This window comes from Arthrobacter sp. FW306-2-2C-D06B (genome assembly GCF_021789175.1).
Lineage (GTDB): Bacteria > Actinomycetota > Actinomycetes > Actinomycetales > Micrococcaceae > Arthrobacter.
Window position 1 is genome coordinate 2,740,387 of the sequence record NZ_CP084560.1, and the last position, 113,956, is coordinate 2,854,342.

Annotated in this window: 101 protein-coding genes, 6 tRNA genes, 1 other RNA gene and 1 riboswitch (1 of these 109 cut by a window edge); of the genes, 44 read left to right on the plus strand and 64 right to left on the minus strand. The window is 64.1% G+C overall.

Annotated features, from left to right (window positions below; genetic code table 11):
- Positions 1-333: the 5' end (the start) of an ROK family transcriptional regulator gene (locus LFT47_RS12760; RefSeq protein ID WP_236811289.1), read on the minus strand. It extends 921 nt beyond the left edge of the window; 333 of the gene's 1,254 nt are visible here — the first part of the coding sequence; its start codon is at positions 331-333; its stop codon lies beyond the left edge, outside the window.
- A 129-nt stretch (positions 334-462) separates the two neighbouring features.
- On the opposite strand from LFT47_RS12760, the gene LFT47_RS12765 reads away from it, so the two are divergent.
- Positions 463-1,350 (plus strand): aminoglycoside phosphotransferase family protein, encoded by an 888-nt coding sequence (locus LFT47_RS12765; protein ID WP_236811290.1) that lies wholly within the window; start codon positions 463-465, stop codon positions 1,348-1,350.
- 3 nt (positions 1,351-1,353) lie between these two features.
- Here the strand turns inward: LFT47_RS12765 and LFT47_RS12770 are convergent, their stop codons facing one another.
- Positions 1,354-2,499, minus strand: a complete 1,146-nt coding sequence (locus tag LFT47_RS12770; RefSeq protein WP_236811291.1) for a class I SAM-dependent methyltransferase — start codon at positions 2,497-2,499, stop codon at positions 1,354-1,356.
- Between the two features lie 202 nt (positions 2,500-2,701).
- Between LFT47_RS12770 and LFT47_RS12775 the strand changes: the two genes are divergently transcribed.
- Complete coding sequence (locus LFT47_RS12775; RefSeq protein WP_236811292.1) at positions 2,702-3,079, plus strand: cupin domain-containing protein; 378 nt, start codon at positions 2,702-2,704, stop codon at positions 3,077-3,079.
- Between the two features lie 141 nt (positions 3,080-3,220).
- Here the strand turns inward: LFT47_RS12775 and LFT47_RS12780 are convergent.
- Together LFT47_RS12780 and LFT47_RS12785 are read right to left on the minus strand one after the other, a co-directional pair.
- Positions 3,221-3,293 (minus strand) — tRNA-Ala (locus LFT47_RS12780).
- A gap of 231 nt (positions 3,294-3,524) precedes the next feature.
- Entirely contained in the window at positions 3,525-4,475 is a 951-nt protein-coding gene (locus tag LFT47_RS12785) for an NAD-dependent epimerase/dehydratase family protein (RefSeq protein WP_236811299.1), read from the minus strand.
- On the opposite strand from LFT47_RS12785, the gene LFT47_RS12790 reads away from it, so the two are divergent.
- Positions 4,466-5,164: a ScbR family autoregulator-binding transcription factor gene (locus LFT47_RS12790; protein WP_236811300.1), complete on the plus strand. Its 699-nt coding sequence runs from the start codon at positions 4,466-4,468 to the stop codon at positions 5,162-5,164. The genes LFT47_RS12785 and LFT47_RS12790 overlap by 10 nt on opposite strands.
- 1 nt (position 5,165) lies before the next feature.
- On the opposite strand, the gene LFT47_RS12795 is transcribed toward LFT47_RS12790, so the two are convergent.
- Positions 5,166-6,332, minus strand: a complete 1,167-nt coding sequence (locus tag LFT47_RS12795; protein WP_336885441.1) for a ScbA/BarX family gamma-butyrolactone biosynthesis protein — start codon at positions 6,330-6,332, stop codon at positions 5,166-5,168.
- On the opposite strand from LFT47_RS12795, the gene LFT47_RS12800 reads away from it, so the two are divergent.
- Both LFT47_RS12800 and LFT47_RS12805 read left to right on the plus strand, forming a co-directional pair.
- Positions 6,214-6,831 (plus strand): TetR/AcrR family transcriptional regulator, encoded by a 618-nt coding sequence (locus tag LFT47_RS12800; RefSeq protein ID WP_236811302.1) that lies wholly within the window; start codon positions 6,214-6,216, stop codon positions 6,829-6,831. The two genes, LFT47_RS12795 and LFT47_RS12800, sit on opposite strands and share 119 nt — an antisense overlap.
- Positions 6,832-6,922: 91 nt before the next feature.
- The gene (locus LFT47_RS12805) at positions 6,923-7,702 is read left to right on the plus strand and encodes an SDR family NAD(P)-dependent oxidoreductase (RefSeq protein ID WP_236811303.1); all 780 of its coding nucleotides are present in this window, start codon (positions 6,923-6,925) and stop codon (positions 7,700-7,702) included.
- Positions 7,703-7,770: 68 nt separating this feature from the next.
- Here LFT47_RS12805 and LFT47_RS12810 read toward each other — a convergent pair whose 3' ends face one another.
- On the minus strand, positions 7,771-8,556 hold the full coding sequence (locus LFT47_RS12810) for a GntR family transcriptional regulator (protein ID WP_236811304.1): 786 nt from the start codon (positions 8,554-8,556) through the stop codon (positions 7,771-7,773).
- Between the two features lie 158 nt (positions 8,557-8,714).
- On the opposite strand from LFT47_RS12810, the gene LFT47_RS12815 reads away from it, so the two are divergent.
- From LFT47_RS12815 to LFT47_RS12830, 4 genes are read left to right on the plus strand one after another with little or no spacing between them, the layout of a single operon-like run.
- Positions 8,715-10,148, plus strand: coding sequence for an MFS transporter (locus tag LFT47_RS12815; protein WP_236811305.1), 1,434 nt, complete (start codon positions 8,715-8,717; stop codon positions 10,146-10,148).
- A gap of 37 nt (positions 10,149-10,185) precedes the next feature.
- Positions 10,186-11,163 (plus strand): nucleoside hydrolase, encoded by a 978-nt coding sequence (locus tag LFT47_RS12820; RefSeq protein ID WP_236811307.1) that lies wholly within the window; start codon positions 10,186-10,188, stop codon positions 11,161-11,163.
- A gap of 12 nt (positions 11,164-11,175) precedes the next feature.
- Positions 11,176-11,685 carry a nucleoside deaminase gene (locus LFT47_RS12825; protein ID WP_236811309.1) on the plus strand — a complete coding sequence of 170 codons (510 nt, stop codon included), beginning with the start codon at positions 11,176-11,178 and terminating at the stop codon, positions 11,683-11,685.
- Positions 11,686-11,731: 46 nt separating this feature from the next.
- Positions 11,732-12,571, plus strand: a complete 840-nt coding sequence (locus LFT47_RS12830) for a PfkB family carbohydrate kinase (protein ID WP_236811310.1) — start codon at positions 11,732-11,734, stop codon at positions 12,569-12,571.
- Here the strand turns inward: LFT47_RS12830 and LFT47_RS12835 are convergent.
- Positions 12,568-13,233, minus strand: coding sequence for a TetR/AcrR family transcriptional regulator (locus LFT47_RS12835; RefSeq protein ID WP_236811311.1), 666 nt, complete (start codon positions 13,231-13,233; stop codon positions 12,568-12,570). The two genes, LFT47_RS12830 and LFT47_RS12835, sit on opposite strands and share 4 nt — an antisense overlap.
- An 83-nt stretch (positions 13,234-13,316) precedes the next feature.
- On the opposite strand from LFT47_RS12835, the gene LFT47_RS12840 reads away from it, so the two are divergent.
- Both LFT47_RS12840 and LFT47_RS12845 read left to right on the plus strand, forming a co-directional pair.
- Positions 13,317-14,363 (plus strand): agmatine deiminase family protein, encoded by a 1,047-nt coding sequence (locus LFT47_RS12840; protein ID WP_236811312.1) that lies wholly within the window; start codon positions 13,317-13,319, stop codon positions 14,361-14,363.
- A complete protein-coding gene (locus tag LFT47_RS12845) occupies positions 14,360-16,081 on the plus strand; it encodes an amidase (RefSeq protein ID WP_236811313.1) in 1,722 nt (573 codons plus the stop codon). The genes LFT47_RS12840 and LFT47_RS12845 overlap by 4 nt, the downstream gene beginning before the upstream one ends.
- A 4-nt stretch (positions 16,082-16,085) precedes the next feature.
- Here the strand turns inward: LFT47_RS12845 and LFT47_RS12850 are convergent, their stop codons facing one another.
- From LFT47_RS12850 to LFT47_RS12860, 3 genes are all read right to left on the minus strand, one after another.
- Positions 16,086-16,445: a sec-independent translocase gene (locus tag LFT47_RS12850; RefSeq protein ID WP_236811314.1), complete on the minus strand. Its 360-nt coding sequence runs from the start codon at positions 16,443-16,445 to the stop codon at positions 16,086-16,088.
- A gap of 47 nt (positions 16,446-16,492) precedes the next feature.
- On the minus strand, positions 16,493-17,056 hold the full coding sequence (locus LFT47_RS12855) for a hypothetical protein (protein ID WP_236811315.1): 564 nt from the start codon (positions 17,054-17,056) through the stop codon (positions 16,493-16,495).
- Between the two features lie 88 nt (positions 17,057-17,144).
- Complete coding sequence (locus LFT47_RS12860) at positions 17,145-17,747, minus strand: cadmium resistance transporter (RefSeq protein WP_236811316.1); 603 nt, start codon at positions 17,745-17,747, stop codon at positions 17,145-17,147.
- A gap of 87 nt (positions 17,748-17,834) precedes the next feature.
- Between LFT47_RS12860 and LFT47_RS12865 the strand changes: the two genes are divergently transcribed.
- From LFT47_RS12865 to LFT47_RS12905, 9 genes are all read left to right on the plus strand, one after another.
- Positions 17,835-18,680, plus strand: coding sequence for a phosphotransferase (locus LFT47_RS12865; protein WP_236811318.1), 846 nt, complete (start codon positions 17,835-17,837; stop codon positions 18,678-18,680).
- Between the two features lie 134 nt (positions 18,681-18,814).
- Positions 18,815-19,627 carry an ATP-binding cassette domain-containing protein gene (locus LFT47_RS12870; protein WP_236811323.1) on the plus strand — a complete coding sequence of 271 codons (813 nt, stop codon included), beginning with the start codon at positions 18,815-18,817 and terminating at the stop codon, positions 19,625-19,627.
- The gene (locus LFT47_RS12875; protein WP_236811324.1) at positions 19,624-20,424 is read left to right on the plus strand and encodes an ABC transporter ATP-binding protein; all 801 of its coding nucleotides are present in this window, start codon (positions 19,624-19,626) and stop codon (positions 20,422-20,424) included. The genes LFT47_RS12870 and LFT47_RS12875 overlap by 4 nt, the downstream gene beginning before the upstream one ends.
- The gene (locus LFT47_RS12880) at positions 20,421-21,692 is read left to right on the plus strand and encodes an MFS transporter (protein ID WP_236811325.1); all 1,272 of its coding nucleotides are present in this window, start codon (positions 20,421-20,423) and stop codon (positions 21,690-21,692) included. Before LFT47_RS12875 ends, LFT47_RS12880 begins: the two co-directional genes overlap by 4 nt.
- A gap of 33 nt (positions 21,693-21,725) precedes the next feature.
- Positions 21,726-23,252 carry an ABC transporter substrate-binding protein gene (locus LFT47_RS12885; RefSeq protein ID WP_236811326.1) on the plus strand — a complete coding sequence of 509 codons (1,527 nt, stop codon included), beginning with the start codon at positions 21,726-21,728 and terminating at the stop codon, positions 23,250-23,252.
- Positions 23,252-25,084, plus strand: coding sequence for an ABC transporter permease subunit (locus LFT47_RS12890; protein ID WP_236811328.1), 1,833 nt, complete (start codon positions 23,252-23,254; stop codon positions 25,082-25,084). The genes LFT47_RS12885 and LFT47_RS12890 overlap by 1 nt, the downstream gene beginning before the upstream one ends.
- A 76-nt stretch (positions 25,085-25,160) precedes the next feature.
- A complete protein-coding gene (locus LFT47_RS12895) occupies positions 25,161-25,817 on the plus strand; it encodes a hypothetical protein (protein ID WP_236811329.1) in 657 nt (218 codons plus the stop codon).
- The gene (locus LFT47_RS12900) at positions 25,814-27,433 is read left to right on the plus strand and encodes a DNA polymerase Y family protein (RefSeq protein WP_236811332.1); all 1,620 of its coding nucleotides are present in this window, start codon (positions 25,814-25,816) and stop codon (positions 27,431-27,433) included. Before LFT47_RS12895 ends, LFT47_RS12900 begins: the two co-directional genes overlap by 4 nt.
- A gap of 35 nt (positions 27,434-27,468) precedes the next feature.
- Positions 27,469-30,900 carry an error-prone DNA polymerase gene (locus LFT47_RS12905; RefSeq protein ID WP_236811333.1) on the plus strand — a complete coding sequence of 1,144 codons (3,432 nt, stop codon included), beginning with the start codon at positions 27,469-27,471 and terminating at the stop codon, positions 30,898-30,900.
- Here the strand turns inward: LFT47_RS12905 and LFT47_RS12910 are convergent.
- The 10 genes from LFT47_RS12910 to LFT47_RS12955 form a co-directional block, all read right to left on the minus strand.
- A complete protein-coding gene (locus LFT47_RS12910; RefSeq protein WP_236811335.1) occupies positions 30,893-31,642 on the minus strand; it encodes a ThuA domain-containing protein in 750 nt (249 codons plus the stop codon). The genes LFT47_RS12905 and LFT47_RS12910 overlap by 8 nt on opposite strands.
- Complete coding sequence (locus LFT47_RS12915; protein ID WP_236811337.1) at positions 31,642-32,745, minus strand: Gfo/Idh/MocA family protein; 1,104 nt, start codon at positions 32,743-32,745, stop codon at positions 31,642-31,644. Before LFT47_RS12915 ends, LFT47_RS12910 begins: the two co-directional genes overlap by 1 nt.
- Positions 32,746-32,964: 219 nt before the next feature.
- On the minus strand, positions 32,965-33,615 hold the full coding sequence (locus LFT47_RS12920) for a PH domain-containing protein (RefSeq protein ID WP_236811339.1): 651 nt from the start codon (positions 33,613-33,615) through the stop codon (positions 32,965-32,967).
- 145 nt (positions 33,616-33,760) lie between these two features.
- Positions 33,761-36,367 (minus strand): alpha-glucan family phosphorylase, encoded by a 2,607-nt coding sequence (gene glgP / locus LFT47_RS12925; RefSeq protein ID WP_236811347.1) that lies wholly within the window; start codon positions 36,365-36,367, stop codon positions 33,761-33,763.
- A gap of 620 nt (positions 36,368-36,987) precedes the next feature.
- Positions 36,988-38,004 carry a LacI family DNA-binding transcriptional regulator gene (locus LFT47_RS12930; RefSeq protein ID WP_236811349.1) on the minus strand — a complete coding sequence of 339 codons (1,017 nt, stop codon included), beginning with the start codon at positions 38,002-38,004 and terminating at the stop codon, positions 36,988-36,990.
- A 386-nt stretch (positions 38,005-38,390) separates the two neighbouring features.
- On the minus strand, positions 38,391-39,566 hold the full coding sequence (locus tag LFT47_RS12935) for an ABC transporter ATP-binding protein (RefSeq protein ID WP_236811351.1): 1,176 nt from the start codon (positions 39,564-39,566) through the stop codon (positions 38,391-38,393).
- A complete protein-coding gene (locus LFT47_RS12940; RefSeq protein WP_236811352.1) occupies positions 39,563-41,329 on the minus strand; it encodes an ABC transporter permease in 1,767 nt (588 codons plus the stop codon). The genes LFT47_RS12935 and LFT47_RS12940 overlap by 4 nt, the downstream gene beginning before the upstream one ends.
- Positions 41,326-42,396: an ABC transporter substrate-binding protein gene (locus LFT47_RS12945; RefSeq protein ID WP_236811354.1), complete on the minus strand. Its 1,071-nt coding sequence runs from the start codon at positions 42,394-42,396 to the stop codon at positions 41,326-41,328. The genes LFT47_RS12940 and LFT47_RS12945 overlap by 4 nt, the downstream gene beginning before the upstream one ends.
- A 231-nt stretch (positions 42,397-42,627) precedes the next feature.
- Positions 42,628-42,849: a hypothetical protein gene (locus tag LFT47_RS12950; protein WP_236811356.1), complete on the minus strand. Its 222-nt coding sequence runs from the start codon at positions 42,847-42,849 to the stop codon at positions 42,628-42,630.
- 3 nt (positions 42,850-42,852) lie between these two features.
- A complete protein-coding gene (locus LFT47_RS12955) occupies positions 42,853-43,659 on the minus strand; it encodes a COG4280 domain-containing protein (protein WP_236811358.1) in 807 nt (268 codons plus the stop codon).
- A 252-nt stretch (positions 43,660-43,911) separates the two neighbouring features.
- Here LFT47_RS12955 and LFT47_RS12960 point away from each other — a divergent pair, with 252 nt between their 5' ends.
- Entirely contained in the window at positions 43,912-44,526 is a 615-nt protein-coding gene (locus LFT47_RS12960; protein ID WP_236811360.1) for a Chromate resistance protein ChrB, read from the plus strand.
- A gap of 122 nt (positions 44,527-44,648) precedes the next feature.
- Here the strand turns inward: LFT47_RS12960 and LFT47_RS12965 are convergent.
- From LFT47_RS12965 to LFT47_RS13020, 12 genes are all read right to left on the minus strand, one after another.
- Positions 44,649-44,724 (minus strand) — tRNA-Ala (locus tag LFT47_RS12965).
- A gap of 143 nt (positions 44,725-44,867) precedes the next feature.
- Positions 44,868-45,266 (minus strand): ribosome silencing factor, encoded by a 399-nt coding sequence (gene rsfS / locus LFT47_RS12970; protein WP_236811365.1) that lies wholly within the window; start codon positions 45,264-45,266, stop codon positions 44,868-44,870.
- A 63-nt stretch (positions 45,267-45,329) separates the two neighbouring features.
- The gene (locus LFT47_RS12975; RefSeq protein WP_236811367.1) at positions 45,330-46,574 is read right to left on the minus strand and encodes a hypothetical protein; all 1,245 of its coding nucleotides are present in this window, start codon (positions 46,572-46,574) and stop codon (positions 45,330-45,332) included.
- A 7-nt stretch (positions 46,575-46,581) separates the two neighbouring features.
- The gene (nadD, locus tag LFT47_RS12980; protein ID WP_236811369.1) at positions 46,582-47,202 is read right to left on the minus strand and encodes a nicotinate-nucleotide adenylyltransferase; all 621 of its coding nucleotides are present in this window, start codon (positions 47,200-47,202) and stop codon (positions 46,582-46,584) included.
- A 55-nt stretch (positions 47,203-47,257) separates the two neighbouring features.
- Positions 47,258-47,497, minus strand: a complete 240-nt coding sequence (locus LFT47_RS12985) for a hypothetical protein (RefSeq protein WP_236811371.1) — start codon at positions 47,495-47,497, stop codon at positions 47,258-47,260.
- Positions 47,498-47,576: 79 nt separating this feature from the next.
- Positions 47,577-48,947 (minus strand): glutamate-5-semialdehyde dehydrogenase, encoded by a 1,371-nt coding sequence (locus LFT47_RS12990; protein ID WP_236811373.1) that lies wholly within the window; start codon positions 48,945-48,947, stop codon positions 47,577-47,579.
- On the minus strand, positions 48,944-50,134 hold the full coding sequence (gene proB / locus LFT47_RS12995; protein ID WP_236811377.1) for a glutamate 5-kinase: 1,191 nt from the start codon (positions 50,132-50,134) through the stop codon (positions 48,944-48,946). Before proB ends, LFT47_RS12990 begins: the two co-directional genes overlap by 4 nt.
- Positions 50,124-51,713: a GTPase ObgE gene (gene obgE, locus LFT47_RS13000; RefSeq protein WP_236811379.1), complete on the minus strand. Its 1,590-nt coding sequence runs from the start codon at positions 51,711-51,713 to the stop codon at positions 50,124-50,126. Before obgE ends, proB begins: the two co-directional genes overlap by 11 nt.
- Before the next feature lie 144 nt (positions 51,714-51,857).
- Positions 51,858-52,121, minus strand: a complete 264-nt coding sequence (rpmA, locus tag LFT47_RS13005; RefSeq protein ID WP_003803426.1) for a 50S ribosomal protein L27 — start codon at positions 52,119-52,121, stop codon at positions 51,858-51,860.
- 60 nt (positions 52,122-52,181) lie between these two features.
- Positions 52,182-52,490, minus strand: coding sequence for a 50S ribosomal protein L21 (gene rplU, locus LFT47_RS13010; protein ID WP_028267456.1), 309 nt, complete (start codon positions 52,488-52,490; stop codon positions 52,182-52,184).
- 432 nt (positions 52,491-52,922) lie between these two features.
- Positions 52,923-54,443 carry a bifunctional hydroxymethylpyrimidine kinase/phosphomethylpyrimidine kinase gene (thiD, locus tag LFT47_RS13015; protein WP_236811380.1) on the minus strand — a complete coding sequence of 507 codons (1,521 nt, stop codon included), beginning with the start codon at positions 54,441-54,443 and terminating at the stop codon, positions 52,923-52,925.
- Positions 54,435-54,531, minus strand: a riboswitch (TPP riboswitch). Its footprint overlaps the gene before it by 9 nt.
- A 148-nt stretch (positions 54,532-54,679) precedes the next feature.
- A complete protein-coding gene (locus LFT47_RS13020; RefSeq protein ID WP_236811382.1) occupies positions 54,680-57,826 on the minus strand; it encodes an Rne/Rng family ribonuclease in 3,147 nt (1,048 codons plus the stop codon).
- Between the two features lie 469 nt (positions 57,827-58,295).
- Here LFT47_RS13020 and LFT47_RS13025 point away from each other — a divergent pair, with 469 nt between their 5' ends.
- Positions 58,296-58,976 (plus strand): vitamin K epoxide reductase family protein, encoded by a 681-nt coding sequence (locus tag LFT47_RS13025; protein ID WP_236811384.1) that lies wholly within the window; start codon positions 58,296-58,298, stop codon positions 58,974-58,976.
- A 98-nt stretch (positions 58,977-59,074) separates the two neighbouring features.
- Here the strand turns inward: LFT47_RS13025 and ndk are convergent, their stop codons facing one another.
- The 5 genes from ndk to LFT47_RS13050 all read right to left on the minus strand — a co-directional run bounded on the left by ndk (position 59,075) and on the right by LFT47_RS13050 (position 65,799).
- Positions 59,075-59,494: a nucleoside-diphosphate kinase gene (ndk, locus tag LFT47_RS13030; protein WP_236811386.1), complete on the minus strand. Its 420-nt coding sequence runs from the start codon at positions 59,492-59,494 to the stop codon at positions 59,075-59,077.
- A 53-nt stretch (positions 59,495-59,547) separates the two neighbouring features.
- Positions 59,548-60,000: a DUF4233 domain-containing protein gene (locus tag LFT47_RS13035; RefSeq protein WP_236811388.1), complete on the minus strand. Its 453-nt coding sequence runs from the start codon at positions 59,998-60,000 to the stop codon at positions 59,548-59,550.
- Positions 60,001-60,002: 2 nt separating this feature from the next.
- Entirely contained in the window at positions 60,003-61,364 is a 1,362-nt protein-coding gene (locus LFT47_RS13040; protein WP_236811390.1) for a bifunctional folylpolyglutamate synthase/dihydrofolate synthase, read from the minus strand.
- Between the two features lie 3 nt (positions 61,365-61,367).
- Positions 61,368-64,709, minus strand: coding sequence for an isoleucine--tRNA ligase (gene ileS / locus LFT47_RS13045; protein ID WP_236811398.1), 3,342 nt, complete (start codon positions 64,707-64,709; stop codon positions 61,368-61,370).
- A 331-nt stretch (positions 64,710-65,040) separates the two neighbouring features.
- Entirely contained in the window at positions 65,041-65,799 is a 759-nt protein-coding gene (locus tag LFT47_RS13050) for an SDR family oxidoreductase (RefSeq protein WP_236811400.1), read from the minus strand.
- A 1,161-nt stretch (positions 65,800-66,960) separates the two neighbouring features.
- Between LFT47_RS13050 and valS the strand changes: the two genes are divergently transcribed.
- Together valS and LFT47_RS13060 are read left to right on the plus strand one after the other, a co-directional pair.
- Positions 66,961-69,582, plus strand: coding sequence for a valine--tRNA ligase (gene valS / locus LFT47_RS13055; protein WP_236811402.1), 2,622 nt, complete (start codon positions 66,961-66,963; stop codon positions 69,580-69,582).
- Between the two features lie 354 nt (positions 69,583-69,936).
- Positions 69,937-70,812, plus strand: a complete 876-nt coding sequence (locus LFT47_RS13060; protein WP_236811404.1) for an Fpg/Nei family DNA glycosylase — start codon at positions 69,937-69,939, stop codon at positions 70,810-70,812.
- 36 nt (positions 70,813-70,848) lie between these two features.
- Here LFT47_RS13060 and LFT47_RS13065 read toward each other — a convergent pair whose 3' ends face one another.
- The 6 genes from LFT47_RS13065 to LFT47_RS13090 all read right to left on the minus strand — a co-directional run bounded on the left by LFT47_RS13065 (position 70,849) and on the right by LFT47_RS13090 (position 76,074).
- Entirely contained in the window at positions 70,849-71,418 is a 570-nt protein-coding gene (locus LFT47_RS13065) for a mycothiol-dependent nitroreductase Rv2466c family protein (protein ID WP_236818557.1), read from the minus strand.
- 125 nt (positions 71,419-71,543) lie between these two features.
- Positions 71,544-72,830: an ATP-dependent Clp protease ATP-binding subunit ClpX gene (clpX, locus tag LFT47_RS13070; protein ID WP_059389365.1), complete on the minus strand. Its 1,287-nt coding sequence runs from the start codon at positions 72,828-72,830 to the stop codon at positions 71,544-71,546.
- Between the two features lie 183 nt (positions 72,831-73,013).
- Positions 73,014-73,673: an ATP-dependent Clp protease proteolytic subunit gene (locus LFT47_RS13075; protein ID WP_234749864.1), complete on the minus strand. Its 660-nt coding sequence runs from the start codon at positions 73,671-73,673 to the stop codon at positions 73,014-73,016.
- Between the two features lie 36 nt (positions 73,674-73,709).
- A complete protein-coding gene (locus tag LFT47_RS13080; RefSeq protein ID WP_236818559.1) occupies positions 73,710-74,321 on the minus strand; it encodes an ATP-dependent Clp protease proteolytic subunit in 612 nt (203 codons plus the stop codon).
- A gap of 242 nt (positions 74,322-74,563) precedes the next feature.
- Positions 74,564-75,931 (minus strand): trigger factor, encoded by a 1,368-nt coding sequence (tig, locus tag LFT47_RS13085; protein ID WP_236811413.1) that lies wholly within the window; start codon positions 75,929-75,931, stop codon positions 74,564-74,566.
- Positions 75,932-75,999: 68 nt separating this feature from the next.
- A tRNA-Pro gene (locus tag LFT47_RS13090) sits at positions 76,000-76,074 on the minus strand.
- Between the two features lie 154 nt (positions 76,075-76,228).
- On the opposite strand from LFT47_RS13090, the gene LFT47_RS13095 reads away from it, so the two are divergent.
- Positions 76,229-76,302, plus strand: a tRNA-Gly gene (locus tag LFT47_RS13095).
- 68 nt (positions 76,303-76,370) lie between these two features.
- Here the strand turns inward: LFT47_RS13095 and LFT47_RS13100 are convergent.
- From LFT47_RS13100 to LFT47_RS13110, 3 genes are all read right to left on the minus strand, one after another.
- Positions 76,371-77,273, minus strand: a complete 903-nt coding sequence (locus LFT47_RS13100) for an Fpg/Nei family DNA glycosylase (RefSeq protein ID WP_236811415.1) — start codon at positions 77,271-77,273, stop codon at positions 76,371-76,373.
- Complete coding sequence (locus LFT47_RS13105) at positions 77,273-77,713, minus strand: ribose-5-phosphate isomerase (protein ID WP_236818562.1); 441 nt, start codon at positions 77,711-77,713, stop codon at positions 77,273-77,275. The genes LFT47_RS13100 and LFT47_RS13105 overlap by 1 nt, the downstream gene beginning before the upstream one ends.
- A gap of 167 nt (positions 77,714-77,880) precedes the next feature.
- Positions 77,881-78,882, minus strand: coding sequence for a hypothetical protein (locus LFT47_RS13110; RefSeq protein WP_236811417.1), 1,002 nt, complete (start codon positions 78,880-78,882; stop codon positions 77,881-77,883).
- A gap of 137 nt (positions 78,883-79,019) precedes the next feature.
- On the opposite strand from LFT47_RS13110, the gene pepN reads away from it, so the two are divergent.
- From pepN to LFT47_RS13130, 4 genes are all read left to right on the plus strand, one after another.
- Positions 79,020-81,581: an aminopeptidase N gene (gene pepN / locus LFT47_RS13115; protein WP_236811419.1), complete on the plus strand. Its 2,562-nt coding sequence runs from the start codon at positions 79,020-79,022 to the stop codon at positions 81,579-81,581.
- A 98-nt stretch (positions 81,582-81,679) separates the two neighbouring features.
- Positions 81,680-82,159, plus strand: coding sequence for an OsmC family protein (locus LFT47_RS13120; RefSeq protein WP_236811421.1), 480 nt, complete (start codon positions 81,680-81,682; stop codon positions 82,157-82,159).
- Between the two features lie 147 nt (positions 82,160-82,306).
- Positions 82,307-83,032 carry a mechanosensitive ion channel family protein gene (locus tag LFT47_RS13125; protein ID WP_236811423.1) on the plus strand — a complete coding sequence of 242 codons (726 nt, stop codon included), beginning with the start codon at positions 82,307-82,309 and terminating at the stop codon, positions 83,030-83,032.
- A gap of 1 nt (position 83,033) precedes the next feature.
- Positions 83,034-83,507, plus strand: coding sequence for a globin (locus LFT47_RS13130; RefSeq protein ID WP_272909583.1), 474 nt, complete (start codon positions 83,034-83,036; stop codon positions 83,505-83,507).
- Positions 83,508-83,563: 56 nt separating this feature from the next.
- Here LFT47_RS13130 and LFT47_RS13135 read toward each other — a convergent pair whose 3' ends face one another.
- Positions 83,564-84,238, minus strand: a complete 675-nt coding sequence (locus LFT47_RS13135) for a hypothetical protein (protein ID WP_236811425.1) — start codon at positions 84,236-84,238, stop codon at positions 83,564-83,566.
- Positions 84,239-84,301: 63 nt separating this feature from the next.
- Between LFT47_RS13135 and tesB the strand changes: the two genes are divergently transcribed.
- Positions 84,302-85,210 carry an acyl-CoA thioesterase II gene (tesB, locus tag LFT47_RS13140; RefSeq protein WP_236811426.1) on the plus strand — a complete coding sequence of 303 codons (909 nt, stop codon included), beginning with the start codon at positions 84,302-84,304 and terminating at the stop codon, positions 85,208-85,210.
- Positions 85,211-85,301: 91 nt separating this feature from the next.
- Here the strand turns inward: tesB and ettA are convergent, their stop codons facing one another.
- The 3 genes from ettA to LFT47_RS13155 form a co-directional block, all read right to left on the minus strand.
- Entirely contained in the window at positions 85,302-86,984 is a 1,683-nt protein-coding gene (gene ettA, locus LFT47_RS13145) for an energy-dependent translational throttle protein EttA (protein WP_236811427.1), read from the minus strand.
- Positions 86,985-87,031: 47 nt separating this feature from the next.
- Positions 87,032-87,301: a DUF6993 domain-containing protein gene (locus LFT47_RS13150; RefSeq protein WP_236811428.1), complete on the minus strand. Its 270-nt coding sequence runs from the start codon at positions 87,299-87,301 to the stop codon at positions 87,032-87,034.
- A 373-nt stretch (positions 87,302-87,674) separates the two neighbouring features.
- The gene (locus tag LFT47_RS13155) at positions 87,675-88,241 is read right to left on the minus strand and encodes a single-stranded DNA-binding protein (RefSeq protein WP_236811438.1); all 567 of its coding nucleotides are present in this window, start codon (positions 88,239-88,241) and stop codon (positions 87,675-87,677) included.
- Between the two features lie 218 nt (positions 88,242-88,459).
- Here LFT47_RS13155 and LFT47_RS13160 point away from each other — a divergent pair.
- Together LFT47_RS13160 and LFT47_RS13165 are read left to right on the plus strand one after the other, a co-directional pair.
- Positions 88,460-88,532: transfer RNA gene (locus LFT47_RS13160), tRNA-Arg, on the plus strand.
- Between the two features lie 129 nt (positions 88,533-88,661).
- Positions 88,662-89,255 carry a GNAT family N-acetyltransferase gene (locus tag LFT47_RS13165; RefSeq protein WP_236811440.1) on the plus strand — a complete coding sequence of 198 codons (594 nt, stop codon included), beginning with the start codon at positions 88,662-88,664 and terminating at the stop codon, positions 89,253-89,255.
- A 30-nt stretch (positions 89,256-89,285) separates the two neighbouring features.
- Here the strand turns inward: LFT47_RS13165 and map are convergent, their stop codons facing one another.
- Positions 89,286-90,053, minus strand: coding sequence for a type I methionyl aminopeptidase (map, locus tag LFT47_RS13170; protein WP_236811442.1), 768 nt, complete (start codon positions 90,051-90,053; stop codon positions 89,286-89,288).
- A gap of 137 nt (positions 90,054-90,190) precedes the next feature.
- Between map and LFT47_RS13175 the strand changes: the two genes are divergently transcribed.
- Positions 90,191-90,868, plus strand: coding sequence for a DNA alkylation repair protein (locus LFT47_RS13175; protein ID WP_236811444.1), 678 nt, complete (start codon positions 90,191-90,193; stop codon positions 90,866-90,868).
- A gap of 7 nt (positions 90,869-90,875) precedes the next feature.
- Here the strand turns inward: LFT47_RS13175 and mptB (LFT47_RS13180) are convergent, their stop codons facing one another.
- Positions 90,876-92,417: a polyprenol phosphomannose-dependent alpha 1,6 mannosyltransferase MptB gene (gene mptB / locus LFT47_RS13180; RefSeq protein ID WP_236811446.1), complete on the minus strand. Its 1,542-nt coding sequence runs from the start codon at positions 92,415-92,417 to the stop codon at positions 90,876-90,878.
- A gap of 286 nt (positions 92,418-92,703) precedes the next feature.
- Between mptB (LFT47_RS13180) and LFT47_RS13185 the strand changes: the two genes are divergently transcribed.
- Both LFT47_RS13185 and LFT47_RS13190 read left to right on the plus strand, forming a co-directional pair.
- Positions 92,704-94,017: a glycosyltransferase family 87 protein gene (locus tag LFT47_RS13185; RefSeq protein WP_236818564.1), complete on the plus strand. Its 1,314-nt coding sequence runs from the start codon at positions 92,704-92,706 to the stop codon at positions 94,015-94,017.
- Between the two features lie 34 nt (positions 94,018-94,051).
- Positions 94,052-95,305 carry a glycosyltransferase 87 family protein gene (locus tag LFT47_RS13190; protein WP_236811448.1) on the plus strand — a complete coding sequence of 418 codons (1,254 nt, stop codon included), beginning with the start codon at positions 94,052-94,054 and terminating at the stop codon, positions 95,303-95,305.
- Here LFT47_RS13190 and mptB (LFT47_RS13195) read toward each other — a convergent pair.
- Entirely contained in the window at positions 95,289-96,914 is a 1,626-nt protein-coding gene (mptB, locus tag LFT47_RS13195) for a polyprenol phosphomannose-dependent alpha 1,6 mannosyltransferase MptB (protein WP_236811450.1), read from the minus strand. The two genes, LFT47_RS13190 and mptB (LFT47_RS13195), sit on opposite strands and share 17 nt — an antisense overlap.
- 192 nt (positions 96,915-97,106) lie before the next feature.
- Between mptB (LFT47_RS13195) and orn the strand changes: the two genes are divergently transcribed.
- The 4 genes from orn (at position 97,107) to LFT47_RS13215 (ending at position 99,448) form a co-directional block, all read left to right on the plus strand.
- Complete coding sequence (orn, locus tag LFT47_RS13200) at positions 97,107-97,691, plus strand: oligoribonuclease (RefSeq protein ID WP_236818565.1); 585 nt, start codon at positions 97,107-97,109, stop codon at positions 97,689-97,691.
- A 130-nt stretch (positions 97,692-97,821) separates the two neighbouring features.
- Positions 97,822-97,894, plus strand: a tRNA-His gene (locus LFT47_RS13205).
- Positions 97,895-98,023: 129 nt separating this feature from the next.
- On the plus strand, positions 98,024-98,596 hold the full coding sequence (def, locus tag LFT47_RS13210) for a peptide deformylase (protein ID WP_236811452.1): 573 nt from the start codon (positions 98,024-98,026) through the stop codon (positions 98,594-98,596).
- A 3-nt stretch (positions 98,597-98,599) separates the two neighbouring features.
- Entirely contained in the window at positions 98,600-99,448 is an 849-nt protein-coding gene (locus tag LFT47_RS13215) for an acyltransferase domain-containing protein (protein ID WP_236811453.1), read from the plus strand.
- 26 nt (positions 99,449-99,474) lie between these two features.
- Here the strand turns inward: LFT47_RS13215 and LFT47_RS13220 are convergent, their stop codons facing one another.
- From LFT47_RS13220 to rnpB, 4 genes are all read right to left on the minus strand, one after another.
- Complete coding sequence (locus LFT47_RS13220; protein WP_236811456.1) at positions 99,475-100,272, minus strand: HNH endonuclease family protein; 798 nt, start codon at positions 100,270-100,272, stop codon at positions 99,475-99,477.
- A gap of 97 nt (positions 100,273-100,369) precedes the next feature.
- Entirely contained in the window at positions 100,370-100,579 is a 210-nt protein-coding gene (locus tag LFT47_RS13225; protein WP_236811458.1) for a hypothetical protein, read from the minus strand.
- Between the two features lie 85 nt (positions 100,580-100,664).
- Positions 100,665-102,125, minus strand: a complete 1,461-nt coding sequence (locus LFT47_RS13230) for a glyceraldehyde-3-phosphate dehydrogenase (protein WP_236818566.1) — start codon at positions 102,123-102,125, stop codon at positions 100,665-100,667.
- A 281-nt stretch (positions 102,126-102,406) separates the two neighbouring features.
- An RNA gene (gene rnpB / locus LFT47_RS13235) (RNase P RNA component class A) lies at positions 102,407-102,798 on the minus strand.
- Positions 102,799-102,854: 56 nt separating this feature from the next.
- On the opposite strand from rnpB, the gene LFT47_RS13240 reads away from it, so the two are divergent.
- Complete coding sequence (locus LFT47_RS13240; RefSeq protein ID WP_236811467.1) at positions 102,855-103,619, plus strand: YaaA family protein; 765 nt, start codon at positions 102,855-102,857, stop codon at positions 103,617-103,619.
- A 71-nt stretch (positions 103,620-103,690) separates the two neighbouring features.
- Here LFT47_RS13240 and LFT47_RS13245 read toward each other — a convergent pair whose 3' ends face one another.
- Both LFT47_RS13245 and LFT47_RS13250 read right to left on the minus strand, forming a co-directional pair.
- Positions 103,691-104,428 (minus strand): zinc ribbon domain-containing protein, encoded by a 738-nt coding sequence (locus LFT47_RS13245; protein ID WP_236811469.1) that lies wholly within the window; start codon positions 104,426-104,428, stop codon positions 103,691-103,693.
- A gap of 100 nt (positions 104,429-104,528) precedes the next feature.
- Positions 104,529-105,446, minus strand: a complete 918-nt coding sequence (locus LFT47_RS13250) for a Nif3-like dinuclear metal center hexameric protein (protein WP_236811471.1) — start codon at positions 105,444-105,446, stop codon at positions 104,529-104,531.
- 146 nt (positions 105,447-105,592) lie between these two features.
- On the opposite strand from LFT47_RS13250, the gene msrA reads away from it, so the two are divergent.
- The 3 genes from msrA to epsC all read left to right on the plus strand — a co-directional run bounded on the left by msrA (position 105,593) and on the right by epsC (position 107,763).
- Positions 105,593-106,117 (plus strand): peptide-methionine (S)-S-oxide reductase MsrA, encoded by a 525-nt coding sequence (msrA, locus tag LFT47_RS13255; RefSeq protein WP_236811473.1) that lies wholly within the window; start codon positions 105,593-105,595, stop codon positions 106,115-106,117.
- Positions 106,118-106,192: 75 nt separating this feature from the next.
- Positions 106,193-107,128: a cysteine synthase A gene (gene cysK, locus LFT47_RS13260; protein WP_234749924.1), complete on the plus strand. Its 936-nt coding sequence runs from the start codon at positions 106,193-106,195 to the stop codon at positions 107,126-107,128.
- Positions 107,129-107,178: 50 nt separating this feature from the next.
- Positions 107,179-107,763 (plus strand): serine O-acetyltransferase EpsC, encoded by a 585-nt coding sequence (gene epsC / locus LFT47_RS13265; protein WP_059387763.1) that lies wholly within the window; start codon positions 107,179-107,181, stop codon positions 107,761-107,763.
- Here the strand turns inward: epsC and LFT47_RS13270 are convergent.
- A complete protein-coding gene (locus tag LFT47_RS13270) occupies positions 107,760-108,593 on the minus strand; it encodes an oxidoreductase (RefSeq protein ID WP_236811474.1) in 834 nt (277 codons plus the stop codon). The genes epsC and LFT47_RS13270 overlap by 4 nt on opposite strands.
- A 141-nt stretch (positions 108,594-108,734) precedes the next feature.
- Complete coding sequence (gene gndA, locus LFT47_RS13275) at positions 108,735-110,171, minus strand: NADP-dependent phosphogluconate dehydrogenase (protein WP_236811475.1); 1,437 nt, start codon at positions 110,169-110,171, stop codon at positions 108,735-108,737.
- Positions 110,172-110,404: 233 nt separating this feature from the next.
- On the opposite strand from gndA, the gene LFT47_RS13280 reads away from it, so the two are divergent.
- Positions 110,405-111,133, plus strand: a complete 729-nt coding sequence (locus LFT47_RS13280) for a FadR/GntR family transcriptional regulator (protein ID WP_236811477.1) — start codon at positions 110,405-110,407, stop codon at positions 111,131-111,133.
- Between the two features lie 55 nt (positions 111,134-111,188).
- Here the strand turns inward: LFT47_RS13280 and LFT47_RS13285 are convergent, their stop codons facing one another.
- Genes LFT47_RS13285 through LFT47_RS13295 form a run of 3 tightly spaced genes read right to left on the minus strand, consistent with a single transcriptional unit; the run spans position 111,189 to position 113,943 of the window.
- Entirely contained in the window at positions 111,189-112,247 is a 1,059-nt protein-coding gene (locus LFT47_RS13285) for an L-idonate 5-dehydrogenase (protein WP_236811480.1), read from the minus strand.
- The gene (locus tag LFT47_RS13290; RefSeq protein WP_236811481.1) at positions 112,247-113,017 is read right to left on the minus strand and encodes an SDR family oxidoreductase; all 771 of its coding nucleotides are present in this window, start codon (positions 113,015-113,017) and stop codon (positions 112,247-112,249) included. Before LFT47_RS13290 ends, LFT47_RS13285 begins: the two co-directional genes overlap by 1 nt.
- Positions 113,018-113,031: 14 nt before the next feature.
- Positions 113,032-113,943, minus strand: a complete 912-nt coding sequence (locus LFT47_RS13295) for an NAD(P)-dependent oxidoreductase (protein ID WP_236818567.1) — start codon at positions 113,941-113,943, stop codon at positions 113,032-113,034.
- Positions 113,944-113,956: the final 13 nt, after the last annotated feature.

Genomic DNA, 113,956 nt, shown 5'->3' on the forward strand with positions numbered 1-113,956 from the left:
GCCCACCAGGTCCAGGACCACCGTGGTGATGACTGCGGGGTCAAGATGGACGCCAAGTGCGTACATTCCGGAAGGGTTCAGGCGCAGGATGGTGCGGGGCTTACCCGGACCGCTGCCTTCCTTGCCTGCTTCGACAATGAGATGTTGATCCAGGAGGCGGCGGGAGATATTCGAAATAGTCTGGGGAGAAAGGCCGACGATCTGGGCGAGTTCCACCCGGCTCAGTCCGCCCGACGAGCGCCTGATTGCGTCGAGAATGACGGTCAGATTGAAGTCCCCCATGCGGGGCAGATTGGTTCCGCGCCTCGGAGTCGGCTGGCGGATCTCAGTCACGGATTCCCCTAAAATCATTCGAATAAAGCTGTTGCATTTGCATCGTACGGCACGTGTGCTTGTCCCGGTATGCCCACACGCTGCCCGCGCGTAACGGACCCGGATATTGCCGATGGGAGGCCCCGGAATATGGCACTGATGCCCCAGGCCGAGCTGGACGTCACTGAGGGGTTGGTGAGGAGTTTGCTCGAGGAGCAGCTGCCCGGGCTCTCGCACCTTCCGTTGGAGCTGGTGGCCAACGGCTGGGACAACGTCATGTACCGGCTTGGCGAGGAGTGGGCCGTGCGCTTGCCCCGCCGGGAGGCAGCCGCGCAGTTGATCCTGCATGAACAGCAATATCTCCCGGGGTATGCCAGGCGTTCCCCTGCGCCCCTCCCCAGTCCCATCCACTCTGGCCGGCCATCTGCGGCTTATCCATGGCCATGGAGCGTGACTCCCTGGCTGGAAGGACGCTCCGCGGTGCTTGTCTCCCAAGCGTCACGGAATGTGGTGGCCGAGGACCTTGCCGCGTTCCTCCTCGCCATGCATGTTCCCGCCGTGCCGGGCGCGCCGGTCAATCCCGTCCGCGGGGTGCCTTTGGCAGCGAGGTCTGACGCGGTCATGGACCGGCTCGACGATTCCAACCATTATCCGCAGGCGGTCCGGTTGCGGACGATCTGGTCCGAGGCCTGCCTGGCCCCGCCGTGGAGCGGGCCCGGGCTGTGGCTGCATGGAGATCTTCACCCGGCGAACGTCCTCCTCCGCCCCGATGGCCGGCTCGCGGCCGTCGTCGACTTCGGAGACCTCGGCGCCGGGGATCCCGCCGTCGATCTGGCCGTCGCGTGGCTGATGTTCGACGACGGCGCGCGGCACCGCTTCATGGCGGCGCTCGGTCGCGCTGTGGATGCCGCTACGTGGGCCCGGGCCCGCGGCTGGGCCGTGGTCCTCGCGACGGCGATGGTCAGTTTCTCGGATGACAATCCGGAGATGGCTGGAATCGGGCACTTCGGGGTGGATCAGTTGCTGCTTGAGCGCTGACGCCTAAAGCTTAACGCTGCGCGTCACGGTGAATTTCGGGTTCCGGCCGATTTCGGTGGTGGGGCCGATCAACCTTTCCAACGCCGCGCGATACTGCAAGTGGCTGTTGTAGACAGTCCAGAGTTCGCCGCCGGAAGCCAGGACCCGTGCCGCCGCATCAAACATCTTGATGGCCGCGCCGGCGTGGACGCTCGCTCCGAGGTGGAACGGGGGGTTCAGCAGGATGAGGTCGGCGCTGGCAGATTCAAAGGTGGACATGGCATCGTCCTGGACAACCGTGATTCGATCTGACAGCCCGTTGGCTGCCGCGGTTTCCCGGGCCGACGCCACTGCCGCGGCCGATTGGTCCGTCGCGGTAACCCGGGCCTTGGGACGGTTCCGGGCGTACATCGTGGCGAGTATCCCGGTCCCGCAGCCAAGGTCCACGGCGTGGCGGGCTTCGGGGATACTTTCCAGGAAGCCCAAGAGGAAGCGCGTGCCGATATCCAGCTTCGTGCCTGAAAACGCACCCCCGTGGGCGCAGACCGTGATCCCCAGCTCGCTGTTCTGCTCCGAGACCGGGAAGGGCTCGGGGGTGTCCGGCCGCTTGGGACCGGCAGCAAGCAGGACACGCGACTTCCGCTGCGCGAGCTGCGGTTGGACGGATTCGAAGCGTCGTTCAAGGACGGCGTTCATCCCCAGGGACGTGTGTTTGACGCGACCTCCGGCGAGCAGGACGGCTCCTGGCGCTGCAAAGCGCGCAACGGCGTCGACGATTTCTTCCAGCTCCGCGAGGGCCTTGGGGAGCTGCATGATCACCAGTTCCGCGCCGTCGAGCAAGCCGGCGCCCAGCTCGAACTGGTCAAAGCGGCCGGACAGTCCGGACGCCTCGGCGTTCCGTTGCAGCGCGAGCCTGCCGACGTACAGGTCTTGGGTCACCCGGACGTGCCCGACGCCGAGGGCCGCCAAAGCGCCCAGCGTCAGGGCTCCGTAGCGGTCACCGATCACCGCAACGCGGGTTTCCGGATCAACGACGTAGGCCGCCGCGGTCTCGAGGAGGAGCCGATCGGAGGCGTCGTGCGCCTGCAGGTTCTCCGCCTCGACGTCGGGGAAGCGGCGGAGGGTGCCGAACAGCGTCCCAAGGTGTACATCCAGCTCGGTCAAGGTCACGATGCACCAATCTATCCCCCTCAGGAACCCTCGACAACACAGGGGTGGCGGAGGAAGGTAGAGATTGCAAGTAATCGACCGTCTGACCGCTGCTGCCGGCACGGCACGCGCCACAGCAGCCCGGACACCAGGGTCCGCTGCGAAGGGCGAGCCACGTTGCGGACCTCGAAGATCAGGCTCCCACTCCCCTTGTGAGCAGACCATGACTGTCAACCTCGTCACTCAGCTTGAAGTAAAGTCGCACAATTCCCCAGATGAAATCCGGCGGCCGGAGAAGACCGTGGTGGAAAACGTCACTGTCGGTGACTACACGATAGGCCGCTTCACGTTCGAGCCAGGCTGGACGTGGGCCGATTGCATCAAGCCGGTGGTGCAAACCGATTCCTGCCAGGCCAACCACGTAGGGTACTGCCTTTCCGGTGCACTGGAAGTCGAGACCACCGACGGCAAGAAGATCAGCATCTCCAAAGGAGATTCATACACCATCCCGCCGGGACACAATGCGTGGGTTGTAGGCGACGAGACCTACTCGGCGATCGAGTTTGTCAGCGCAGCAGAATATGCAGTCAAGCCCGAGTAGCACGGACCCAACTAGCTCGCATTTGTTGTCGTTTTGAGGGCCGAAAACGACGTTAACTGCGAGCTACTTGGGTGCATCCGGCGCTTCCCACGGAGAAACAAAAAAGGGAACCACCCTTTCGGGTGATTCCCTTTTCTTCGGTGGAGCTGAGGGGACTCGAACCCCTGACCCCCTGCATGCCATGCAGGTGCGCTACCAGCTGCGCCACAGCCCCGAACTTTGCCCTCAGGGACTTCCATCCCCGCCGGAGCAACTCGTCAATACTAAACCACAACAATGTGAGATACGAAATCGGACCCGGCGGCCTCGGGACAGATGAGGTGCGGTCGATTGCTCGGCCGCACCTCCCCCCATTCCTGCCCTTCAGCTTGCTGTCGCAATCGCAACGAGCCACTGCACTGAAGTGTAGAGACTGAGCGGCCATTAAACAAACCGTTCAACCGGTTTATGACCGGGCGGGCTCCCTCGGTACTTGGTAAGAAGAAGCAAATTCGCCAAGGGCGCTGCCGAACGTTTCCGGTTCACGCCCCGAGATCCGCCAAAGGCGTTCAGAGGAGTACCAGTGATCTTTCGTCACCAAGTCAATCTGATGCCCGCTGAATCCTGCGGCGCGCAAGGCCGAGCCGGCACGTTCGTCATCCCCCAGGAACGTCGGATATTCCACACCGCATACCCGGGCAACGTTCTGCAGGAGGAATGACACAGGAACCGGTTCCGGATATGCGGCGTGGAAAGCGCGCCCGGGTTGTCCGGGCGCCAGCGCAAGCCCGGAAAGCAACCCTCCCAGCGCCTCCACGCCGATGAGCGAAAGCAGCGCCGAACCATCACCCGGCCACCCTCCAGCCACTTTCATCAGTTTGAGCAGCCCCGGTACAAACCAGCGGTCTCCCGCGCCGAACACGAGGTTGGGACGAACAACTTCGCCGCCGTAGCCGAGAACCAATTGTTCGGCGACGGCGCGGCTGGCGCTGGCCACCGAGGCCGGGTGATAGCCGGCTTCGGATTCAAGGATGCCGCGGTGAGGGCCGCTCCCATAAACGCTGCAAGTGCTGACATAGATCAGCCGGGCAACTCCGGCCCGCCGGCACTGCTCGACGACGTGACCGGTGCCGGCCTCGTTGATCTCTTGGGCAAGGCGAGGCTCGGAGCCCACATAGGATGCGGCGTGGATGACAACATCCGTATCGCGCAAGAAAGGGCTCAGGCTCCCCGGGACGGAAATGTCGGCGGTCGCAATGGTAGCGTTATTGTTTCGTAGTCTTGCAGGCGGTTTTCGTGAGAGTGCCACAACGTGCGCCCCTCCGGATCCGGCGAGCGAGGCTACAACCCGGCTTCCAATGAAGCCTGACGAACCCAGGACCAGGACCCGGGGCACATGGTCAACACGTGTCGACATGGCCCCCGCCGATCCTCGGGTCCGTCGGTTTCATGTACTCAAGTATCCCGGACGCAGAAACCGGAGAGGTCTCCACGCGGATCATGCAGCAACGTGCCAAAGCCACCCGGACGGCAGTCATTGAGGGTGCAGCGTCGATCTTTGAAGAGGTCGGCTATGGGAATGCAAGCCTAAGCGACGTCACTGACCGCGCTTCGGTCACTAAAGGCGCGCTCTATTTCCATTTCAAGTCGAAGGAAGACCTGGCGTTGGCCGTCATCGCCGAACAGCACAACATCGTGCGTGTCGCCGGGGAGGAGATCGCCGCCGCCGGACTGCCTGCGCTGGAGACCATGATCGCCATGTGCCGCACATTCGGGCAACAACTACTTGACGAGCCAATCGTCAGGGCTGGCATCCGGCTGACATTTGAAGCTTCGGCGTTCAATGGGGACGTCAAGGGTCCCTACCAGGACTGGGTCACGACCATGGAGATGCTGACGCGCCAAGCTCAACTGGAGGGTGACGTGCGGCCCGAAGTTGATGCCGCAGACTTCGCACGGTATCTAGTGGCGTCGTTCACGGGCGTCCAGATGGTTTCCAACGTGCTGACCGAGCGGCGCGACGTTCTCAAACGGATAGACGACATGTGGGGTTTCATGATGCCGGCCATCGCGCCGGTTCACCCGCAAGGCCTAGGGACTCCCTGAATCAACGCGGCGTTCTGACCCGCGCCAACAAGGACATTAGGGTCTCTTCTTCGTGCAGCAACCGGACCCTCATCACACCGTGGGCGCCAGGTGATTCGAGTTGCGTCACAGCAACGTCCACGGGATAGCTGAACTCGACCAACTTCATGAATTCCGCCTCAAACAACGCAAAATCGGCATCCGGTCGGGAACACGCTGCGCGCACAGCCTGCCTCGCGGCCTCCACCAGCAGCATTCCCGGGACGTGGTCGAGGGGATGGTCAAAGAAAATCGGGTGGGTTGGATCAACGCGCAGCGGCCAAACGAGCGGGCGGCTGCTTTGCCCGAGCATCACGTTCCGCTGGGTGGCATGCCCGACGTCGGCACACGCCAGTAAGTCTTCGCCAGCGGCGGGCAACCCGGCAGGGACCGCCCCACGCATTCGCTCGTACGTCGTCGGATTAACAATGCGGGCCGCCGCCACCCCTTCGCCTACGGGAGCACCGTCAACAACGAACCTCCCAGACACAGTCAATGCTGACAAGTGCCCTCCACTGAGCTTCATGTCCTTGACATCGAGTTCGACAGCAACCTGCGCGGGTACCAGGGGATCCAAGAATGCGGCTTTTACCGAGATGCTCATATACGGCATGAGGAATTTATGGGTCAAAGGCACTCCGCACAAATGGGACAAGAAGATCACCGCCTGCCGCAACGTCTCAGCCATGATCGCCGAATCCGGCGAACCGTCCGGCGACCCATAAAAAACGTGCCATCGCGGCCATTGCGCTCCCGCAATGAACCGCCTGGAACCTGATTGAACGAAGTCAGTCAAGAAGACTTCCGAAACCGAGCGCTTATGAACGAGCTCCCGCTTGACGGAAGCCTCGAAGAGCGCTTCATCGCGCATTGGGTCCCCACTCCTCCCAGGATCTGCCACACCAGCCAGCGCTGCTGTTGCGCCCCCATTAAACGAGCAAATCTTATCGGCAAGCTGTGCCCATCGGATGATCGAGGTCGACGAACTGCCCGAATTGACATACCTACTGGTCGGTTTGTAGTTTATCAATATGGAGTTTGGCGACACAGGCAGTACGCCCAAGGGCGCGGCCACCCGGAATGAGATCCTTCGGGTTGCCGCAGACGTCTTTGCACGCAAGGGTTTCGAGCAGACCCGAATGGACGACATCATCCGCGAAGTCGGGCTCACGAAAGGTGCCATCTACTTCCACTTCTCTTCGAAAGCAACATTGGCCCAGGCCGTCGTCGACGAGCAAAAGGCACGTTGGCTGCGTCGCGTGCAAGAGGAAATTCTCAGCAAGAACAATCCCCTGGAGGAGTTGCGCAGTCTCGGGGAGTTTATGGTCAGAACGGTCCTGAGCGACTCTTCCGCGTGGGGTGTCGTGCACTTGGCCAATCAACTGGCTTCAGCCAATGAGCACCCCGGCGGTTCCTCTCCACTGGCTGCATGGGTGGACCTCGTCTCCGGCATCCTTCAACGGGGCCGCGCAAGCGGCGTCTTGACGTTTCCAGGGGATCCCGGCGACGCAGCAACGGTTATTGTGGCCGCATTCGATGGCTTGAAGTCGGTCACGGACGCCCTTGACCCCAAAGATCTCGATGCCTTCGAACGACGCGCGACGCTACTGTTGCAACTCCTCGAACAGCAGTTCGTCTCCAGCCAGTAACGCAGCAACCCACGAGCCAGATACTTCAACGCTTGGCCAAAAAACAAACCGCACAGTCAGTTTATTAGCACTCAGTTTACTAGGAGTAGAAATGAATTTTTCAGCCAAAACAGCCCTCATCACGGGAGCGTCCACCGGTATTGGTTCGGTCTTTGCCCGAAGGCTCGCTGCCGAAGGCGCACGCTTGATACTGGTTGCCCGCAGCCAGGACAAGCTGGAAGCGCTTGCGGGTGAACTCCGCGAGCAGGGCGCCGAAGTGACCGTTCTCGCAATGGACTTGAGCCTGCCGGAGTCCGCAAAGGAGCTCCACCTAGCCACCGAATCCCTGGGACTCACAGTGGACATCCTGGTCAACAACGCGGGATTCGGAACACACGGACACGTTCTCCATGCAGACGCCGATCGCTATGCAGAGCAGATCCAGTTGAACTGCTCCACTTTGGTCGGCACCAGCACGCGATACCTGCCTGGCATGGTGGAGCGCGGCTCGGGGGCGATCATCAACATTGCGAGTACGGCCGCATTCCAGCCGATACCCCACATGGCCGTCTACGGCGCGACGAAGGCCTTCGTCCTCTCGTTCACCCAGGCCCTATGGGCAGAGACGCAGGGCACGGGCGTGAAAGTGCTTGCCGTTTGCCCGGGAGCCACGGAGACGCCGTTCTTTGAGATCGCCGGCGAGTCAGCTGCCGCCGGTAACATGCGGACGCCGGAGCAGGTGGTAGACACTGCGATGTCCGCGATCCGAGGGAACAAGCCGAGCGTTGTGGATGGCCGGCTCAACTCCTTCGTTGCGCGGGTGGCGGTCAAGCTCCTCCCGGAGAAGCTCGTGATCGCGGTCGCGGGACGAGCCGTCCGGCCGGCCAACTGAGCGTCGAAGCTCGACACACGGAAGGGGACCGCCAACCGGCGGTCCCCTTCCCTACATCACGCTGTGCCCTAGGTTCCCTGGATGATTCCAATCTGGACCACTCCCGTGTTGACCAGCGTCTTAGCCAAATAGACGACTTGCCCGGAATGCTCCACGGTCTGGGTCAAGATCAGCACAGGGTCCTTGGCGTCCAGCTCAAGCAGCTCGCCTCGCGCGACGCCAGGGGTGCCTGCCGCGATATCAGTCTCGCCGGGCCCAAAGGCCGGCCCAATGGCGGAGATCAAATTGGACAACAGCGTCGCCTCTTGCCCGACGTCGTCCACAATGACCCGCGCCGCTTCAGGGTCGCGATCAACGAGACCCCCCTTGCTTGCCACGTGCTCCTGGACCAAGGCGATAGGTGAGCCGTCCCGTTTGAGGACACTCTCGAAGAACCAGGAGGCTTCCTCTTCGCGGATTCCGAGAGGCTCTGCAGTGAACACCGACGACGACGGGTGCAGCACATGCTGTGTCCGGCTGACCTGGATGGCGGATCCGGCCTCGGCAAGAATCTCCTCCATGGGCCTGATCCGCTCGAGGCCAACACGCGGCAGGCGGGTGGCCACAAAACGTCCAATCCCTCGGCGCGAGCGTACGTATCCGTCTTCCTCGAGGAGCATGAGAGCCTCACGGACCACCGTCCGGCTGACCTTCATAGCCGAACCAAGGTCCGTTTCCGAGGGCAACAGCGACGAAACGGGGAAGTGCCCCGCCCGGATCGCATTCATGATGCGCGAGTACACGGCAACGCGGAGCGGGATGTTGGCGGTGGCATCCAACGGCTCCGAAAGAACGGCCTCAGCACTGCGGTCCAAGATGGCTCCCTTCGTCGATATTGAGAGTTTACGCGATGGGTATTCCGAGCCTGTATAACAAGCGTGTATGATGCACATATAAGCCATCTTGTGCTCTGCGCCACACATGCATCGAGCCGCCCCCGAAGCCGTTTTGTTTCAAACAAGGAAGTTTGTCCATGACTACCCAAGCCACCAGCACCGCAGGGCTCCCCCTTCGGCGAAAAGCAGCCCGAGTGCCCGTCCTCATTGCCACGCTCATCCTTTCGATCCTTAGTTACCAGCTCAACGCCAGCCTGTTCTCGGCGGCACTGCCCGCCATGGCCGCCCATTTCCAGGAATCCACGGAAAACGTGGCCAAAGTCCAGTCGCTTTTCTTCCTGACCGGCGCAGTCCTGGGAATGGCATTTTCCCGATGGAGCGACTTCCTGGGACGCCGCCGCACCCTGTTGATCGTCCTGTCCATGATGTTGGGAGGCACGGTCCTGTGCCTGTTGGCTCCGAACCTGACCGTCCTTCTCGTGGGCAGGGTCCTGCAAAGTGCAACAAGCGCCACGTTCACCATTTCTTTCCTCCTCCTGTCCGAGCGCTTCAGCAAGCGCCTCTTCGGCATATCCGTTGGCGTCATCTCGGCGGTAAACGGCGGCATTGGCGGGCTCGACGGCTTCCTGGGCGGTTTTATCACCGACACCATCGGCTGGCAGTTCCTCTTTGTCCTGGTCCTCGGCGTGGGCGTTCTGGCGATCGTTCTGGTCGCCGTCGTGGTCCCGAAGAGACCCGCCCGGACACGTGAGGGACGCATGGACTGGTGGGGCGCAGGCACCCTGGGCACATTCCTGGTTGTCTTGAGCAACCTGATCGGACAGGCTTCCACGTCCGGATGGGGCGACGCCTGGACCCTTGGCTATCTCGCCGGCGCCGTGATTGCCGGGCTGGCGTTCGTCGCCGTGGAAAGGCGGGTTGCGCGTCCGCTGATCGCCATCGAGCAATTGCGGTCCCGCCAGGTGTGGCCGGTTTTGGCGAGCACGGTGTTGACCCTTGCGGGCATCTTCTCGGCGCTGAACTTCACCGTGATCCTCCTGAGCCAGGACGCAAAAGCCGGATACGGACTGTCGGCCTCCATGTCAGCCCTCCTGTACCTGACACCGACAGCCTTCGTGGGCGTGCTCACGGCAGTGTTCTCCGGCTGGTTCGCGCAGCGCATCGGCTGGTTCAAGGCCCTGCGGATCAGCAGCGGGCTGATCGTCGTGGCCGCCGTTGCGGTCGCGATCTTTGCGGCGGACCGTTGGATGGTCTTCGCTTTGCTGATCATCATGGGAGTCCTGTATCTCGGCCAGTTCCAGAGCACCGTCAGCGGCATCGCGGTGCTGAACTCACCCAAATCGGCGCCGGGTTCCGTGCCCGGCCTGAATGGAGCATGCTTTGGAATCGGAGCCAGTGTGGGAATCGCCGTCGTCGCACCCGCCGTCGCCGCCGGAACCATCGCCGGCTACCAAACTGCCTTATGGATCTCGGCGGGCTTCGCCCTCGCGGCCTTTGCCGCTTCCCTGATCCTGCGCCCTGTCCCTGCGAGCGCCCCTGCGGCACCCGCCGTCGTCGTCGCCCATGCCTAAGCCCGAACCAGAGTCACCAAACCTACGAAGGAGCACCATGACCACCACCACACCGCAGCCGTTCTACCTCGATTGCGATACCGGCATCGACGATTCCCTGGCAATCGCGTATCTCCTGGCGAGCCCCGAGGTGGCGCTGGCCGGGATCGGAACCGTCAGCGGCAACGTCAGCGCCGCGGTCGGCGCCGTCAACACCTTGAACCTGCTCCATGCCGCCGGCAGGTCCGGGATACCCGTGGCCGTGGGAGCCCATGATCCCCTCATGGGCACGTTCGACGGCGGGGCGCCGCACGTTCACGGCGAGAACGGCATCGGCGGGGTCACCTTGGAAGACTCAGGCCTGACGTCGGAATCGGAGACAGCCGCGGAGATGCTCGTGCGGCTCGCCAACGAGCACCCGGGTGAATTGCGCGTCATCGCCGTCGGTCCGCTCACCAATCTGGCCCTCGCGCTGCAACTGGACCCGAAGCTCCCGTCGCTCGTCCGCGATGTCACGGTCATGGGCGGAGCCGCGTTTGTGCCGGGTAACATCAGCCCAGTCGCCGAGGCCAACATCTTCAATGACGCCGAAGCAGCCGCCGTGGTGATGGAGGCCGGCTGGCCGGTCACCATGGTTCCCTTGGACGTCACCATGAACCACCGCTTCGACGAGACCCATCGCGCGGCGCTTACGAAAGCCGGACACCCGGTGGCCAGTGCGCTCTCCGGGATGCTCGTCCAGTACTTCGCCTTTTACAACACGATTTTCGGTGAGCATTGCGCCGCTCTCCACGATCCGCTGGCGGCTGCCATCGCCGTGGGTGCCCTCGAGCTCGACGACGCCCCGTACGTTGGAATTTCCGTGGAGACGAGCACGGGTGAGCCTTACGGCAAGACCCGCTGTGAGCGGATCGACGGCGGAGCCGCCGACGCGCGCACGGTGCCGGAACGGGCGTCCCGGGTTGTGCTTTCCGTCAAGGGCGACGCCGCTGCGCACCTTCTGGAGCGGATCCTGTCCTTGCCGGCGGCGAACTGAAGGGGCTTGGCGATGAACACTTCCGAAGACACCCCGTCCCACGGCGCCGAACCCAGCCAAGGCGACCTCGTGTTGCTGGACCGCGCCATTTCCCTTGCGAGGGCGGCCCGGGATCGCGGCGACCACCCGTTCGGCGCACTTCTGTTGGCCCCGGACGGAACCATCGTGGAAGCCATGAACACCGTCAACACCGAGCATGATCCCACCGGTCATGCCGAGACCAATCTGGTCCGCCTGGGCGCCAGGAAGCTCGACGCCGGCGCATTGGCCTCCAGCACCTTGTACACGAGCACCGAACCGTGTGCCATGTGCACTGGGGCGATCTATTGGGCGGGAATCGGACGCGTGGTCTATGCCTTGTCCGAGAAGGACCTCGCGTCGATTGTCACCGAGCAGTCCGGCGTACCCACCCTTGACCTGCCCTGCCGCGACGTCCTTGCCCATGGCGGGAGCAGCGTCGCCGTGGTAGGTCCGGTTCCGCTTCCCGAGGCAACAGAAGTCCACCGTGGTTTCTGGCACTAGACCGGAAACCCGACACCGCAATCCAGCACCACCCAAAGGACAACTCATGCCTATCCCCAGCACGCTCACTGTTGTCGGCAGCCTCAATGTCGATCTCACGTGCCGCGTCCACCGCCTCCCCTCCCCCGGTGAAACCATAGGCGGTGGCACCCTCACCCGTCAGGCCGGCGGAAAGGGAGGCAACCAGGCCGCGGCTGCTGCACGGCTGGCCGGGGCCGCCCGCATGGTGGGCGCCGTCGGCGCGGATCCGGATGGCCGGCTTCTGGCGGAGGCCCTGGACCGGGCAGGGGTTGACATTTCGGCAGTGGAGCAGGTTTCCGCGCCGACCGGCACCGCGCTGATCGTGATCGACAGCGAGGGCGAAAACCAGATCGCCGTGGCGCCGGGAGCCAACGCCATGGTTTCCCTGGATCGCACCGATTTCTCCGATGGCGGGCCGGTCCTGGCCCAGCTGGAGATCGCCGTCGACACCGTGCTGGAAGCTGCGCGCCGGACCGCCGGGTTCTTCGCCCTCAATGCGGCCCCGGCACAGGCACTCCCGGCAGGGCTTCTGGAACGGTGCGACCTAGTGATCGTCAACGAGTCCGAGTACGACCTCATCCCCGAACTCCGGAGCGCCAAACGCGTGGCCGTGACTTATGGTGCGGGCGGGGCGTCGATGTACACACGAGGGGTCAGGACCGCCCATGCGCCCGCGGCGAAGACGAGGGTGGTCAACAGCGTGGGGGCGGGCGACGCATTCTGCGCGGCGCTCGTGCTGGCGCTCGCGTCGGGCCTGGATGAGGAAAGCAGCCTCGCGGCCGCCTGCGCGGTGGGGGCCGCCGCCGTCGCGAGCGAGCTTTCCCAACCGGAGTTCGAGCGGCTGGAACACTATCTGGGGATCTAAGAATCCGAGCTTGGGATCCGCCCGAGGTGCTGGACACCGCCCGGCACCAGCGAACCGCGGGCCGCACCTACCATGCCTTCCACGGCACGGGCGAGGTGCGTCCCGCGGTCGCTGACGCCGTCCCAGCGCACCAGGGCCTGGGCATTCAGTCCGTCCACCATGCCCAGGATCTGCCAGGCGACAGACGGAGCATCGAACGTATCGAACTCACCGGCGTCGATCCCCGCTTCGACGACCCCCTGCACTACGGCCTGCCAGGCGTCCATCTGCTCACGAACGCAGGTTGCGAGCGCCTCGTTCCGACGCCCCAGGGTCCACGCCTCCACCCAGATTGCCGTGACATCGAGCCGGCTGACGTCCATGAGAGTTTCGAGGAGCATCCCGAGCTGTTCCAAGGGAGTCGGCTGCTTCTCCAGAAGACCAGCAACTTCCTCCGTTTCCGCCGCCACAATGGTCGAGAAGATGCCCGCCACCAAGGCCTCCGCATTGGGCTGGTAATGCGCGACAAGCCCCGAGGCCACCCCCACCCGCGCAGCAACGTTGCGCAACGTAATGGCGGAAAGCCCTTGCTCAAGCGCAATTTCCTTGGCGGCCTCGGCTATTTCGGCGGCGCGTTCGGCCGGCGTCTTCCGCGCAGCGCGTTTCTGTATCGTGCTTGACATCACACAACAGTCTAAAGTAGTTTTCTTCTTGTTGATCATGCGATCAATAAGAAATTTCACCTCACAACATGGAGGAGACTTCCATGGCCTGGAGAATGCCAGCCGAAACCGCACCCCACGAGCGCACCTGGATGGCGTTCCCCCGCACGGGCCTGACCTTGGGCGACGACGCCGCTTCGGCGGACGAAGCGTACGCGGCCTGGACCGCCGTCGCGCACGCAGTGTCCGAGTTCGAGCCCGTCACCATGGTGGTCGACCCCAGCGAACGGGACCGGGCGAGCCGCATGCTCGGCGCCGGAATCGAAAAGCTTGAAGCTCCGCTCGACGAATTCTGGATGCGCGACGTCGGAGCCACGTTCGTCGTCGACGACGAGCGTCCCGGCGTGCTCGGCGCAGTTGACTGGATCTTCAACGGCTGGGGCGCCCCGGCCTGGTCCGAATGGGAGAAGAGCGCCGGCATGGCCCGCTTTGTCGCTGAAGAGTCCGGCGCGGAACTGGTCACCTCCTTGTTGGTCAACGAAGGCGGCGCCATCCACGTCGATGGTGAAGGCACTGTCCTCGTCACCGAAACCGTCCAGCTGGATCCGCGCCGAAATCCATACGCGGACAAGGCACGCGTCGAGGCGGAACTGTCGCGCACGCTGGGCACTACCCACACCGTGTGGGTACCGCGAGGCCTTACGCGTGACTACGAGGACCTCGGCACGCGCGGCCACATCGACATGGTGGCCACACTTCCCTCCCCCGGCCGGGTCCTCCTGCACTCGCAGACCAATCCCGGGCACCCCGATTTCGAGGTCAGCCGCACTCTCCAGCGGTTCTTCGAAACCCAGCAGGACGCTGCAGGCAAGCCATTCGAGATCACCCTGCTTCCCGCGCCTGAGACCCTCCGCGACGAGGAAGGCTTCGTCGATTGGAGTTACGTCAACCACCTCGTGGTCAACGGCGGCGTGATTGCGTGCGGCTATGGCGAGGAGCGGGCCGACGCCCTGGCCGCGGAAATCCTGGCCGAGGCCTACCCGGGCCGCCGCGTCGTGACAGTGGACGCCCGGCCAATCCTCGCCCGGGGCGGAGGAATCCACTGCATCACGCAACAGCAGCCCAAACTCCCCAGCCGGGCCGCACGATGAGCCGCTTCGACGTCGTCGAGGCCTCCATCGCACAGTTGCGGGCGGCTCTGGAGGCCGGCGAAGTGACGAGCGAGGAACTCACCCAGGCGTACCTGGACCGCATCGACGCCTACGACCGCTCCGGCATCACGCTGAACGCGATGGTTGTGATGAACCCCGAAGCGCTCGCAGATGCCAAGGCTTCCGACGAGCGCCGGGAACACGGCACCACCCTCGGGCCCCTCGACGGCATTCCCTACACCGCCAAGGACAGCTACCTGGCCAAAGGGCTTACGGCCGCCGCGGGCTCCCCCGCGTTCGAGAACCTCATCGCGCAACGCGATGCCTTCACCATTGAACGCCTCCGCGCGGGGGGCGCCGTGCTCCTCGGCCTGACCAATATGCCGCCCATGGCCAACGGCGGCATGCAACGCGGGGTGTATGGACGCGCCGAGAGCCCGTACAACGGCGATTTCCTCACCGCGGCTTTCGGGTCCGGATCCTCGAACGGCTCGGGTACGGCTACCGCGGCGAGCTTCGGAGCGTTCGGCCTGGGCGAGGAGACCTGGTCCAGTGGCCGCGCACCGGCGTCGAACAATGCCCTGTGCGCGTACACACCGTCGCGCGGGGTCATCTCTGTGCGCGGCAACTGGCCGCTGGTACCCACCATGGACGTCGTAGTGCCCCACACCCGGTCCATGGCAGACCTCCTGGAACTGCTCGATGTCATCGTTGCCGACGACGCCGAAACCCGCGGCGATTTCTGGCGCGCGCAGCCGTGGGTCCAGATCCCGGCCGCGTCCCGGGTCCGCCCTGCTTCCTACCCGGCGCTCGCACCATCCGGCGTCGACGGCGCCCGCTCGGCTTTGAAGGGCAAACGATTCGGGGTGCCGCGCATGTACGTCAACGCAGATCCCGACGCCGGCACCAGCGAAACTCCCGGCGTCGGCGGACCCACCGGCCAACGAATCCAGACGCGCGATTCCGTGATGGAACTGTGGGAGGCTGCCCGGCGCGACCTCGAAACCACCGGTGCCGACGTCGTCTTGGTCGACTTCCCCGTGGTCTCCAACTACGAAGGCGACCGCCCGGGCGCGCCCACCATCGCCACCCGCGGACTGGTCAGCCCTGAGTTCCTCCGGCGGGAAATCGTCGACCTCTCGGCATGGGCCTGGGATGACTTCCTCGCAGCCAACGGGGATCCGGCGCTCAACGGCCTGGCCGACGTCGACGGCACGGCGATCTTCCCGCACCCGGAAGGCGCCCTCCCGGACCGTTATGACGGATTCGACGACGACATCGCCGACTACCCGGCGCACATCCGCGCTCACGCGGTCGCTTCCCTCACCGACATCCCGTCCCTCGAAGAAGGCCTTCGCGGACTTGAAGAGACCCGGCGGGTAGACCTTGAGGAATGGATGGACGGTCTCGCCCTGGATGCGGTCATCTTCCCGGCCGCCGCCGACGTCGGACCAGCCGACATGGACGTCAACGAATCCTCAGCCGACCTCGGCTGGCGCAACGGCGTCTGGGTAGCCAACGGCAACCTCGTCCCCCGGCACCTGGGGATCCCGACAGTCACCGTACCGATGGGAACCATGAGCGATACCGGCATGCCCGTAGGACTCACATTCGCCGGACGCGCCTACGATGACACCGCGCTGCTGGCACTGGCCGCGGCTTTCGAAGCAACAGGCGAGCGCCGCACCGCTCCCCCGCGCACACCGCGCCTCGACTGACGGGTCAGGTGGACTCGTCGTCGAAAGGGGCCTTCTGCCCGGCCGCCAACCGCACAACCGGGCGGGCAGGAGGCTGGACGGGGGTAGGGACAACCGGCTCAGGAAGCGGCTCGTCCTCGAGGAGAGCTTCGCGGATGATGCGGCGAGGATCGTATTGGCGCGGGTCCATCTTCCGCCAATCGATGTCCTCGAATTCCGGGCCGAGCTCCTGGCGAAGCTTTTCCTGCGCGCCGGAGGCCATGCGCCGCAGTTCGCGGATAAGCCGCCCCAGCTTCCTCGCATACTCCGGAAGCTTGGTCGGTCCAAGGACCAAAACGGCAATAATCAGGAGAAGGGCTACCTTCTCGACCGAAATATCGATCATGGCTCCATTCTAAATCCACCACCCGGTCGCTCCGGGCGGCACCGGGCTCAGGAGATCGCGTACAACGCTACGGCAAGTCCAGCTGCCATCAGCGCCTCGCGGACACCCTTCAATCGGGGAACGGCGTGCGATTTGCTCTCGGCCGGCATCGCGAACGTGCCCAACAGCCAACCCGTGGCGGCGAAGAGCATGAGGATCGCGCTCATGATGTCGGCAAGGATGATGCCCAGTTGGTGTCCTGGATGATCCGACACCGATCCAGCTCCACTCGACGCGGAGAGCAGCACCCAGCCTGAAAGGGCCGCCACCGCTGCGCCATAGATCGCCGACCATCGCCCTGTCCCCGCTGTTCCCGCTGTCCGTGGCCCTTGGTACACGATCCTGACCACGAACAGGAGGAAGGCAAGGCCAATCGCCGCTCCCAGCGGGACCACACCAAGCGGAGCCCACCCAAGCCCTCCCGCCGCCATTGCGGCGGCCAATATCCCGGCTGCGGCGGCGTCAATCCGGGCCGCGACACCCTTGGCCCGGAAGATGGCTCCGAACCCCAACACGGCCGCTGCCCCGAAAAGCAGCACCAGGGCGCCTACAACAAACGAACCTCGGAACATACCCTGCCAATCCTCCTGCGCGCTTCCGGATGAAACCCACCCGCAGTCATATCAGTTCCGGATGGGAGAACCCTGCATGCTGCGAAGATCAGCGCTGGAACAGCAGCGCAAAGACTCCGGAGCGGACAATGATGGTGGCCCCGAGCGCGACGTAGACCACAGGAATAACCCAGTTTCCAGCCCGGCGGCAGAGAGCAGCTGCGGTCGGGTGCGCTGTCAGCCAGTAGCCAGCGGCGCACCACACTGCCACCATCACCGCAAAAGTCAGAACCGTCACCACCGAAGCAGCCGGTGCCAGCGAGCGGAACAGCGGGATGTATACGGAAATGTTGTCTCCACCGTTGGCTACGGTCACGGCGACAACCACGGGCAAGGTCAGCGACCGGGGCTTCGGTGGATCTCCGGACGGACGGGCAATCCTGAGCAAGGCGTAACAGCCCAAAGCAAGCGGCACCAGACCGAGGAAACCCACCCACTCCACCGGGACGGGGTTGAGCGCCAATGCCGCTGCGGCCGCAACCCCGGCCAGGATTCCGATGCCGATGTATTGGCCTACCCAAATTCGCCAGAGCCCTGGCACCGGGCGCGTCCTGGCTGACAAGAAAAGAACGGACAAGACCAGAAGGTCATCAAGGTTTGTCGCCGCAAAGGCTCCGGCCGCTGTCAGTACGGTGCCGCCCAGATCTTCCATCGTTGATGACACTACCGCTTGGAGACAAGGAGCTTGGCCGGACCACACCGGCTGGCGCCAGGGACCCGGCCGTGGCAGCATCGGACGATGACTACAGATACCCGTCCGTACGTCGAACCCGGCCAGCCGGAACCTGCCGTTCCGCTACTCGGCGGAGACGTGACGGAGGGGCTCGTCCGGGTCGGCGACACAGTGCGGCGCCCCGTAGGCGACGCTTCGCAGCGGGTCCGACGTCTCCTCGATTTCCTGCAATCGGCCGGATTCCAGGGAGCGCCCCGCTTCCTGGGCATCGACGAAAGCGGCAGGGACACCCTGAGTTTCGTTCCCGGGGACACCGCCGGCCGCCCCTGGCCAAGCTGGGTCGCCGACGAATCCAGTGCCATCAGCGTCGCGCGCCTGGTGCGGAGCTACGATGACGCCGTGCAGCCGCTGGGCGTACCCGGCTGGGCACGCGCGGGCGACGACGCCGATCCGCAGGGGTGCCCTCGCTCGATTGCGGGACCGGCAACATTCCTCGCCCACATGGACATCACCCCGGAGAATGTCGTGTTCCAGGACGGCACCGCCGTGGCCCTGATCGACTTCGATTTGCTGCGCGCGGCAACCCGCGCGGAAGAAGTCGCGAACTTGCTCCTCTGGTGGGGCGCCTGGATGCCCGTCACCGACCGCGATCCAGTCATGCGGGAGGTCGACGCCGCCTCCCGGGCTGCCGTGCTGGTGGACGCCTACGGCCTGGGTCCGGTTGATCGCGCCAAGGTAGTTGACGTGGCCCTGAACGCCGCCGAGCGCTCCTGGCATTTGATGCGGCGCAGGGCGGTTACCCAAGGCGGCGGGTGGAAACGGATGTGGGATGAAGGCGTCGGTGACAAGATTCTTCGCCGCCAGGCGTGGCTGGCCGAAAACGCCGCAGTTCTCCACGCCGCAATAACGTGACCGGGCCCTAATCGCCGTCGAGGTGGCGCAGGAGAAAAGGCCTGGGGAATCCAATGCGTCTCAACATTTCGCTTAATGAGAATGAGTATTGATAGCATCAGTACTCATCCATCACTTTTACCCGGAAGTCCCCCATGCACCCTGCCCTCCTGGTTCGAGATTTGAGGGTGTCCCTCCGGGGACGCGCCCTGATTGACGGAGTCAGCTTCGCTATTGACCCGGGTCAAAGACTGGCACTTCTCGGAGCCTCGGGTTCAGGCAAGTCCCTCACCGCGGCCGCCCTTCTCGGACAGCTTCCAGACGCGATGAGTGCTTCAGGGCGGTTGCAGATCAACGGAGTGGACGTGCCGTTGTCCAATGTGCGAAGGCGTCGCGCCGGGATCACCGCAGTCCATCAGGACCCGATGTCAGCGCTCAATCCCTTGGTACGCCTGGGCAGACAGCTTGAGATCCCGCTGCGGCATGCCGGCCATTCGGTCTCCATGGCACGGCAACTGGCACTTGAGCTGCTCGCGTCGGTGGGGATAGAAGAAGCCGAGCGGACCATGCAAAGCTTCAGCGGCGAATTGTCGGGCGGTCAGCTGCAACGGGTCTGCATCGCGCTCGCCCTTGCCTGCCGTAGCTCCGTCCTGGTGGCGGATGAACCGACTACCGCACTGGACATGGTCAGCCAGGCCAAGGTCCTCGATGCCTTGTCCTTGTATTCGGAGTCGGCCCATTCCGAATCCGCGCATTCCACATCCGCGGGCGCGATGTTGTTCATCACTCATGACCTCGCCGTGGCTGCGGCCTTTTGCCACCAGGCCCTTGTTCTGGGTTCCGGCCGGATCATCGAAGCCGGATCGATGGAGTCGCTCGTGGAGCGGCCCAAGCACCGGTACACGAAGCAGCTGGTGGAAGCCGCCCATGTCGGAACTGATTCCCTTCGCTCGGAAGCCGCATCATGAACGCAGTATTGAGCGCCGACAATCTGGGCCTCAGCTACCCGGGCAGGGGGCTCCTGAAGACACGGTCATCCCGGACCGTATTGCAGGACGTGTCCCTCAGCATTGCCACTGGCCGCAGCATCGGCCTGGTGGGTGGCTCTGGCGCCGGAAAATCCACGCTCCTGCGGATCTTGCTCGCTTTGGAGAAGCCGAATGCCGGAAACGTCACGTTCAATAACACCCCGGTTGTGCCCGGTTCGGCCTCGTCCTTGAGGTGGTACCGCCGCGCGGTGCAATACATCCCGCAGAATCCGGCGGCGAGCCTCGCCCCGGGCATGAACGTGGAGCGCCTTCTCCTGGAACCCCTGAGGCAACTGCGCATTGACGGAGACCATCGCGGCATGATCCTGAATGCCCTACAGCGGGTCGATCTCGATCCGCGTATGCTCGCGCGTCGCTCCAGGGAACTCTCCGGCGGGCAAAAGCAACGGGTGGCCATTGCACGGGCATTGGTGCCCGCGCCGAGCATCCTCCTGGCAGACGAGCCGGTCAGCGGGCTCGATCTTCCCCTCAGGAACACGGTCCTGGACCTCATGGAACAGCTGGTCCAAGGGGACGGCCTCGGGCTCCTGTTCGTCTCGCACGACCTGTCCGCCGTCGCCCGCCTGTGCTCCGAGACCCTGGTCCTCTCCGGGGGACGCATCGTGGAGCGCGGGCCGACCGCAGCCGTGTATGGCAATCCACGGACCCCCGAAGCCAAGGAACTCGTGACGTCCATCCCCCGGCTGCGCAGGAACCAGGACAAGGACCAACCATGAAGACTGTGAACCCGCGCGCGGAGCCTACGCCCCGGCTCCTGCTCGCCAGCCAGCTCATCTTCAACCTTGGCTTCTACTCGGTTGTGCCCTTCTTGGCGGTTTCGATGCGCGAAGACTTTGGCCTGGGTGCAATGGCGGTGGGAATAGTCCTTGGCGCCCGTACATTCGCCCAGCAGGGATTGTTCCTCGTGGGCGGTGCGGCCGCGGATCGTTGGGGAGCCCGGCCCGTCATGATCGCCGGATGCCTGGCCAGGATTTCCGGGTACCTATTGTTGCTGTGGGCCTCGGACTTCCCCCTTTTCCTCCTGGGAGCCGTCATCACAGGGGTAGGCGGCGCCCTCTTTTCGCCCGCCTTGGAGAGCCTCGTCGGTGGAGCCGCAGAACGACGCGCCGCCCTTCAGCCCCACAAAACCACTCTTTTTGCGCTGCTCGTCATTTTCGGAGAGATCGGGGCCGTGGCAGGTCCCCTGCTCGGCGCCATCCTGCTTCAGACCGGCTTCGACACAGCCCTCATCGTCGGAGCGGGCGTCTTTGCCGTGATGGCTGCGGTCTTCAACGCCTTCCTGCCGGCGACAAAGGCGAGCGCCGTCAAAACATGCGCGGGGCACCCGGCCGCCGCACCGCCGTCGGACACTTGGTCCTGCCTCAGGGAAAAGCGCTTCGTCGCATTCGCGGCTTTCTACAGCGTCAACCTCTTTGCCTACAACCAGCTCTACTTCGGTCTACCCATCGAGCTGGAACGGAGCGACGCGGGTGTGGGTGCGCTTTCGGCGATTTTCGCGTACGCATCGATTGTGACCATCACCCTGCAATGGCCCATCGCCAGGCTCATGAAACGGAAGGGCCCGGGCATTGCGTTCGCCGTCGGATTTGCCATTCAGGCCCTGGGATTTGTGGCTATCGCAGCCATGGCCGTCTTTCCTCCGCCCGCCCTGTTCCCTGCCCTGCCGGCGTTCCTGCTGGTTACCGCACTCGCCCTCGGGCACATGTGCGTGGTACCCGTTGCCATGGACCTGGTCCTCGAATTTGCCTCGGGACGCCCCACCGGCTCCTACTACGGCCTGCTCGCGAGCTGCGGAGGAACGATGGTCCTCCTCGGCAATGTGGTCCTTGCTCCCCTCTATGAACAGGCCACCACGCCATCTCCGGCCGCGGCCACCCCGTGGCTGGTGTCGGCAATCTTCGCGATAGCATCCGCGACATTCATTCGCCGCTTCCTTCAAGCACCCGTCCCGGCACCGCACCCGCAACAACTCCACGCCGTTTGATCCACTCACACCCACGAAAGAAGGCACCCATCCATGGCTATTCCGCGCCCAAAAGCAGTTGCCGCGATACTCCTCTCCTCCGCGATGGCCGCAGCACTTAGCGCCTGCTTCGCCCAAGGCAACACCTCATCGGTCACCAGCACCGACTCCCGAATCAAAGTAGCCATGTTGCAGCCACCCCGTTCAGGACTCACTCCCCTGAGCGACGATGCCTTCAAACTCTCTCGATGGAAGACCGCCGAAACCCTGGTGGTTCTCGATGCCCTCGGCGATGCCCAGCCATCGCTTTCAACGGCTTGGAAGCAACTGGATGGCAGGAACTGGCGCTTCGAACTCCGTGCAGGCGTGAAATTCCATGACGGAACGCTTCTGACGGCCGAGCAAGTGGCGGCATCGCTGACGGCGGCCTCCAACGCGAAGCCCAAGCCGAGAATCCTCGACGGCGTCCAGCTGGGCGTCCGGACGGACGGCGGGAACGCCGTCGTCGTCACCACCCAAACGGACGACCCGCTGGTTCCGCAGCGGCTTTCCAGCCCGCAGCTTTCCATCCTCGCCGCGTCCGCCTACAAGCCCGGCGGGGTCGTCAGCCCCGTCAACGCAGGTACGGGCCCCTACGTCCTTGCGTCCGCGGACGGCACCAGCTCGGCAACACTCAACCGCTTCGCCGACTATTGGGGTGAGAAAGCGGCGAGCAGCGGCGTCGACGTCCAATACGTTCCCGACGGCACCGCGCGCGCCGCCGCCCTGAGGACCGGAACTGCCGATGTCGTGGAGGCCATTCCCGTAGGCCAGGTCGCGCAGATCAAGGGGGACTTCATTCATGAGGTTCCCATGCCCCGTACCAATACCCTCTACCTGAACACCAAGACTGGTCCTTTCGCGGACCCTTCGGTCCGGGCAGCGGCCCGCACCTCGATAGAACGGGCCACCATTGTTGACCGGGTCTACGAGGGCCGTGCGGACATCGCCGAAGGCCTTTTGGGCCCGGCACTCCCCTGGGCGGCCAAGGAACGGCAAAACACCTCATATACCGAGACGCTGAAGAAGCGGGCGGAAGCCGCACCCGCCAATGGCCGACGCATCAAACTCGGCACGTTCACCGACCGGGCCGAGCTGCCCGAGGTCGCCGTGCAGCTTGAGCAGCAGCTCGAACCCGCCGGCTTCGTCGTGGAGCAGGAAGTCCGCGAGTACCAGCACATCGAGGCGGACGCCCTGGCCGGCAAGTTCGATGCGTTCATCCTGTCCCGGGCCACGGTCCTCGACTCCGGCGACCCCGTCGCCTACATGGTCAGTGACTTCTCCTGCAAAGGCTCCTTCAACATCTCCCAGTTCTGCGATACCGAGGTGGACGCAGCATTGAGCAAGGCGGCGGCCATTCCTGCAGGCCCGGAGCGCCGCGCGGCAATTGCCGCAGCCGAGGCGCTGATCCTCTCGAAGGATGCGGCCGTGCCGCTGCTGCACGAACGCGTCATCCAAGGCGAATCAGCCAGGATCCGCAATGTGGAACGTGATCCCCGCGAGCGCGCACTAATCACCAGCAAGACCGGAATCGCCGGCTGATGCGGGGCCCTGCGTTCATCAAAACCGCGGCTTCCCGGGCCGCGGCCCTCTTCGCAATCGTTGTGCTGATCGGGCTCTTGCCGTGGCTTTCGGGACAAAGTCCGGAATACACCATCCTGCGGGCGCGGTACGCCGACCGGGAAGCGACTGATGAAACGCTGGGCATGATCCGCGCGGAGCTCGGACTCGATCGAGGACCGGTGCACATCTTCCTCGACTGGGCCGGGGGCCTTTTGCGCGGGGACATGGGAAATTCCTGGATTACCAACACTCCCGTTGGTCCCGGCACCCTGGAAACCCTTGGAGTCTCCGTCACCCTGATGGCCTGCGCGGTGGCCGTTGCAACGGTGGTGGCCACCGCGCTGTGCGTTCCTTCCGTGATTCGCGGACTGGCCGGTCGCCCCGGGCGAGGTTCCGGCGTCGTAGCGGCGGCCATGACGGCGCTCCCCGAGTTCCTCCTCGCGGCGATGCTCCTTGTCGTCGGCGCGGTGTGGCAGGGCTGGTTCCCGCCGTATGGCTGGCAGGGCCCGGACCACGCGGTGTTGCCGGCACTCGCCCTCGGCCTTCCCGCCGGCGGGCTCATCGGACGGCTGCTTTCCGACGCCATCAGCCTGGCGTTCGCCGAAAAATGGGTGGCCACATGGGCCATGGCCGGAGCCAGCCGCGCCAGGCTCGCCGCGGCGGTTCTCCGCCGGGCCCTGCCATCGGTGATGAGCCAGATCGGGCTTGTCCTGATTGGCCTCACCGGCGGAGCGGTTGCAGTGGAGAAGGTCTTCGCGATTCCCGGTTTGGGCCGTGCGGTCCTGGGCGCGGCGAGCGCCCAGGACATACCCGCGCTGCAGGCAGGAGTATTGGCGCTTCTGCTCCTGGCCGTTGGAGCAGGTTCCCTGAGCGCAGCGGCCCGATACCATCTCATGGGAGCGGCGCTGCGCTCGGGGACAGTTCCGGTCCCGGATTCGCCGGGAAGATCACGACGGCGGGATGTCGCCGTTCCGCTCGTCGCGGCTGGAGCGTTGCTGCTCATCGTCGTCGCGGGCTTCCTTCGCGATCCATTCACCTCAAGCCATTCGCGGCTTGCCGGCCCGGGCTTCGAACTGCCTTTCGGGGCCGACGCGAGTGGACGGGACCTCCTTGCCCGGGTGGGGCATGGTGCCGTGTCCACGCTGGGAACGGCTCTGCTCGTGGTGCTGGCTTGCCTCGCGATCGGGATGGTCGTCGGGCTCTTCCCGCTCGCGGCGACCGGTCCCCTTGAAGTAGCCAACGCCGCTCCGCCCATCCTGGCCGGCCTGATCGTTGCCGTGGTGACCGGCCCTTCGGCCGAAGGTGCTGCTATAGCCGTCACCCTGGTCAGTTGGGCACCCCTGGCCGCCCACACAGCGGCCTTGGCACAGGAGGCCAGGGCCCAGCCCCACGTGAAGATCCTTCCGGTCCTGGGCGTGGGAAGGGTCCGCGTCCTCTGGCGCTATATCCTCCCGGCCATCCTTGGCCCGGTGTTCAGGCATTCCATGCTCCGGGTACCGGGGATCGCGCTCGCCTTGGCTGCTTTGGGATTCCTCGGCCTCGGCCCCCATCAGCCGTCGCCCGAGTGGGGCCTCATCCTTGCCGAGGGAATCAACTACGTGGAGCGCGCCCCTTGGGCCGTTGCCGCGCCGGCGTCGGCATTGATCCTCGCTTCGATCCTGGCTGTTTCGCTGTCGAGCGTGACGTGGTCGCGCTCGCAGGGGTCGCGAAGTGAGGGCCGCCCTCAACAACCGACCAGTTTCGCCCCTGATACTGCCGCGCCGGCCCGGAACCACGCGCCCGGAACCGGGAACCCGCGTCAAAAACAGTAGATCGTTGAGGAGGCCAACCCTCCAAGCGGGATCCCGAGCAATTGACTCATTCGAATATATGTTCGAAAATTGAAGTATGTCATCTCGCCTGTCTTCCGCTTCGCCGGCTTCGCTGCGCGATGACTTGCAGGCGCAGATCCACCTCATGCAGGGCAAGCGCGGAAGCCAGCGTTCACTTCCCGTCCTCCCCTCACTCAGCAGGCTTCTCCCGGGGGGACTGCGCCCGGGAGCGGCATACTCCATACAGGGATCCATGTCGCTCGCCATGGCATTGTTGGCCGGACCGTCGCTCGATGGCTCCTGGTGCGGGGTAGCTGGGCTGCCTGACTTCGGGGTCGAGGCGGCAGCAGGTTTCGGCATTGCGCTCGACCGGCTGGTGCTGGTGCCTGACACCGGGACCAGCTGGACGCAGGTGATCGCTGCCATGGCGGACGTGCTTTCGGTGGTGCTTGCGCGTGCTCCGGAAAGAGTCGCACCCGCCGAGGCTGCCCGTTTGGGAGCCAGGCTCAGGGAGCGGAGTTCCGTCCTCCTTGTCTTGGGACCTTGGCCGCAGAGTGAAGCCGTCTTGCAAGTGAACGGACACGAATGGGCGGGGCTTGGACAGGGCCACGGACATCTCGAAAAACAGGAGCTCGAACTCGAAGTCGCCTTGCGGGGCAGTTCCCGCAGGGCCTCCGTGGATCTTGCGGACAGCGGTCCGGTAGATCTCTCCCGCCATCGGATGGGAGCATGATGCTGTTTCAGCTTGAAACCCCGGTGCGCGCGTTGGTGACATGGTTCCCGGATTGGCCCCTTGTCGCCGCCCGCTTGGCAGATGCCCTGCCGCCTGATGTACCCGCGGCGGTCATAGGCAAAGGTGTCATAGCTGCTTGCTCCGCGGAAGCCCGGGCCGAGGGAGTAATCCGGGGCTTGCGGCTCAGGGAAGCGCAGACCCGTTGTCCTGAACTGGTGGTGTGTGCCGTTGATCCGGTGCGGGATGCGAGGGAATTCGAGCCCGTGGTCTCGTCACTCGAGGAACGGACTCCTGGCGTGGAAGTGCTTCGCCCCGGACTATGCGCTATCCGGGCCAAGGGTGCCGCCCGATATTACGGCGGAGAGGAAGCGGCAGCAGGTGCTGTGCTTGAATCTGCGGACAGCCTTGGCGTGGAGGCCCGTGTGGGGATCGCCGATTCCGTGTTTGCCGCAGAGCAAGCAGCCCGGAGCACCAGCGAACTCTCTGCAGTTCTTGTGCTCCAGCCGGGTTCTTCCCGGGATTTCCTGGCTCCATTTCCAGTGGAAGTATTAGGGCAACCGAAGCTGGCTTCCTTGCTCAAACGCCTTGGCATCCTCACTTTGGGGAATTTCGCCGATCTTCCCGTCGCAGATGTCCAGGCCCGTTTCGGGGCTGCCGGAATCACGGCGCACGCCCTGGCAAGCGGCCAGGATCCCCGCAAGGTGATCCCCCGGACTCCCCCGCGGAAACTTGATCAACGGGCGGACTTCGAACCCGGCCTGGACCGGGTTGACCAACTCGCCTTCCAGCTCCGCGCCACGGCAGACGCCTTCGTGGCCGGGGTGCAGACTGAAGGCTTGGTCTGCACAGAGCTGAGGGTGCTGATCACTGACGATGCAGGGAGCCGCTCGGAGCGGACGTGGGGCCACCCCCGCCATTTCACTGCCAGCGACGTCGTGGACAGGGTGCGCTGGCAGCTTCAGTCACAGCCCCCTGCCCAAGCCAATAAAACGGTCACCGGTGGAATGGACGACGGCGGCATGGCTCGCGGCGGACTGTCGTCACCTGTCACGCGTGTCGAGTTCGTCCCCGTCCGGGTGGACTCCATCGCCCATCATGGGCGGGCGCTCTTTGGAGACGGAGCAGAGGAACAGATCCATCATGGACTCAGCCGGATCCAAAGCATGCTGGGGCATGAAGCCGTAGTGGTGCCTGCGATTTCCGGAGGTCGATTGCTGGCCGAGCGGCGCCGTTTGGTTCCTTGGGGAGATGCCTTGCCCGCCGGATCGGCAGCCCTGGCCACCAGGCCGTGGCCCGGAAGGATTCCAGACCCGCAGCCCGCCACGGTGTTCGCCTCCCTTATCCCTGTCCTGCTGCTTGATGCGAACAAGGAAAAAGTCCGTACAGACCACCGTGGCGGATTGATTGCCCCGCCAATGTGGTTCTGTCCCGGCGGAGACCCTGCACGACGACGACTGGTAGCTCAGTGGGCCGGCCCCTGGCCGCTGCGGCAGAGATGGTGGGACGCCGAGCACCGCCTTGAAGCGGACCGGTTCCAGCTTGTGGACGGAAACGGAGAGGCCTGGCTTCTTCTCCTGGACGAGCAGAACTGGTGGGCAGAGGCCCGCTACGACTGACCACCAGACACTGAACTTTAGTCAGGAAGACAAAGATGGCTTGGAACAACCCGTCAATCCCATGGTCGGAGTTCGAACGCACCCTCTCGGACCGGCGAGTGCCGGAGATCGGCAAGGCCACAGGAGACGGCGGTGACAGCCCCGCCTGGTCAAGGAAACGCGGGCCCTACCGTCCTGTCCCCCTCGATCCCGCAAGGGGCGCATCGAGGGCCGATGCCGCCGTCGTGCCTTATGCCGAACTGCACGCGCATTCGCACTACAGCTTCCTCGACGGCGCTTCCTCACCCGAGAAACTGGTTGAGGAGGCGGTCCGGCTGGGTATCCATGCGCTCGCCCTGACCGACCATGACGGCTTCTACGGGATCGTGCGAATGGCCGAGGCCGCCGAAGCCTATGAGTTGAAGACCGTGTTCGGCGCTGAGCTGTCGCTCGGACTCAGCAAGCCCCAGCAAGGGGAAGCCGATCCCGAAGGTGACCATTTGCTCGTCCTCGCCCGCAAGGAAGAGGGCTACCACCGCTTGGCAGGGGCGATGACGTCCGCCCATCTGGCGGCCGACGCGGAGAAGGGCCATCCCATCTACGACCTCGATGAGCTGGCGCATTCACTGAGGGACCACTGCCTGGTGCTGACCGGATGCCGCAAAGGCTCAGTCCGGAGGGCCCTCCTGAGCGACGGCGAGCAAGCCGCTGCCTATGAGGTGGAGGGGTTGATCGAGAGATTCGGGCGGGAAAACGTCGTGGTGGAGCTCTTCGATCACGGGAATCCCCTCGACAGCAGCCACAACGACGCCCTCGTCCGTATTGCCGAGCGGGCGGGCATACCTTTCATCGCCAGCAACGCCACACATTATGCGTCCCCGGAGGGATACCCTCTGGCAACGGCCATGGCGGCTGTCCGGGCACGCCGCAGTCTGGAGGAACTGGACGGCTGGCTGCCCGCAAGCAGCGGCGCCCATCTGCGGAGCGGTTCCGAGATGGCAGCGCGGTTCGCCCGCTACCCCGGCGCGGTCGAACGGACCGTCGAAATCGCTGACGACCTTGCATTCCAGTTACGGGCCGCCCGCCCGAAGCTCCCCAAACTTGATGTTCCTGCAGGGCACAGCCTCATCACCTGGCTCCGGCAACTTGTTGAAGAAGGTGTCAGGGACAAATACCCGGACGCCGACGAACGGGTCCATGGCCGGATCGAGCAGGAACTCGCAGTGATCGAGGCGAAGAACTTCCCCGGCTATTTCCTGATTGTGCACGACATCGTGCAGTTTGCCCGTTCCCGCGGCATCCTCTGCCAAGGCCGGGGTTCCGCGGCGAACTCGGCCGTCTGCTACGCGCTGGGGATCACCGCCGTCGACAGTATCTTCTACAACCTTCCGTTTGAGCGTTTCCTCTCAAGCCTCCGCGAGGAAGAACCGGACATCGACGTCGATTTCGACTCGGACCGGCGGGAAGAAGTCATCCAGTACGTCTACCGCAAATACGGACGATTCAACGCGGCCCAAGTAGCGAATGTCATCAGTTACAGGCCGAAGAACGCCGTCAGGGACATCGCCAAGGCACTCGGCTACAGCCAAGGCCAGCAGGACGCGTGGTCCAAGCGGCTCGATCACTGGGGCGATCTCAGCGAAGGCAAGACCAACAACATCCCGGCCCCGGTCCTGGAACTTGCTGACCAGATACTGGGTTTCCCCCGGCACCTGGGCATCCACTCCGGCGGCATGGTCCTCACCGAACGGCCTGTCGGCGAGGTAGTACCCATCGAACGTGCCCGGATGGAAAACCGCACGGTCCTGCAGTGGGACAAGGACGATTGCGAATGGATGGGCCTGGTCAAGTTCGACCTTCTCGGCCTGGGCATGCTCGCCGCCCTGCAGTACTCCTTTGATTTGATCGACAAGCATTTCGGGGAGCGTTGGACCATCGAGACCATCCCGCGGGAAGAACCGGCCGTCTACGACATGCTCTGCCGGGCCGATTCGATCGGGGTCTTCCAAGTGGAATCACGGGCCCAGATCAGCACGCTGCCGCGGCTGAAACCGAGGGAATTCTACGATCTGGTGGTCGAAATCGCGCTGATCCGCCCGGGTCCCGTCCAAGGCGGTGCCGTCCACCCGTACATCCGACGCCGCGCCGGCACGGAAAAAGTCACGTATCTTCATCCGTTGCTGGAGCCCGTGCTCAAGCGGACCCTGGGCGTGCCCTTGTTCCAGGAGCAGCTGATGCAGATGGCAGTTGCCGTGGGCGGTTGCACTGCCGAGGATGCGGACCTGCTCCGCCGCGCGATGGGCTCCAAACGGGGCCGGGAGAAGATCGAGTCTCTGGAGGCCAAGTTGTACGCGGGGATGGCCGCCAACGGGATCAGCAAGGACGACGCCGACGCCATCTACGGCAAGATCCAGGCCTTTGCGAACTTCGGTTTCGCGGAGTCCCACTCCTTGAGCTTCGCGGTGTTGGTCTATGCAAGCTCGTGGCTGAAGCTGCACTATCCCGGCGCGTTCCTCGCGTCCCTGCTCCGGGCACAACCCATGGGCTTCTACTCCCCGCAAACCCTCGTGGCGGATGCCCGCAGGCACGGGGTCCAGGTGTTGCGCCCTGATGTACTGCATTCCCTGGCCGAGGCGACCCTCGAAGTCCTCGACGAGACGACAAGCGCGGAGGCAGGCCAGGTGGGCGGCATGGATTCCTGCCTGGACTTCCACCAGCCGGAGATCGGCCTCTTCCAGCAGGATCGGCCACGCGAGGACCACCTGCACCGGCGGGATGGCTCGCGCGCGGTGCGGTTGGGGCTCGACGGCGTCACGTCCATCGGCGCCGAAGTGGCGAAGCGGATCGTCACCGAGCGTGAGGAGCATGGCGCCTACAGGGACATGGCGGATCTGTCCCGCCGTGCGAATCTCAGCGCGGACCAGTTGGAGGCACTCGCGTCAGCGGGCGCCTTGGATTCGCTGGGGATGAACCGCCGCGAAGCACTGTGGCAGGCCGGCGATGCCGCGCTCGAGCGGGAAGGACAATTGCCGGGGACCCATGTCGCCGTCCAGCCGCCGCTGCTGCCCGAGCTCTCCCCCCTGGAAAATGTTGCCTACGACATGTGGGCCACAGGAATCAGTACCGATGACCATCCGATGCGCCATGCCCGCGGAGCCCTGGATTCCAGAGGGGTGCTGCGGGTGGACCGGCTCTCGCAGGTCGAGTCCGGCACGCGTGTTGAAGTGGCCGGCGTCGTGACCCACCGCCAACGCCCCCAGACCGCGCAAGGGATCACCTTCGTCAATCTGGAGGACGAGAGCGGCATCCTCAACGTCATCTGCAGCGTTGGCCTCTGGAAGAGGCATCGCCGCATCGCCCGGGAATCATCCGCGCTGATCGTCCGAGGGTTCCTCGAACGATCGCCGGAAGGAGTCACCAATCTCGTGGCGGACAAGTTGGAACCCCTGGTCCTGACAGTGAAGTCCAACTCCCGCGATTTCAGGTAGCCAAAAACCAGGCCCTGGCCTGGTTGGTCACTTCCGGGGCGTCCCGGAACTGTTCGGGCTGCGCGACCCAGCCCACACTGTTCGCGATGACCCGCTGGATCTGCGGCTGGTGGTAGACGGGGTACTCCTGGTCGCCGGGGCTGAAGTAGAAGATCCGCCCTTTGCCGCGGGAGAACGTCACGCCGGAGCGGAACACCTCTCCGCCTTCGAAGGAGCTGATGAAGATCAGGTCATCCGGCTCCGGGATGTCGAAGAGTTCGCCGTACATCTCCTGTTTGGGGATCAGGATGGGGCTCTCGACCCCGGCGGCGATGGGGTGCGATGGCTTGACAGTCCACACGAGCTCGCGTTCGCCGTCGTTGCGCCACTTGAGCGAGCAGGTAGTGCCCAGCAGCCGGGTGAAGATCTTCGCGAAATGCCCTGAGTGCAGCACCACGAGGCCCATTCCGCCGAGGACGTGTCGCTGGACGCGTTCCACTACTTCATCGCTCACTTCGTGGTGCGCGATGTGCCCCCACCAGAGCAGGACGTCGGTGGCCGCAAGGGTTTCCTCGTCCAGCCCGTGTTCGGGATCGGCGAGCGTCGCCGTCGTGATTTCAGCATCCGGGTAGAAGCCCCGCAAGCCCGCCGCGATGGCACCATGGATTCCGTCCGGGTACATTTCCGCCATGGTCTCCGGTTTGTTGCGGGCCTCGTGGACGGCTTCGTTCCAGACGACGATCTTCAGTTTCTTGTCAGTCATCAGAGCACCACTTCGCGTTGTTCGAGGGCGGACTTGTAGCAGGCATCAAGGATGAGGGCGCGGCTCAGGGCGAGCGAACCGTCGTGTTGTCCCCAGACGCTCTCCCCGCCGCGGACGGCGGCGATGAAGTCGTCGACGACGGCCTGGTGGGCAAGGCCTGGAATCGCTTCGGGCTCGTAGTCGGCGTTCTCGCCGTCCTTCTCCGTGAAGATCCTCAGGCTGCCGACCGGTTGCAGCGGAGCCCCGACGGCGCGGAGTTCGGCACCGCCGTCGGTCCCGTAGACGGTGAAGTCGAGCAGGTCGTCCACCTCGCGGTAGCTCGCCCAGCCCGCTTCGAGGATCAGGGTGCCGCCGCCTTCGAGCCGGATGAAAGCAGTGGCGAAGTCCTCTACTTCGAACTTGTGGCTCGCAGGTCCCGCGGTGTAGCGGGCGTTGCCGCCTCGGCCCTGCGGACCCAGCTCCGAGTGGGTCTGCGCCGAGACGGACAGGACCTTGGGCTCGCCCAACAAGTGGAGCGAGTAGTCCAGCACGTGGACTCCAATGTCAGCAAGCGGACCGCCGCCCGCCAGCTCCGGATTGGTGAACCAGCTGCCCAGGGTCGGGATGCCGGCGCGGCGCAGCCAGGAACCCTTTGCGTAGTACGGACGTCCGAGTCCGCCGTCGTCGATGATGCTCTTGAGCTTTTGAATGTCGCCACGGCGGCGGTGGTTGAAGGCAACCTCCAGGACCCGGCCGGCCTTCCGGGCCGCCGCGACCATGGCGCGTCCTTCGTCGCCGTTGCGTGCCAGTGGCTTTTCGCTCAGCACGTGCAGTCCACGCTCCAGGGCCGCTATGGAAATCGGAGCGTGCAGGAAGGTCGGAACGGCGACGCTGATCGCATCCAAACCTTCCAGACCGATCATGTCTTCCCAGCGTGCGAAAGCATGCGGGATGCCGTATTCCTGCTTCATCTGGGCGAGGAGGTCTTCTTCCATCCCGGCGACGGCGACGATATCCACCCCTTCGATCGCGTTGTAAGCCTTAAGGTGCTGTTGGCCAGCCCATCCGATGCCCACAACGCCCACTTTGAGGCGTGCTGACGTTGCTTGTTGCTGAATGCCCACGGTATTCCTGTCTTTTCACGTATTCCGGGTTGGGGCCAATAAATACGCTTTCATGGGCCTCCGAACGGCGTCAATCAGTTAAGCGCTTCGACTTTTCGCCTTTCAGGATCCGGGGGATGCCACATCCTCATCCACCGGATCTCCAATCCCGGATCAGCGCCGGTGGCCAAAGAGCTGCCCGTGGAGCTTGTGGTCCGGGAAAGCTGCGGCTGCGGGTGACTAGGAAAGCAGCATTGCCGCGATCGCCCAGACCACAGACACGACGCCGACTGCCACACCAGGCCAGTTCCACGTGGAAGTGATGCGCCCTTCCGATGAAGGAAAGTCTCCCGCGCGGGCGACCTGCCACGCGTTGGCAATTTCGTCGCGACCGCCTACTACTTGGGGTTGACTCAGTCGCTGGTTGTCTGGGAGCGCATTGAAGGGAAGATTCCTGAGGTTGGAAACATGGTTGAGGCCGGAGGCGACGGCGCTCGGCGTGGTGGGAGCTCCCCAACTCACATATTTCTTGCCTCCCGCCCTAATGACAACGGATTGCCGGATCTCAACGTCCTCTACCGCCGCAAAAGGTATCCGGTGGTCTCGCAGACCATTGACTACCTCAAATCCGGAGCCGTCGACACGCAGGCATGGCCTCCATTGCACGATGTAGGCACTCCAGGCAACCAAGACGACCCAGGGTGCTGCAGCCATGGTTGCCCGCGATTCTCCCGCGACCAGTAGCCAGGCCAGGAGGCAGGCCGCGAGCAACCAGAGGGCCGCGGCTACCGGGAGGGCGCTTGCCGCGCGAAAGGGTCGCGGCGATGGTGCCGCCACGGATCTCGCCGCGGGACGTAGTCCTTGGTCCTGGTTGCCCTTCGGTACCTGCATTGGATCCCCCTCCATGCCACCGCTGTGTTGCCCAACTGGGAGGAGCCTACCGCAAGTTCCATTAGAAGGGTCTCTGCCATCGGGCGAGGATCCCTTTTAACGGAAGGCGCCCCCGCTGCTCGAGCTGCAGCGGGGGCGCGCATTCTTAGGCGTTCGCGATCAGCCCCAGTTCGGCCTTCGAGGCCAGGGAGGGGTGCTTCGGGAAGACCCGGACGGTGTAGCCGAAGGATCCGGAGCGGTTGATCAGGATGGACCCGCTGAACAGGTGTCGCCCGTTGCCGAGGTCCTCCGTTTCGGTCAGCTCGACCAGGGCAACATCCTCCAGTTCGTCTCCGTCCTGGGCCCGCCCATACGCCACTTCAACCGACACGTCCTCGGGTGTGAGTTCGTGGAGGGCGATGTAGGCGTTGACCTGGAGGGTGTCGCCGATCTGGGGTTCTTCGGAGACGCCGATGGAATCGACGTGTTCCACGATCAGCTGCGGCCAGGCGTTGCGGACCTTGGTGGTCCAGGCCGCGAGCTCCTTCGCTTCCTTGAACGACGCGGTTCCCGCTTGCCTGCCGGCAACAGCTGCCGGGCGGTAGAGGGTGTTGACGTAGTCCTGGAGCATCCGGTCGGCCGAGACCGCCGGGCCGAGGTGGGCCAGGGTGTGCTTGATCATGGACACCCAGTGCGTCGGGACGGCTTCCGGGCCCGATTGCGAGGGCCCGGCCGCGCCGGCGTCCGCGGAGACCGTGGAGCCGTAGAAGCGCGGGGCCACCTGGGTCTCCAGGAGCTCGTAGAGCGCGGCGGCTTCGATGTCATCGCGTTCGGTCGGGGACGCGTCGTTGTTCGCGGTCGGGATCGCCCAGCCGTTCTCGCCGTCGTACATCTCATCCCACCAGCCGTCCAGGACCGAAAGGTTCAGCGAGCCGTTGATGGCCGCTTTCATCCCGGAGGTCCCGCAGGCCTCCAGCGGCCGCAGCGGGTTGTTCAGCCAGACGTCGCAGCCCGGGAACAGGGTGCGGGCCATGGCGATGTCGTAGTTGGGCAGGAACACGATCCGGTGCCTGACGGCAGGGTCGTCGGTGAACTTCACCAGGTCCTGGATCATCTTCTTCCCGGCGTCGTCCGCGGGGTGGGACTTGCCGGCGATGACCAGCTGGATGGGGTGCTTCGGGTGCAGCAGCAGCGCCTTGAGGCGTGCCGGGTCCCGGAGCATGAGGGTCAGGCGCTTGTAGGTCGGCACGCGCCGGGCGAAACCGATCGTGAGCACGTCCGGGTCCAGCACGGTGTCCGTCCAGCCCAGCTCCGCGTCGGCCGCCCCGCGCTTCTTCCACGAAGATCGCAGGCGCTTGCGCACGTCGTCAACCAAAGCAGAACGCAACTCGCCTCGCAGGCCCCAAAGTTCGGCATCGCTTACGTCATAGATCTTGTCCCAGCCTGTGGCATCCACGTCAGTGCTGCCGAAGTACTTTGCGGCGAGCCGGCTCATCTTCGGATCTATCCAGGTGGGTACGTGGACGCCGTTGGTGACGGAGGTGATCGGGATTTCGGAGTGGTCGAAGCCTGGCCAGAGCCCGGAGAACATCTCGCGGGAGACCACCCCGTGGAGTTTGGCCACGCCGTTGGCCCGCTGCGCCAGGCGCAGGCCCATGACGGCCATGTTGAAGACCGCGGGGTTGCCGCCCTCGTAGTTTTCCCGGCCCAGATCCAGGACCTTCTCCACCGGGACGTCCGGGGCCAGGCCGGCGTCGAAGAAGTGCCTGATCTGCACGGCCTCGAAGCGGTCGATGCCGGCCGGCACCGGGGTGTGGGTGGTGAACACCGTGGACGCGCGTCCCGCGGCGAGGGCCTCGGGCCAGCTCAGCGGGGCCTCGGCGGACATGAGTTCCTGGATGCGTTCGATGCCCAGGAACCCGGCGTGGCCTTCGTTGGTGTGGAACACTTCCGGGGCGGGGGTGCCGGTGAGGCGCTGGTAGACGCGCAGCGCCTTCACCCCGCCCATGCCCAGCAGGAGTTCCTGCTGCAGGCGGTGGTCCCCGCCGCCGCCGTAGAGGCGGTCCGTGATCCCGCGCGCGGCGTCGTCGTTGGCCGGAACGTTCGAATCGAGCAGCAGCAGCGGCACCCGCCCGACGTCGGCCCGCCAGATGTGCGCCCGCAGCGTCCGGTCACCCGGCAGTGGAAGCGTGACGAGAGCCGGCGAACCGTCTTGCTCACGCAGCATTGTCAGGGGCAGGCCGTCCGGGTCCAGGACAGGGTAGGTCTCCTGCTGCCAGGCGTCGCGGGACAGGGACTGCTTGAAGTAGCCCGCCTGGTAGAGCAGTCCGACGCCGATCAACGGCACGCCAAGGTCCGAAGCGGCCTTCAGGTGGTCCCCGGCCAGGATCCCCAGGCCGCCCGAATACTGCGGGAGCACCTCGGTGATGCCGAACTCGGGCGAGAAGTAAGCGATACACGCCGGAGCATCCGGACCCAGGCCCTGGTACCAGCGAGGCTCACTGAGGTACCGGTCCAGGTCAGCAGCCGCATGCTGGACGCGCTCAATGACTGCGCCATCCGCTGCGAGTTCATGCAGTTCCTCGCGGCTGACCAGGCCCAGGAAGGTCATGGGGTCATGATTGCTTTGCTCCCAGGCCTCGGCGTTCAGCGCTGAGAACAGTTCGCGCGTCGGCAGGTGCCAAGACCAACGCAAGTTCTTCGCCAATCGTGCGAGCGGGGCGATAGCTTCCGGCAGCACCGTTCGTACCGTGAACCGTCGAATCGCTTTCACTTCCGGCCACCTTCGAACGCGGACTGGGCCGGTTTGGTCGACGTTTCCATACGGGTTACCTCCAAGAGGTTGTTGTGATGATTGGGGAGATGTTGGCTAGGGGCGGGACCACCGCAGGGCCGGGTGGGGAGGCCTCTGCAGGCACGACCAGAACGGGCAAGCGCTTACATGCTTTGGACGGGCATCATTGGCCCATCCTTCGCCCGGTCCTGGAACTCAGAAGCAGGCGGCGGTCTCCAGGTTCCGTCCACGCACTATTCCGGGGGCTTGACGATCCGGGAACAAGGGGACGCGGTTACTCGTGGATCCGCGGCGGAAACCGGCGAATTCCCGTTCAGGTTTGCGTGACATCGACCGCATCGTCAATTCGGATGATTGGTACCGAATGATTCCAAGCACGACTTACTTCCTTAGTCTCCGGGAACTCTGATCGGTGACCATCCGCCATGTTGTATCAGGAGGAATCTCATCGCCGTTCGTCGACGCGCCTTGTCGACGCGGGTCGATGGCTTGACAGTAGTTGGCGGCGCGACGGTGTGTCAAATGTCACAATCACGTGCGATAGGAGCGCGTAATGAATGCCTCGAATTGGCGGACTGCACCCGAACGGCGACGCGATTCTACGGCCGGGTGGTCCGTGCCACGGCGGTGCTTCCGCGCAACGTCAGCACCGGTTCAGCGAGCCATTGCACGGCATCCGCGCTGTCACTCCTGAGGCGCCTGGTAAGGAATTCTGCAGCCTCACGACCCATGGCGCCCGGTTCGGCGGACGCCGTCGTAAGGGCGGGCATGAAGCGCTCCGCGGAGCCGGCACTGGTGTTAATGGCGACAATGGAGAGAGACTCGGGGACTCGCCAACCGTGGGCTGTCGCCGCACCCAGAAGGCCGGCAGTAGCCGCTTCGTTGATCATCACAAGCCCGGTTGTTTCCGGAGATTCTTCCAGGATCTGTCCGAACACCTCACGACCGCCGGCAAGTGAGCTCGTGGCCGGGTACAGCCGAGCGCTGATCCGGTGCCTCGACGCGGCAGCTGCCACGGCATCCCAGGATCGCACCATCGGGCCGTATCCGGTGTCCAGGGACTTACGCGAATGCGTCACAAGGCCGATCTCCGTGTGCCCCAGGCTGACGAGGTGCGACACCGCCAGCTCCCCCATCGCTTCGAAATCTGCGTCCACGAATGTCAGGCCATTAGCATCCTTTGGCCGTCCGATCGTGACGAAGGGAACACCCGTTTCCAACAGGACAGGAATCCGTTCGTCGACTGACCTGACTTCCATCAGGAGGATTCCATCTACGAGGCCTTGGGCCACGATCCGCTGCATCTCGCCCAAGTCGTCGGGGTCCATCGGCCACAGAAGGAGGTGGTAACCGTCAGCGCGCGCTTGCTCGGCAGCACCTTGGACGTACTCGAATTCCGTGGTGTTCATGCCTTGCTCCCCGACCGGAAAAATCACGGAAACGATGCCGGTCCGTTTGCCGGCTAAACCCTGGGCGAGCAGGTTCGGCGTATAGCCAAGGTCGGACATGGCCTTCAGGATGCGCTCCCGCGTTTCGGGTGCAATCGGCCGGACCCCGCTGAGGGCATAGGACACCGTGCTCCTGGAAACGCCGGCTACCCGCGCAACATCGGCCATAGTTACCAAGGAGTATCCCCCTGCATTGTCGGTGACTGGTCGGCGGTGGGCTCGCGATTGACCGCAATCCGCCGGACGGTAATGCCTCATAGTAAACCGTAATCGGTTGGCAAAGTGTTGAAGGCATGCTGAGCCCATTGTTCTTTCGGTGTCAGACACGGCGCCTTAGAGCGCGGGACCGGCCGAGCATGTCCCACATCGAACGCCAAGCGACAGCGTGTCCGAGTTCTTGCAACCGGACACGCTGTCGGGACTGCCCCGGATTTCGTTGACTCTGGAGGTTACCGCTCTTGGCCGTTGACCGGCCGCGGTACGGGGGCAGTATTGAGATCGAGTTGGGCGGGTGATTCGGCTCTTCTCTGATGGGGTGCTGTGGCGAGGGGTCGCTAGTGCCGATCGCTTGCGTCGTCCTCCCGGGGAAATGCGATTGCTGAGTCGGCCTCGATAACTACAGCGCATCGCTCGCCGCGTGCGGCGGCGAGGGGCGCTGCAACCGAGGAGAGGCTGCCGAATTGGCCGCGTACCACGTGGTCGTAGGACCGGCCGCGGTACGCCAGGTCCACTACCGTACCCTCCACGGCATTCGCTGAATCGGGAACCGCACCCGACACGAGGGTGGTGGCGGTGGGCCGGACGAAGACCGTGACGTGCTGGCCGGGACTACCCTCATCGGCGAGACGCGCTTTGATTCGCCCGCCTGGGATGTCGACGGCGGCGTAGCAGGTTTGCCCGATCGATTCGATGCGGGCGATGGTACCTGGAATCGTCCCGGCCAGGCCGGTGAACCGAGCCACGAACGGGCTGGCCGGACGGGTGTAGATTTCCTCCGGCGTCCCGGTCTGGACGATCCGACCGCGGTCGAGTACGGCGACCACGTCGGCCAAGGCGAAAGCCTCGCCCTGATCGTGGGTGATGTAGACCGCCGTCGCCCCGGCCTCCCTGATGCGCACCGAGATTTCGAGCCGGAGCCGTTCGCGCAGGTCCGCATCAAGGTTGGAGAGCGGCTCGTCGAAGAGGACCAGTGACGGTGAGCCGACCATCGCACGGGCCAGGGCCACTCGCTGCTGCTGCCCGCCGGACAGTTCGTTGGGGTAGCGTTCGCCGAGGTGGCCGAGGCCCACCCTCTCGAGCATGGCAGCCACTGCCTGCGCAGCGCTCGACCGGGAGTGGCCGCTGCCGCGGCGCCGCAGCGCGTAGCCGACGTTGCCAGCAACCGTAAGGTGTGGCCACAACGCATAGTCTTGGAAAACCATGCCTAGGTTGCGCTTTTCGGGTGGGACGCTGCGGGTCGCGGAGCTTACTTCCCCACCCCGCAGCTCGATGCGACCGCCGTCGACTCGCTCGATGCCGGCGATTGACCGCAGTAGAGTCGTCTTCCCCGAGCCGGACGGCCCGAGGAGCACAGTGAACGAGCCGGGCGGCACGTGCAGACTGATATCGTCGAGCGCGCGGACCGTGCCATACCGTTTGGAAACCCGAGCGCATGAGATCTCCGCTCCGCGTCCCCCACTCGCTCCGCGTCCGGCGTCGGGTTCAGCCAGCCGGGTTGTAAAGGCGGTCATGAGGTCCTCCCGATGTGGAGCCAGCCGCGTGGGGCGGCGAGACGGAATGTGAGTTGAGCCAGGCCGACTACGGCGAGGCAAAAAAGGATGGCGAGCACTTGCATGGCTGTGCCCCCGCTGAAGTCGTACTGTTCCAGGGCGTGTTCGATCCCGACGACGAGCGGGGCGTGGCCGGGCGGGTAGAGCAGCTGGCTGATCGGCAGTTCGAGCATGATGTGGGCGAAGGTCAGCATCCACGCGGACACGGCCGGGCGCGCGATCATTGGCACGGTGATGGTGAACCAGGTTGCGATGGGGCCGCGTCCGTGCGCGCGGGCGGCGTGCGAGAGCGACTCCTGCAGCTGGCTCAGACTACCGAAGAGCAGCCTTGTCGTGGCCGGGAGCGAGGAGGCTATATACGCAAGTCCGAGCAGTGCGACTGTCCCGTAGAGGTGGATACCGAGCCGATTGACCCCGGGCAGGTTGTAGGTGAAGATGTAGCCGGCCGCGAAGACGATGCCCGGCAGGGCGACGGCCGCGAGCAGGACGAAGTCAAGACCCCTGGTCATGACGGTCTTGCGGCTCTTTGAGAGCATCCGGGCCGCGATCACCGCGACAAACGCAGTCACGGTGGCCACCACGAACGCCATCTGCGCCGAGAACGCGAGAGGCTCGTAGGAATCGCTGTTCCTCAGCACACGAATGTAGCTATCGAAGCTGAGATGGTGCTCGCTCATCGAACCGAGGTTCGTGACGAGCGAGGCCGAGAGGGCCCCCAATGCCGGAACGCCCAGCACCGGGACCCATAGCGCCGTGAGGAAGGTGCCGCCGAGGGCCTTGCCTGCGGGGCCTAGCCGCTTCCTGGCCGCCGGCCTGGTGCGGCCGCCGAGGACGCGGTAGCTGCGGCCCCGCAGGGCTGCCGACTGGAGCACGAGCGCGATTACTATGAGCAGCAGCAGGACCCAGCTCACGGCCGAGGCTGCTTGGAACTGGACCGGGAACGCCTGGATGGCGTCGTAGATGCCGTAGGTCGCGACCGTGAACCCCCCGGCTCTTCCGAGGGTCGTGGCGACGCCGAAGTCGGAGATCGCCTCGGCGAAAACGATTGCCAGTGCCGAGGCCATGGCAGGGCTGATCAGCGCAAGGACGATCTTCGCTGCATCCCGTGCCGATCCGCCGTGCACCCGCACGGCGTGCTCGAACTCCTGGCCGAGTCCCCGCAGCGCGGCCGAAATCGCGAGGTAGGCGAAAGGGATGCCTTTGAACGTGAGGACCATCGCGACCCCCACGGGTCCGTAGAGGATCGCCCGCGCGCCGGACGCGTCGATGCCGGCCACCTCGAGCACTCCCCCCGGTTCCAGGAGCCGCTGCCAGCCCATCGCCATGAGGTAGCTCGGGGTGATGAGCACGGCGAACATGGCGGCGGCGGAGAGTCCGCGCAGCGGGACGTCCGTCCGGTGCACGAGCCATGCGACAGTGCCGGCGATCGCGGTGGCAGCGACCGCGACGACGACGCCGAGCACCAGCGAATTCACCATCGCGCTGAGCATCTTGCCTTGTGTGAGAACGCTGAAGGCCGAGAAATCGAGTGCGCCGGCGTCGAGGCCGAACGTTCCCGGGATGACGCCGACGGCGAGGAAGACCGCGATCGGTGCGACGAGGATCGCCATGATCACCACCCAGAACAACGCCGCCGGGGAGAGGAAGAAGCGGGTGTTTCGAAGCAGGTGCGCGGCCCAGTCAGGGGCAGGACGGGGCCGCCCCAGGACGTATTCGCCCGTCATTTGATTGTCGCGGAGAACCAGTTGACGATGTCCGCCTGCTGCGGGCCCCACAGAGTAGGGTCGAGGCGCTGGTAAGCCGTGGGCATCGGCGAGAGAGCGTCGAGTTTGTTCGCCCCGTCGACGACGGGCCAGAACAGTGATGCCCCTTGGGGTGCTGCGCTGATGATGGCCTGCTGGCCTTCCGGGGAGAGCAGGAAGTCTTCGAACTTCTGCGCATCCGTCTTGGCATCGCCGGTGGCTTTGGAGCTGATCCCGATGACGCCGGGCAGCAGCGTGGACTGCGGGAGATAAGTGGCAACCGGCTTGAAGCTGTCTGTGGCAGGGACCTTGAGGATCTCGCCCGAAGCAGCGCTTGACTGGACGAGGCCGCAGTCGATCTGACCGGTCTCCAGGGCGTGCAGGGTGTCTCCATTGGTCGGGAAGACCTTGAGCCCGTTCGCCTTGAGGCGGGTGAGGTAGTCCTTGCCCTGTTGGGCGCCGCCCATTTGCTGCATGATCCCGGCGACGAACGTGTAGGTCGGTCCGGACTGGCTCGGATCGTTCATCCCGATCCTGCCCTTGTACTGCTCGGCGAGCAGCTCGGAGTACTGGCTGGGCGGGTTGGGTACCTTGACGGCATTGCATAGGAGTGCGGCCATCGTGGTGGCGCTGACCGGGGCGTACGTGTGGTCCTGTGGTGTGAGGGTCTTGCCGACGGCGTTGTAGTTCACCTGGGGCCCGTACGGAGCGAGCTGACCGCTCTGCGCCAGCGTTGCGTATGCCATGTCCCCTTCGACCCAGAGCGCTGTCCACTGAGGGTTGGCCTTTTCAGCAGAGACTTTGGTCAGGAGCGGTCCGCCGCTGTCCGCGACAAGCTTGACCGGGATGCCGGTCTTGGCCGTGAAGGCGGCGATGGCCTGCTTGGCAAAGCCCATGGACGAATAGAGCGTGAAACCGCCGCTGGCTGCCGCGGAGACCGAGGCAGATCCGCTGCCGGAATCACCGGCAGCCGCACCGCAGGCCGACATGGTGGTGACGAGTAGGAGAGAGCCGAGAGCGAGGGCAAGGGGGCGACGTGAGTGATGCACAGCGAACTCCTGATGTAATGAAGCTATCTCGAGTGTCATTCTTGAGAGTGACAGTTGTTAGATTCACAGGCGAACGCAAAGTGCAGTCAAGACGCAGGTGGACGGTGCGTGAACACCGGGCGTCCTTCGCTTGAGCAAAGACTTCCCCGGACCGCGAAGAAGCGGTCCCGGGGAGTACCCGGGACCGCTTCTTTCTGCCTTTTGACAGAACGTACTACGTATTGGTTTTTCTTAGTTTTTAGGGTTCCGCTTGATGTCGATGGCGAGGGCGACGACGAAGGCTGCCCCCAGGGCTACTGCCAGGATCGGCGGGAGCAGTTGGGAGTGCTCGAAGCCGTTCAGGACGAATCCGGCGCCGACGGCGAGCACGGACACCACCGCCGCGGCGATCTTCCAGTCATCTCCGATGATGAAGTCGTACCAGAATTGGGCGAACCCCTTGAGGAATTTCATTGCTTAGACCTCCCCTCGAGCATCGACGAGGGCTGCTGAGGCCTTCGGGGAAGCGACCGGGACCCTGAGGACCCGGACCAGCACGACCGAGAGCAGCAGCCAGCCGGCCAGGATGGGCAGCAGGACGAAGTCCGAGCCGATCCACTCAAGGCTGGCCCGGTCCGGGGTGAGGCTTCCCAGGCCCTCGATGGCCCAAAAGGTGCCGAAGGTCGCGAGCAGGAGGCCCACACCGAACTTGAGGGTGTTCTCGGGCACCTTGGTCAGCGGCGCGTGGACGACGACCGCGGCGAGCAGGACCACGACGACGGCGGCAACCGCACCCAGGATCGCGACCGGCATGTTGTGGGCGTTGAGGCCGAAGGTGATAACGATGAAGACCACTTCGACACCTTCGAGGAACACGCCCTTGAAGCTGATGACGAATGAGAACCAGTCGAGCCCGAACCGGGTCTCGTTTCCGGCCGCGGCGGCCGCCTTGGCCTGCTTCTCGTAGATCAGCGCTTCATCATGCAAGGCCTTGCGCCCGGAGGAGCGCAGAATTGCCTTGCGCAGCCACTGCAGCCCGAAGATCAGCAGCAGGATACCTATCACGAGCTGCAGGCTCGAGCGCGGGAGCCAGGTCGCCAGAGCGTAACCCGTAACTGCCGTGAATCCGGTCAGCGCCACAAGCGCCGCCCCAATGCCGACCAGCGTCGACTTCCAGCTCCGGGTCATGCCCATCGCGAGCACAATCGTCAATGCCTCGACCATCTCGACGATGGCGGCCACGAACACGGATATGGCCAAGCCCCAATCGGTACTTGAACCCATGACTACCACCCTTCTGAATACCTTTGGTCAATACGTTCGTTGTCAATAGTAACGACCGTTATATCTGGAGTGCAACATTGTGATCACATGACAGTCGCCGCCGTTATACCTTCGAACACCAGGAACTTCTCACCTTGGATGCAACCACTCACGAGCGGATGATAGCCGACCGTCATGTATTCAAAACATCCCCCGTCACCCGTCCGGCGAGCGGCAGACGATACGATGGCGTTGGCAACAAGAGGAGACCTGATGAACGTCGAAACGAACACGTCCGCCGCGCCGGACCCTGAGATGGAAGCACCGCGGCCGGCGCGGACTGGGAGCCAGGACCCGATCACCTGGCTCATCCTGATCTATCGGGTACCCAGCGAACCCACCCGCCTGCGGGCGGCGGTGTGGCGCCGGCTGCGCAACCTGGGCGCCGTCTACATGCAGAATTCCGCGGCCGCCGCGCCACGCACACCCCAAAACGAACGGGCCATGCGCGCCCTGCGCAACGAGATCGTCGAATCGATGGCAGGCAAGGCATTCCTGGTCAACGCAGCGTCTCTCATCGGCGAGAACGACCTCGTAAACATGTTCAACGAGGCCCGCAACGACGAATACGAGGAGATTCTAGACAAGTGCCGCGATTTCCACGCCGGAGTGGAGAAGGAGGTCAGGGAAGAGCACTTCACCTACGGCGAACTAGAGGAAAACGAGGAGGACCTTGGGAAACTCCGCGGGTGGTTCGAGAAGGTCAAGGCGCGCGACGTCCTCGGTGCGCCCATGGCCGAAAAGGTGGCCGATGAACTCTCCCGGTGCGCAGTGAGACTCGAAGAGTTCGCCTCCCAGGTCTACGAAGCCGACAACGCCTCGCTCTGACGACGGGTCCGTGATGACCAGCGAACCCGGACAAGATCGGCAAACACACCCAAAGCGATCCACGCCGAGAACACCGGAGAAAACGAAAGAGCCACCCCAACGGGGTGGCTCTTTCGACTCTATGGTGGAGCTGAGGGGACTCGAACCCCTGACCCCCTGCATGCCATGCAGGTGCGCTACCAGCTGCGCCACAGCCCCATATCCTCGCTGCTCCGCGAACCGTGAACCGGCCTGAAAATCTCCTCCGGTTTTCGGATTCCTCCGAAGCAACTCAAATATCTTAGAACAGCATTTCCGAAAATTCCAAATCGGGCATATTCAGTTGGTTTGTGCCCTAAAGCCTAGGATTCCTCGACGGCGGGAGTCTTCGCCGAGGCGTCGTCACCGAGTTCCAGATCCACTACCGGGCAGTCTTTCCACAGGCGTTCCAGGGCGTAGAAGACCCTGTCTTCGGAGTGCTGGACGTGCACCACGATGTCGGCGTAGTCCAACAGGACCCAGCGGCCTTCGGACCGTCCTTCGCGGCGGACCGGGCGCAGGTCCTGCTTGAGCAGCTCTTCCTCGATGCCGTCGACGATGGCATTGACCTGGCGTTCGGTCGGGGCCGAGGCGATCAGGAAGACGTCGGTCAGGGCCAGACGTTCGCTGACGTCCAAGGCGATGATGTCCTCGGCCAGCTTGTCCGCTGCCGCGCGGGCGGCGTGGCGGGCCAAGAGGACGGATTGTTCATGTGCAGTCACGGGACTCCTTGTATGCGGCTTCGAGAATAAACGAAGCCTGTTTGGTGGCAAAAGCCGTTATAGTCAGCGGGAAAGTCCGCTGGTGATCATGATGATGCCCGCAATCAGGGCGATGGCTCCGATGCCAACGAGTCCGAGGACCAGTAGCCGGGTACGCTGGGCGCGCCCGAGTCCCGCCGTCGCGGCGTCGAGCGGTTCAAGTCCGTAAGCCGAACTTGCCGAAATAGGCGGATGTTCGGCCGCTTCACCGAAGGCATCGCCGTCCGAGACGGAGTCCGACGCGGGGAGTCGACCTGCCGCTTTCGCAGCGGCCTCTGCGCGTGCCAGCACTCCTGCGCGGCCGCGCAGGCTGCGGGACTTGCCCGACGCCGATTGCCCGGGCTTCAGTTTCGGCGCAGGTGAGGTCACGAGAGGAACAAAGGTGGTGCCGGGCGGCTTCATGACCGGACGCTCGAGTCCCGGAACCTTCACGAATTCCAGGGGCGTCACCATGGCCAGGTTGCTGGCCACGGAAGGTTCAGCGCGGACCGGACCAGAAGGACGGCTGTTCTGCTCGGCAAGCTTCTGCTTGGCCATGGCCCTCTTGTTGAGGATCGCCTCGCGTTCAGCCTGGGCGATTTGTTCGGCCAGGGCCTCTGGATCCGCTGGCTCAACGTCGGCTTGGGAAACCCCGGATTCAGCGGCCGGAATTTTCTGCACCGCCGATTCCATTGCCGCGATGTGCTCAAGCTTGTTGGACTGATTTTGCGCTTGGGCAGCCAATAGCTCACGGGCCATCAAGGCCTGCTCCACGGTCATTTCGGGGGCGCCGGGAGGCGGGCCTGCCGTGACCCGCACACCGCCGCCTGGTGAAACGCCCGGGCCATCAGGGCCGGACTGCTGCCTTCCGGGAGCCTGGACCTGGACACTGGACGTCCTCGGCCCGGATCCGGGTGCCGGGACAACGGGGATCGCCGAGGTGCCCGGGGCAACTTCTTCCTGCAATTGCTGCAGGCGCAACTGGCGGCGCGTGGGCGGACCGCCGCGGGAAAGCTGCTGCTCCTTATCCGCGAGTTCCTTGATGGCGCGGAGTGCGGCGCGGTCGCGTGCACGGGCCTGCGAAGAACGTTCCGAGGCGGGTTGAGCGTCCAGCGGAGCATCGGCCACCCGGCGCACCCGATTGACCGAAGCGCCACCGGACGCGTGGTTGGCGTCGTCGGAGGTAACGGCTTCGGCTACCGCGGGACGTGCGCCGGTTTCTTCCACGCGTGCGTCCCGGGCTCGTCGAAGCTCGCGCCGGCTAGGGATGGGGGGCTGTTCCTGGCTCATTCAAAACTCACTCGGTACGGGCTTGGTGTTCTGATCCGGTCATAGCATGCAGGGGCTCCCCCATGCCGGGTTTGCCCGAGTACAGCTTGTATTTGGCGATGTACTGCACTACCCCATCAGGCACGAGGTACCAGACCGGATTGCCTGCACCCACCCGGGCGCGGCAATCCGTCGAAGAAATCGCCATGGCGGGCACTTCCAACAGACTGACGTCCTCCCTGCCCATGCCGTCAAGGACATGACCGGGCCGGGTGACCCCGACAAAGTGCGCCAAGGTCCAAAGCTCGTCGACATCTTTCCAGGACAGGATCTGCGCGAGGGCGTCAGCGCCCGTGATGAAGAACAAGTCCGCGTCCGGCCGCTGGGTCCGGAGATCCCGCAGGGTATCGATGGTGAACGTGGGACCGGGGCGGTCCACGTCCACGCGGCTCACCGTGAAATTGGGGTTGGAAGCCGTGGCAATGACCGTCATCAAGTACCGGTGCTCGGCTTCACTGACCTGCTTGTGCGATTTCTGCCAGGGCTCGCCGGTGGGCACGAAGACCACCTCGTCCAAGCGAAACTTGGCGGCAACCTCACTGGCAGCAACCAAGTGGCCGTGGTGAATGGGATCGAAGGTTCCACCCATCACGCCCAAGCGCAGCCGGCGCCCCGTTTCCTCGAAGGGTTTTGCGGCGGAAATGTTAGTGACCCAGCCCTGGGTGCTTGGCCGGGTGCTGGCGGTGCGGATCCGAGTGCTCTTCGACGGCCTCGTGACGGTTGCCGAGGTTAGTGTAGGAGACTGCGACAAACATGAGGACGAGCAGGATGCAGAACATTGAGACACCGAAAACCCAAGGTTCAGCCCACAACGGTGCCGGCGCTTCGGCTCCGCTCTCGCCCCCTTGCGTGAAAATTGAAATGGCGATCTGCTGAAACTGCATTTTCTCCCCTAGCGGTTCAAAGGATTTCGACGGCGGATCCTCCCACCGTTCAGGACTTCTGTTCTATGTTACAGCGTCGCTAGCCGCGGATCTGGCCTTCACCCTGGACAATCCACTTCGTGGTGGTCAGCTCAGTGAGGCCCATGGGACCGCGTGCGTGCAGCTTCTGCGTAGAGATTCCTACCTCGGCACCCAGGCCGAGCTCGCCCCCATCAGTGAAACGCGTGGATGCGTTCACGATGACCGCCGCAGAGTCGATGTCCGCGATGAACTTCTCCGCGTTCGCCAGATTGTTCGTCAGGATGGCCTCCGTGTGGCCGGTCGACCATTTGCGGATGTGCGCGACCGCCTCGTCCAGGTTGTCCACCATGGCAACTGCGAGGTCGAGGTCCATGTATTCCGTGGCCCAATCGGCGTCGTCGGCGGGGACTGTGTCCACGGAGCCGGACAGCGCCGCTTGAATCCGGGAATCGACGTGCAAGGTGACACCGGCAGAGCGCAAGGCGGTAGCGACGGCGGGCAGCACCGTGGATTTCGAGTGCACCAGGAGAGTCTCCACAGTGTTGCAAACGCTGGGGCGCTGGGTCTTGGCGTTAAGCAGGATATCGACAGCCATCTCTTCGCTGGCGGACTCGTCGATGAAGATGTGCACATTTCCCTCGCCGGTCTCAATGACGGGGACGGAAGAGTTGTTCACCACAGTCTGAATCAGGTCCCGTCCACCACGCGGAATCAGCACGTCCACCCGGCCACGGGCACGCATCAGGACGTTCGCGCCCTCGCGGCCGAACTGGTCCACGCTCTGCACGGCGTCGGCCGGCAGCCCGACGGATTCCAACGCATCGCGGAGGATGGTCACAAGGGCTGCGTTGGTGTGGGCAGCAGCCGATCCGCCACGCAGGATCACTGCATTGCCGCTCTTCAGGGCGAGTCCGGCGATGTCAACCGTGACATTGGGGCGCGCCTCGTAGATCGCTGCGACGACTCCCATCGGCACATTGACTTGGCGCAAGCGAAGTCCGTTGGGGAGGGTCTGGCCTCGGACGACGTTTCCCACGGGATCCGGCAGGCCCGCCAGGTTTTCAAGGGCCGCCACAAGGCCGTCGATGCGGGCAGGTGTCAGGGTCAGGCGGTCCAGCATGGCAGCGGAGGTTCCGTTGTTGCGGCCGGACTCAACATCCTTCGCGTTGGCGGCGAGGATGGACCCCTGCTTTTCCCGGAGGGCTGCGCCAATAGCGTGCAGCGCGCGGTCCTTCCAGGCGCGGTTCGCCTGGGACATGTGCCGTGCGGCCTGCCGTGAGCGGTCCGCGATCGAATGCACGGCCGCCTCCACTTGCTCAGGGGTGAGCGGCGCGTTTCCCCTCTCCGGAGTTTCCGGCACCTGGGCGGCATTGCCAGCAGCCAGGGCGTCAGTCATCACAGGAGAATCAGGGGTAAGGGCCTCAGTCATTCTCCAAGTTTAGTGGAGCGGGACTGCTGGACCAGTACGAGGTCGTCAACATGAACAACTACGCGGTCATATCCGCGGCCAAGGTCCTTGGCGAGTTCCTTGGTTGAACGGCCAAGCATGCGGGGAAGCTCGTCCGCAGAGTAGTTCACGAGGCCCCTGGCAATCACGGTGCCCTCGGATGAAACCATCTCCACCGGATCGCCCGGCTCGAAGTCTCCCTGCACCGAAGATATTCCGGCGGGCAACAGCGACGTGTGGCGGTCCCGCACGGCCTTGACGGCGCCGTCGTCGAGCACCAAACGGCCCCGGACCGAAGCGAGGTGGGCCAGCCAAAGCAGCCGTACCGGTTTGCGGTTGCCGTTGATGGCGAACCACGTGCCCACGTCCTCGCCTGCCAGGGCGGCGGCGGCATTGGCCGTGGACGTGACGAGGGCGTGGATGCCGGAGCCCGCGGCGATCGACGCAGCCTCTACCTTGGTGGTCATGCCTCCGGTTCCAACGCCGGCTTTACCGGCCTTGCCGATGGTCACGCCGACGAGGTCAGCGGGACCAGTGACAAGCGGAATGCGCTTGGCACCCAATGACGGCGGACCATCGTAGAGGGCGTCGACGTCGGACAACAGGACCAAGGCGTCCGCCCGGACAAGGTGGGCCACCAAAGCGGCCAGACGATCGTTGTCGCCAAAACGGATTTCGTGCGTTGCCACGGTGTCGTTTTCGTTCACGACGGGCACGACGCCGAGGTTCAGCAAACGGTCCAGCGCCCGGTATGCGTTGCTGTGCTGCGTGCGCCGCATCAAGTCGTCCGCCGTCAAGAGGACCTGGCTGACCGTGACCCCGTGAGCGGCAAAAGCCTGCGAATAGCGCGCCATCAAAAGCCCTTGGCCCACGCTGGCCGCAGCCTGCTGCGTGGCGAGGTCCTTGGGACGCTTGGCGAGGCCGAGCGGCGCGAGACCCGCCGCGATGGCACCGGAAGAGACCAGGATGATCTCCGTCCCGGAATTGCGCTTCTCAGCCAGGGCGTGGACAAGTGCCGTCAGCGCTTTCTCCGAGATGCCGCCTTTGATGCTGGTCAGCGAGGACGAACCCACTTTGACGACGATCCGCTTGGCGCCGGCCAATGCCTGGCGTTCGGCGGAGTCGTCGCCTTCGGTGACTTCAGCGATGCGGGCCGTGCTAGTCGTCATTTTCGGCTTCCAGGCCGCTTTCCTTCAGGGGCTTGGGTAGACGACGTCCGCTGACGGACTCGGTCCAGATGCCCGCCTTCCGCTCGGCTTCGAGCTCGGCGCGTGCTGCAGCCTTGGCTTCGCGTCGTTCGAGCTGCTCGTCGCGCTTCTGCGAACGGGTGGGACGGTCGCCGATGTCGGCAACACGGATGTCCGTGCCTCGAGGCGTCGCCAGGAGTTCGGCGCCCGCCATCATGGTGGGTTCCCAGTCGAAGACGACGCCGTCCTCTTCGCCGATCACCACGGTGTCACCCGGAACGGCACCCATCTTGAACAGTTCGTTTTCGATGCCGAGCTTTGCCAGGCGATCGGCCAGGTAGCCAATGGCTTCCTCGTTGGTGAAGTCGGTCTGCTTGACCCAACGGACCGGCTTCTCCCCCAGGACGCGGAAGAGCGGCTCGAGGTTCTTTTCCTCGCGGCGGATCTTGAAGCCGGACTCGTTGACGGCGCGGGGGCGCAGGACGGGCGCCGCGACCTTGGGAGGCGCAGTGGCAACGGCCTTGCGGGCGGCCATGACGATCTCGCCCATGGCGAAGCTCAGTTGGCGCAGGCCTTCATGGCTCGTCGCGGAGACTTCGAAAACGCGGTAGCCGCGCTGTTCCAGTTCCGGGCGGACGAACTCGGCCATATCCCGGCCGTCTGGCAGGTCCACCTTGTTCAGGACAACAAGTTTGGGGCGTTCGTTCAGGGGGACCACTTCGCCGTCAACGCCGGCGTAGCTCATGTCCACTGCGTACTTATCCAGCTCTTGCTCGATGATCGCAAGGTCGGAGAGCGGGTCCCTGTCCGCTTCCAAGGTTCCGCAGTCCAGCACGTGCACGAGCGCGGCGCAACGCTCGACGTGGCGCAGGAAGTTGTGGCCGAGGCCCTTGCCCTCGCTCGCGCCTTCGATCAATCCGGGAACGTCGGCAATGGTGAACCGGACCTCACCGGCCTGGACCACGCCGAGGTTGGGGATCAGGGTGGTGAACGGATAATCGGCGATCTTGGGCCGCGCAGCGGACATCGCCGCGACAAGGCTGGACTTGCCCGCTGAGGGGAAGCCAACCAGTGCGATGTCTGCGATCGACTTCAACTCCAGGACGATGTCACTGGAGTCCCCTTCGATTCCGAGGAGGGCGAAACCAGGGGCACGGCGCTTCTGCGAAGACAACGACGAGTTACCAAGGCCGCCCAGGCCACCTGCAGCGGCAACGAACTCGGTGCCTTCACCTACAAGGTCAGCAAGGACAACGCCGTCCTTGGTCTTGACCACGGTGCCGTCCGGCACGGGAAGCACGAGAGTCTCGCCGTTCTTGCCGCCGCGCCAGTCACCCATCCCGGGGCCACCGTTGGTTGCGTGGCGGTGCGGTGCGTGGTGGTAATCAAGCAAAGTGGTGGTCTGGGCGTCAACGCGCAGGATGACGTCGCCGCCGTTACCGCCGTTGCCGCCGTCGGGTCCGCCCAGGGGCTTGAACTTCTCGCGCTTAACAGAGACACAGCCGTGGCCGCCTGTTCCGCCGGATACGTGAAGTACTACCCGGTCTACGAAGGTCGCCACGTGTTTCTCCTCTAACTGGAAATTACTGCTTGAAATGCGTGTTGCGGGCTGATGCGCCGCCGCCCGCCCTAGTAAATTCTAGTGCGGTTAAAAAGACAGGTGGAGCGGGCCATACGGCCCGCTCCACCCGTTCAGAACGTGTTATTACTCTGCAGCTGCAGCAGCAACGATGTTCACTACGCGACGGCCACGGCGAGTTCCGAACTCAACCGCACCTGCCTGCAGGGCGAACAGGGTGTCGTCGCCACCGCGGCCGACACCGGCGCCCGGGTGGAAGTGGGTGCCGCGCTGGCGGACGATGATCTCGCCTGCGGAAACGACCTGGCCACCGAAGCGCTTTACGCCGAGGTACTGGGCGTTGGAGTCACGACCGTTGCGAGTGGAGCTCGCGCCTTTTTTATGTGCCATTTGAAATGCCTGCCTTTAAATTCTGGGGAATCTGTTGAAAACCTGAACAGCAACCAGTGGTTACTTGATACCGGTGATCTTGATCTTGGTGAGTTCTTGACGGTGACCCTGGCGCTTCTTGTAGCCGGTCTTGTTCTTGAACTTCTGGATGACGATCTTCGGACCACGGAGGTCTTCGAGGATCTCAGCCGTAACCTTGACCTTGGCCAGATCCGCAGCAGCGGAGGTGACCTTGTCACCGTCCACCAGGAGCAGTGCGGGCAGCTCAAGGGTGCTGCCGGCTCCGCCGGGGACGCGGTTCAGGGTTACGTAGTCTCCAACGGAAACCTTTTCTTGGCGGCCGCCTGCGCGGACAATCGCGTACACCACTTGGGCACTCACTTCTCTCGACGTTTATTACTAAATTTGCGTGCGGAACCCCGATCCGAAAACGGGCCTGGTTCACGCTGTGCCTCAACGCCGTGGACTCCGGTACGGAATCCATGAGTCATCCCTCGAATAGTTCCAAATGAAAGGTAAGTTCCAAATGAACGGTTTCTAGGGGCATAACCCAAGTGTTGGCGTAAGCACCGAAGATCTAGATTACGCTAGTTTCGCCTTCGGCTGCAAATGAGGCCAGGTCCGGAGGCTGCCACGTGATGGCTGCCACAGACTGGCTATGTCGCCATCCGGTACCGTGCCCGTCCACCTTACCCTGCCGGCCGGGAAAAGCTCGGATCCTCGCGACGACACGCTGCAGCGCCCGCGAAATGCGCCTTGCTCCGCTGCCTCGCTCCGCTGTCTCCGTCCCGGAAAACGGGCTCAGGCATGCAATCTTGGAGCATCGAAGAACGCCGTTTCATAACGGCAGGATTGGGCAAACGCCTCCATCATCGCGGTGCGCTCCGCTGGCGACGCGGCCTGTGCGGCGGCATCCGTGATGTCGATCGCCTTGCGGGTGGCCTCTGCGAACGCTTCGTCCGCGTAGGTGCGCAGCCAGTCTGCGTAAGGGTGCTCGTCCGACGCTCCGGCCCGAATGTAGCCAAGGTGGAGCTGGTGTCCCACCTCGGCGTACAACCAGTAGCAGGGAAGCACGGCAGCCAGCAGCACGGCGTAGCTTCCCGACGCCGACGCCGCCAGCAAGTGGTCCACGTAGGCCTTGGTGACCGGTCCTAGCTCTCCGCTTACCTGGCGTCCATTGAGCCAATTCCGGTGCAGCTCGGACTCGACCTCAAGGCACATCTGCGAGCCGCGGGCCCAGAACAGCTGTTCGGTTTCACTCGGGGCGAGGGCGCTTGCCCGTGCCAGGACCCTCGAATAGCCGTTGAGATAGATGGCATCCTGCGACAGGTAATAGCTGAACTGCGCTTCGCTGAGGCCACCGGTTTGCAAGTGCTGGATGAAGTCCAAGCCATAAATGGCCGCAAGTTCCGTTTGGGCGGCGTCCCACATCCGGACGGCGAAATCCCCCGGTTGAAGGTCCTGCTGGAGCGCATGGAAATGATGGATCGGCCCGTTGCCCTTCCCGACTTCCAGCACCTCGGACTGGGTCAGCGCTTCCTGAAGCCAGGGCTTGACTACGCGCAGGGCGGACTCCCAATCGCCGAGCCGCGCCTTGGCCGTCGCCATCGCCGAGGAGAGGGAACATCCCGTGCCATGGCTGTTGCGGGTCTCCACGCGTTGGCCGGCGAATTCCACCACGTCCTGGCTCAGTACTCCCCCGGTGTTGACCAAGGCATCGGGGCAGCCCGCTCCCTGCAGATGGCCACCCTTCACCAGGACGGTGTTTCCACAGGCAGCGGCCAAGCGTTTGCCTTGCTCCAACGCCGTGGCCCAGTCAGTGGCTTCAGGTTCGCCGAGCAGCATGGCCAATTCAGGAAGGTTGGGGGTCACCAAATCGGCGAGGGGCAGAAGTTCCCGCAGCGCGGTTTCAGCGGACTCCGCGAGGAGCCGGTCGCCACTGGTCGCGATCATCACCGGATCCAGCACGACGACGGCGGGGCGCGCCTCGCCGAGCCAGCGACGGACTTCGTGGATGACGGCCGCGTCCCCGAGCATGCCGATTTTGACGGCATCGACGGTGATGTCGTCGCTAATGGCATCCAATTGCTGGCGCAGGAATTCCACAGGAGGCACATGGACGGCAGTGACGCCCTGCGTGTTTTGTACCGTGAGCGCCGTAATCACGGCCATGCCATAGCCTCCGTTGGCCGCAATGCTCTTGAGGTCCGCCTGGATCCCGGCGCCACCCGAAGGATCCGAGCCGGCAATGCTGAGGACCCTCGGGATGGCCCGCTGGATAGCCTTGAGCGGGTAGACGGCTGATTGCGCTGAAACAGTCATGCAAGACATCCCTTCGCCGGTGCTAACCGGACAGGTTCAACGGGTCTGGTCTCAGCCGGCTTGGTGCGCGGCACCCCGTGTCAGTCCCCTAGCTTAACCCGGATCACAGCTCACCCGCTGAAATCGCCCTTTGCAACCGCGCGGAGCGGTCGTCCGGTGAATTGGCAGGCAACGCCGAAGCCCCGGCGGTTTCCACAGGAGCGGAAACGGCCGGGGCTTCGGGCAGGATACTGCGTTTAGAGTTCGGACTTGGGCACGCCGACACCGAGGATGATCGGTTCCGCTGCCGCCGTCGACTTGGCTGGAGCAGCGTCCGTCGCCTTGGCCTCGTGCGCGGCCCCACCGGAGGCGGCCGCGGCAACCTCGTGGTGCTCCACGTTGGTGGCGTTGGCGGCACCCTGGGCCCGGCTGGCGCTGCGGTTGCGACGGCCTCGGCGTCCACGCGAACCCGCTTCCGGGGATTCTCCGCTTGCAACGGCCGCGGGGGTCCCGGCGGGCACTTCCTCGGCCTCAGGTGCCGTCGTCGCAGTGTCGGGCGCTTCTCCGAGGCCCGCGAATGCCTGTGCCAACAGGTCCAGGCTCATGGCAGGGGCACCACTCGCTGGCTCCTCTTCGTGGTGGACGAAGGGCAACGCAACTTCCTCGCCGCCGAATCGCAGGACAGGCTTCGAACGTTCCTCGCTACTCGACGCAGCGGCAGGAGCCTGGGCCGGGGCCGCGGGGGCCTGGACCGGGGTTGCTTCCGCTACGTGCCCGTCGGCGAGCAATTCCGCCGCGTGGTGGAGCTCGTCGTCGTGCAGGTGGGCTGCGTGGGCTGCCGCCGCGATGGTGGCAAGGGCTGCGCGGGTGGCTGCCTGGCGGTTCGGATCGGTGGATTCCACGGTGTGGACCGGCACAGGTGGGGTGCTCGGGAGTTCGGTAGTCCCCGGACCCGTGCCCCTGCCGCGGCGACGCTTGCGCTGTTCAGGCCGGACGGTCGGCTGTGACTCCGTGCGTGGGTGGTGGTGTTCGGCGGCCACCACGTTGGCCCGACGGTGTTCCACAGGCTCGTCGTGCGTGACGATTCCGCGACCGGCGCAGGTTTCGCACTGCTCGCCGAAGACCTCCAGCAGGCCGGTGCCCATGCGCTTGCGCGTCATCTGGACCAATCCAAGGGACGTCACCTCGGCGACCTGGTGCTTGGTGCGGTCCCGGCCGAGGCATTCGACCAAGCGGCGCAACACGAGATCGCGGTTGGATTCCAGGACCATGTCGATGAAGTCGATGACGATGATTCCGCCGATGTCGCGCAAGCGCAGCTGGCGGACCACTTCCTCGGCAGCCTCAAGGTTGTTCTTGGTGACGGTTTCCTCGAGGTTGCCACCGCTGCCGGTGAACTTCCCGGTGTTGACGTCAACAACCGTCATGGCCTCGGTGCGGTCGATCACGAGCGAACCGCCGGAGGGCAGGAAGACCTTGCGCTCCAGTGCCTTGTGGATCTGTTCGTCCACGCGCCATGCCGAGAAGATGTCCTGATCCGAGGTCCACTTTTCGAGGCGTCCCACCAGGTCCGGCGCCACGTAGGTGACGTAGGCTTCGATGGTGTCCCAGGCTTCGTCGCCGGAGACGATGAGCTTGGAGAAGTCCTCGTTGAAGACGTCTCGGACCACCTTGATGGTCAGGTCCGGTTCGCCGTACAGCAGTTCCGGTGCCAGGATCTTGGTGGACGTGGACTGGCTTTCGATGCCTTCCCACTGGGCCCGCAGGCGGTTGATGTCGTGCGTCAGCTCTTCCTCGGAAGCTCCCTCGGCGGCGGTGCGGACAATGACGCCCGCGTTCTCCGGGAGGCGGTCCTTGAGGATCTTCTTCAGGCGGTTGCGCTCGACGTCGGGCAGCTTGCGGGAGATGCCGGTCATTGACCCGCCCGGTACGTACACAAGGTAGCGGCCTGGGAGCGAAATCTGGCTCGTCAGGCGTGCGCCCTTGTGACCCACGGGGTCCTTGGTGACCTGGACCAACACGGAATCGCCTGATTTCAGGGCGTTTTCGATGCGGCGCGGTTTCCCTTCCAAGGTGACTGCATCCCAGTTGACTTCACCGGCGTACAGCACGGCGTTGCGGCCGCGTCCAATGTCGACGAACGCGGCTTCCATCGACGGCAGCACATTCTGGACCTTGCCCAGGTAGACGTTGCCGATCAGGGAATCCTGCTGTGTCTTGGACACGAAGTGCTCTGCGAGCACGCCGTCTTCCAGGACACCGATCTGGATCCTGTCGTCGCGCTGCCGAACGATCATCTGGCGGTCGACGGACTCACGGCGGGCCAGGAATTCGGCCTCGGTGATGACCTGTCGGCGGCGGCCGGTCTCGCGGGACTCGCGGCGGCGCTGCTTCTTGGCTTCAAGGCGAGTGGAGCCCTTGACGCTCGTGACGCGGTCGGAGCTGCTGGTGGACTCAACGTGTGCGCGGGGGGCGCGGACACGGGTGACAGTGTTGGGGGGATCGTCGTCTCCGCCACCAGTCAACTCCAGGTCCTGATCGCCACGACGACGGCGCCGACGACGGCGGGAGGTTACGCCTTCTTCGAGGACTTCCTCGGCACCGGCTTCTGTCTCGTCCTCGGATTCCGCGGCCGTTTCGTCTCCGGCGGCTTCATCGCGCTCGTTGCCCCTGCGTCCACGACGCCCACGGCTGCGACGGCGACGGCGGCTGCCGGCTTCGTCCAGTTCGTTGTCCTCGGAAACTTCTTCGGCGTCGGCCTGCCGTTCCTCTTCGACGACGGCCGGCCTGGCAACGGCGCTCAAGTCCGGCGCCTGGAAGATCATGGACGTGACGGAGCCAGGTTCCATGAACAGCGAAGCGATCGGGCTTGCGGCTTCGGCCTCGACGGCCGGTTCCTCAGTGGTTTCCTCCGGCGCAATCTCCGCGACCACAGCGTTTTCCTCGGGCTGCGCAACCTCGGCAGCCGGTGTTTCAACCGGGGCTTCTTCAGCGACGGGTTCGGGGCTCTTTGCCCTCGTCGTACGACGGCGGCGGACCGGCTTCTCGGGGGCAGCTTCGGCTTCTGCCGCTATTTCAGGCTCGACGACGGCGGCAGCCTGCGGGGCCTCGCCACCGTCCGTGGAAGCTTCTTCGGCGAAACCTGGCAGCGGCTCGGAAGTTTCGACCTTCTTTCGAGCCCTTGTGCGCCGGACGGGAGCCTTGGGCGCTTCGGTGTCCGTCGCTTCGGTGTCCGTCGCTGCGGTGAGCGGTTCACCGGCGGCTGCTCCGGCGTCGGGGGCTTCATCGGCGGTGACCGTCTTCGGTGCAGCCTTGCGGCGGGTGCGGGTGACCTTTTTGGGTGCTTCAGTGGTCTCGGTGGACGCCGCATCTTCGGCGGCGGCTACAACTTGCTCGTTATCCATATGTGGCAACACTCCTGCCCTTGCGCAACCGCCACATCCGGTGCCCAGAGAGGCAATATTGTCAAAACCCGCAGGCGTTGACAGAAGTCAGTAGTAGTCTTTCCGGTTCGCACCAGCATGGGGGTGCGGCATCCACGGAAAGCCGGCTTCGCTCCAAACCCGTTGTTCTAATGCCACAACCAGGTGCCGTCCATTGTCACTGCGGCGCTACCGGGGATCATTGGATCCTGGGCATGCCCTGCATATGACTGGCGGTCTTGGGAACAAGATACCGGACCGGATTCCGCATGTGGATCGGCTTCCGGCCATGTTCATTCTCTCACACGCCCGCACTCCCGGCAGGAAGCACGCCCTGAAAGCTTCCGTGCCGCCGAGTTCGCTGGACGCCTCATCCAGCCTCCACGGCTAGAATCCTCCCAAGAGCAGTCCCCGGTCCTGCGCCGGGCCACCCAGAAAAGGACAGCCAACCATGCCGAGCCCCGCCAGCCCGAACCTGGCCAATAACGATGCCCGCTCCCTCGGGCAGGACAAAACCGGGAGGAGCCCCGACGAGACCATGCCACGCATGGTCCGCGACCGCCCCTTCGCGTGGCTCCTGCTCGCCACCGGCGCCATTGCGTGGCTGGCATCAGGGGCGCTCGTGCTGGAAAAGCTGCAGGTACTCCAGGACCCCAACCACATCACGGCCTGCGACCTCAATCCGTGGGTCTCCTGCGGCAGCGTCATGAAGACACCGCAGAGTTCGGTTTTCGGTTTCCCCAACATGTTCATCGGCATTGTCGCCTTCGCTGTGATCATCACCACCGCCATGGCTATCTTTGCCGGGGCCAAGTTCGCCCGCTGGTACTGGATCGGACTGCAGACGGGCGTCACACTGGGGTTCATCTTCATCGTCTGGCTATGGTCCCAGGCACTGTATGTCATTCACATCCTGTGCCCGTTCTGCATGGTGGTGTGGGCATGCATGATCCCCCTCTTCGTGTTCGTGACCATCCGGAACGTGGCGCACGGGGTCATTCCAGCCCCCGCAGGCCTGGCCAGGATCCTCAGCGAATCCGGTTGGATCATTTCCGCGCTGCTCTACGTCGGCGTGATCGCGAGCATTTTCTTTGCCTTCATCAACGTCTTCATCGGCACGTCGGGTTACTGAGCACTTATCCCTTAACTAACGCGGGGTCACTTACGGCCCATTCCGGACCTCCGGATGGACCGTAAGTGACCCCGCGTTGCTCGTTTCTTGGCGGGAAGCTACGCGCCGAACCAGATCTTGATCTCACGCTCCGCGGAATCAACCGAATCGGAACCGTGGACCAGGTTCTGCTGCACTGCCAGGCCCCAGTCACGGCCGAAGTCGCCGCGGATGGTGCCGGGAGCCGCCGTCGTCGGGTCCGTGGTTCCCGCAAGGGAACGGAAGCCTTCGATCACGCGGTGGCCTTCGAAGATCGCAGCGACAACCGGGCCGCTGAGCATGAACTCGACCAGCGGCTCGTAGAACGGCTTGCCCAGGTGCTCTTCGTAGTGCTGCTCCAGCAGATCGCGGGTGGCGTTGACCTTCTTCAATTCGACCAAGGAGTATCCCTTGGACTCGATGCGGGCGAGGATGCTGCCGCTCAAGTTGCGGGTGACGCCGTCGGGCTTGATCAGTACAAGGGTGCGCTCAATGCTCACGGTTGCTCCAATGTTGAGTGTGTGGGTTTCCCAGCCAGTTTACGGGGTTTCGCTCAGGCGGACTGCCCGGCAGAGTCTTCCCCGTGCGAAGCGTTCCATTCGGCTTGCTCACGATCGCGCTGGGCGTTCTCGCGGTCGATCCGCATGCCGGCACGGATGCCGTACCACCAGCAGGCCGCGAAGAGGACTCCCACCACGAACATCGTGGGCTCGACGAATCCCGAGGAAATCAAGACCAGCTGCAGTACCCAGCCGACGCCGATGCCCCACGGCCTGCTGAGCACGGCGCAGGCCAGGATCAGCACGAGGCTCAGGGTGATGCCGAAGGTCAGGATCAGCGCCGGCTGTACCTCTCCACGCTTCAGTCCGAAGACAGCCAAGGTGGCGAAGAACGCGACGAAGGCCTCCAGAAGCAGCACGGTCGAAGCGAACATCACCTTGGTGGAGCGGCGCTTCTTGGGCATCCCGGGCCGCCATTCGCGCTGGGCTTTGGTCAGTTTGGCCACCCCTAGGAACCAACCTTCCCGAGGAGCATGCGGGCTTCGGCCACCACGGTGATGGAACCCGTGACGAGTACCCCGCCGGCCAGGTCATCGTTGGCTTCGGCACGTTCCACGGCCCACTCGATCGCGTCGTCCAGCTTCTCGGCGATGTGGACGTTGTCCGCACCGAAGCCAAGGTCGACGGCGAGATCGGCCAGTTGCGCGGCCGGGATGGCCCGCGGCGAGCTGGATTGCGTGAAACAGAATTCCTCGGCCAGTCCGCCCAGGGATTCCTTGAGCTGCCGCAGGATTTCTTCCGCGTCCTTTTCCTTCAGGACCCCAAGGACCACCACCAGCTTGCTGAAGCTGAAGGCCTCTTCGATGGCCTCGGCTGAGACGCGGATGCCATCGGGGTTGTGGGCGGCATCCACGATGATCGTGGGAGCCGTGCGCACCACTTCGAGGCGGCCGGGCGAGGTGACGTTGCCGAAAGCCTCGCGCAGGAGATCGCCGTCGAGCTCTTTTTCGCCGCCCCCGAAGAACGCCTCCAGGGCCGCGACGGCGACTGCCGCGTTCTCAGCCTGGTGGGCGCCGTGCAAGGGCAGCAGCAGGTCCTCGTAGCGGCCAGCGAGCCCCTGGATGGTCAGCACTTGGCCCCCGACGGCCACGCTACGGGACTCGACGCCGAATTCGACACCTTCGAAACGGAACGGCACACCCACCTCGCGAGCCTTCTCAAGGAGCACCTGGGCGGCGTCCACGGGCTGGGCCGCGCTGATCAGGAAGCTGCCAGGCTTGATGATTCCGGCCTTCTCACGGGCGATGTCCTCGGTGGTGTCGCCCAGGAGATCCGTGTGGTCCAGCGAAATCGGCGTCACCACGGAAACCTGCCCGTCGCCCACATTCGTGGCGTCGGTAATACCGCCCAACCCCACTTCAATCACGGCGACATTGACCGGTTGGTCAGCGAAGATCGCGAAGCCAAGAATGGTCAGGCACTCGAAGTACGTGAGCCTGGGCTGGCCATCGGCCTCAAGTTCCTTGTCCACGATCTCGAGGTACGGGCGGATCTCGTCCCAGATCCGGACAAAAGTCTCATCCGAAACCGGCTCGCCGTCGATGCTGATGCGCTCGGTGACCTTGGACAGGTGCGGACTCGTGTAACGGCCCGTGCTCAAGCCGTGGGCGCGAAGACCCGCCTCGATCATGCGGGCCGTGGATGTCTTTCCATTGGTGCCCGTGATGTGGATGATCGGGAATGCCTTGTTGGGCTCCCCCAGCACATCCATGGCCCGGTACAGGGGCGCCAGCCGCGGCTCCATTTTGTTTTCCGGGGCGCGGCCCAGGAGTTCGGCGTAGACGCTTTCTACGGAGAATTCGTCGCTCATGTACTAGGCCTCGATCTTGGTAACGGTGATCTGCGGCTCGGCCGCGTCGCCGGAGACGACGGGGTCGAGCTTGAGGGACAGGGTTTCAGTCTTGACCAGCTCTTCATTGGCGCGCAAAGCGTCAACAACGTCGTGGACAGCCAGAACCGTGGTGTGGATGCGGTCGCTGACGTTGAGTCCTGCGTCCTTGCGGGCCTGCTGGATGGCGCGAACCATGTCGCGTGCCAGGCCTTCGGCAGCCAGTTCCGGAGTGACTTCGGTGTTCAGGACCACGAAGCCACCGCCCGGAAGGACGGCGACAGCCGCGGAGGCTCCGCCTGCAGATTCCGCGACGACGGTCTCAAGCGTGTACTCCTGCGGTTCCAATGGCAAACCGCCGGAGACTACGACGCTCCTAGCACTGATCGTCCGAACCGACCAGTCGCCGGACTTGGAACCCTTGATGGCCTGCTGGACGTTCTTGCCCAGTCGCGGACCTGCCGCGCGGGCGTTGACCACGAGTTTCTGCTCGATGCCGAATTCCTCCGGCGACGCCGTGGCGGCGTCGAGGAGCCGGACGGAACGCAGGTTCAGTTCATCCGCGACGACGGCGGCGAAGCCTTCCAGCGCGTCCGCGCCGGGTGCCACTACCGTCAGCTCCTGGAGCGGCAGGCGGACGCGAAGGTTGGCGGCCTTGCGCAGGCTGGAGCCGGTGGAGCAGATCTGCTGGACCCGGTCCATGGCCTCGACGAGTTCCGGATTTGCCGGGAACAGCGACGCCTCGGGCCAGTCAGCCAGGTGCACGGAGCGCCCGCCGGTCAGTCCGCGCCAGATCTCCTCGGAAACGAGGGGCAACAGCGACGCCGAGACACGGCAGACGGCTTCGAGGGCCGTGTGGAGCGCATCGAAGGCGTCGGTGTTCTCGTCAAAGAACCGCTGCCGGCTGCGGCGGACGTACCAGTTGGTGAGCATGTCCAGGTAGCTGCGCAGTTCATCGCAGGCTCCGGAAATGTCGTACTCGTCCAAGCTGGAGGTGATGTTGCGGACGAGGTCCCCGGTGTTCGCCATCAAGTACTGGTCCATTGTGTCCGTGTAGCCGTCGTAGCGCAGCTTGGCGTCATAGCCGGCGCCACCATTGGAGGCGTTCGTATACAGCGTGAAGAAGCTGTAGACGTTCCACAGCGGCAGGATGACTTGGCGGACGCCGTCGCGGATTCCCTGTTCGGTGACCACGAGGTTGCCGCCGCGCAGGATGGGACTGGACATCAGGAACCAGCGCATGGCGTCGGAGCCGTCGCGGTCCAGGACCTCGGAGACGTCCGGGTAGTTGCGCAGGCTCTTGGACATCTTCTGCCCGTCGGAACCCAGCACGATGCCATGGCTGATCACGTTGCGGAAGGCGGGCCGGTCGAAAAGGGCCGTGGACAGGATGTGCAGCATGTAGAACCAGCCACGGGTCTGCCCGATGTACTCGACGATGAAGTCCGCCGGGTTGTGGGTGTCGAACCATTCCTCGTTCTGGAACGGATAGTGCACCTGGCCGTAGGGCATGGAGCCCGAATCGAACCAGACGTCCAGGACGTCCTCGACCCGGCGCATGGTGGACTGGCCCTCTTCGGGAGAGCGGGGGTCGTCCGGGTTGGGCCGGGTGAGTTCGTCGATGAACGGACGGTGCAGGTCAACCTGGCCCTCGTTGTTCACCGGCAGGCGGCCGAAATCGGCCTGCATCTCGGCAAGGGAGCCGTAAACATCCGTGCGCGGGTACTCGGGGTCATCGGACTGCCACACCGGGATGGGCGAGCCCCAGTAGCGGTTGCGGCTGATGGACCAGTCACGGGCGTTGGCCAGCCACTTACCGAACTGTCCGTCCTTGACGTTGCCGGGGATCCAGTTGATCTCCTGGTTCAGTTCGGACATCCGGTCCTTGAACTTGGTGACCTCCACATACCAGGAGGACACGGCGCGGTAGATCAAGGGGTTGCGGCAGCGCCAGCAGTGCGGGTAGCTGTGCTCGTAGCTGGCCTGGCGAACCAAGCGACCGCCGGAACGCAGTGCCTGCGTGATCGGCTTGTTGGCATCGAACACCTGCAAGCCGGAGATTTCGGCGAGGGGTCCGTGTGCGAACAGGTGGAGGAACTTGGCGCCTTCGTCGACGGAAAGGACCACGGGGATACCGGCGTCCTCACAGACTTTCTGGTCGTCTTCACCGTAGGCCGGGGCCTGGTGGACGATGCCGGTGCCGTCAGTGGTGGTGACATAGTCCGCCACGAGGAAACGCCAGCCGTTCTGGGTGCCGTATTTCTCGGTGTCGGAGAAGTAGTCCCACAGGGGCTCGTACTCCAGGCCGGCCAACTCGGTGCCGGTGTAACTGGCCTCGACGGCGGCAAGTGCGGCGGCGCCGTCGTCGTACCCCAGGTCCTTGGCGTAGGTGCCGAGCAAATCGGCGGCCAGCAGGAAGCTGCCCGTCACCGGGGCCTCCGGGGAGGCGGCCTTGATGCCGTTGGGACCGGCCGGAACCACCGCGTAGGAGATGTCGGGCCCGACGGCGAGCGCCAGGTTGGTGGGCAGTGTCCAGGGGGTCGTGGTCCACGCGAGCGCCTGCACACCCTCAAGGGACTTGGAGAGTTCCGACTCCCCCGCCTTGATGGGAAAGGTCACGGTGACGGTCTGGTCCTGGCGGTTCTTGTAGACATCGTCATCCATGCGCAGCTCATGGTTGGACAGCGGCGTCTCGTCCTTCCAGCAGTACGGCAGGACTCGGTACCCGTTGTAGGTGAGGCCCTTCTCGTGGAGCTGCTTGAAGGCCCACAGGACAGACTCCATGTACTCGACGTTGAGGGTCTTGTAGTCGTTGTCGAAGTCCACCCAGCGTGCCTGGCGCGTGACGTAGCTCTTCCATTCGTCCGCGTACTTCATCACCGAGGCACGGCAGGCGTCGTTGAACTTGTCGATGCCCATCGCTTCGATCTGGGTCTTGTCCGTCATGCCCAGTTGCTTCATGGCTTCGAGTTCAGCGGGCAGGCCGTGGGTGTCCCAGCCGAAGCGCCGTTCGACGCGCTTGCCGCGCTGGGTCTGGTAGCGGCCTACGAGGTCCTTGGCATAGCCGGTCAGGAGGTGGCCGTAGTGGGGCAGCCCGTTGGCGAAGGGAGGACCGTCGTAGAAGACGAACTCGTTGCTGCCAGGGTGGCCGCCGGGCAGATCGGCGCTGCGGTTGTCGATGCTGGCTTGGAAGGTGCCGTCTTCATCCCAGTACTTGAGGATGCGCTCTTCGATCTCCGGGAACTTCACGGAGGCGGACACCCCTCGTGAGGTGCCGGACGGAGCTGTGCCTGAAAGTGCCGCGGAGGCCTTGGGGTAATACGTCATCTCTTCATCCTGGGTTGAGCCGGTGAACACAAAGTTTCATTCAGGATGCGAGGACGGCGCCAGCTGCGTTGTCTCCAACGGCGCCGGTACCGCGGTACCACCTCACTTACCGTCGCTGGCGCGGCTCCCCGTGAAGAGGAGCTGTTCCGGCGTCGGCCGCTCATTGCTGCTGTGACGGGCTTACCCGTCCGGTTCTACTGACTCCCGTGGCGGCGGGGGCGTTCTTCCGGAAGCTCACCGGTGATGTCCGGGTCGAAGCTTGTGCCACAAGTCTAGCGGCAGCGGCGCCGCGAGCTCCACTTGAAGGCATGGGGCGCGCGACACCGCGACCTTAGCCCTTGCGGATCAACTTGTGGGTAGCAGCCTGCGCCACCGGGCGGACGATGATCTCGTCCAGGTTGATGTGGTGCGGCACTGAGACCGCGTACTTGACGACGTCGGCGACGTCCTCCGGCGTGAGCGGCTTCTCGACGCCGGCGTACACCTTGGCCGCAGCGGTGGCATCGCCGAGGCGGTTGAGCGCGAATTCCTCCGTGCGGACGAGACCGGGCGCCACTTCGATGACGCGGACGTTGTTCTCGGCCTCCTCGAGGCGGAGGGCACCGGTCATGGCGTGCTGGGCGAACTTGGCCGCGTTGTACCCGCCGCCGCCCTCGTAGGCCGTGAATCCCGCGGTCGAGGTGAGGTTCAAAACTGTTCCCTCGCCGTTGGCCCGCAGCATCGGGAGGAAGGCCCGGGTCAGCTTCAGGGTGCCGAGCACGTTGACTTGGTACATCCAGTCCCAGTCTTCGGTCTGCGCATTGGCCAGGGTGTCCGCACCCCGAGCGCCGCCGGCAATATTGATGAGCGTGTCCGCTCCCCCTGCCTCGGTGACGGCGGAGAGCAGGGCCGCGACGTCGTCGTCGTCGGTGATATCCGCGGCGAACGGCACTGCGCCGCTCTCGGCGCCGAGTGCCTCGAGCCGCTCCGCACGGCGGGCGACGGCGAATACCTTCCATCCATCGGCGGCGAGGGCCCGCACTGTGGCTTCGCCGATTCCCGTGCTGGCGCCGGTCACTACTGCGGTCTTCTTCTGTGCTTCCTCAGTCATGTCACCACCCTATCGCCGTGTCCCCCTCCCAGTTGTCCCACTCGCTGTTTCCCCTGTGCTGGACGTCAACACCTCCGGCACCAGCTATCCCTGCCCTCACCAAGACTGGGACAGATGACGCTGACTTCATCGCCGAGAGTGCCCCGGACACAATGGGAAGCACAGAATTCGGATCTCGGAGAACCCAACGCGCCGGAATACGCACCACTGGGATGCCTTGCATGATTAGGGAATTCCAACGGCTCCGGTCGTTCTCGAATTCCTGTGGCCCCGAATGGAACTTCCGGCCATCAATTTCATACACGAGCCCCCCATTGACGACACCATCCACTCTTCCCACTCCGGCAATCTGTACCTGCGTGTTCACATGGAATCCTGCGTCCTCCAGGGCCAGGCGCGCCAAAGTCTCCGGCATGGACTGTGAATCGGCGCGGATCCTGCCGATCAGAAGGCGGATCCGCCAGTCGTGGGACCCAGCGAAGTGGGACAAGAGGTCCCGCACCATAACCCGTCCGCCTGCAACGGCCCCTTCTGCCACCACCAGTGCCTGCCATGCCGGGACGCACCTGAAGGCCTGGCACACGGCGTCGAAATCTGAGACCACAAGCTGCCTGGCTGAACGTTTGCCGCGGTGGACCACGCAGCCGGGAACCTCCTTGCCGCTGTCTCTGACAACGTGAGGCTTTGCGGCCGACTTCCAGACCCATAAACCCCGTGCCGAGGCCGCAGACACGCATGCCAAGGACACGTTTTGGCCGGCTGCTTTGACAATGTCGGGCCTGGCCGACGGAAGGGCATAGGTACCCCGTGCAGTCTTCACCAGGAGCCCGTGGTCGACGAGGTCCCGGATCTGGAACCGGTCAAGGCCCATCCGCCGTAAATGGCTGAACCGGCATACACCCCAATTACGCTGCATCATTCGCTCAATCTCGTCCATGGCTCAACCGTGATTCACGCCGACCAAGCAATTCCAGCCTTCAACCGCCGTATGTGGACATTCCCCGGGCCGCCTTGTCCCCAGTTGTCCCATCGCCTGTGGCGCCTGTGGGCCCTGTCAACACCATGTACGTCATGCGCCGCCTGGGACGCAGGCAGTGGGACAACTGGGTAAGAGAGGGGGCGGCGGGGCGGGGTGGTGCAAGACCATGAAACAATTGGCCCATGGCTGAATCAACGCAGGGTACAGACACGCCCGCCACCGCCCCCATCAACGTTCCCGACAAGCCGGCCCTTGAAGGCCTCGAGGCTGCCCTGACGCGGCGCTGGCTGGACGAAGGAACCTACAAGTTCAACCCGGACACCACCCGGGAGCAGGTCTACTCGATCGACACTCCCCCGCCCACCGCATCCGGTTCGCTCCACGTGGGCCACATGTTCTCGTTCACGCAGACGGATGTCCAGGCCCGCTACATGCGCATGACCGGCAAGAACGTCTTCTACCCGATGGGCTGGGACGACAACGGGCTGCCCACCGAGCGGCGCGTCCAGAACTATTACGGCGTCCGCTGCGATCCCGCCATTCCCTACAACGCCGACTACCGCCCCCCCGCACAGCCGGCGAAGAACCAGCGCGACTTCGACGTCGTCTCGCGCCAGAACTTCATCGAACTCTGCGAGGAACTCGCCGTCGAGGACGAGAAGGTCTTCGAGAACCTGTTCCAGACCCTCGGCCTGTCCGTTGACTGGGACCTGACGTACCGCACCATCGACGACACGTCCCGGGCAGTCTCCCAGCGCGCCTTCCTCGCCAACCTGAACGCCGGGGACGCCTACATGGCCGAGGCTCCAACGTTGTGGGACGTGACGTTCCGCACCGCCGTCGCCCAAGCCGAGCTGGAGGACCGCGAGGTTGCCGGCGCGTACTACCGCTACCCGTTCTTCACCGCTGACGGCGAGAAGATCTACATAGAGACCACCCGTCCGGAACTGCTCGCCGCGTGCGCCGCGTTGGTGGCAAACCCCGACGACGAGCGCTACCAGCCGCTGTTCGGCAAGACCGTCACGTCCCCCCTGTTCGACGTCGAGCTCGAGGTCAAAGCCCACCCGCTCGCCAAGGCGGACAAGGGCTCGGGCATCGCCATGGTCTGTACCTTCGGCGACCTGACCGACGTCACCTGGTGGCGCGAGCTGCAGTTGCCCACGCGCGCCATCATGGGCCGCGACGGCCGCATCATCGCCGAGACTCCCGAGTGGATCACCACCGACGCCGGCAAGGAAGCCTACGCGGCAATCGCGGGCAAGACGGCCTTCTCGGCCAAGGAGGCAGTGGTTGAGCTTCTCATCGCCGCCGATCTGCTGGATGGCGAGCCCAAGAAGATCACGCACCCCGTGAACTTCTTCGAGAAGGGCGACAAGCCCCTTGAAGTTGTCACGTCGCGCCAGTGGTACATCCGCAATGGCGGGCGGGACGAGGACCGGCGCGAACGGTTGATCGCGCGTGGACACGAGATCGAGTTCCACCCGTCCTTCATGCGCTCGCGCTACGAGAACTGGATCTCCGGGCTGAACGGCGACTGGCTCGTTTCACGCCAGCGCTTCTTCGGCGTGCCGATCCCCGTCTGGTACCCGTTGGATGCACAGGGCAACCCGGACTACGAAAACCCCATCCTGCCGTCCGACGAGTCCCTGCCCGTGGACCCTGCGGCAGACGCGGCCCCCGGCTTCGACGAGGCCCAGCGCGAGCAGCCCAACGGCTTTATCGGTGACGCGGATGTCCTGGACACCTGGGCCACGTCGTCGCTGACTCCGCAGATCGTGGGCGGCTGGAGCCGTGACGAGGAACTGTTCGGCAAGGTCTACCCCTTCGACCTCCGCCCGCAGGGACACGACATCATCCGCACCTGGCTCTTCTCCTCGGCTGTCCGGGCCGATGCCCTGCAGAACAGCGCGCCGTGGAAGCACGCCGCCATCTCGGGCTGGATCCTGGACCCGGACCGCAAGAAGATGTCCAAGTCCAAGGGCAATGTGGTTGTTCCCACCGACGTCCTGAACGAGTTCGGCTCCGACGCCGTCCGTTACTGGGCCGCCTCGGCCAAGCTCGGCGCGGACACTGCGTACGAGATCGCCCAGATGAAGATCGGCCGCCGCCTGGCCATCAAGCTGCTCAACGCCTCCAAGTTCGTGTTGAACCTGGGCGCTACGGAGAACTCGGTTGTCGGCGCGGACCTGTCTGTCCTGAGCAACCCCCTGGACCGGGCACTGCTTGCACAGCTGGCCGACGTCGTGGCGCAATCCACCAAGGCATTCGACAACTACGACTACGCCCGCGCGCTGCAGATCACGGAATCGTTCTTCTGGCAGTTCACAGACGACTACGTGGAACTCATCAAGGACCGCGCCTACGGTGCGGCCGGCGAGACCGAACAGGCATCCGTGCTTGCAGCCCTTGCCACCACGCTGGACTCCTTGTTGCGGCTGTTCGCGCCGTTCCTGCCCTTCGCCACCGAAGAGGTCTGGAGCTGGTGGCGCACGGGTTCGGTCCACCGCGCGGCGTGGCCGGCAGCCGTGGAAATCGTCGACGGCGACACCACCATGCTGGGCACCGTCGGCATCGCGCTGAGCGGCATCCGCAAGGCCAAGTCCGAGGCGAAGGTCAAACAGCGCACCGAGGTCCTCTCGGCCACCATCACCGCTACCGAGTCGTTCGTTGCACAGCTGGAAGCCGGTCTGGGAGACCTCAAGGCCGCAGCCAACGCACAGGAGATCTCACTGGTAGCCGGCGACGGCGAACTGACGGTGAGCGACGTGGTCCTGGCACCTGCCGAGGAGCCCGCCCAGGCGTAGTTTGGACGAGCCCGGGAGTTTCCGGGCAAAAGGGGAAGCCCCATCAGCGTTAGCCGTTGGTGGGGCTTCGACTCTTCGGCTGCCTGGTGACGTCTTGACAGTCTGGCGGAATCCTCGGACTTTCAGGTCTTCCTACCTCGTCACTGGTAGCTTGCATCCAACTTTGCCGAAGGCTGCGTCAGATACATATCACTGAATCTCTGGTTTCCGTGTCCCTCCTCTTTCGAAGTGGGTAACTTCTATTCTTGACCTGCTCCCGGGCCAGCACAACCCCTCTTCCGGAACTACTGGCATGTAATTCGGGACCCTCGTCGCGGGGTTCTGGGCTCGGACGCTTTGTGGCACAGTGTTGCTATGCCAGAACTTCCCGAAGTGGCCGGGCTGACTGCCTTTCTGGGCAGGAATCTTCTCGGTGCCGAACTGACGAAGATCCAGATCACTTCTTTTGCCGTGCTCAAGACAGCCGACCCGCCATACTCGGCCCTGGAAGGGCGCACATTCGCCGGAGTGGAACGCTTCGGAAAATTCGTCAGCCTCGACGCCGAGGGGATCCACTTCATCTTCCACCTCGCCAAGGCCGGGTGGCTCCGCTATACGGAGCAGCCATCGCAGGCCCAGCTGCGCATGGGCGGCAGCAGTATTGCCGCGAGGCTCGGCTTCACCAAGAGCGACGGCTCGACCCACGTCGGAGTGGACCTGACGGAGGCCGGAACGAAGAAGAGCCTGGCCGTGTACGTGGTGCGCGACCCCATGGACGTTCCCGGGATCGCGACACTCGGTCCGGACCCGCTGAGCCCTGCGTTCACCGAGGAAACCCTGGCCGGAATCCTTTCCACAAGCACGCATCAGATCAAGGGACTCCTTCGGAGTCAAAGTGTCATCGCGGGCATCGGCAACGCCTACAGTGACGAGATCCTTCACGCCGCCAGGATTTCACCGTTCGCGATCGCCAAGTCGCTGGACAATGACACCACCCGTGTCCTTTATGAGTCCATCGAAAGTGTCCTGGGTGCGGCTGTGGCCGCCGCCGTCGGGAAAGCCTCAAGCGAGCTCAAGGACACGAAGCGGAACACCATGCGGGTCCACGGCAGGACGGGCCAGCCTTGCCCCGTGTGCGGGACCACCATCCGCGAGGTGTCCTTTGCCGACACTTCGTTGCAGTATTGCCCTGGCTGCCAGACAAACGGAAAGATCCTCGCGGACCGTAGAACGTCGCGGTTCCTGAAATAGCCGGGCCTGCGGTCCAGACGACCGCCACCGCTCAGGCTAGTTGAATTCCGGGCTTTCCGTGCGGCTGCGCTTGAGCTCGAAGAAATGCGGGTAGCCGGCCAACGTGACGGTGGCGTCCCAGATCCGGCCGGCTTCCTCGCCGCGGGGAATGCGGGTCAGGACAGGGCCGAAGAAGGCCGTGCCGTTGACGGCGACCACGGGGGTGCCGACATCCTGGCCCACCAGGGAGATCCCCGATTCGTGGCTGGCACGCAACTGGACGTCGTATTCCTCGGAATCGGCGAAGCGGGCCAACTCGGCCGGTAGGCCGGTTTCAGCCAGTGCCTTGGAGATGACCTCGGCGAAATCCTTGATGCCTTCGTGATGGATGAGGGAACCCATCGCGTCGTACAGCGGCTTGATGTACTCGCCTCCGTGCAGCTCGCGGGCGGCAATGATGACGCGGACCGGTCCCCAGCCCAGCTTCATCTTCTCGGTGTATTCGGCAGGCAGCTCTCGGCCTTCGTTGAGGACAGAGAGACTCATGACGTTCCAGTTGGTCTCGATCCCCCGAACGTCTTCCACTTCGCCGATCCAGCGGGATGTCACCCAGGCAAATGGGCACATGGGATCGAACCAGAAATCAACCTTGTTGGCGGTCTGCTCGGACACAGGGAACTCCTTCGATAGGCGTAAGGGGCGCGGCTCGCCGGACGAAAACGGTGTCCGGCACCAATGATGCCAACCTCAGGCTAGGCGGACTTATTCCGACGCTTCGCAATGACCTCGTGCGCGATCATGGTGGGCTGGCCCTTCTTGTTCACGGCGTCGGCAGTGATGACGACGCTGGCGATGTCGTCCCTGCTGGGCAGGTCAAACATGACGGGCAGCAGCACTTCCTCCATGATGGCACGCAGGCCGCGGGCTCCCGTGCCACGCTCAAGGGCTTGATCGGCAATCGAGTCAAGGGCGTCGTCGTCGAACAAAAGCTCGACGCCGTCCAGCTGGAACATCTTCTGGTACTGCTTGATCAGGGCGTTCTTGGGCTTGGAAAGGATCTGGATGAGCGCGGAGCGGTCAAGGTTGGACACGGTGGTGATCACAGGCAGGCGTCCGATGAATTCGGGAATGAGCCCGAACTTGAGCAGATCCTCCGGCATCACCTCGCCGTAGCTGTCCGCGTTGTCCTTGACCTCGTTGAGCGGGGCCCCGAAGCCAATGCCCTTCCGGCCCGACCGCGATCCAATGATGTCCTCGAGGCCGGCGAAAGCACCGGCGACAATGAACAGCACGTTGGTGGTGTCGATCTGGATGAATTCCTGGTGCGGGTGTTTGCGTCCGCCTTGCGGCGGAACCGAGGCCACGGTGCCTTCGAGGATCTTCAGGAGCGCCTGCTGCACGCCTTCGCCGGACACGTCTCGCGTGATCGACGGGTTCTCGCTCTTGCGCGAGATCTTGTCGATCTCGTCGATGTAGATGATGCCCTGTTCGGCCTTCTTGACGTCGTAGTCGGCGGCCTGGATGAGCTTCAGCAGGATGTTTTCGACGTCCTCGCCGACGTATCCGGCCTCAGTCAGGGCCGTGGCGTCGGCGACGGCGAAGGGTACGTTCAGGCGGCGGGCGAGGGTTTGTGCCAGGTAGGTCTTGCCGCAGCCGGTGGGGCCGATCAGCAGGATGTTGGACTTGGCTATCTCCACGTCTTCGTGGTGTCCACCTTCGCCAAGGCCTGTCTTGGGTGCGTGGCCCGCCTGGATGCGCTTGTAGTGGTTGTAGACCGCGACGGCGAGGGAGCGTTTCGCGGGTTCCTGGCCAATGACGTATTCCTGGAGGAAGTCGAAGATCTCCCGCGGCTTGGGCAACTCGAAGCTACCAAGATCCGATACTTCGGCGAGTTCCTCTTCAATGATCTCGTTGCAGAGTTCGATGCACTCGTCGCAGATGTACACGCCGGGCCCGGCAATCAGCTTCCGAACCTGCTTTTGGCTCTTTCCGCAGAAAGAACACTTCAGCAGATCCGTGCTCTCGCCAATCCGAGCCATGTGGGAATCCCTTCGTTTCATGCGGGTGGTGCAGCCCCGTACCTATCCGCAATTTCGCAAGATCGCAGCGGGGGCGCCACCATGACAACTTCCACTGTAGGACACAATGGGCTGCTTGGGTTGAAACAGAACGCCGATGCGGTCCATATTTCCTGAACCGCACCGGCGTCGAGTTTTGGCCAGTTACCTGGCGATCGCCTGGGGCTTGATCTTGCGGGAATCGAGCACCTGGTCGATCAATCCGTAGTTCATCGCCTCGGCAGCGGTGAGAATCTTGTCGCGCTCGATATCGTTGTTGACCTGTTCCGGCGTCCGGCCCGAGTGCTTGGCCAGCGTGTCCTCAAGCCATGAGCGCATGCGCATGACTTCTGCGGCCTGGATCTCGAGGTCGGAAGCCTGGCCCCCTTGGCCGCCGGACAGCGACGGCTGGTGGATCAGGACCCGGGCGTTGGGCAGGGCGAGGCGCTTGCCCGCGGTACCTGCCGCGAGCAGCACGGCTGCGGCACTGGCCGCCTGGCCCAGGCAAACGGTCTGGATCTCCGGACGAATGTACGTCATCGTGTCGTAGATCGCCGTCATGGCCGTGAACGAGCCACCCGGGGAGTTGATGTACAACGTGATGTCGCGGTCCGGGTCCGTGGACTCGAGCACCAGCAGCTGGGCCATGATGTCATCGGCAGAAGCGTCATCAACCTGCACACCGAGGAAGATGATGCGGTCCTCGAAGAGTTTCGTGTACGGGTCCTGGCGCTTGAAGCCGTAGGGCGTGCGCTCCTCGAATTGCGGGAGGACATAGCGGCTGGACGGGAGATTACCGGCAGACCATCCAAAGTTGTAGTTCATTTTATTGCTCCTGATCTGAATGTTTCTTGCTGCCGGTTACTTCTCGGAATTCGACGAGTTGGCTGTTCCGCCACCGCCGGCCACAGAGCCTGCGTGGGCGGAGATCTTGTCGAAGAAGCCGTACTCGAGCGCTTCGGTAGCCGTGAACCACTTGTCGCGGTCGTTGTCCTTGAGGATGGTCTCCACGGTCTGTCCGGTCTGGTCGGCCGTCAGCTCGGCCATGACCTTCTTCATGTGAAGGATGAGCTCCGCCTGGATCTTGATATCCGACGCCGTGCCGCCGATGCCGCCGGAAGGCTGGTGCATCAGGATGCGGGCGTTGGGCGTGGCGTAGCGCTTGCCCTTGGTGCCCGAGGAAAGGAGGAACTGGCCCATGGAGGCCGCGAGCCCGGTGGCAACCGTCACGACGTCGTTCGGAATGAACTGCATCGTGTCGTAGATGGCCATGCCGGCGGTCACGGAGCCGCCGGGAGAGTTGATGTACAAGTAGATGTCCTTCTCCGGGTCTTCAGCGGAGAGGAGGAGGAGCTGGGAGCAGATCGCGTTGGCGTTCTCGTCACGGACTTCGGATCCGAGCCAGATGATGCGCTCTTTCAGCAGGCGGTTGTAGATGTAGTTGTCCTGGGCCGCTGGATCGACGGTTGCCATCCTGGGCGCCTCTGCGTGCTGTGACATAAGTACTTACCTCTCGCTGGTGACAGGGCCATTGCTGAACTTGCCATCCCTGATCTTCACTACTTGGACACTAACCGTTTTCCACGGCGATTTGTTCTCCCAAATCGCGCTGTTCGCTGACGGCGCACGATTGCGGAAGGGCACACATTCCACGCTCCAGGGGCTTAAACCAAGCCGCCCCCGGATCAAGGATCCGGGGGCGGCTTGAGTTGAAACTAGAACTTCACTGCAGCAGGGTCGTCGCTCGGAACGACAGCCGCTTCTTCGGCTTCTTCGACGGAGGCCTCTTCGCCGGCGGGGCGCACGAAGTCGCTGAGGTCCACCTTGTTGCCTTCGGAGTCGACAACCTCGGCCTGGCCAAGGACGACTGCGAGAGCCTTACGGCGGCGTACCTCGGAAACCATCATGGGAACCTGGCCGCTCTGATCGATGATCTGGGCGAACTGGTTCGGGTCCATGCCGTACTGGCTTGCCGTGCTGACGATGTAGTCGATCAGCTCGTTCTGGCTGACGCTCACCTCTTCCTTGTCGGCGATGGCGTCAAGGATGATCTCGTTCTGGAAGGCGCGCGCAGTGTTGGCCTTGACCTCGGCGCGGTGTTCCTCGGTGTCGTGCTCGCCTTCACCGTGGGCGTTCTCTTGGTTGAAGTGCGCTTCGAGCTGCTCTTCGACCACGGAGTCCGGAACCGGGACCTCGATGAGCTCAACGAGCTTGTCCAGGACCTTGTCGCGGGCTTCGACGCCCTGGCCGACGACCTTGGACTCCGCGGCCTGCTTGGCGAGGTCTTCACGCAGTTCGGCGAGGGTGTCGAACTCGGACGCCAACTGGGCGAAGTCGTCGTTGGCCTCAGGAAGCTCGCGCTCCTTGACGGTCTTGACAGCAACCTTCACCTGGGCTGCCTCGCCGGCGTGCTCGCCGCCAACCAGCGTGGTGTCGAAAATTGCTTCTTCTTCGGCAGAAAGGCCGGTGACGGCCTCGTCGAGGCCCTCAAGCATGGTGCCTGCGCCAACCTGGTAGGACAGGCCGGTGGCGGAGTCGATCTCGGCGCCGTCGATCGTGGCGGTGATGTCGATGGTCAGGAAGTCACCATCGGCGGCCGGGCGGTCAACGGACTTCAGCGTGCCGAAGCGGCCGCGGAGCTCGTCCAGGGCCTTGTCGACGTCGGCGTCGGAGGAATCGGCTGCAGCAACCTCTACCTTGATGCCGGCGTAGTCAGGGAGCTCAACCTCGGGGCGGACGTCGATCTCAACCTGGAACTTCAGTTCGCCGTCGGTCGAGGACGGGTCCGGAACTTCGGTGATCTCAACCTCGGGACGGCTCAGCGGGCGGAGGCCGGCTTCCTGGACGGCAGCCTGGTACCAGCCGTTGAGGCCATCGTTGATGGCGGTCTCCAGGACGTAGCCGCGGCCAACGCGCTGGTCAACCAGCTTGGAGGGAACCTTGCCCTTGCGGAACCCGGGAACCTGGATCTGCGAAGCAACGGTCTTGTAAGCGGCATCGATGCTCGGCTTCAGTTCCTCAAAGGGAACCTCAACGTTGAGCTTGACCCGCGTGGCGGTGAGGTTCTCGACAGCGCTCTTCACAGTCTAAGTACTCCTGGTTTTGTGGGATGGGGTTCTGCCGCGTTCCGGATCGGAACAGGCACACAGAGTCGGGGTGACAGGATTTGAACCTGCGACTTCCTGCTCCCAAAGCAGGCGCTCTAGCCAAGCTGAGCTACACCCCGTGAATGCACAGGACAGTCTACGGGCATCTCGGCGGAGAATGCACATTTGACACTTGGCCCCTGAATTAGGTTTAGTTATATCCGGCTTCAACAGCCGCCGGAAAGATGCGCGGAACACTCCGAGAGATTCAACAGGGTGCATGCAGTCTTGCCCGGGGACGTAGCTTAATGGTAAAGCCTCAGTCTTCCAAACTGATTACGCGGGTTCGATTCCCGTCGTCCCCTCCACAGAACGAAGGGCCCCTCATCGAGGGGCCCTTCGTGTTTCCGCCTGTTTCACCTGCTAGCTCCGGACTTTAGTTCTGGCAGCCGGGGCACCAATAGAGCTTGCGCGCACCGATCTCGGCCATGCCCACGAGTTCGCCGCATCGTCGGCACGGCTGTCCCTGCCGCTTGTAGACAAAGTGCGCCTCGCCGTCGAGCGCTCCGGCGTTCCCACCGCTCCACCAAGCCGGCGAGGTCGTAATAATCCGCCCGTCACGGACGCCGTCGGACATGGTCGCCACGGTGTCATCCCACAGGCACCCGGCGGTTTCGACCTTCAGCGAGCTGCCCGGAGTCCACGGATCAACACGCTGGCGGAACAGCACCTCCGCGCGATAGATGTTGCCGATCCCGGCCACGACCGACTGGTCCATGAGGAGGAGCCCGACGGCGGTCCTGCGTCGCAGCAAGCGGCGGATGAACTCCTCGCGGTCGCCAGGGCGGTTGTGGAGGGGATCGGGACCCAGGCGCGCCAGGACGGCCGCGGCCTCCGCCTCGGTGATCGCCGCGCAGGTGGTGGCGCCCCTCAGGTCCGCCCAGCCGTTCCCTGAAACGAGGCGCACGCGTACGGCACCCACGGGCTCGGGCGGACCCGCGTAGCTGCTTCCGGGGCTCCCTGCGCCGCCGTCTTGTGAGAAGGTCTCGCGTTCGCCGATCCGCCGCGGCGCCCCGATACTCGAGGCCCCGCGGAAGGACTCATCGCCGCCGAAACTCCACGCACCGTAGAGACCCAGATGGACGTGCAGGAGCACCCCATGGTCAAAACGGAGGAAAAGCTGTTTGCCGTGCGCGGTCGCTTCGAGCAGTTCGTGGCGGTCCAAAAGCGCGGCGCCCGCTGCGAACCGGCCTTGGGGACTGGAGACCTCCAGCACCCGGCCGGCGAAAACATCCTGGAACTGGCGTGCCAGGCGATGGATGGAATGCCCTTCAGGCACTACGCAACGATTTCGCCGGTGTTCTCATAGGTGGCGATTTTTCCGATGCGGCGCACGTGGCGTTCGTCGTTGCTGAACGGTTCTTCCAGGAAGGCCTCGATCAGTTCGGTGGCTTCCTCGACGGTGTGCTGGCGGCCTCCAACGGCAACCACGTTGGCGTCGTTGTGCTCGCGGGCCAGTTTCGCCGTGGAGAGGTTCCAGGCAAGTGCGGCCCGGACCCCCTTGACCTTGTTCGCGGCAATCTGTTCACCGTTGCCGGATCCGCCCAGGACGATGCCCAGTGCGTGAACGCCCGCCTCTTGGTCGGCGACTACGGCAGCGGCCGCGTTGATGCAGAACGAAGGGTAGTCATCAAGGGCGTCGTACACCTTGGGGCCGTGGTCAACGACGTCGTAGCCCTTAGCGGTCAGGTGGCTTACGAGGTGGGCGCTGAGCTCCATGCCGGCGTGGTCCGTGGCGATGTGGACGCGGGGTGTGGTCACAGGAAGTCCATTCAGTCTGGCGCGCGAACGCGGCAAAGCCGGGCGCGGCGGTGAGGGATGCGGTTCCTAGGTTACTAGGATCGGGCCCCGGCTCACCTCTTAAGACGAAGCGGGGCCCCTCGGTCTCAGGGGGCCGGAGGCTGCTCGCCGCGCTGGGCACGCGCCGCGACGCGGTTCAGGATTCCTGCGAGCCGGTCCGCCGTGGCGGATGTCCCTGCACTGAACGCCACCCTGCGGCCGCTGACCTGGCGGACGACGACGGCGGGACCGCTGCTGACGAGCATGGCCGTGGCTCCTCCGTGGTGCCGGAGTCCCCACCCGCCGAAGTCGGCGGCCCTGACCTCCTGCGCGGCAGCGCCTGCGATATCCACGGCAGGCACAGTGAGGACCCGCAGAACGCCCGCGACAAAGACCTGCACGCCTCCCCTGTCCGCCCTGACCCGGACGAAGAGGAAACAGGCTCCAATGACGGCGACCACTGCGAGCAATGCGCCCAACCACGGGAGCGCAATCGCGATCAACATGGCGGGGAACAAGGTGGCCACGCAGATCATCACGAACACCGAACTCCGGGCGTGGACCCACAGCAACATGGAATCCTCCGCCAGGCCGGGGTCCTCCGTCCGGATCCTTTCGGCCTCGAGCGCGGCGTCGTCTTCCGGCGTCCAATGGGGGTCGGGCTTGAAAGCCATCATCATGACCACGCCCAGGGGCAGCGCCGCGCCCGCGCCCAGCGCGAGGACCGTGGCGTCAACGTGGGAGCTGCGGGCGTCGGAGAGGCCCGTCTGCCCCACGAGGCCGGCGGCCAGCACGGAGGTGATGAAGAGGGTCACCATCAGGCCCATGCCCATCATGACCCGGCGCATGATCACGGGCCGGGCCAGGGGAACCGCCTGGATGAACACCAGCCAGCCCGCGAGGACCAGGAACCCTCCGCCGCCTAAAACGTAGGCGAGGAACGGCGCGAAGCTGATTCCGCCGTCGGCGTTCCACGCGATGGCGACAGGATCGGGAAGGTTGTTGTGCAACATGAGGGCGCACACGGCAAATGCGGCGGCCAGCAACAGTGGAAATGCCACCGCAAAGCGGAGTGCCCGGAGGTCCAACGAGTCGCGCATCTTTCCCATATTCCAACGCTACCCCGCGCCGGCGACACTGTGATCGAGCTGCCTTGCCAAGGCGGGATCAAGTGAAAGAATGACTTCACAGCGCCGGCGCTGGCTGAAACCAACCGGCTTCTCGACACCATTCTTGGAGGCAAACCTTGCCAGGCCTGAACCTGACGCGCGCCGAAGCCGGACAGCGCGCGGAATTGCTCACCGTGACCTCGTATGACGTCACCCTCGACTTGACGAAGGGCGCCACGGTCTTCGGCTCCACCACGGTGGTGAAGTTCTCCGCCGTCGAGGGCTCCTCGAGCTTTATCGATGCGATCACGGAGACCGTGCACAGCGTGACACTGAACGGCACCGAACTCGATCCGGCAGCAGTGTCCGACGGCGTGCGCATCCAGTTGCCAGGGCTCGCCGCGGAGAACGAACTCAGGGTAGTTGCCGATGCCCCCTACATGAACACCGGTGAGGGCCTGCACCGTTTCGTGGACCCGGTGGACAACGAGGTCTACCTGTACACCCAGTTCGAGGTGCCCGACTCCCGCCGCATGTTCGCTGTCTTCGAGCAGCCGGACCTGAAGGCCGCATTCACGTTCACGGTCACTGCGCCCTCGCACTGGGACTTGATCTCCAACTCACCCACCCCGGTACCCGTGGAAACCACTCCCGGGGACGACGGCGGTGCGCGCTCCGTCTGGCATTTCGCCCCCACTCCCCGCATCTCTTCCTACGTCACTGCCTTGATCGCGGGACCGTACCAATCGGTCCGCAGCAAGGTCACCAGCTCCGATGGCCGCGTCATCCCGCTCGGGGTGTTCGCCCGCAAGTCCCTCATGCAGTATTTGGATGCCGACAACATCTTCGAACTGACCCGCCAGGGTTTTGAGTTCTTCGAGTCCCAGTTCGGCTTCCCGTATCCCTTCGAGAAGTACGATCAGCTGTTCGTTCCCGAGTTCAATGCCGGCGCCATGGAAAATGCCGGCGCGGTGACCATCCTCGAAGGCTACGTCTTCCGCGGCAAGGTCACCGGCGCCCAGATCGAGCGCCGCGCCATTACCGTGCTGCACGAGCTGGCCCACATGTGGTTCGGGGACCTCGTCACGATGCGCTGGTGGAACGACCTGTGGCTCAACGAATCCTTCGCCGAGTACATGTCGCACCTGGCCGCCGTCGAAAACACCGAATTCGACCGGGCCTGGACCACCTTTGCCTCGGTGGAGAAGTCCTGGGCGTACCGGCAGGACCAGTTGCCCACGACGCACCCGATTTTCGCCGAGATCAACGATCTCCAGGACGTCGAGGTCAACTTCGATGGCATCACCTATGCCAAGGGAGCTTCCGTGCTCCGGCAGTTGGTTGCGTGGGTGGGGCCGGAACATTTCATGGCCGGCGTCCGCGAATACTTCCAAAAACACGCTTGGCAGAACACCGAACTGGTGGACCTCATGAAGGAACTCGAAGCTGCCAGCGGCCGCGACTTGGACCAGTGGGGCAAGCTCTGGCTCGAGACTGCCGGCGTCAACACCCTCTCCCCCGAGCTCGGGGTCAACGCGGACGGCACCATCACGTCCTTTGCGATCGTGCAGACGGCTATCGACGAGCAGCCCACGCTGCGGCCGCACCGCCTCGCCGTCGGGTTCTATGACCTCTCAGCCGAAGGCAAACTTGAGCGGACCCACCGGGAGGAGCTCGACGTCGACGGCGCCCGGACCGATGTTCCCGCCCTTGCCGGGATGAAGCGTCCGGACCTGGTCCTGCTCAACGACGACGACCTCGCCTACGCGAAAGTGCGCCTCGACCCCGCATCCTTGGCCACTGCGAAGGCCCACCTGAAGGACTTCGCCGGCAGCCTGCCCCGCACCCTCGTGTGGGGCTCGGCCTGGGATGCGGCCCGCGACGGCGAAACCCCGGCCCGTGGCTACGTCGAGCTGATCCTGGCGAACATTGCGTCCGAGACCGATTCCTCCGTGATCCTGACCCAGCTCCGCCAGCTGGCCACCACACTGACGTACTATGTCGCAGCGGAGCACAAGGATGCGGCCACGGTGGCCGCCGCTGACACACTGTGGGAACTCTCGAGTACCGCGGCGGCCGGATCGGACGCCCAGCTCCAATTCGTGAAGTCCTTCGCGCTGCTAGCCGCCAGCAGCTCCCAACTGGACACGGTGCAGGCGGTCCTGGACGGCAGCACCGTCCTGGATGGCCTGACGGTTGACCAGGATTTGCGCTGGGAACTCCTCACCGCGCTGGTGGTGGGCGGGCGCGAGGGCCAGGACCGGATCGACGCCGAACTTGGGCGCGACCACACGGCCAATGGCCAGAACGCCGCCGCTTTGGCGACGGCAGCCCTTCCCACTCCCGAGGCCAAGGCCGCCGCCTGGAAGAAGATCGTGGTCACGGGCGAGCTCTCCAACGCCATTCAAAGCTCCGCCGTCACGGGCTTCACACGGGTGCCGGACCCCTCCCTTTTGGAGCCGTACGCCGAAGAGTACTTTGAGGCGGTACCTGGGATTGTCGCCAACCGCACCTTCGCGCTGGCCCAGCAAATCGTCGTCGGGCTCTATCCCGCGCAACTGACCACGCAGGCCACGGTTGACCGCACGGACAAGTTCCTCGCCGAACTGCCGGCGGACAGCAGCGCCCTTCGCCGCATGATGCTCGAAAACCGCGACGGCGTTGCCCGCGCCCTCAAGGCCCGCGCGGCGGACGTCTAAGAACGTCGGGAAATCACTGGCAGGCCCCGGTTCCGCTTCAATGGAATCGGGGCCTTTCGGTGTGCCGCCCGGGTAAGCACCGCCGCTAGACTTTCCGCATGAGCCTGGACGAGCACCACTACTCCCTGACCGTGCGCTGGACCGGAAATCTGGGCACCGGGACGTCCACCTACCGCGGTTATACGAGGGACCACGACGTCGTGATCCCCGGCTTGCCCGTCCTGAAGGGCTCTTCGGATCCCACCTTCCATGGAGACCGTAGCCGGTACAACCCCGAGCAACTTCTCCTCACTGCTCTTTCCCAATGCCACATGCTGTCTTTCCTGCATGTCGCGGTCAAACACGGGGTGGTTGTCACCGATTACGTGGACCACGCCGAGGGCATGATGAGGCTCAATCGCGACGGCAGCGGCCAGTTCGAGAACGTCACTTTGAAGCCGCAGGTCACGGTTGCCGATCCTGCGCATGTTTCCCTCGTCGACGAACTGCACCATGAGGCCAACCAGGTGTGCTTTATCGCCCGAAGCGTCAATTTTCCCGTTCTGCATGAGCCGAGCACGACGGTGGCCGCCAGTTAGTCAGGTGTCGAAAAGGCCGTCACGCCAGGAATCACGATGCGTATGCGGCCGCACTACGGCGATAGGGTTGACCGTGGACAAAGTGTTCAGCGCCCGGCAATCAAGGGCCCGGCGAACAATTGGATCCCGTGAGGAGCATTCCCGCATATGAACGTCGCCTCGTCGACCGACAACATCGTGGCCGATGCAGCCAAGATCGATTACGCGTCCATCTTCGTGACGCTGGGCATTGGGCTGGTGGTCTGGGTTGTGGCCCGGTTCATCATTTTGCGCATTACCCGCAGAGTGGCAGAGGGCACCAGCTTCTTCAAGAAACCGCATTTCAGGTGGGTCCAGCCGGCCTTCCGGGCACTCGACCACGAACGGCGCGCCCAACGCGCCCACACCATCGGCTCGCTGCTGACAAGCGTGCTCAGCGTGGTGGTGGTGGTCATCGTCATCATCTACGTCCTCAAATACCTGAATGTGGATATTGCACCGCTGCTCACCAGCGTCGGTATTTTGGGTGTGGCCATTGGCTTCGGCGCCCAACAGCTCATCCGCGATTTCCTGTCCGGCATCTTCATCACCATCGAGGACCAGTTCGGGATCGGCGATGTGATTGTGACCACCGAAGTGATTGGCACCGTTGAATCGGTAGGCCTTCGGATCACCCGGCTCCGGGCGGAGGACGGCGCCATTTGGTATCTGCGCAACGGAGAAATCCTGAGGGTGGGCAACCGCTCGCAAGGCGACTACGTACCGGAAGAACCATCCGCACCGGACGTTCCGCCAGCACCCCCGGGCACTGCGCCCGCCGAAACCGCCTCATCCGGAGCGCCTCAATCTCCAAAGGAATCCCTCAAGATTCAAGAGCAGAAAGCAGGCGAGTGACATGGCCAGCCAACCGGAATCAGCAACGCCGCAGCCGGCCGAACGGCGGCAGTTGATGCAAAACGATCCGTTCAGCCAGCCCGCCTACACCGACAGCTTCTATGAGGCCATCGGTGGCCACGAGACTTTCGTGAAACTCATCGATGTCTTCTACGACGGCGTCGCCGAGGATCCATTGCTCCGGCCCATGTACCCGGAACAAGACCTTGCCCCTGCCAAGCGGAGGTTCCTCATGTTCCTTGAGCAGTATTGGGGCGGCCCGGGCACCTACAGCGAAGAACGTGGCCATCCCCGCTTGAGGATGCGGCACATGCCGTTCCAAGTGACGCCCGAAGCCAAGGACCGCTGGCTCTTCCACATGCGCGCCGCAGTCGATTCGCTCGGCTTGTCGCCGCTCCACGAAGGTACGCTGTGGGACTACATGGAGCGGGCTGCGCTCACCATGGTCAACAGCCCGTCGGTCCAGCAGCCCTGAGCTTGTGGGACGGCGCAGTGTGCCGGCCCGGGGAGTGCCCCGGCCCGGGCCTGGGTTCAGCGGGCTTGGAAGTCCAGTCCTGATCCGGATCGTGCGAGGATGTGGCCCCGGCTGCCGCTGAGCCGGAACCAACGGCCGTTGCGGAAGAGCCGGTGTTCGCCGTCGCCAAGGAAACCGAGCGCCAGGGCCGCGAACGCCGCGCCGGCGGGCACGCCGTCGAGTCCGGGAATCTCCCGGCCCCACACCGCGGCCCTGGCGTTGTTGACGATCAATGCGCCGGGCTGATCGGGAACAATCCCGGCCACCTCGGCAATTCCGGCATTCGCGACTGACCTGAGTTCGGCGTCGGGCACTGAACCCAGCGGCTCCCAGCCGCTGCGGGGCGCCCCGACTCCGGCCCAGGATTCGGAAACGGTCGACGGCGGGATCGGAAGCTCGACGTCGTCGGCACCGGAACGCGCCAGGCGATCCAGGACCGAGGACAGGGTCACGGTGACGTCCGCACGGGCGTCATCGGCGAGGGCGATGGTCCGGAGCCCGAGAATGGTCGGCGTCGACTCGCCCAGGAGGCGCGGCCTCAGGACGCACACGTATGCGGCCAGGACGCGTCCGGACGCCTGCAGCCGGATGGCGCCGTCGTCGATGCTCTTGGCACGAGTGACGTAGGTGCGGAGATCGGCCAGATCACGGGGATCGACGAAATGGAAGGACTGGGTCAGTACATCGGACACATCATTGACTCTACCGGCATGTCCGCGGTTGAGAGGGGTCAGGGGGGCGTCTAGAGTCGAACCATGACTGACGCGCACGCCGGCCTGGAACAGCAGGTTGCCTTGGAGGACCCCACATCCACCCTCATCGAGTTGTTGTCCTTGGCCGACTTCGACGGCGCGAGGACAGCCGAGGACATCTTCCTTGGGCCCTCCCAGAAACAGCCGCGCCACCGGGTGTTCGGCGGGCAGGTGCTCGCCCAGTCGCTCGTCGCCGGTATGCGAACGGTGGAAGACGACCGAACCGTCCATTCCATGCATGGCTATTTCCTTCGTCCCGGGGACGCCAACCAGCCCATCACTTTCAGTGTTGAACGGCTTCGCGACGGACGCTCGTTCTCCGCTCGCCGGGTGCACGCCTACCAGGAAGGTCAACCGATCCTGTCGATGATCGCTTCCTTCCAGACGGAAGCGGAGGGCGTGGAACACCAGTCCTCCATGCCGGCCGGGATCCCGGATCCCGAAACCCTGCCGAGCACCGCTGAACTCCTGCAGAAGTACGACCATCCGCTCGCCCGCCACATGTCGTTCGAGCGGCCCTTCGATGTCCGCCACGTCGATCCCGCAATCTATGTGGAAGCTCCCAGGAACCGGGTCGCCAGCAATGCCGTCTGGATGAAGACCTTTGGCCCGATGCCGGACGATCCCAACCTCCACCTGGCCGCCCTGGCCTATGCAAGCGACTACACCATCCTGGAATCGGTGCTCCGCAAGAACGGATTGAGCTGGATGACGCCGGGCATGAGCGTCGCGAGCCTTGACCACGCCATGTGGTGGCATCGCCCCGTCCGCGTGGATGAGTGGCTGCTCTACGTGCAGGAGTCCCCCAGCGCCCAAGGCGCCCGCGGACTCGCCACCGGCAAGATCTTCAGCCGCGATGGCCAGCATGTCGCCACAGTGGCGCAAGAGGGGATGCTCCGGATCCCGTCTTAGCGGCCCGCGGCGCTGCCACATTCATCTAAACAGGAAGGCCGGCGCCCCGGAGAAATATCCAGGGCGCCGGCCTTCTTTGCTGCCGTCCGCTTTAGTCGCGGGTCAGCTTGCGGTGCGTGACACGGTGCGGCTTGGCCGCGTCCGCGCCAAGGCGCTCCACCTTGTTTTCCTCGTAGGACTCGAAGTTACCCTCGAACCAGTACCATTTCGACGGGTTCTCCTCGTCGCCTTCGTAGGCCAGGATGTGGGTGGCAACCCGGTCGAGGAACCACCGGTCGTGCGAGACCACCACGGCACAGCCGGGGAACTCGAGCAAGGCGTTCTCAAGACTGCTGAGGGTTTCGACGTCGAGGTCGTTGGTGGGCTCGTCAAGAAGGAGCAGGTTTCCGCCCTGCTTGAGGGTCAGTGCCAGGTTCAGGCGGTTACGCTCACCACCGGAGAGCACCCCGGCCTTCTTCTGCTGGTCCGGTCCCTTGAAGCCGAAGGCCGCGACGTAGGCGCGGGACGGCATTTCAACATGGCCGACCTGGATGAAGTCCAGGCCGTCTGAGACAACCTCCCACAGCGTCTTGTTGGGGTCGATGCCGCCACGGCTCTGGTCGGCGTAGGAGATCTTGACCGAGTCGCCGATCTTGAGGTCGCCGCCGTCGAGCGGTTCCAGCCCGACGATGGTCTTGAACAGCGTGGTCTTGCCCACGCCGTTCGGACCGATGACGCCGACGATGCCGTTCCGGGGCAGCGTGAACGAAAGCCCGTCGATCAGGGTCCGGTCCTCGAAGCCCTTCTGCAGGTTCTTGGCTTCCAGGACCAGGCCACCCAGACGCGGTCCCGGCGGAATCTGGATTTCCTCGAAGTCGAGCTTCCTGGTGCGGTCAGCCTCGGCTGCCATTTCCTCGTACCGGGCCAGACGGGCCTTCGACTTGGTCTGGCGGCCCTTGGCGTTGGAGCGGACCCATTCAAGCTCCTCGGTGAGGCGCTTGGCCTGCTTGGCGTCCTTCTTGCCTTGGATTTCGAGGCGGGCGCGCTTCTTCTCCAAGTACGTGGAGTAGTTGCCTTCATAGGGGTAAAGGCGGCCACGGTCCACTTCACAGATCCACTCGGCGACGTGGTCCAGGAAGTAGCGGTCGTGAGTGATGGCGAGGACGGCACCGGGGTAGGAAGAGAGGTGCTGCTCCAGCCACAGGACACTTTCTGCGTCCAAGTGGTTGGTGGGCTCGTCAAGGAGCAGGAGGTCGGGCTTCTGCAGGAGGAGCTTGCAGAGCGCCACGCGGCGGCGCTCACCGCCGGACAGGACAGTCACATCGGAGTCGCCCGGCGGGCAGCGGAGCGCGTCCATGGCCTGCTCGAGCTGGGAATCGATGTCCCACGCATCTGCAGCGTCGATGGCTTCCTGAAGGTGGCCCATTTCCTCCAGCAGGGTGTCGTAGTCGGCGTCCGGGTTGGCCATCTCCTCAGAAATCGCGTTAAAGCGCTGGATCTTCGAGTAGATCTCGCCCACGCCTTCCTGGACGTTGCCCAGGACGGTCTTTTCCTCGTTCAGGGGCGGCTCCTGCAGGAGGATGCCCACGGAGTAGCCGGGGCTGAGGCGGGCTTCGCCGTTCGACGGGGTGTCGATACCAGCCATGATCTTCAGGATCGTGGACTTGCCGGCTCCGTTCGGGCCGACGACGCCGATCTTCGCGCCAGGGAAGAACGACATGCTGACATCGTCCAGGATTAGTTTTTCGCCAACGGCCTTGCGAGCCTTGGTCATCGTATAAATGAATTCCGCCATGCCGTTAAATCTAATGGGTGGCACGGCATAACTCACATTCGGCCTGGCTAGCGGGAATCCCCGACGAAGCATTTGCCGCTGGCCAACACGGGCAGGACCGACACCGAAACCTGGCCGTCCCTGATCTCGCCCATGACGCAGTCCTTGTCGAGCCTGGCGGCGGCCTCGATAGCGTCGACATCCAGTCCCGTCGGTGTCTTGCTCGTGGATACCTCCACAGCAGACGCGGGGATGCCGGCCGAAACGAGTTGCGATCGCAATGCGTCCTGTGCCGGTTTGGGGGTGGCGGCGGCAATGGTTTTGAGTACGGACTCCATAGTCTGCTTCAGGGCAGCGGTTCCCGGTCCGAGCGGAGCCGATGCCGACGGGCTTCCAGCACCGGGTGTGGCAGTGGGAGTAGCACTGGCCATACTCGATGGGGCAGGCGACGAAACACGCGTGTTTCCTGACACCACGGGAGCAGGCGCCGTGCAGCCGGCCACCAGCCCGGCCACGAGTAACGGCACCGCAAGCAGCAAACCCGGGCTCCCGGCCGCGTGGCGGCGTCCTAATGGCTTTTGCGGCATTCCCCTGCTCATCACCCGGCTATTCTGCCACGCGGCGTACTACCGGCCGCGCCGCATGGCATCCGCGGAGGTCCGCGGCATCCACTGTTTCAGGCCCCGGCATCATTTCAGGCCGCGCGGGCATTCAGGCCTGCGCGTCGACAAGTTCTCCCGTGTGAGCATCAACGAGAACCGGCTCGTCACCTTCTCCGGCCGAAAAGATAACTTCCCGCTCGGTTGCGGCGCTGCCGTCCTCGTCGTCGTGCGGGCCGTCTTCACCCTCTTCTTCGGCCGCGGGCCACGGGTTCTCCGGTTCCGCTTCAGCGGCCGCGGGCGTGCTTTGCGGGCCGGTGCCACCGGTGGTCCGGATGAAGTTCGCCGAGCCCCACATGAGGTCGTGCCCCACCGTTTCGGCGACGATTTCGGCAACGTGGTAGATCTTGCCGTCGTGTTCCCATTGCCTCAGCTTGAGTTTTCCGACCACGATGACCCGCTGGCCCTTCTTGACGCTGCATCCGATGTTTCCCGCGAGATGCCTGAATGCCTGGACGCTGAACCAATTGGTGTTGCCATCCACCCAGACATCGTTCGCGCGGTCGAACCTGCGCGCCGTGGAGCCCAGTCGGAACGAGGCCGTCCCCGTCCCGCCCGGTGTCGTCGAACTCCTGGGTTCCGTGGCAACGAATCCCCGGACGGTGATGATGTCATTCATGGTTTTGTCCTAACGTGAGTTGAGCTGCCTGCCTGGCTCTTTCAGCTTCACGTGCCGCGGACTTCCGCGGCAGAACCCAGTTCACGTATGTGGATAGCCCCACGCCATGGCCGCCTGTGGGGGAAGAGTCGAGGTCAAAACCGAGCCGGCTTCACAGGCAGCCGCCGCAATGTAAACTCTTGATGGCGCCTCAGCCACGTGCTGTGCGTGCGTCGCCTGCCTCGGTAGCTCAGAGGATAGAGCAGGAGCCTTCTAATCTCTTGGTCGGGGGTTCGATTCCCTCCCGGGGCACGCAAAGAGCGGCTCTGAACTGCGCAAACGTAGTTCAGGGCCGCTCTTGCTTTCCTCAGGCCGCGAAGACAACGGCCACGCGGACGCCAGCCTGCGCCGTCCGCCCTCGCAGCGTTCTACGCTGTTCCTATGGTCCTGAACCTCACCCGCTCCGCAGCCATCACGACGGGCCCTGCAAGCTGGCCCGATGTTGAAGGGCTATTCGGCGTCCGCGGCGAGCCTTCGCGCTGTTGGTGCCGGTGGTTCGCCCTCACAGGGCAGGATTGGAAGACCACTCCACCCAAGGCTCGGAAGGAACAGCTCAAAGCCAAATTCGACGACGGCCCCGAACCTGGCGTCCTGGCGTTCCGGGGCGGCGAAGCGGTGGGCTGGTGTGCGGTGGAACCGCGCCAGTGCTATCCGCGCATCGAGCGATCCCGGATCCTCAAAGCCGCAGGAGCAGGTACCCCGGAAGGCCCGGGAGTCTGGTCGGTGAGTTGTTTCGTGGTTTCTCCCGGCCACCGCCGGAGCGGGGTGGCCGCCGCATTGCTGGACGCCGCCGTCGGGCATGCGTTCGCGCACGGCGCCGAAATCGTGGAAGGCTACCCCGTGGATCCCTCGCTGCGGCCCAAGGCCGGTCCGGCCGATCTCTACCAGGGAACCGTGAAGTTGTTCGAGGCGGCTGGCTTCTTTACGGTTTCCACAGCGGTATCCGGAAGGGCGGTCATGCGCCTGCGGCGCTGATTCTCCAAGCCCCGTATGCCGAAAAACCAGCTAAGGCAGTGTCAACACAACCGGGCCCTCTGCAGTGATCGCCACGGTGTGTTCGCTGTGCGCCGCACGGCGGCCGTTGGCGGAGCGCAGGGTCCACTGGTCGTCGTCGTGGTAGTAGTCGTCACTGCCGCCCAGGATCAACATCGGCTCGATAGCGATCACCAAGCCCTCCACGAGCTTCACGCCGCGGCCCGGCCGTCCGATGTTCGGCACACTCGGCTCGGCGTGCATGGTCCGACCGATGCCGTGCCCACCGTGATCGGCAAGGATCCCGTAACCGCTGCGCTTGGCTTCTCCGCCGATGGCGTACGCAAGGTCGCCCATCTTGTTTCCAATCCTTGCGGCGTCGATTCCGCGGGCGAGGGCGGCGTCCGTGGCATCGATCAACTCCTGGTCCACCGGATCCGCGGTGCCCACAATGAAGCTGACTGCCGCGTCCCCGCACCAACCCTCCACGAATGCTCCGCAATCGACGCTCAACAGATCGCCGTCCTGCAACACATATCCGTCCGGGATGCCGTGCACCACGGCGTCGTTGACGCTCGTGCAGATGACCCCTGAAAAGGGCGTGGACGCCCACCGCGGGCGGTAATTCAGGAACGCCGGCTTGGCTCCGGCGGCCTCCATGAAAGCGGCCGCAACCTCGTCGAGTTCCTTGAGCGACACTCCAACCCCGGCGTGCGAACGAACCGCCGAAAGCGTGTTGGCAACCACCCTTCCGGCTTCGCGCATGAGCGCAATCTCTTCTGGCGTCTTCACCATGGACATCACAGGCCTCCAAGCATCAAGAACAGGGGGCCGGACCGGCCGCCGGACGAACACTTCAACCCACTCTAGGGGCGTCTTCATCGCAGTCAACCGGGAGCCGTGTCCGAACCCGCCCACGAGTGTCCTAAAGTCACGGTATGGAACACCGAAGACTCGCCATCATTCGTGAACGCCTGCAGGCAGAGGCAGACCCGGACCGTGCGAAATCGGCACAGGCGTACATGAAATCATCCATGCCTTCGCTCGGCGTCAAGGTCCCCGCAGTCCGCCGCATCGTCCTCGCGACCGCGAAAGAACTCCCTTTCGAGTCCCCCGCCGAACTTCGTGACGATGTCCGGTTGCTGTGGCGGGAAGCTACATGGCGGGAAGAACGCTATGCGGCCATCGATCTGACCTCGCTCAAGTCCGTGGCCAAGGATCTGGAGATGTTGCCCCTATATGAAGAAATCATCCGGACCGGCGCATGGTGGGACTTCGTTGACGGTGTTTCCGACCGTATTGGCGCCCTTCTGCAACACTACCGGAGCACACTGACTCCCCTCTTGAGGACATGGGCAAGCGACCCGGACTTCTGGGTCCGCCGCGCAGCCATCACCTCCCAGCTCAAGGCAAAGACGTCCACGGACCAAGGACTTCTTGCCACGGCGCTTGACGCCAACCTGGCGGACAAGGAGTTCTTCATCAGGAAAGCGATCGGCTGGACCCTGCGGGAGTACGCCAAGACCGATCCCCAATGGGTGCGGAATTACGTGGAAACCCGACGGCCCATGCTAAGCCCGTTATCCCTGCGTGAAGCGATGAAACACCTCGAGTGAATCAGGTTCAGGACTTCGGTTTGAGCTTGAGCTTCAAAATCCCGCGACGCGGGCGGAACAGCACATGGGTCTTCTTGTCAAAGAACACCAGGTAGGCAATGAAGGAGACCGCGATGGCGATGGCCACTCCGCGCACCACTTCGATGGGGATCCACTGGAAGACGCTCAATTGGTCGGTCAGGGCGATAAGGGTGAAGAACGCCGTCAAATAGAAGACCGTGCGGAGCTGGGCGCCGTCCGCGATCCCCGTCACGGTGAAGAACACGAGCAGCCACACCATGTACCACGGCTGGATCACCGGCGCCAAGACGACGACGGCGGCGAAAGCCCAGGCCATCCGGCGAAGCACTGTCTTGTTGAACTCGGGTTCGTCGTCGATCTGCGCAGGCATACCGATTCCGCGGCCGGGCGTCCGTACGGCGAGCCAGACGATAGCAAGCGCCGAGACCGCCGTTCCGGCGGTCTGAATGACATCCGTCACGGGAACGCCGGGACCCCCGAAAAGTCCGACGACGAATCCCGCCGTATGTGCCAGCAACCCCACCGGCGCGTACCAGATCCAGACGGCGCCGGGAGTCTGGAGGGCGCCAAGCCAGCCAAATCCCAGGCCGTTCACCAGTCCTGCGGCGGCCAGCAGGCCTAAGGACAAGCCCAACGTCGCCGTCCAGCAGAGCATTCTGCGGCCCCAGCCGGCACGGGCACCTGCCCACAGCAGCCCGGCAAAAGGCAACGCAATCAAAGTAATCGGCTTGATCGCGATCGAAGCAGTGATCAGCACGATTCCAAGCACGGGTCGTTTGACCGATGCGAAGTACAATCCGGCAACAACCAGTCCCAACATCAAGGAGTCGTTGTGTGCGCTGGCGATGAAGTTGATCAGGAGAACCGGGTTGAGGACCCCAAGCCATAGCGCCCGATCCGGGTTCACTCCGTGGAGCGCAGCCAAACGTGGAACGTACACGGCGAGCAGGACCACCCCGGCGAGGGCAGCCAGGCGGAAGGGAATCAGGGCAAGCTCAGGGACGCCGGCGCTCACCCAGACGGCACCCTGTTCGATCCAGAGCCATAGCGGGCCGTAAGGCGTAGGCGCTTCCGTCCACAATTTGTCGGGTCCGAGTGAAAAGTAGTTGCTCAGGGCCGAGATGCCGTTGGTGTACGGGTTCAGTCCCTGCTCCATGAGCCGGCCCTGGCCGATGTAGGCATATGCGTCCCTGCTGAACAACGGCAAACTGAACATCATCGGGACGGCCCACATCCACAATGCGCGCCGGAGCACAGGACGCGAGGACGGGTTCCATCCGCCGATCCGCTGGGCAATGCGCAGCCAAGAACGCAGGAGCAGGAGTGCGCCGAGGCAGAGCATCACGGTGCAGACGATCACGCCAACCGGAGATGTCCTGGCCATGATGAAAAGGGGCGTACGGATAAGGGAGCCGCTGGTTGTCGCCATCCAGCCGACGCCGACCGAGCCTGCCACCATGAGCAACGACCCGACGAACCCTTGGAGGATCGCCGTCCTCGCCGCTTTGGCTATCTCGGTGCCGTGCACTGGGGCATTGGAATCGCCAAGCGCCTCTGGATGAGCCAACGAACTCCCCACCTCACGCTCACGAAACTTCGACGTCACCATCAAACAAAATCCTGTCCGGTTCCCTGCCGCATCCGGGTCAAAGTGGTACCGCCGGCTGCCATGGATTAGTGCAACTGTAGCATCGCCACCCTTGGCTTCCCGGGGCCGACAGGACCGTGGGTCTGCCCCCGAAAGTGGCCTGAGATAGGATGGATGAGGCTCTTACGGCACCCTGTGACGATAACTACCTGACAAGGATCCTCCCATTTCCACGGACTCATTCTTCAGCGCGCTCACACGGTTCCGCCATCGTGTTCTTCCCGTTTCGGTGGAGGCAAGGCTCAATTCTCCCAAGGGCCTCCTTGCAGGCTTCTGCGTCGTGCACTTGGTCTTCCTCGTGTTCGCGCTGATCCTTTCCTTGCGCGGTGAGGCCTTTAGCGACACTTTCATCTATCGGGACTGGACCTCGGCAGGGTTCCGGGATGAGAACCTGAGCAGCGGCCCCAGTCCTTGGGTCTACCCCGTTCTCGCCTTGGTTCCAATGGCCATCGCGGGCTTGGCCGGACCCGGTCCGTTCTTCTTTCTCTGGGTACTCATGATCACCGTGCTCAACGGCGTCGCTCTCGCCAAGCTCACGGGGCGGGGCCGTCGTCGCGAGGCTGTCCCGGCGGGATGGTGGTGGCTGGTCTTCGTCTTCATCATGGGTTGGCTGGGATTCGCCCGGGTGGACGGGTTGACTGCCCCCATCGTGTTGATCGCCTTGGCGTACGGGGTGTCTCACCCTTTTATTGCCTCGACCCTCCTGAGCGTTGCCACCTGGATGAAGGTCTGGCCGGCCGCCGTCATGTTGTCGTTGTTCACTGTGGTCAAGCAGAGAACCAAAGTGGTGGCTGCCGGAATCCTGACCAGCGTTCTGGTCATCGCACTCACGGCGGCCGTCGGTCAACTGCCGAAAATCCTTAACTTCCTGACCCAGCAAGGCGATCGTGGCATGCAGTTGGAAGCCACCTTCACCACTCCTTGGTTGTGGCTCTCGGTCCTCCATGTTGGCGGTTCGAGGATGTACATGAACACGGACATCAACTCAATGCAGGTGGATGGGCCCGGCACGGCCTTCATGTCATTCCTTATGCAACCCCTTCTCGCCCTGGCCGCGATCCTGGTGGCTGCCTTGACTTTCTGGGCACTCCACAACGGCAAGCGGACCGGCGGGGCTGACCGCACCGAGCTGTTGTTGGCTGGCTCCCTGACCATGGCCACGGCTTTCGTCGTGTTCAACAAGGTCGGGTCGCCCCAGTTCATGGTGTGGTTGGCGCCTGCCGTCGCTGTCGGGCTTGCCCACAGCTGGAAGGAATGGCGGGTGCCCGCGGCGATGCTCATCGCCATTGGGGTGGCCACATACTTCATCTACCCCCTCTTCTATGACGCACTGAGCCACAACAACCCCTGGATGGCACTGGTGTTGACGGTGCGCAATGTCCTGCTGGTGGTCCTGTTCTGCTGGTCCGTACGCCGCCTGTACCTCTTGGGCAAGAAGATCCCGGCCAACGAACCGGCCGCCGCTGCCAAGGAGTCCTGAGATTTCCGTTCGATTCTTTGACGGGCTCGCCCGCGTGCGCGACGCCGCCCTGCCGCCTGCCGCTGTTGCCTGGTTCGGCCGTCCGTCCAGCGTTTGGTGGGGTTTCGCCGCCATCCATGTGTACTTCCTCGGCTGGATGGCAAGTTTCTTCCTGTCCGGAAACACGTTCAGCGACACTGAGCAGTACCGCCAGTGGGCGATGGCCGGCTACAACCCGGCGGATCTCCATGGAGCCATCAGCCCGTGGGTATACCCGGTGCTCGCCCAGATTCCGATCTTCCTGGCCAACATCGCGGGCCCGGGTCCTTACCTGCTGGTGTGGACGTTGATCATCACTGCGCTCAATGCCGCCGGCTTGTTCATCTTGACCCGCGGCCCGCGCAAGACAACGGGGGTTGCCCCTGCCTGGTGGTGGCTGTTCTTCACGGCTTTCATGGGCTACCTCAGCTTTGCCCGGGTGGAGGGCATCACGGCACCCATCGTGTTGGTTGCGTTGTTGTATTCCGCCACACGGCCCGTGGCGGCGGGCATCCTCCTCAGCATCGCCACGTGGATCAAAGTCTGGCCGGCCGCCGTTTTGGTACCGATCATCATCGCGAGCCCCCGCAGGCTGCGGATCATCGCGTGCGGCGCCATCGTAACTGCCGCCGTCGCACTGGGCACCTATCTTTCGGGCGGCCTCCCGCATATCCTCGACTTCCTGACGAACCAGGGTGAGCGCGGCATGCAACTCGAAGCTACGTTCTCAACCCCTTGGGTCTGGTTGAGCGTGCTCAACGTCGGCGGTTCCAAAATCGCCGACAACATCGCCATCAATTCCACCGAGGTGTACGGACCGGGTGCCAATGTGGCGGCGTTCATGATGCAGCCGCTCTTGGTGCTTGCCGCCGTCGCCGGCTCTGCCCTTTTGCTTTGGGCGCTTCGGCGGGGTGCAGAAGCGGAAGAGTTGTTTCTCGAGGGCGCCCTCATGATGACCACCGCGTTCATCGTGTTCAATAAGGTGGGTTCGCCGCAGTTCATCATTTGGCTTGCGCCGGTGGTTATCGCCGGGCTGACCCACGATTGGAACCGTTGGCGGGTTCCTGCCGCCCTCCTGATGGGGATCGCCATGACGACTTTTGTGATCTACCCGTTGTTCTACACGCCGCTGATCCATGCCAACCCCGTGATGGCAACAGTGCTGACCACGCGGAACGTGCTTCTAGTTCTAATGCTCTGGTGGTCCGTGCAGCGGACCTTGGAACTGGGCCGCAAGTCCGGCGCAAGAACCGCTATCCGGAGCGCCTGAGCCGCTGCTCAAGCCTGCGGAGCAGTTGCGCAGGGCTGGAGCGGATCAGCAGTCTGCGCGTGTGAACGTCCAACACCATCAGGTAGACGGTGAATCCGACGGCCACCAGGAAGGCCAAAGAGGACACTTTGACGTTCAGTTCCACGAAGGACAGGACCGAAATCTGGTCCTGCGCGCCGAACGCGACGAAGAACGTCACGGCGACGTAGAGGGACTTGATCTGCCAGTCGTCCCTGATGCCCGTGACCGCGAGCAGCGGGATGAACCACAGGATGTACCACGGCTGGATAATCGGAGAAAGCATGACGACGGCGGCAAACGCCAGGGCCGCGCGCCGCACCAGCCGCGAATAATCGCCGCGGAACATCAGTACCACCACCAGCCCGATTCCGGCCCACTTCATAAGGGTGCGTAGTCCCGTGGCGACGGTGGAACCGGGCAGGCCCAGGAGGTTGGCGATGACCTCGACCTGCTGGCCCAGGAAGCCCGAAGGCGAATATCCGGTGTAGCCGGGCGTCGGATCAAGGATGGCCCAAACCCATCCAAAGCCAAGGTTGTAAGGAATTCCGCTCACCGCCAGGACGGCAAAGCTGATACCCGCCGTCGCGCCCCAGAACAGGAACTTGCGGGCCCAGCTCGCTGCCGGACCGGCCCACATGAGGCCTATGAACGGCAAGAGAAGTACTGTGATCGGCTTGATGCCGATGGAAGCCGTGACCAGCAGAAGGCCGGTGATGTGCCGCCCGGTGGCTGCAAAGTACATTCCGGCCACTGCCAGGCCCACCATGAGGGCATCGTTGTGGGCGCTGGCGACGAAGCTGATGAGAAAGAGGGGGTTGGCGACGGCGATCCACAGCGCGCGGCCGGGATTGATCCCGTGCAGTTCGGCGAGCCTGGGAACATACACCACGCAGAGCAGCACCCCCGCTGTGGCAAGGACCCGGAAGAGCAACACGGAAAAATCGGGCTGGGCGTCGGTGATGCCCACAACCCACCTGGCAAGCCACAGGAAATAGGGCCCGTAGGGCGTCTTGGCTTCAGCCCAGGCAGGATCGGCGCCCAGGGAAAACCAGTTGCTGAGCGAGGAAATGCCTGCGGTGTAGGGGTTCTGGCCCTCCAGCACCAGCCTGCCCTGGCCGGTGTAGGCATACACATCGCGCGAATAGATGGGAACGGCAAACATCAGGGGCGCGGCCCACGCCGCAACAGCGACAACCACGGATCTGAGCGATCCGGGCCCCCAGTCCTTGAGCCTTTGCCCGAGCCTCAACCATGACCTGACCAAGAGCATGGCCCCCGCCGTCAGCAAGATGGTGGAGGTCGTCACGCCCCAGCCCTCCGTGCGCAGGGCGATGACAAGAGGGTGCCTGAACATGGGCGATCCGTTGGCGATCCAGCCGGCACCGATCGACCCGACGAAGATCATCAGGGATCCAAAAAACCCTTGCCAGATTGCCACATAGGCCTTGATCTGGACGGGGGTGCCGGCGCCGATGTGGGCGGCATCCGGGGAATAGAGACTCGCGGCGGCCTTCTCCGACGGCGCCGCGGGTTCCTTTGCCTCATCCCGGCTATTTGAGGTGCCCACGCCCGTTCCGCCTGCCGTCATGATATTCCAGTCCCTACGTACATTGGTCCAGCTCATCGATGCAGGCAACAACCGCTCGACAACGGCCCAGTTTACCAGCCACGGTAAGCCCTGGAGCGGAATGAAGCGCCCCGCCACCCTTCCCACGCGACCGAACGGTAGGCTGGACGGGTGCCTATTACTAATGAACGCATCGTCTGGATCGACTGTGAGATGACCGGGCTCGACCTGGTAAACGACGCCCTGATCGAGGTCGCGGCCTTGGTCACCGATTCGGAGCTAAACATCCTGGGCGATGGCGTCGACGTCGTTATCAAACCCGAAGACGCCGCGCTTGAACAGATGAACGACTTCGTCCGCGACATGCATACGCGCTCGAAACTCCTGGACGAGCTCCCGCACGGCAAAACCATGGACGAAGCCGAAGCGATCGTTTTGGAGTACATCGAGAAGTGGGTACCCGATCCGAAAAAGGCACCGCTGGGCGGCAACTCGGTCGGAACCGACCGGATGTTCCTCGCACGGGACATGCCCAACATCGTTGAACACCTCCACTACCGGGTCATCGACGTGAGCACCATCAAGGAGCTCTCGCGCCGATGGTTCCCCCGCGCGTATTTCCAGTCGCCCGCCAAACATGGCGGCCACCGCGCCCTCGGAGACATCAAGGACTCCATCGACGAACTGCGCTACTACCGCGAGGCCGTGTTCGTTCCGGCTCCCGGTCCTGATACAGCCACGGCGCAGAAGATTTCCAAGCAGATCGCAGCCGGCGCGGAGACTCCGGAGAGCACGTGATCTGGGGCACGTTTTCGGGAAATTTCAGCCAAACGGTCAAAAGTGGCAAAACCACTCCCCTGGACGGGGTATAGTTTTTGTCGTTGCCTTCGCAGCTAACGGGTCATTCCGAAAGCATAAAAGGCGCATGGTGGGCGTAGCTCAGTTGGCAGAGCGCCTGGTTGTGGTCCAGGAGGTCGCGGGTTCAACCCCCGTCGCTCACCCTCACGGGATCGGTAGTTGTTTATCGATCGCAGCCAAAGGCCGTACTGGTTATCCAGTGCGGCCTTTGCTTTGTCCCGGCCGATTTCGGCCATCCCGCTCCAGGCCCGAGAACCAGAGGAACACCTGACATGACCGTCCTGCCAGTCACCATCTGGGGCGAGCCCGTGCTTCACCGCCGGGCGAGCGAGGTGGAAAAGTTCGACGACGAGCTGCGCACCTTGATTGCCGACATGTTCGCGACCAACGAAGCCGCCAACGGCGTCGGGCTGGCCGCACCCCAGGTGGGGGTCGGCAAACGGATCTTCATCTTCAAATACGCGAACGACGACGACGCACCGGACGAAGGCGTCCTGGTGAACCCGGTTCTCACCCTCTCCAAGATCCCCGGCGCCCTTCCCGATCCCGAGGAAGACGTCGAGGGCTGCCTGTCCTTCCCGGGAGAGCACTACCCGCTGCAGAGGGCGGAATGGGCACGCGTCCAAGGCTTTGACGGCTACGGCAACCCGGTGGATTTCGTAGCGACAGGCTGGTTCGCGAGGGTCATGCAGCATGAATTCGACCACCTTGACGGCAAGCTCTATGTGGACCGGCTGGCTGACCGCTACGCGAAGAAGGCCATGAAGCAGGCCAAGAAGAACGGCTGGGGAGTTCCCGGGCTGAGTTGGATGCCGGGTGTCGACCCGGACCCCTTCGGACACTGAGCGATGACCGGCACCGCGCAGGACGAATTGTTCAAGCTTCTCGACATCTATGGAGAAGACGCTTTTGCGTGTGCCTCGCTGCTGGCGTCAGCTCCGGGAGAAGGAACGCAACAAGCCCTTGCCATTCTGCACGCCCGCCTGGGCGCCTTTCCAAGCAAGTCCGCCGCGGCGGATGGTTGCACGGAAACGGACTGGATCGAAGCGCTCCTGCGCTTCGCACCGGTAGTCCACCGCCATCATCTTTCCCTCGGCGTCCCGCCGGAAGCCTCCGCCGCGATCCTGGCCGATGTGGGACTGAACCTTCGTATCAACCGAAGGGTTCACGGGCGATTCGGCTTGGACACGTGGGCGTGGCTGACCCTCCACATGGCCGGAAACATCTTCCGGATCGGGCGCTTGCAGTTCCACCTTGTCCGTGGCGAGGCCGGAGGCCCCGCCGCTAGCAACTCCTGGATGCTGGGTATACACATCCCGGAGGATGGCGGCCTCTCCCCCGCCCTCGTGGACACGAGCCTCAGCCAGGCCAGGGAGTTCTTTGACCGATATTTCCCGGACAAGGCGGTCTCCGTGGCGATCTGCGAGTCCTGGATGCTGGATCCCTACCTGGCCCGGAAGCTGCCGCACAGCAACATCGCCGCTTTTGCCCGCCGGTTCACCCTGGACCGGTGCTCAGACGCTCCGGGCGACGCCGTCTACTTCACCTTCCGGCAGCGCGGCATGGACAACCTTGATCGGCTCCCCCGGGAGACGTCGCTTCAGCGGGTGGTACTGGAGAGGATCGACGACGGCGGCGCTTGGCAGCTCGGGCACGGTCACCTGGTGCTTCCCCCAGCTCAGGCCAACCGCGCCTGACGCGGCCGCCCCGCGACCTCAGGCGGCTACATCGCCCTGATGGTCCGCTGACCGGGGCACGAGTCCAGGACGCGCCTTATGGCGTCTTTCTCCGCCTGGGTGACCCAGAGCCGGTACGCGGCTTTGACGGAAACCTGACGGGCTACGTAATGGCAGCGGAAGCCCTTGTTGGCAGGGAGCCAGCTCGCGGCGTCGCTCGCGCCTTTCTTCACGTTGGCGGGACCGTCAACGGCAATGAGGTTGAGGGGGTCGTTGGCGAGGCTTTGGCGCTGTTTGGCGGTGAGCTGCTGGGCGCCCTTCTGCCAGGCATCCCCGAGAGCAACCACATGGTCGATCTGCACGGCCGCGCTGCTTTCGGAGCCCCTGCGGAAATGGATGTCCTGCCCGATGTATGGCTCACGCAGTTCCCCGGAAGCGATCCTGCATTTCGAGCCTGCCGTGAACTCCGTTGCCGTAAGATCGCGCCTCAGGATGTCGTTCCTCGTATCGCAGCCGTTCCGGTCGACGTCGAGCCGCGCCTGGCCGAATTCGTTGCGGTCGTAGGCGTCCTTGGCTGAGCGCCCCTTCACGGGAAGCGCTTCCAAGGCATCGGCGGCCGAACCGGCCGGTACCGGCTGAACGGCTTCCACCGGCTTCATCCAGTTCGGATCGAAGACGGGAGCTTCCGTCGGTCCATTGATCGGGTCCTGGCCGACTGCGAACTGGCCGTTGGTGAAGAACCACCCGATGCCGGCGAGTCCACCCGCGATGAGGAGCATCACCAGCACCCAGGCCTGACGGAACTGGCGGCGGGCGCGCCGATAAGCGGCCCAGGTGGTACTCAAGGGATTGCGTCCTTTCGGGGAGGAATACGTCCCTTGAGACTAGATGAGGCGCAGATAGCCGACGCTGATATCCACAGTGTGGAGGACAAGTCGCGGTTTACTGCTCCTTGGTGACGCGTTTCAGGTCTTCGGCCGCCAGCTCGAGAAGGGATCCCAATTGGATCACCCTGTCCTCGGAGATATCCCCCGCCGCGTGTGCGGCTTTGGCTTCGTCGAGCAGCCGCTGGGCTTCCTTGAGGTTGGCGCGCGCCACGTCCAGGGCGTGTTCCAAGGTTGTTTCGTGGTCCAGAATCTTTTCGCTTTCCATGCGTCCATTCTGGTCAGGTTTCCCGGCCGATACCAGCGCATCAGCCGGGAAACCCGTGTGTCTTCCTGGCCCTGACCAGAGGCTGCTAGACGGCGGCGGGCTCCAACGTTGCCTTGGGCTCAACGTCGACAGCGATGCTGCGTGCCGGGAACGATGGCGGGTTCACGCCGGCCATTTCTTCCATGACGCGCACTACCTGGCAGGAGTAGCCGAATTCGTTGTCGTACCAGACGTAGACCACGAGGTGCTTGTCGGTGGCGATGGTGGCCAGACCGTCCACGATGCCGGCACGGCGGGAGCCGACGAAGTCCGTGGAGACGACCTCGGGTGAGTCGATGAAGTCGATCTGCTTCCGCAGCTCCGAGTGCAGGGACATTTCGCGAAGGTAGTTGTTGACTTCCTCCTTCGTGGTTCCCTTTTCAAGGTTCAGGTTGAGGATTGCCATCGACACGTCCGGGGTGGGAACGCGGATCGCATTGCCGGTCAGCTTGCCCTGCAGTTCCGGAAGGGCCTTCGCCACGGCCTTGGCCGCGCCTGTCTCGGTGATGACCATGTTCAGGGCGGCCGAGCGTCCGCGGCGGTCACCCTTGTGGAAGTTGTCGATCAGGTTCTGGTCGTTCGTGAACGAGTGCACCGTTTCCACGTGGCCGTGGATGACACCGAACTTGTCGTTGAGTGCCTTGAGCACGGGAGTGATGGCGTTCGTCGTGCACGAGGCCGCGGTGACGATCGTGTCCGTGTCCTCGATGGAGGAGTGGTTGATGCCGTGGACGATGTTCTTCAGCTCGCCCTTGCCCGGAGCCGTGAGCAGCACGCGCGCGACGCCCTTGCTCTGCAGGTGCTGGGACAGGCCCTCGGCGTCACGCCAACGGCCCGTGTTGTCGACCACGAGGGCGTCCTTGATGCCGTAGGCCGTGTAGTCGACGGTGGAGGGGTTGTCCGAGTAGATGACCTGGACCTGTACACCGTTGGCCGTGATCGTGTTGGCGGCTTCGTCCACGCGGATGGTGCCTTCGAAGGAACCGTGCACCGAGTCACGCCGCAGCAGGCTGGCGCGCTTCACAAGGTCGTTCTCGGCACCCTTGCGGACCACGATCGCGCGCAGGCGCAGGCCGTGGCCCCCGCCGGCCTTTTCGATCAGGAGGCGCGCCAGCAGGCGGCCGATGCGGCCGAAACCGTAAAGCACGACGTCGGTGCTGGTCCGGTCGTCCGCGCCGCGGCGCCCGACAACCTCGGCAAGCTCGGCGCGCAGGAAGTCTTCCAGGGGCGTTCCGGGGGCTTCGGCCTTGTACTTCTCGTTGAGGCGGGCGATGTCGATCGCAGCGGCCCCGAGTTCAAGCTCGGCCAGTGTGTTAAGTAGCGGCGCGGTTTCTTCGAGCAGGAGTTCGTCCTTGCTCATCCGGCGCGCAAAACGGTGGGCTTTCAGGATGTTCATCGACGACTTGTTGATGAGGCTGCGCCCGTGGATGCTGGTCACCACGTTGTTCTCACGGTACAGCCGGCCGATCACCGGAATCATGGCCTCGGCCAGCGCTTCGCGGCCCATCCACGTATCAAGACAAGAATCTGATGACTGGCTCACAGAACTACCTTCCTAGGGTCAGCTACATACGTCCTCGTACGTAGATGGTGGCCGCCCGGAGTAATCCTGCGGCGCTGGCATCGGCGGGACTTCGGTCTGCCCGGACACCTCGAACGTTGCAAAGAAAAACCGCCGGCTGCGAACGCAGAACCGGCGGTGGAACTTCTACGTTCACTGTCCATTCTAAGGTCTGGTACCGGGCGCCTTGGCCCGCGGAATGCGTGAAATCACTCACACAAGGCTGTGGGATGGGTTGACCGATACGCCGGGTTCTGTCCTCCCCCGCCGTTGCCGGCGAAGGAGTGGCGACCATCCATCTACGAACGCCGTTGCCGACGCCCTCCAGCGGCCTACCCGGACACTCGGGCGAGCAGCCCTCGATCGTGCCCTGTCTGGCCTTGCTCCGGGTGGGGTTTACCTAGCCTCCCTGGTCACCCAAGGAGCTGGTGGTCTCTTACACCACCGTTTCACCCTTACCTGCTGCCTGCCTGTGCTGGCACAAGCAGACGCGGGCGGTCTGTTCTCTGTGGCACTGGCCTGCGGGTTACCCCGAGTGGGCGTTACCCACCACCCTGCCCTGTGGAGCCCGGACGTTCCTCGAGCCACTCGCGTGGCGCGCGGTCGCCTAGTCAACCCATCCGCCCTACAGTCTACCGGCGTCGGGCGGCGCACCCGTCCCGGTAGTATCGACTGGTGCTGATTCTGCTGCCCCCTTCCGAAGGCAAGACCCCCGCTGCCAAGGGCTCCGCCGTCGAATGGGAGTCCCTGAGCTTTCCGGAACTCAACAGCTACCGGGCCAAAGTGCTCGACGCGCTCGGCCTGGTCAGCGCGCACGAGGACGCCCTCGCCCTCCTGGGGGTGGGCGCATCCTTGAAGGACGACGTCGAACGGAATACCCGTCTCCACGCCGAACCCGCAGCCCCGGCCCACCAGGTGTATTCCGGTGTCCTCTACGACGCGCTTGGCTACAAGACCCTCACACCGGCGCAGCGCCGCAAGGCGGTGGAGTCGGTCCTCGTGGTGTCCGCCCTGTGGGGCGCCATCGGCTTCGGCGACCGCGTGCCTGCCTACCGATTGTCCATGGGAACGGCACTGCCCGACGTCGGGCGCCTCGCGTCGTTCTGGAAGCCGCAGCTCACGCAGGCCCTCGCCGCCCGGGTGGAAGGCGAGCTGCTGGTGGACTGCCGCTCCAGCACCTACGCCGCGGCTTGGGCTCCGCCCGCGGCGCAGACTGTCTCCGTCAACGTCTTTTCCGAGTCCAACGGCAAACGCACCGTCGTTAGCCACTTCGCCAAGCACACCCGCGGCGAACTGGCCCGGCACTTGCTGAGCCGCCGAGGCAAGGCACCGGGAACGCCCGAGCAGCTGCTCAAGGCCGCTTCGGAAAGGTGGACGGCGGAGTTGACGGAAGGCACTGCGCGCAAGCCGCACACCCTCAGCATCATCCTCCCCAACTAGCTCGCAGTTGTTGTCGTTTTCAGCCGCGAAAACGACATTAACTGCGAGCTAGATGGGTGGGAAACAGGCGGTTAGTTCCACTCGGCGGAGCGCACCAGGATGCAGCCGGAATCGGGGCAGAACACGATCTCGTCTTCGGCAGCGGCCTTGACCTCGGCGAGGTCGCCGGGGCTGAGCGTCATTCCCGAGCCTTCGGACTTCCCGTGGAAAAGCCTGGCTGCCCCCACCCCGCGCTTGGCAAGGGTCTTTTCGTAGATGGCCAGCATCCCGGCGTCGAGCCCTTCGGCGAAGCCGGTCCGCTGGGCGCGTACTTGCGTCTCTTCGGCAACAATCTCGGCGATCGCGGCGTCCAGCTCGGCACGGATCCCGGAGAAGGAACCCTGGATGTCATCGACGATCTGCTGTTGCGCCGCTTGACGCTCCCTGAGTCCGTCCAGGCGTTCCAGGATTTCCAGCTCGACATCTTCGAGGTCCGAACGTCGCTTATTAAGGGAGGCGATATCGCTCTGCAGCGCAACGAGATCCTTGGAAAGTCCGGTACCGCTGTTCAACCTGGCTTCGTCCCGCTCAATGCGGCTAGCCACTTGCTCGACGTCGGCCTCTGACCTGCGCAGCTCAGTTTCGGCGTCGTGGACAGCAAGTTTCGCGGTTCCGAGCGCACCGTTGGCCACGCTGAGGGCGTCCTGGAGATCGGTGATGCGGGGGTCTGTCTCCAAAGTGCGGCGGCGGTTCGCCAAGGATTTGAGCTTCGCATCCAACCCCTGCAGTTCGAGCAATTTCAACTGTTCCGCCGGTGCTGCCTTGGCCACGCTTACCTCCGCTTGATCGTGCCGGGGTGATATTCAGACCCAGCCAGGCCTTGGGCCTGTTTGTCTCGACTCTATCGCCTGGGGCGCTCCCCTGCCTCGCTTAGCCCGGAGTCAGAATGAAGTCCCAGGGATCGCTGTTGGTGGAAGCCACCCGGATCTCGACGTCGTGACCCTGGTCAGCGAGTACGTTGCCGAGCGCTTCGGCCGCCGCGGGCAGCCACAGCCACTCGCTAGCGAAATGCGACACGTCAACGAGGTACGGCCTGCCGTCAACGGCAGCTTCGCGGGCCTCGGATGCAGGGTGGTGCCGCATATCCGCGGTGACGTAGATGTCTGCCTGGCTGGCGCGGACGGCGTCGAAGAGACTGTCTCCGGCTCCCCCGCAGACGGCCACACGGCGCACGAGCCCATCCTTGTCCCCGGCGACGCGCACGCCGCCGGCCACTGAGGGCAGGATCTCGAACACCCGGGCGGCGAAATCTCCCAGGGTCATGAGTTCGGGCAGGTCGCCGACCCGGCCGATGCCCTCTTCCGGCAGGCCGTGGGCCGCAGGAGCCAGGGGCACAACGTTGTCCAGCCCGAACGCGTCGGCCAGGACATCGGAAACGCCCCCGACGGCGGAGTCCCCGTTCGTGTGGACGGTCAGCAGCCCGGTACCTGACTCAATGAGCCGATGGACAGCAAGGCCCTTGGCGGTGGTGGCGGCAACGGAGGTGACGCCCTTGAGCAGCAAAGGATGGTGCGTTACGAGGAGCTCAGCACCCCATTCGATGGCTTCTTCAATGGCGGCGAGGGTCGGATCCACAGCGAACAGGACCTTGGTGACGGTGGCGGTGGGCCGCCCGACCACGAGCCCTACCTCGTCCCATTCCTCGGCGAGCGATTCCGGCCAGAGCTCCTCCACTGCCAATAGGACCTGACCCAGCGTAGGGGTGCTGGCTCTTGGAGTTCCGGCTGCACCATTCTCCGGTTCTTCGCCGGATCCTGTATCTGCCACCGCGGTGTTCACAGCTTCCATGCATTACATTCTTGCGCATCCGGCGGCCAAGTCGCGCCTGCGGGAACCGGGCTGTTCGAGATTGTTGCCACTGGCCGGGTCTGCGCCGTCACAGTCCCGTAAGGTTGTGCGGGAATCATCCGGGACTCCCAGCCATTGAAGAGATCATGAAAACTTTTGTACTTGGTGGAGGCTGCTTCTGGTGCCTCGACGCCGTCTATCAGAAGACCAAGGGCGTCAGTTCCGTAGTTTCCGGCTACACGGGCGGGCACATCCGCAACCCTGACTATTACGATGTCTGCTCCGGAATGACGGGCCACGCGGAGGTCGTCGCCGTGACTTTCGACGAGGACATCATTCCGGCGGACATCATCCTTGACATGTTCTTTGCACTGCATGATCCCACCACGCTCAACCGCCAGGGCTACGACGTCGGAACCCAGTACCGTTCCTCGATGTTCTACACCACCACGGAAGAAAAGATCCTCTTCGAGGAAGCCATCCTGCGGAACCAGGAACTGTGGTCCAAGCCGATTGTGACCGAGGTCAGCAGGTTGCCGGAATTCTACGAAGCGGAGTCCATCCACCAGGACTACTACGGCAAGTTCCCGGAGCAAGGCTATTGCCAGGTGATCATCAACCCGAAGCTCGCCAAGGCCCGGAAATATTACTCTTCGTGGCTCCGCGCGTAGCAGCGTGTAGCACCGCTCGTTAGGCTGACCTCAGCAGTAGCTATTTCAGCGAATTCAGAGAATAGGCATGATTACATGGCACGGATCTACGACGACGTCACCCAGCTGATCGGCGGAACCCCCCTGGTCCGCTTGAACAGGCTCACCGAAGGCTTGGACGCCACGGTCGCCGTGAAGCTGGAGTTCTACAACCCCGCCAATAGCGTCAAGGACCGTATCGGCGTCGCGATCGTCGACGCCGCCGAGAAGTCCGGTGCGCTGAAGCCGGGCGGCACCATCGTCGAGGGAACCTCCGGCAACACCGGAATCGCTCTGGCCCTCGTTGGCGCTGCGCGTGGTTACAAGGTCATCCTGACCATGCCGGAAACCATGTCCACCGAGCGCCGCGTCATGCTGCGCGCCTACGGTGCAGAGATTGTCCTCACCCCCGGATCGGAAGGCATGCGCGGTGCCGTCGAGAAGGCCCAGGAAATCGTGGCCAACACCGAGAACTCCGTCTGGGCCCAGCAGTTCGCCAACGAGGCAAACCCGGAGATCCACCGCACCACCACGGCCGAGGAAATCTGGGCAGACACCGACGGTGGCGTGGACATCTTCGTCGGCGGCGTCGGCACCGGAGGCACCATCACCGGCGTCGGACAGGTCCTGAAGGAGCGCAAGCCCGAAATCCAGATCGTGGCCGTCGAGCCCAAGGACTCCCCCATCCTGAACGGCGGCGCCCCCGGCCCGCACAAGATCCAGGGCCTTGGCGCGAACTTCATTCCGGAAATCCTGGACACCAACGTCTACGACGAGGTTCTCGACGCAACCCTCGAGGACTCCGTCGCCACCGCACGCGCCCTCGGCACCAAGGAAGGCATCCTGGGCGGCATCTCGGCCGGCGCGGCCGTCTGGGGTGCGCTGGAGCTCGCGAAGCGTCCTGAGAACAAGGACAAGCTCATCGTGGCGATCGTTCCCGACTTCGGCGAACGTTACATCTCCACGGTGCTTTTTGACGACATTCGCGGCTGATTGCGGACCCCGCGCAACCGCTTTCTTTCATTTCCTGTAGAAAGGTCTTTGTGAGCTTCTTCGCAAGACTTATGGAGGACCTCGAGGCCGCCCGGTCACATGACCCGGCGGCCCGAGGCTCCTTTGAGAACTTTTTTGCCTACTCCGGCCTGCATGCCATCTGGGCGCACCGCCTGACGCACAAATTGTGGCAAAACCCCGAGCTGCGGTTCCCGGCACGGCTCATTTCGCAGCTTGCCCGCTTCCTGACCGGCATCGAGATCCACCCCGGCGCGACCATCGGCCGCAGGTTCTTCATTGACCACGGCATGGGCGTGGTGATCGGTGAGACCGCCGAGATCGGCGAAGACGTCATGATCTACCACGGCGTGACGCTGGGCGGCCGTTCCTTGGCCAAGGTCAAGCGCCACCCCACCATCGGAGATCGCGTCACCATCGGAGCAGGGGCCAAGGTCCTAGGTCCCATCACCATTGGCGCCGACAGCGCGATAGGCGCCAACGCCGTCGTGGTCAAGGACGCACCGCCTGAGTCGATCATCACCGGTGTTCCCGCAACGTGGCGGCACCGTGATGCCAAGAGCGAAACGAAACCTGCCGTCGATCCCGCCGAGTACTACATCGAGTACCGGATCTAGCCGGAAAACCGTTTGTAGGCGTTCCAGAAAACTGTGTCGAAGGCCCGGTCGGGAAGCACCCTCCGCAAAGCCAGAATGGTCCAGGCTCCCCTGCCCACCGGGTAGCGGGTCCTGGGCCGTCGCGAAGTCGCCGCATGGACGATAGCACCCGCCACGGTGCGCGGGTGCGTCGACAGCGCGGTTCCCGACGTCGACGCCAAAGCGGCGGCGACGACGCCCGCCTGGTCCCGGTAGGGTCCCTGTCCGGACACCGCCAGCAGGCTCTCCCCTGCGATCGTGCCCCATTCCGTGTCGGTTCCGGCGGGCTCGATGATTGCGACGTCGATGCCATGCGGCTTCAGCTCGAGGCGTAGCGAGTCACTGAGGCCCTCGACGGCGAATTTTGTTGCGTGGTACCAAGCGCCCAAGGGTTCATACATTTTGCCGCCGATCGAGGACACGTTGATGATCCTGCCGGAAGCCGCGGCACGCATCACGGGAATCACCAGCTGGGACATCCGGGCGAGACCGAAGACGTTTACCTCGAACTGGCGCCGGCCCTCCTCCAGCGGAACCTCTTCCAAAGAACCGTAGGACCCGTATCCGGCATTGTTGACCAGTATGTCGATGCGTCCTTGCTCGGCCAGGACAAGCTCCACCGCAGCCTTCATCGAGTCATCCTCGGTGACGTCCAGGGACAACACCTTGATTCCGTGGGCTTTGAGCGGCTCCATCTTCTCGACCCGCCGTGCCCCCGCGTACACGACCATTCCTGCCTTGCTGAGCTTGATGGCGGCTTCGAAACCGATTCCGGTTGACGCACCTGTGACAAATGCGACGCGTTGCGGCATGGACTACTCCTCGTGTTACGGGTGGTGTTTTCCTTCAGGACGTACCTACGGCAAAGGCCGGCGCCTCCACAGTAACGCGGAAGCACCGGCCTTTGACTTGAACCGAAAGGGCCTGCCCCAAGAAACGGGGCAGCATGGTCCTTAGTGGGTGTCGACTGCCGAGATCTCGGACTTGTCTTCGCCCCACAGGGTGTGGAAAGTGCCCTCGGCGTCGACGCGGCCGTAGGTGTGCGCACCGAAGAGGTCGCGCTGGCCCTGGATGACTGCTGCGGCGAGGCGCTTGCGGCGAAGTCCGTCGTAGTAGGCCAACGACGAGGAGAACACGGGAACCGGGATGCCCAGCTGGACAGCCGTTGCCACCACGCGGCGCCATGCCGGCAGCGCACCGGCGATTGCCTTGGTGAAGGCCGGGGCGAACAGCAGGTTGGCCGGCTTCTCCTCGGCTGCGTAGGCGTTGGTGATTTCCTTGAGCAGCTCGGCGCGGATGATGCAGCCGCCGCGCCACAGCGAAGCGATTTCATTGAGCTTGAGGTCCCAGCCGTATTCCTTCGCGGCGGAGGTCAGCATGTCCAGGCCCTGGGCGTAGGAAACCAGCTTGGAGGCGTAGAGAGCCTGGCGGACGTCCTCGACGAAGTTCTCGGGGATCTCGACGGCGATTTCCTCGCCGGCGAGCAACTCCTGGCCCAGCCTACGCTGTTCTGCCTGGGAAGACAGGGCGCGCGCGAAGACGGACTCTGCGATACCTGAAACCGGAGAGCCGAGCTCGAGGGCGGAGATGACCGTCCAGCGGCCGGTGCCCTTCTGGCCGGCAGCGTCCACGACGATGTCGACGAACGGCTTGCCCGTCTTGGCGTCAACGTGGCCCAGGACCTCTGCGGAGATTTCGATCAGGAAGGAAGCGAGCTCGCCCTTGTTCCATTCGGCGAAGATCTTGGACTGCTCGGCCGGCTCGATGCCGGCGCCGGAGCGCAGGAGATCGAAGGCTTCGCCGATGACCTGCATGTCGGCGTACTCGATGCCGTTGTGGACCATCTTGACGAAGTGTCCGGCGCCGTCGGTGCCGATCCAGGCGCAGCACGGTTTGCCGTCAACCTTGGCGGCGATCTTTTCGAGCAGCGGGCCCAAGGCGTCGTAGGACTCCTTGGAACCACCGGGCATGATGGAAGGTCCGTTGAGGGCGCCCTCTTCGCCGCCGGAAACACCGACGCCCACGAAGTGCAGGTCCTTCTCGGCCAGCGCGGATTCGCGACGACGGGTGTCCTCGTAGTGCGAGTTACCGGCGTCGATCACGATGTCGCCGGGCTCCAGCAAGGGAACGAGCTGGTCGATGACGGCGTCAACCGGCTTGCCGGCCTTCACCATGATCAAGACGCGGCGGGGTTTCTCAAGGGAGTCCACGAGCTCCTGGAGGGTTTCCGTGCGGATAAAGTCGCCGTCCGTGCCGTGCTTGGCGAGCAGGGCGTCGGTCTTCTCGACGGAACGGTTGTGGAGGGCAACAGTGAAGCCATTGCGGGCCAGGTTGCGGGCCAGATTGGCGCCCATCACCGCGAGGCCGGTGACACCGATGTGTGCTGACATCAAAACTCCAATTCATTCTTGTGCATCGAGTCCTGCTAGGAGCGAGGAAACGCTTTCTAGAGCAGTAGCTGGAATAAACCATACGTATTCTGACCACGTCTGGGAAAGTTGCGCCCACGTTTTGGAAACGTCCGCGTCACAAAAGAGTCTATGTTGCGAGCTCGTACTGTGGGGAGTTCGCCGGCGTCCGGGCTTCCGGTGGCGGAGCGGTCAACGCCACTATGCTTACGACTATGTCAACCAGTCTCCACTACCGCGCTGTCGAGCACCTGGGTACCCGGATCGTCGGCGGTAAGCTCCCCACCGGTCACGTCATGTTGGCTGAGCACCTTGAGGAGGAACTCAAGGTGTCGCGGTCGGTGGTACGTGAGGCCGTCAGGGTACTGCAGTCTCTGGGACTGGTGGAAACCATCAAGCGAGTTGGCATCCGGGTCCTTCCCGCGCACCGCTGGAATCCCTTCGATCCGCTCGTCATCCGCTGGCGGCTGGCCGGAGAAGGCCGCGGCGCACAGCTGCGCTCCCTCGCCGAACTCCGCTCCGCCGTCGAGCCCGTAGCGGCAGAACTGGCCGCGGAAAACGCCCCGGAGTCCTTGCGCAGCGAACTGGTGGAGATCTCCCTGGCCATGCGGGAAGCAGGCCGTGCGGGCGACATGCCCACCTTCCTGGACCTCGACATCCGCTTTCACGCCCTGGTGCTCTCCGGTTCCGGCAATGAAATGTTCGCGAACCTGATCGGGCAGGTCACGGAGACACTGACCGGCCGGACAGTCCACGGCCTCATGCCGGAACATCCGAAGGAAGCGGCCCTGCAATGGCATCTGGATGTAGCCCAAGGCATCCTGGACGGGGACGGCGACAAAGCCCGCGAGGCCTCCTCCAACATCATGCGGGAGACCATCGCGGACCTGTCACCGGGCTGGGAAGGCCAGCCACGGGTATTTGTTCCAGTCGAGCGGCGCTGACGGCTGAGCGCGGGCGCCGCCCGACTGATGGGCTGATCGCCAGATCGGACGAAGGCTAGGCCACAGGCTGGAAGTTCAGCAAGACCTTCCCGGATTCGGCGGAGTTCCTGGCCACCTCGAAGGCCTCGAGGCCGCGGTCCAGCGTGAATTCGTGCGTCACTACCGGGTCCACGTAGAGCGAACCGTCCGCGAGCGCCGCAATGACGTCGTCGATCTCGTCGTTGAAACGGAAGGAACCGAGCAGTTCGAGCTCGCGGGTAATGGCAAGCGAAATGAAGACCGGCTGCGGTCCCGAGGGCAGCAGCCCGACCATGACCACCTTCCCGCCGCGCACTGCGCCCTTGATGGCCGATGCCAGTCCGAAGTGGCTGCCGGAGGACTCGATGACGACGTCGGCTTCCACTGCGGCGATTGCCTCGGCGTCATCGCCTTTGAGAACTTCGTCGGCGCCTACTGCACGGGCTATCTCAAGAGGCTTGTCATGCATGTCGACGGCCACGATCCGGCTCGCCCCCGCGCGCTTGAGGACAGCTACTGCCAGCGCGCCGATCGGACCGCTCCCGATCACCAACGCCGTCTTTCCGGCCACGTCACCTGCGCGGGAGACGGCGTGCCAGGCAACGCTGGCCGGCTCCACGAGCGCCGCAGTGCGCAAGTCCAGCGTGGCCGGAAGGGCCCGGAGCATGCGGGACGGCAGGGTCGCGTAGCGGCTGAAGGCGCCGTCAGTGTGCGGGTACCTCGCCGCACTGCCGAGGTAGGTGCAGCCCGGGGAGAGGTTGGGCCGGTCTTCCGGATACCTGGCCGCACCCGGGGCGGGGGTGGCGGGGTGGACGGCGACGGCGGTTCCGGCTGCCGGGCCGCTGCCATCGGCGGCCTGCTGGACAACCGTGCCGACGATTTCATGACCGAGCACCATGGGAGCCTTGAGGATCGATTCCCCCGCCGCGCCATGGAGCCAGTAGTGCAGGTCCGAGCCGCAGATGCCGCCGTAGGCGATCTCCACGACGGCCTGGTCAGGGGTGGGAACAACGAGGGCTATGTCCTCGATGCGAAGGTCGCCGGCGGCGTGCGCCACGACGGCGGGTGAAGACTGGGGAAGCTGGAAACCGCTCATTAGACGACCACCGTCATTCCGCCGTCGACGAAGATCGTCTGGCCGTTGACGAAGTTCGAAGCCTCGGAGGCAAGCCAGACCGCCGGACCGGCGAGATCCGCCACGGTGCCCCATCGGTGCGCCGGCGTCCGGCCCAGGATCCAGGAGTTGAAGTCGGGATCGTCCACGAGGTTCTGCGTCATCTCAGTGTGGATGTAACCCGGAGCGATGCCGTTGATCTGAAGACCGGAGGCCGCCCATTCGGCGGTCATGGCGCGGGTCAGGTTGCGCAGGCCGCCCTTGGCGGCGACATAGGGGGCGATCGTGGGGCGTGCCAGGTCAGTCTGCACAGAGCAGATGTTGATGATTTTGCCGCGGCCCCGCGGGATCATGTGGCGGGCGGCTTCACGTCCCACGAGGAAGGCGCTCGTCAGGTCGGTGGTGATGACCCGCTCCCAGTCCTTCACATCGAGGTCCAACATCGGGACTCGGTGCTGGATTCCCGCGTTGTTGACGAGGATATCGAGGGGGCCGACGTTCTCCTCGACCCAGGCAACGCCGCGGGCCGCCCCAGCATCGCTGGTGACGTCGAACGCACAGCTGTGGATGCGGCCGGGCCCGAAGTCCGCCGCCATAGCGGCTTCCGCGCCCTTGAGCCGCTCCGTGTTGATGCCGTTGAGGACAACGGTGGCACCGGCGTCGGCCAGTCCGCGGGCCAGCGCGTTTCCGATGCCGCGGCTGGATCCGGTCACGAGCGCAACGCGCCCGGTGAGATCGAAGAGTCCACTCATGGTTGTTTCCTTACTTAGTTCAGAGGGCTTAGGGAAGAGTCGCTGAGGTTGGCGATGGCCTGGCGGACGACGGCGAGGTCCTGGTCGCCAAGGCCCTGATCAATCAGTTCGCGGTAGAGTTCGACGCCGGCAGTCGCCATCGGGACGGCGGCACCGGCCGCTTCGGCGCTTTCGAGCACGAACTTGAGGTCCTTGTGCATGAACTTCGCGGGACCTGTGGGCGCGTAGTCCTTGGCTGCCAGGCGTGGGCCGACAATCTCGAGGACCCGGCTTCCGGCGAGTCCGCCGGCCAGGACGTCGAAGAGGGCAGATGCATCCATGCCCGAGCGTTCGGCGAGTTCGGCGGCTTCCGCGAGCGCCGCCGTCGTGGTCCCGACGATCAGCTGGTTGCAGGCCTTCGCCAGCGAACCGGCACCCAGGTTGCCCATGCGGCGGACGGTGGTGCCCATGGATTGGAGCACGTGAAGCGAGCGCTCGAAGTCTTCTTCGCCGGCTCCCACCATGATGGCCAATGTGCCGTCCTGCGCACCTTTGGTGCCCCCGCTGACCGGGGCGTCGATGACGACGGCGTTCCCGCCACTTGCGCTATGGACCGTCCGGCCGAATTCCTGCACCGCGGTCGGGGACACGCTGCTCATGATGACGACCAGGGTTCCCTCAAGCGGCGCGTCCGAGCGCCAGGAGTCGAGGAGCGGCGCTGCGGCATCCTGGATGTAGGAGAGATCCGGAAGCATGAAAATGATGACGGGTTGGTCCCGGAGTCCGGCAACCGACTCCGAACGTTTTCCGCCGAGCTTCTCCAACTCGGCGAGCGCTTCGACGGAACGGTTCCATGCAGTCACCTCCCAGCCGTTGCCGAGCAGATTGGCAGCCATGGGAAAGCCCATGAGCCCGAGTCCCACGAAACCTGCGGTCCTGGCGGTCATCTTTCGCATACAC

What these genes read in the sequence shown, in the direction of transcription:
- LFT47_RS12765 (WP_236811290.1), top strand. Translation starts at nt 463, where the DNA reads ATGGCACTGATGCCCCAGGCCGAGCTGGACGTCACTGAGGGGTTGGTG.
- LFT47_RS12775 (WP_236811292.1), top strand. Translation starts at nt 2,702, where the DNA reads ATGACTGTCAACCTCGTCACTCAGCTTGAAGTAAAGTCGCACAATTCC.
- LFT47_RS12785 (WP_236811299.1), bottom strand. Translation starts at nt 4,475, where the DNA reads ATGTCGACACGTGTTGACCATGTGCCCCGGGTCCTGGTCCTGGGTTCG.
- LFT47_RS12800 (WP_236811302.1), top strand. Translation starts at nt 6,214, where the DNA reads ATGGAGTTTGGCGACACAGGCAGTACGCCCAAGGGCGCGGCCACCCGG.
- LFT47_RS12795 (WP_336885441.1), bottom strand. Translation starts at nt 6,332, where the DNA reads ATGTCGTCCATTCGGGTCTGCTCGAAACCCTTGCGTGCAAAGACGTCT.
- LFT47_RS12805 (WP_236811303.1), top strand. Translation starts at nt 6,923, where the DNA reads ATGAATTTTTCAGCCAAAACAGCCCTCATCACGGGAGCGTCCACCGGT.
- LFT47_RS12815 (WP_236811305.1), top strand. Translation starts at nt 8,715, where the DNA reads ATGACTACCCAAGCCACCAGCACCGCAGGGCTCCCCCTTCGGCGAAAA.
- LFT47_RS12820 (WP_236811307.1), top strand. Translation starts at nt 10,186, where the DNA reads ATGACCACCACCACACCGCAGCCGTTCTACCTCGATTGCGATACCGGC.
- LFT47_RS12825 (WP_236811309.1), top strand. Translation starts at nt 11,176, where the DNA reads ATGAACACTTCCGAAGACACCCCGTCCCACGGCGCCGAACCCAGCCAA.
- LFT47_RS12830 (WP_236811310.1), top strand. Translation starts at nt 11,732, where the DNA reads ATGCCTATCCCCAGCACGCTCACTGTTGTCGGCAGCCTCAATGTCGAT.
- LFT47_RS12835 (WP_236811311.1), bottom strand. Translation starts at nt 13,233, where the DNA reads ATGTCAAGCACGATACAGAAACGCGCTGCGCGGAAGACGCCGGCCGAA.
- LFT47_RS12840 (WP_236811312.1), top strand. Translation starts at nt 13,317, where the DNA reads ATGGCCTGGAGAATGCCAGCCGAAACCGCACCCCACGAGCGCACCTGG.
- LFT47_RS12845 (WP_236811313.1), top strand. Translation starts at nt 14,360, where the DNA reads ATGAGCCGCTTCGACGTCGTCGAGGCCTCCATCGCACAGTTGCGGGCG.
- LFT47_RS12850 (WP_236811314.1), bottom strand. Translation starts at nt 16,445, where the DNA reads ATGATCGATATTTCGGTCGAGAAGGTAGCCCTTCTCCTGATTATTGCC.
- LFT47_RS12855 (WP_236811315.1), bottom strand. Translation starts at nt 17,056, where the DNA reads ATGTTCCGAGGTTCGTTTGTTGTAGGCGCCCTGGTGCTGCTTTTCGGG.
- LFT47_RS12860 (WP_236811316.1), bottom strand. Translation starts at nt 17,747, where the DNA reads ATGGAAGATCTGGGCGGCACCGTACTGACAGCGGCCGGAGCCTTTGCG.
- LFT47_RS12865 (WP_236811318.1), top strand. Translation starts at nt 17,835, where the DNA reads ATGACTACAGATACCCGTCCGTACGTCGAACCCGGCCAGCCGGAACCT.
- LFT47_RS12870 (WP_236811323.1), top strand. Translation starts at nt 18,815, where the DNA reads ATGCACCCTGCCCTCCTGGTTCGAGATTTGAGGGTGTCCCTCCGGGGA.
- LFT47_RS12875 (WP_236811324.1), top strand. Translation starts at nt 19,624, where the DNA reads ATGAACGCAGTATTGAGCGCCGACAATCTGGGCCTCAGCTACCCGGGC.
- LFT47_RS12880 (WP_236811325.1), top strand. Translation starts at nt 20,421, where the DNA reads ATGAAGACTGTGAACCCGCGCGCGGAGCCTACGCCCCGGCTCCTGCTC.
- LFT47_RS12885 (WP_236811326.1), top strand. Translation starts at nt 21,726, where the DNA reads ATGGCTATTCCGCGCCCAAAAGCAGTTGCCGCGATACTCCTCTCCTCC.
- LFT47_RS12890 (WP_236811328.1), top strand. Translation starts at nt 23,252, where the DNA reads ATGCGGGGCCCTGCGTTCATCAAAACCGCGGCTTCCCGGGCCGCGGCC.
- LFT47_RS12895 (WP_236811329.1), top strand. Translation starts at nt 25,161, where the DNA reads ATGTCATCTCGCCTGTCTTCCGCTTCGCCGGCTTCGCTGCGCGATGAC.
- LFT47_RS12900 (WP_236811332.1), top strand. Translation starts at nt 25,814, where the DNA reads ATGATGCTGTTTCAGCTTGAAACCCCGGTGCGCGCGTTGGTGACATGG.
- LFT47_RS12905 (WP_236811333.1), top strand. Translation starts at nt 27,469, where the DNA reads ATGGCTTGGAACAACCCGTCAATCCCATGGTCGGAGTTCGAACGCACC.
- LFT47_RS12910 (WP_236811335.1), bottom strand. Translation starts at nt 31,642, where the DNA reads ATGACTGACAAGAAACTGAAGATCGTCGTCTGGAACGAAGCCGTCCAC.
- LFT47_RS12920 (WP_236811339.1), bottom strand. Translation starts at nt 33,615, where the DNA reads ATGCAGGTACCGAAGGGCAACCAGGACCAAGGACTACGTCCCGCGGCG.
- LFT47_RS12930 (WP_236811349.1), bottom strand. Translation starts at nt 38,004, where the DNA reads ATGGCCGATGTTGCGCGGGTAGCCGGCGTTTCCAGGAGCACGGTGTCC.
- LFT47_RS12935 (WP_236811351.1), bottom strand. Translation starts at nt 39,566, where the DNA reads ATGACCGCCTTTACAACCCGGCTGGCTGAACCCGACGCCGGACGCGGA.
- LFT47_RS12940 (WP_236811352.1), bottom strand. Translation starts at nt 41,329, where the DNA reads ATGACGGGCGAATACGTCCTGGGGCGGCCCCGTCCTGCCCCTGACTGG.
- LFT47_RS12950 (WP_236811356.1), bottom strand. Translation starts at nt 42,849, where the DNA reads ATGAAATTCCTCAAGGGGTTCGCCCAATTCTGGTACGACTTCATCATC.
- LFT47_RS12955 (WP_236811358.1), bottom strand. Translation starts at nt 43,659, where the DNA reads ATGGGTTCAAGTACCGATTGGGGCTTGGCCATATCCGTGTTCGTGGCC.
- LFT47_RS12960 (WP_236811360.1), top strand. Translation starts at nt 43,912, where the DNA reads ATGAACGTCGAAACGAACACGTCCGCCGCGCCGGACCCTGAGATGGAA.
- LFT47_RS12975 (WP_236811367.1), bottom strand. Translation starts at nt 46,574, where the DNA reads ATGAGCCAGGAACAGCCCCCCATCCCTAGCCGGCGCGAGCTTCGACGA.
- nadD (WP_236811369.1), bottom strand. Translation starts at nt 47,202, where the DNA reads ATGGGTGGAACCTTCGATCCCATTCACCACGGCCACTTGGTTGCTGCC.
- LFT47_RS12985 (WP_236811371.1), bottom strand. Translation starts at nt 47,497, where the DNA reads ATGCAGTTTCAGCAGATCGCCATTTCAATTTTCACGCAAGGGGGCGAG.
- LFT47_RS12990 (WP_236811373.1), bottom strand. Translation starts at nt 48,947, where the DNA reads ATGACTGAGGCCCTTACCCCTGATTCTCCTGTGATGACTGACGCCCTG.
- proB (WP_236811377.1), bottom strand. Translation starts at nt 50,134, where the DNA reads ATGACGACTAGCACGGCCCGCATCGCTGAAGTCACCGAAGGCGACGAC.
- rpmA (WP_003803426.1), bottom strand. Translation starts at nt 52,121, where the DNA reads ATGGCACATAAAAAAGGCGCGAGCTCCACTCGCAACGGTCGTGACTCC.
- thiD (WP_236811380.1), bottom strand. Translation starts at nt 54,443, where the DNA reads ATGACTGTTTCAGCGCAATCAGCCGTCTACCCGCTCAAGGCTATCCAG.
- LFT47_RS13020 (WP_236811382.1), bottom strand. Translation starts at nt 57,826, where the DNA reads ATGGATAACGAGCAAGTTGTAGCCGCCGCCGAAGATGCGGCGTCCACC.
- LFT47_RS13025 (WP_236811384.1), top strand. Translation starts at nt 58,296, where the DNA reads ATGCCGAGCCCCGCCAGCCCGAACCTGGCCAATAACGATGCCCGCTCC.
- LFT47_RS13040 (WP_236811390.1), bottom strand. Translation starts at nt 61,364, where the DNA reads ATGAGCGACGAATTCTCCGTAGAAAGCGTCTACGCCGAACTCCTGGGC.
- ileS (WP_236811398.1), bottom strand. Translation starts at nt 64,709, where the DNA reads ATGACGTATTACCCCAAGGCCTCCGCGGCACTTTCAGGCACAGCTCCG.
- LFT47_RS13050 (WP_236811400.1), bottom strand. Translation starts at nt 65,799, where the DNA reads ATGACTGAGGAAGCACAGAAGAAGACCGCAGTAGTGACCGGCGCCAGC.
- valS (WP_236811402.1), top strand. Translation starts at nt 66,961, where the DNA reads ATGGCTGAATCAACGCAGGGTACAGACACGCCCGCCACCGCCCCCATC.
- LFT47_RS13060 (WP_236811404.1), top strand. Translation starts at nt 69,937, where the DNA reads ATGCCAGAACTTCCCGAAGTGGCCGGGCTGACTGCCTTTCTGGGCAGG.
- LFT47_RS13065 (WP_236818557.1), bottom strand. Translation starts at nt 71,418, where the DNA reads ATGTGCCCATTTGCCTGGGTGACATCCCGCTGGATCGGCGAAGTGGAA.
- clpX (WP_059389365.1), bottom strand. Translation starts at nt 72,830, where the DNA reads ATGGCTCGGATTGGCGAGAGCACGGATCTGCTGAAGTGTTCTTTCTGC.
- LFT47_RS13075 (WP_234749864.1), bottom strand. Translation starts at nt 73,673, where the DNA reads ATGAACTACAACTTTGGATGGTCTGCCGGTAATCTCCCGTCCAGCCGC.
- LFT47_RS13080 (WP_236818559.1), bottom strand. Translation starts at nt 74,321, where the DNA reads ATGGCAACCGTCGATCCAGCGGCCCAGGACAACTACATCTACAACCGC.
- LFT47_RS13105 (WP_236818562.1), bottom strand. Translation starts at nt 77,713, where the DNA reads ATGGAGCTCAGCGCCCACCTCGTAAGCCACCTGACCGCTAAGGGCTAC.
- LFT47_RS13110 (WP_236811417.1), bottom strand. Translation starts at nt 78,882, where the DNA reads ATGGGAAAGATGCGCGACTCGTTGGACCTCCGGGCACTCCGCTTTGCG.
- LFT47_RS13120 (WP_236811421.1), top strand. Translation starts at nt 81,680, where the DNA reads ATGAGCCTGGACGAGCACCACTACTCCCTGACCGTGCGCTGGACCGGA.
- LFT47_RS13125 (WP_236811423.1), top strand. Translation starts at nt 82,307, where the DNA reads ATGAACGTCGCCTCGTCGACCGACAACATCGTGGCCGATGCAGCCAAG.
- LFT47_RS13130 (WP_272909583.1), top strand. Translation starts at nt 83,034, where the DNA reads ATGGCCAGCCAACCGGAATCAGCAACGCCGCAGCCGGCCGAACGGCGG.
- tesB (WP_236811426.1), top strand. Translation starts at nt 84,302, where the DNA reads ATGACTGACGCGCACGCCGGCCTGGAACAGCAGGTTGCCTTGGAGGAC.
- ettA (WP_236811427.1), bottom strand. Translation starts at nt 86,984, where the DNA reads ATGGCGGAATTCATTTATACGATGACCAAGGCTCGCAAGGCCGTTGGC.
- LFT47_RS13150 (WP_236811428.1), bottom strand. Translation starts at nt 87,301, where the DNA reads ATGGAGTCCGTACTCAAAACCATTGCCGCCGCCACCCCCAAACCGGCA.
- LFT47_RS13155 (WP_236811438.1), bottom strand. Translation starts at nt 88,241, where the DNA reads ATGAATGACATCATCACCGTCCGGGGATTCGTTGCCACGGAACCCAGG.
- LFT47_RS13165 (WP_236811440.1), top strand. Translation starts at nt 88,662, where the DNA reads ATGGTCCTGAACCTCACCCGCTCCGCAGCCATCACGACGGGCCCTGCA.
- map (WP_236811442.1), bottom strand. Translation starts at nt 90,053, where the DNA reads ATGTCCATGGTGAAGACGCCAGAAGAGATTGCGCTCATGCGCGAAGCC.
- LFT47_RS13175 (WP_236811444.1), top strand. Translation starts at nt 90,191, where the DNA reads ATGGAACACCGAAGACTCGCCATCATTCGTGAACGCCTGCAGGCAGAG.
- mptB (WP_236811450.1), bottom strand. Translation starts at nt 96,914, where the DNA reads ATGACGGCAGGCGGAACGGGCGTGGGCACCTCAAATAGCCGGGATGAG.
- orn (WP_236818565.1), top strand. Translation starts at nt 97,107, where the DNA reads ATGACCGGGCTCGACCTGGTAAACGACGCCCTGATCGAGGTCGCGGCC.
- def (WP_236811452.1), top strand. Translation starts at nt 98,024, where the DNA reads ATGACCGTCCTGCCAGTCACCATCTGGGGCGAGCCCGTGCTTCACCGC.
- LFT47_RS13215 (WP_236811453.1), top strand. Translation starts at nt 98,600, where the DNA reads ATGACCGGCACCGCGCAGGACGAATTGTTCAAGCTTCTCGACATCTAT.
- LFT47_RS13225 (WP_236811458.1), bottom strand. Translation starts at nt 100,579, where the DNA reads ATGGAAAGCGAAAAGATTCTGGACCACGAAACAACCTTGGAACACGCC.
- LFT47_RS13230 (WP_236818566.1), bottom strand. Translation starts at nt 102,125, where the DNA reads ATGGGCCGCGAAGCGCTGGCCGAGGCCATGATTCCGGTGATCGGCCGG.
- LFT47_RS13250 (WP_236811471.1), bottom strand. Translation starts at nt 105,446, where the DNA reads ATGGAAGCTGTGAACACCGCGGTGGCAGATACAGGATCCGGCGAAGAA.
- msrA (WP_236811473.1), top strand. Translation starts at nt 105,593, where the DNA reads ATGAAAACTTTTGTACTTGGTGGAGGCTGCTTCTGGTGCCTCGACGCC.
- cysK (WP_234749924.1), top strand. Translation starts at nt 106,193, where the DNA reads ATGGCACGGATCTACGACGACGTCACCCAGCTGATCGGCGGAACCCCC.
- LFT47_RS13270 (WP_236811474.1), bottom strand. Translation starts at nt 108,593, where the DNA reads ATGCCGCAACGCGTCGCATTTGTCACAGGTGCGTCAACCGGAATCGGT.
- gndA (WP_236811475.1), bottom strand. Translation starts at nt 110,171, where the DNA reads ATGTCAGCACACATCGGTGTCACCGGCCTCGCGGTGATGGGCGCCAAT.
- LFT47_RS13280 (WP_236811477.1), top strand. Translation starts at nt 110,405, where the DNA reads ATGTCAACCAGTCTCCACTACCGCGCTGTCGAGCACCTGGGTACCCGG.
- LFT47_RS13285 (WP_236811480.1), bottom strand. Translation starts at nt 112,247, where the DNA reads ATGAGCGGTTTCCAGCTTCCCCAGTCTTCACCCGCCGTCGTGGCGCAC.
- LFT47_RS13290 (WP_236811481.1), bottom strand. Translation starts at nt 113,017, where the DNA reads ATGAGTGGACTCTTCGATCTCACCGGGCGCGTTGCGCTCGTGACCGGA.
- LFT47_RS13295 (WP_236818567.1), bottom strand. Translation starts at nt 113,943, where the DNA reads ATGACCGCCAGGACCGCAGGTTTCGTGGGACTCGGGCTCATGGGCTTT.